Annotated in this window: 85 protein-coding genes and 2 pseudogenes; 51 read left to right on the plus strand and 36 right to left on the minus strand. The window is 64.5% G+C overall.

What is annotated here, in order from left to right; translation table 11 throughout:
- From F3087_RS40375 to F3087_RS40395, 5 genes are all read right to left on the minus strand, one after another.
- The coding region (locus tag F3087_RS40375; RefSeq protein ID WP_150407457.1) for an NAD-glutamate dehydrogenase domain-containing protein at positions 1–2,921 on the minus strand (2,921 nt) is incomplete at its 3' end.
- A 64-nt stretch (positions 2,922–2,985) separates the two neighbouring features.
- Positions 2,986–3,477 carry a hypothetical protein gene (locus F3087_RS40380; protein WP_150407458.1) on the minus strand — a complete coding sequence of 164 codons (492 nt, stop codon included), beginning with the start codon at positions 3,475–3,477 and terminating at the stop codon, positions 2,986–2,988.
- A gap of 223 nt (positions 3,478–3,700) precedes the next feature.
- Positions 3,701–4,723, minus strand: coding sequence for a hypothetical protein (locus tag F3087_RS40385; RefSeq protein WP_150407459.1), 1,023 nt, complete (start codon positions 4,721–4,723; stop codon positions 3,701–3,703).
- A gap of 85 nt (positions 4,724–4,808) precedes the next feature.
- Entirely contained in the window at positions 4,809–5,978 is a 1,170-nt protein-coding gene (locus F3087_RS40390; RefSeq protein WP_150407460.1) for an acyl-CoA dehydrogenase family protein, read from the minus strand.
- Positions 5,975–6,193, minus strand: coding sequence for a hypothetical protein (locus tag F3087_RS40395; protein WP_150407461.1), 219 nt, complete (start codon positions 6,191–6,193; stop codon positions 5,975–5,977). Before F3087_RS40395 ends, F3087_RS40390 begins: the two co-directional genes overlap by 4 nt.
- Before the next feature lie 309 nt (positions 6,194–6,502).
- Between F3087_RS40395 and F3087_RS40400 the strand changes: the two genes are divergently transcribed.
- The 5 genes from F3087_RS40400 to F3087_RS40420 all read left to right on the plus strand — a co-directional run bounded on the left by F3087_RS40400 (position 6,503) and on the right by F3087_RS40420 (position 11,147).
- A complete protein-coding gene (locus F3087_RS40400) occupies positions 6,503–7,048 on the plus strand; it encodes a hypothetical protein (RefSeq protein WP_150407462.1) in 546 nt (181 codons plus the stop codon).
- A gap of 25 nt (positions 7,049–7,073) precedes the next feature.
- On the plus strand, positions 7,074–8,069 hold the full coding sequence (locus tag F3087_RS40405) for an inositol monophosphatase family protein (RefSeq protein ID WP_150407463.1): 996 nt from the start codon (positions 7,074–7,076) through the stop codon (positions 8,067–8,069).
- Positions 8,070–8,072: 3 nt separating this feature from the next.
- Positions 8,073–9,167 (plus strand): histidinol-phosphate transaminase, encoded by a 1,095-nt coding sequence (gene hisC, locus F3087_RS40410; protein WP_150407464.1) that lies wholly within the window; start codon positions 8,073–8,075, stop codon positions 9,165–9,167.
- Positions 9,164–10,411: a M20 family metallo-hydrolase gene (locus F3087_RS40415; RefSeq protein ID WP_223885719.1), complete on the plus strand. Its 1,248-nt coding sequence runs from the start codon at positions 9,164–9,166 to the stop codon at positions 10,409–10,411. Before hisC ends, F3087_RS40415 begins: the two co-directional genes overlap by 4 nt.
- A 250-nt stretch (positions 10,412–10,661) precedes the next feature.
- Entirely contained in the window at positions 10,662–11,147 is a 486-nt protein-coding gene (locus tag F3087_RS40420) for a hypothetical protein (protein WP_150407466.1), read from the plus strand.
- Between the two features lie 12 nt (positions 11,148–11,159).
- Here the strand turns inward: F3087_RS40420 and F3087_RS40425 are convergent, their stop codons facing one another.
- Complete coding sequence (locus F3087_RS40425) at positions 11,160–11,528, minus strand: hypothetical protein (RefSeq protein ID WP_150407467.1); 369 nt, start codon at positions 11,526–11,528, stop codon at positions 11,160–11,162.
- 263 nt (positions 11,529–11,791) lie between these two features.
- On the opposite strand from F3087_RS40425, the gene F3087_RS40430 reads away from it, so the two are divergent.
- Positions 11,792–13,285, plus strand: a complete 1,494-nt coding sequence (locus F3087_RS40430) for a pentapeptide repeat-containing protein (protein WP_191094386.1) — start codon at positions 11,792–11,794, stop codon at positions 13,283–13,285.
- A gap of 41 nt (positions 13,286–13,326) precedes the next feature.
- Here the strand turns inward: F3087_RS40430 and F3087_RS40435 are convergent, their stop codons facing one another.
- Positions 13,327–14,166 (minus strand): hypothetical protein, encoded by an 840-nt coding sequence (locus tag F3087_RS40435; protein WP_150407469.1) that lies wholly within the window; start codon positions 14,164–14,166, stop codon positions 13,327–13,329.
- Between the two features lie 223 nt (positions 14,167–14,389).
- Between F3087_RS40435 and F3087_RS40440 the strand changes: the two genes are divergently transcribed.
- Together F3087_RS40440 and F3087_RS40445 are read left to right on the plus strand one after the other, a co-directional pair.
- Positions 14,390–15,142, plus strand: coding sequence for a class I SAM-dependent methyltransferase (locus tag F3087_RS40440; protein WP_150407531.1), 753 nt, complete (start codon positions 14,390–14,392; stop codon positions 15,140–15,142).
- Positions 15,132–15,938 carry an SAM-dependent methyltransferase gene (locus F3087_RS40445; RefSeq protein ID WP_223885720.1) on the plus strand — a complete coding sequence of 269 codons (807 nt, stop codon included), beginning with the start codon at positions 15,132–15,134 and terminating at the stop codon, positions 15,936–15,938. Before F3087_RS40440 ends, F3087_RS40445 begins: the two co-directional genes overlap by 11 nt.
- On the opposite strand, the gene F3087_RS40450 is transcribed toward F3087_RS40445, so the two are convergent.
- The 3 genes from F3087_RS40450 to F3087_RS40460 form a co-directional block, all read right to left on the minus strand.
- Positions 15,843–17,303, minus strand: a complete 1,461-nt coding sequence (locus tag F3087_RS40450) for an MFS transporter (protein ID WP_150407471.1) — start codon at positions 17,301–17,303, stop codon at positions 15,843–15,845. The genes F3087_RS40445 and F3087_RS40450 overlap by 96 nt on opposite strands.
- A gap of 179 nt (positions 17,304–17,482) precedes the next feature.
- Positions 17,483–18,217 (minus strand): alpha/beta hydrolase, encoded by a 735-nt coding sequence (locus tag F3087_RS40455; RefSeq protein ID WP_150407472.1) that lies wholly within the window; start codon positions 18,215–18,217, stop codon positions 17,483–17,485.
- 188 nt (positions 18,218–18,405) lie between these two features.
- Complete coding sequence (locus F3087_RS40460; protein ID WP_223885721.1) at positions 18,406–19,104, minus strand: MarR family winged helix-turn-helix transcriptional regulator; 699 nt, start codon at positions 19,102–19,104, stop codon at positions 18,406–18,408.
- 27 nt (positions 19,105–19,131) lie between these two features.
- On the opposite strand from F3087_RS40460, the gene F3087_RS40465 reads away from it, so the two are divergent.
- From F3087_RS40465 to F3087_RS40475, 3 genes are read left to right on the plus strand one after another with little or no spacing between them, the layout of a single operon-like run.
- On the plus strand, positions 19,132–20,352 hold the full coding sequence (locus F3087_RS40465) for an FAD-dependent oxidoreductase (RefSeq protein ID WP_150407473.1): 1,221 nt from the start codon (positions 19,132–19,134) through the stop codon (positions 20,350–20,352).
- Positions 20,353–20,372: 20 nt separating this feature from the next.
- Entirely contained in the window at positions 20,373–20,798 is a 426-nt protein-coding gene (locus F3087_RS40470) for an ester cyclase (protein ID WP_223885730.1), read from the plus strand.
- 34 nt (positions 20,799–20,832) lie between these two features.
- Positions 20,833–21,705, plus strand: a complete 873-nt coding sequence (locus F3087_RS40475; RefSeq protein ID WP_223885722.1) for a class I SAM-dependent methyltransferase — start codon at positions 20,833–20,835, stop codon at positions 21,703–21,705.
- 60 nt (positions 21,706–21,765) lie between these two features.
- Here F3087_RS40475 and F3087_RS40480 read toward each other — a convergent pair whose 3' ends face one another.
- Positions 21,766–22,467 (minus strand): hypothetical protein, encoded by a 702-nt coding sequence (locus F3087_RS40480; RefSeq protein WP_150407475.1) that lies wholly within the window; start codon positions 22,465–22,467, stop codon positions 21,766–21,768.
- Positions 22,468–22,775: 308 nt separating this feature from the next.
- Here F3087_RS40480 and F3087_RS40485 point away from each other — a divergent pair, with 308 nt between their 5' ends.
- The 8 genes from F3087_RS40485 to F3087_RS40520 all read left to right on the plus strand — a co-directional run bounded on the left by F3087_RS40485 (position 22,776) and on the right by F3087_RS40520 (position 31,288).
- On the plus strand, positions 22,776–23,384 hold the full coding sequence (locus F3087_RS40485; RefSeq protein ID WP_223885723.1) for a helix-turn-helix domain-containing protein: 609 nt from the start codon (positions 22,776–22,778) through the stop codon (positions 23,382–23,384).
- A gap of 121 nt (positions 23,385–23,505) precedes the next feature.
- Positions 23,506–24,798, plus strand: coding sequence for an MFS transporter (locus F3087_RS40490; RefSeq protein ID WP_150407476.1), 1,293 nt, complete (start codon positions 23,506–23,508; stop codon positions 24,796–24,798).
- A gap of 6 nt (positions 24,799–24,804) precedes the next feature.
- Positions 24,805–26,178, plus strand: a complete 1,374-nt coding sequence (locus F3087_RS40495; protein ID WP_150407477.1) for an FAD-dependent oxidoreductase — start codon at positions 24,805–24,807, stop codon at positions 26,176–26,178.
- Positions 26,175–27,374, plus strand: a complete 1,200-nt coding sequence (locus tag F3087_RS40500) for a CaiB/BaiF CoA transferase family protein (protein ID WP_150407478.1) — start codon at positions 26,175–26,177, stop codon at positions 27,372–27,374. The genes F3087_RS40495 and F3087_RS40500 overlap by 4 nt, the downstream gene beginning before the upstream one ends.
- Positions 27,371–28,168 (plus strand): enoyl-CoA hydratase-related protein, encoded by a 798-nt coding sequence (locus F3087_RS40505; RefSeq protein ID WP_150407479.1) that lies wholly within the window; start codon positions 27,371–27,373, stop codon positions 28,166–28,168. The genes F3087_RS40500 and F3087_RS40505 overlap by 4 nt, the downstream gene beginning before the upstream one ends.
- Positions 28,165–29,058 (plus strand): dihydrodipicolinate synthase family protein, encoded by an 894-nt coding sequence (locus F3087_RS40510; RefSeq protein WP_150407480.1) that lies wholly within the window; start codon positions 28,165–28,167, stop codon positions 29,056–29,058. The genes F3087_RS40505 and F3087_RS40510 overlap by 4 nt, the downstream gene beginning before the upstream one ends.
- Entirely contained in the window at positions 29,058–29,831 is a 774-nt protein-coding gene (locus tag F3087_RS40515; protein WP_150407481.1) for an SDR family oxidoreductase, read from the plus strand. Before F3087_RS40510 ends, F3087_RS40515 begins: the two co-directional genes overlap by 1 nt.
- A 32-nt stretch (positions 29,832–29,863) precedes the next feature.
- Complete coding sequence (locus F3087_RS40520) at positions 29,864–31,288, plus strand: aldehyde dehydrogenase family protein (protein ID WP_150407482.1); 1,425 nt, start codon at positions 29,864–29,866, stop codon at positions 31,286–31,288.
- A 224-nt stretch (positions 31,289–31,512) separates the two neighbouring features.
- Here F3087_RS40520 and F3087_RS40525 read toward each other — a convergent pair whose 3' ends face one another.
- Positions 31,513–32,037: an AAA family ATPase gene (locus F3087_RS40525; protein WP_150407483.1), complete on the minus strand. Its 525-nt coding sequence runs from the start codon at positions 32,035–32,037 to the stop codon at positions 31,513–31,515.
- Positions 32,038–32,105: 68 nt separating this feature from the next.
- Between F3087_RS40525 and F3087_RS40530 the strand changes: the two genes are divergently transcribed.
- From F3087_RS40530 to F3087_RS40565, 8 genes are all read left to right on the plus strand, one after another.
- Complete coding sequence (locus tag F3087_RS40530) at positions 32,106–33,539, plus strand: alpha-amylase (protein WP_150407484.1); 1,434 nt, start codon at positions 32,106–32,108, stop codon at positions 33,537–33,539.
- A gap of 144 nt (positions 33,540–33,683) precedes the next feature.
- Entirely contained in the window at positions 33,684–33,977 is a 294-nt protein-coding gene (locus F3087_RS40535) for an excalibur calcium-binding domain-containing protein (RefSeq protein ID WP_150407485.1), read from the plus strand.
- 141 nt (positions 33,978–34,118) lie between these two features.
- On the plus strand, positions 34,119–35,078 hold the full coding sequence (locus F3087_RS40540; RefSeq protein WP_150407486.1) for an SAM-dependent methyltransferase: 960 nt from the start codon (positions 34,119–34,121) through the stop codon (positions 35,076–35,078).
- A 209-nt stretch (positions 35,079–35,287) separates the two neighbouring features.
- Positions 35,288–36,097, plus strand: coding sequence for a terpene synthase family protein (locus F3087_RS40545; RefSeq protein WP_150407487.1), 810 nt, complete (start codon positions 35,288–35,290; stop codon positions 36,095–36,097).
- 6 nt (positions 36,098–36,103) lie between these two features.
- Positions 36,104–37,459: a cytochrome P450 gene (locus F3087_RS40550; protein ID WP_150407488.1), complete on the plus strand. Its 1,356-nt coding sequence runs from the start codon at positions 36,104–36,106 to the stop codon at positions 37,457–37,459.
- The gene (locus tag F3087_RS40555) at positions 37,456–38,826 is read left to right on the plus strand and encodes a flavin monoamine oxidase family protein (protein ID WP_150407489.1); all 1,371 of its coding nucleotides are present in this window, start codon (positions 37,456–37,458) and stop codon (positions 38,824–38,826) included. Before F3087_RS40550 ends, F3087_RS40555 begins: the two co-directional genes overlap by 4 nt.
- Entirely contained in the window at positions 38,819–40,435 is a 1,617-nt protein-coding gene (locus tag F3087_RS40560) for a class I adenylate-forming enzyme family protein (protein ID WP_150407490.1), read from the plus strand. Before F3087_RS40555 ends, F3087_RS40560 begins: the two co-directional genes overlap by 8 nt.
- Before the next feature lie 5 nt (positions 40,436–40,440).
- Positions 40,441–41,562, plus strand: a complete 1,122-nt coding sequence (locus tag F3087_RS40565; RefSeq protein ID WP_150407491.1) for an acyl-CoA dehydrogenase family protein — start codon at positions 40,441–40,443, stop codon at positions 41,560–41,562.
- A 41-nt stretch (positions 41,563–41,603) separates the two neighbouring features.
- Here the strand turns inward: F3087_RS40565 and F3087_RS40570 are convergent, their stop codons facing one another.
- Genes F3087_RS40570 through F3087_RS40590 form a run of 5 tightly spaced genes read right to left on the minus strand, consistent with a single transcriptional unit; the run spans position 41,604 to position 46,722 of the window.
- Positions 41,604–42,833, minus strand: a complete 1,230-nt coding sequence (locus F3087_RS40570) for a cytochrome P450 (RefSeq protein WP_150407492.1) — start codon at positions 42,831–42,833, stop codon at positions 41,604–41,606.
- Positions 42,830–43,921 (minus strand): fatty acid desaturase, encoded by a 1,092-nt coding sequence (locus tag F3087_RS40575; RefSeq protein WP_150407493.1) that lies wholly within the window; start codon positions 43,919–43,921, stop codon positions 42,830–42,832. The genes F3087_RS40570 and F3087_RS40575 overlap by 4 nt, the downstream gene beginning before the upstream one ends.
- Positions 43,908–44,162, minus strand: coding sequence for an acyl carrier protein (locus F3087_RS40580; protein ID WP_223885724.1), 255 nt, complete (start codon positions 44,160–44,162; stop codon positions 43,908–43,910). Before F3087_RS40580 ends, F3087_RS40575 begins: the two co-directional genes overlap by 14 nt.
- A gap of 38 nt (positions 44,163–44,200) precedes the next feature.
- Positions 44,201–45,151: an acyl-CoA desaturase gene (locus tag F3087_RS40585; protein WP_150407494.1), complete on the minus strand. Its 951-nt coding sequence runs from the start codon at positions 45,149–45,151 to the stop codon at positions 44,201–44,203.
- A 35-nt stretch (positions 45,152–45,186) separates the two neighbouring features.
- Entirely contained in the window at positions 45,187–46,722 is a 1,536-nt protein-coding gene (locus tag F3087_RS40590; protein ID WP_191094387.1) for a fatty acyl-AMP ligase, read from the minus strand.
- Between the two features lie 244 nt (positions 46,723–46,966).
- Here F3087_RS40590 and F3087_RS40595 point away from each other — a divergent pair, with 244 nt between their 5' ends.
- The gene (locus F3087_RS40595) at positions 46,967–47,380 is read left to right on the plus strand and encodes a sigma-70 family RNA polymerase sigma factor family protein (protein ID WP_150407496.1); all 414 of its coding nucleotides are present in this window, start codon (positions 46,967–46,969) and stop codon (positions 47,378–47,380) included.
- A gap of 15 nt (positions 47,381–47,395) precedes the next feature.
- On the opposite strand, the gene F3087_RS40600 is transcribed toward F3087_RS40595, so the two are convergent.
- The 5 genes and pseudogenes from F3087_RS40600 to F3087_RS47560 all read right to left on the minus strand — a co-directional run.
- The gene (locus F3087_RS40600; protein ID WP_150407497.1) at positions 47,396–49,633 is read right to left on the minus strand and encodes a prolyl oligopeptidase family serine peptidase; all 2,238 of its coding nucleotides are present in this window, start codon (positions 49,631–49,633) and stop codon (positions 47,396–47,398) included.
- Positions 49,634–50,496: 863 nt separating this feature from the next.
- Positions 50,497–51,300 carry an alpha/beta fold hydrolase gene (locus F3087_RS40605; RefSeq protein WP_150407498.1) on the minus strand — a complete coding sequence of 268 codons (804 nt, stop codon included), beginning with the start codon at positions 51,298–51,300 and terminating at the stop codon, positions 50,497–50,499.
- A 143-nt stretch (positions 51,301–51,443) separates the two neighbouring features.
- Complete coding sequence (locus tag F3087_RS40610; RefSeq protein WP_150407499.1) at positions 51,444–51,719, minus strand: hypothetical protein; 276 nt, start codon at positions 51,717–51,719, stop codon at positions 51,444–51,446.
- 262 nt (positions 51,720–51,981) lie between these two features.
- Complete coding sequence (locus tag F3087_RS40615) at positions 51,982–52,404, minus strand: ester cyclase (protein ID WP_191094388.1); 423 nt, start codon at positions 52,402–52,404, stop codon at positions 51,982–51,984.
- Positions 52,405–52,519: 115 nt separating this feature from the next.
- Positions 52,520–52,609 (minus strand): annotated as a pseudogene (locus F3087_RS47560) (DUF6881 domain-containing protein); the annotation flags it as partial.
- Between the two features lie 114 nt (positions 52,610–52,723).
- Between F3087_RS47560 and F3087_RS40620 the strand changes: the two are divergent.
- The 5 genes from F3087_RS40620 to F3087_RS40640 all read left to right on the plus strand — a co-directional run bounded on the left by F3087_RS40620 (position 52,724) and on the right by F3087_RS40640 (position 57,725).
- On the plus strand, positions 52,724–53,584 hold the full coding sequence (locus F3087_RS40620) for an alpha/beta fold hydrolase (protein ID WP_150407501.1): 861 nt from the start codon (positions 52,724–52,726) through the stop codon (positions 53,582–53,584).
- Positions 53,585–53,719: 135 nt separating this feature from the next.
- Positions 53,720–54,541 carry a MerR family transcriptional regulator gene (locus tag F3087_RS40625; RefSeq protein WP_150407502.1) on the plus strand — a complete coding sequence of 274 codons (822 nt, stop codon included), beginning with the start codon at positions 53,720–53,722 and terminating at the stop codon, positions 54,539–54,541.
- Positions 54,538–55,713, plus strand: a complete 1,176-nt coding sequence (locus F3087_RS47565; RefSeq protein WP_150407503.1) for a methylated-DNA--[protein]-cysteine S-methyltransferase — start codon at positions 54,538–54,540, stop codon at positions 55,711–55,713. Before F3087_RS40625 ends, F3087_RS47565 begins: the two co-directional genes overlap by 4 nt.
- A 166-nt stretch (positions 55,714–55,879) precedes the next feature.
- Positions 55,880–56,968, plus strand: coding sequence for an LLM class flavin-dependent oxidoreductase (locus tag F3087_RS40635; protein ID WP_150407504.1), 1,089 nt, complete (start codon positions 55,880–55,882; stop codon positions 56,966–56,968).
- 436 nt (positions 56,969–57,404) lie between these two features.
- Positions 57,405–57,725, plus strand: a complete 321-nt coding sequence (locus F3087_RS40640; RefSeq protein WP_150407505.1) for a tetratricopeptide repeat protein — start codon at positions 57,405–57,407, stop codon at positions 57,723–57,725.
- Between the two features lie 41 nt (positions 57,726–57,766).
- Here F3087_RS40640 and F3087_RS40645 read toward each other — a convergent pair whose 3' ends face one another.
- Positions 57,767–58,459: a TetR/AcrR family transcriptional regulator C-terminal domain-containing protein gene (locus tag F3087_RS40645; protein ID WP_150407506.1), complete on the minus strand. Its 693-nt coding sequence runs from the start codon at positions 58,457–58,459 to the stop codon at positions 57,767–57,769.
- 92 nt (positions 58,460–58,551) lie between these two features.
- Between F3087_RS40645 and F3087_RS40650 the strand changes: the two genes are divergently transcribed.
- From F3087_RS40650 to F3087_RS40670, 5 genes are read left to right on the plus strand one after another with little or no spacing between them, the layout of a single operon-like run.
- Positions 58,552–59,751: a CaiB/BaiF CoA transferase family protein gene (locus tag F3087_RS40650; RefSeq protein ID WP_150407507.1), complete on the plus strand. Its 1,200-nt coding sequence runs from the start codon at positions 58,552–58,554 to the stop codon at positions 59,749–59,751.
- Positions 59,751–60,590 carry an HpcH/HpaI aldolase/citrate lyase family protein gene (locus tag F3087_RS40655; RefSeq protein ID WP_150407508.1) on the plus strand — a complete coding sequence of 280 codons (840 nt, stop codon included), beginning with the start codon at positions 59,751–59,753 and terminating at the stop codon, positions 60,588–60,590. The genes F3087_RS40650 and F3087_RS40655 overlap by 1 nt, the downstream gene beginning before the upstream one ends.
- 16 nt (positions 60,591–60,606) lie before the next feature.
- Positions 60,607–61,407, plus strand: a complete 801-nt coding sequence (locus F3087_RS40660; RefSeq protein WP_150407509.1) for a cyclase family protein — start codon at positions 60,607–60,609, stop codon at positions 61,405–61,407.
- Between the two features lie 2 nt (positions 61,408–61,409).
- The gene (locus tag F3087_RS40665; protein WP_150407510.1) at positions 61,410–62,897 is read left to right on the plus strand and encodes an MmgE/PrpD family protein; all 1,488 of its coding nucleotides are present in this window, start codon (positions 61,410–61,412) and stop codon (positions 62,895–62,897) included.
- Positions 62,860–64,149: an MFS transporter gene (locus F3087_RS40670; protein WP_191094389.1), complete on the plus strand. Its 1,290-nt coding sequence runs from the start codon at positions 62,860–62,862 to the stop codon at positions 64,147–64,149. Before F3087_RS40665 ends, F3087_RS40670 begins: the two co-directional genes overlap by 38 nt.
- Positions 64,150–64,266: 117 nt before the next feature.
- Here the strand turns inward: F3087_RS40670 and F3087_RS40675 are convergent, their stop codons facing one another.
- Complete coding sequence (locus F3087_RS40675) at positions 64,267–65,529, minus strand: MFS transporter (RefSeq protein WP_150407512.1); 1,263 nt, start codon at positions 65,527–65,529, stop codon at positions 64,267–64,269.
- A gap of 141 nt (positions 65,530–65,670) precedes the next feature.
- Between F3087_RS40675 and F3087_RS40680 the strand changes: the two genes are divergently transcribed.
- A complete protein-coding gene (locus F3087_RS40680; protein ID WP_150407513.1) occupies positions 65,671–65,877 on the plus strand; it encodes a hypothetical protein in 207 nt (68 codons plus the stop codon).
- A 40-nt stretch (positions 65,878–65,917) separates the two neighbouring features.
- Here F3087_RS40680 and F3087_RS40685 read toward each other — a convergent pair whose 3' ends face one another.
- A complete protein-coding gene (locus tag F3087_RS40685; RefSeq protein ID WP_223885725.1) occupies positions 65,918–67,327 on the minus strand; it encodes a glycoside hydrolase family 47 protein in 1,410 nt (469 codons plus the stop codon).
- 686 nt (positions 67,328–68,013) lie between these two features.
- Between F3087_RS40685 and F3087_RS40690 the strand changes: the two genes are divergently transcribed.
- Positions 68,014–68,565, plus strand: a complete 552-nt coding sequence (locus F3087_RS40690) for an ATP-binding protein (RefSeq protein ID WP_191094390.1) — start codon at positions 68,014–68,016, stop codon at positions 68,563–68,565.
- Between the two features lie 22 nt (positions 68,566–68,587).
- Here the strand turns inward: F3087_RS40690 and F3087_RS40695 are convergent, their stop codons facing one another.
- The 4 genes from F3087_RS40695 to F3087_RS40710 form a co-directional block, all read right to left on the minus strand.
- Positions 68,588–69,409, minus strand: coding sequence for a YceI family protein (locus F3087_RS40695; RefSeq protein WP_150407514.1), 822 nt, complete (start codon positions 69,407–69,409; stop codon positions 68,588–68,590).
- A complete protein-coding gene (locus F3087_RS40700) occupies positions 69,406–71,982 on the minus strand; it encodes an MFS transporter (RefSeq protein WP_150407515.1) in 2,577 nt (858 codons plus the stop codon). The genes F3087_RS40695 and F3087_RS40700 overlap by 4 nt, the downstream gene beginning before the upstream one ends.
- A 10-nt stretch (positions 71,983–71,992) precedes the next feature.
- Positions 71,993–72,406, minus strand: coding sequence for a MarR family winged helix-turn-helix transcriptional regulator (locus F3087_RS40705; RefSeq protein ID WP_223885726.1), 414 nt, complete (start codon positions 72,404–72,406; stop codon positions 71,993–71,995).
- A 253-nt stretch (positions 72,407–72,659) separates the two neighbouring features.
- Complete coding sequence (locus F3087_RS40710; RefSeq protein ID WP_263407276.1) at positions 72,660–73,166, minus strand: peroxiredoxin-like family protein; 507 nt, start codon at positions 73,164–73,166, stop codon at positions 72,660–72,662.
- 233 nt (positions 73,167–73,399) lie between these two features.
- Between F3087_RS40710 and F3087_RS40715 the strand changes: the two genes are divergently transcribed.
- The gene (locus F3087_RS40715) at positions 73,400–74,035 is read left to right on the plus strand and encodes a TetR/AcrR family transcriptional regulator (RefSeq protein ID WP_223885727.1); all 636 of its coding nucleotides are present in this window, start codon (positions 73,400–73,402) and stop codon (positions 74,033–74,035) included.
- Between the two features lie 21 nt (positions 74,036–74,056).
- Here the strand turns inward: F3087_RS40715 and F3087_RS40720 are convergent, their stop codons facing one another.
- On the minus strand, positions 74,057–74,893 hold the full coding sequence (locus F3087_RS40720) for an enoyl-CoA hydratase/isomerase family protein (RefSeq protein ID WP_150407518.1): 837 nt from the start codon (positions 74,891–74,893) through the stop codon (positions 74,057–74,059).
- Positions 74,894–75,677: 784 nt separating this feature from the next.
- Here F3087_RS40720 and F3087_RS40725 point away from each other — a divergent pair.
- The 4 genes from F3087_RS40725 (at position 75,678) to F3087_RS40740 (ending at position 80,146) form a co-directional block, all read left to right on the plus strand.
- Positions 75,678–76,985: an ABC transporter substrate-binding protein gene (locus F3087_RS40725; protein WP_150407519.1), complete on the plus strand. Its 1,308-nt coding sequence runs from the start codon at positions 75,678–75,680 to the stop codon at positions 76,983–76,985.
- Complete coding sequence (locus F3087_RS40730; protein ID WP_150407520.1) at positions 76,982–77,926, plus strand: carbohydrate ABC transporter permease; 945 nt, start codon at positions 76,982–76,984, stop codon at positions 77,924–77,926. The genes F3087_RS40725 and F3087_RS40730 overlap by 4 nt, the downstream gene beginning before the upstream one ends.
- On the plus strand, positions 77,927–78,775 hold the full coding sequence (locus tag F3087_RS40735; RefSeq protein WP_150407521.1) for a carbohydrate ABC transporter permease: 849 nt from the start codon (positions 77,927–77,929) through the stop codon (positions 78,773–78,775).
- 102 nt (positions 78,776–78,877) lie between these two features.
- Complete coding sequence (locus tag F3087_RS40740) at positions 78,878–80,146, plus strand: MFS transporter (RefSeq protein WP_150407522.1); 1,269 nt, start codon at positions 78,878–78,880, stop codon at positions 80,144–80,146.
- A 34-nt stretch (positions 80,147–80,180) separates the two neighbouring features.
- On the opposite strand, the gene F3087_RS40745 is transcribed toward F3087_RS40740, so the two are convergent.
- The 5 genes and pseudogenes from F3087_RS40745 to F3087_RS40760 all read right to left on the minus strand — a co-directional run bounded on the left by F3087_RS40745 (position 80,181) and on the right by F3087_RS40760 (position 84,498).
- Positions 80,181–81,236, minus strand: coding sequence for a glycosyltransferase family 4 protein (locus F3087_RS40745; RefSeq protein ID WP_150407523.1), 1,056 nt, complete (start codon positions 81,234–81,236; stop codon positions 80,181–80,183).
- A 213-nt stretch (positions 81,237–81,449) separates the two neighbouring features.
- Positions 81,450–82,658 (minus strand): cytochrome P450, encoded by a 1,209-nt coding sequence (locus F3087_RS40750; RefSeq protein WP_150407524.1) that lies wholly within the window; start codon positions 82,656–82,658, stop codon positions 81,450–81,452.
- Between the two features lie 242 nt (positions 82,659–82,900).
- Positions 82,901–83,602: an FAD-dependent monooxygenase gene (locus F3087_RS46960; RefSeq protein ID WP_396897613.1), complete on the minus strand. Its 702-nt coding sequence runs from the start codon at positions 83,600–83,602 to the stop codon at positions 82,901–82,903.
- A gap of 49 nt (positions 83,603–83,651) precedes the next feature.
- A pseudogene (locus tag F3087_RS47570) lies at positions 83,652–84,086 on the minus strand (FAD-dependent oxidoreductase); the annotation flags it as partial.
- 79 nt (positions 84,087–84,165) lie between these two features.
- Positions 84,166–84,498, minus strand: a complete 333-nt coding sequence (locus F3087_RS40760) for a histone-like nucleoid-structuring protein Lsr2 (RefSeq protein WP_150407525.1) — start codon at positions 84,496–84,498, stop codon at positions 84,166–84,168.
- Positions 84,499–84,670: 172 nt separating this feature from the next.
- On the opposite strand from F3087_RS40760, the gene F3087_RS40765 reads away from it, so the two are divergent.
- From F3087_RS40765 to F3087_RS40785, 5 genes are all read left to right on the plus strand, one after another.
- Entirely contained in the window at positions 84,671–85,426 is a 756-nt protein-coding gene (locus F3087_RS40765; RefSeq protein ID WP_223885728.1) for a class I SAM-dependent methyltransferase, read from the plus strand.
- Positions 85,427–85,605: 179 nt separating this feature from the next.
- Positions 85,606–86,253 carry a TetR/AcrR family transcriptional regulator gene (locus F3087_RS40770; RefSeq protein ID WP_150407526.1) on the plus strand — a complete coding sequence of 216 codons (648 nt, stop codon included), beginning with the start codon at positions 85,606–85,608 and terminating at the stop codon, positions 86,251–86,253.
- A 211-nt stretch (positions 86,254–86,464) separates the two neighbouring features.
- Entirely contained in the window at positions 86,465–87,457 is a 993-nt protein-coding gene (locus tag F3087_RS40775) for a DUF1702 family protein (protein ID WP_396897614.1), read from the plus strand.
- Positions 87,454–89,370 (plus strand): CRTAC1 family protein, encoded by a 1,917-nt coding sequence (locus tag F3087_RS40780; protein WP_150407528.1) that lies wholly within the window; start codon positions 87,454–87,456, stop codon positions 89,368–89,370. The genes F3087_RS40775 and F3087_RS40780 overlap by 4 nt, the downstream gene beginning before the upstream one ends.
- Positions 89,367–90,371, plus strand: a complete 1,005-nt coding sequence (locus F3087_RS40785; RefSeq protein ID WP_150407529.1) for a hypothetical protein — start codon at positions 89,367–89,369, stop codon at positions 90,369–90,371. The genes F3087_RS40780 and F3087_RS40785 overlap by 4 nt, the downstream gene beginning before the upstream one ends.
- A 29-nt stretch (positions 90,372–90,400) precedes the next feature.
- Here F3087_RS40785 and F3087_RS40790 read toward each other — a convergent pair whose 3' ends face one another.
- Complete coding sequence (locus F3087_RS40790; RefSeq protein ID WP_191094392.1) at positions 90,401–91,933, minus strand: MFS transporter; 1,533 nt, start codon at positions 91,931–91,933, stop codon at positions 90,401–90,403.
- Between the two features lie 1,032 nt (positions 91,934–92,965).
- On the opposite strand from F3087_RS40790, the gene F3087_RS46970 reads away from it, so the two are divergent.
- Positions 92,966–93,184 (plus strand): class I SAM-dependent methyltransferase (locus F3087_RS46970; RefSeq protein ID WP_317983960.1); only part of this gene is annotated, 219 nt, incomplete at its 3' end.

Raw genomic sequence — 93,184 nt, forward strand, 5'->3', positions numbered from 1 at the left:
AGCGACCCGCCGGAGGCGAACGCGTCACCGAGCCAGAAGTGATATCCGCGCGCGACCTCGTTGGCGGTGTCGGAGAAGGTCGCCGTGCCCTTGTCCGCGGCGACGACCAGATAGGTGTCGTCGCCGTCGCGGCGCACTATCCGATCCGGCGGCAGCACCTCCCGGGTGATCGAATCGACGTTGTCGGTGAGATCGAGCAGGCCGGACACGAACGTGCGATAGCACGAAATGCCTTCGGCCAGTAGCGCTTGCCGATCCAGTCCGGCGTCTCCGGTCGACTCCGGCGGTCGCTTCACCACGAACCCACCCTTGGCTCCCGTCGGCACGATCACGGCGTTCTTCACGGTCTGCGCCTTGGCCAGGGCGAGGATCTCGGTGCGGAAGTCTTCGGTGCGGTCCGACCAGCGCAGACCGCCGCGAGCGATGGCGCCGAAGCGCAGATGGACGCCTTCTACCCGCGGCGAGTAGACGAAGATCTCGAATCGTGGCCTGGGCTCCGGCAATTCGGCGATGTTGCGGGCATCGAACTTGAGCGACAGGTAGTCCAAGAAGGTTCCACCGGCGGTACGGCGAAAATGGTTGGTGCGCAGCGTCGCGGTGATCAATCCGTGTATCGCACGCAGGATGCGGTCGGTGTCCATGCTGACCACGCGATCGATCAGTGTGTGCAGCCGTCCGGTGATCCGCGCGGCCCGCTGGGTCGCGGCGGGTCCGACACCGTCGACATCGAACTGGCTCTCGAACAGTCCGACGAAGGAGCGTGTGACCTCGAGGTTCGTGAGCAGTACCCGGGCCACACTGGCAAAGCTGTAGGCAAACCCTATCTGCTGCAAATACTTCGCGTACGCACGAAGCACGACGACCTGCCGCCAGTTGAGCTCGCCACGCAGGACGAGCTCGTTGAGCTGGTCGATTTCGCTTTGCCCGAACCACATGGCCTCGACGGCCTCGGCAACCCGCACCCGCACGTCGGGCAGGTGCGAGCCGGACGCCGGTGCGCCGCCGACGCTCACCTCGGCATCGAATGAGGCACTCGACCCGCTGGCCGGAATCCGCAGCCGAAAATCGTAGATCCACCGTTGCGCGTCGCCGGGCAGCGTGATCCGGTACGGCTGTTCGTCGACGACCTGCACGCCGAGACTGTGCAACAGTGGAAGCACCTCACTGAGCGAGACCCCGGCGCCCGCCACATACAGCGTGAATCGCCATTCGCCGCTCGGTGATTCGGCAACGCGGTACAGGTTGATGTCGATGGCGTCGCCGTCGAGGCGGAGCAGCCTGCGCAGGTCCGCCACCGCCCGCTCGGTTCCGAAGGCCTCCTGGTAATCGACCGGGAACGCGGCGGCCTGCGCCAGTGCCGCCGATTGCGCGAGCGCGGATGCCGCGACCAGCTTCGCCACCAGCCGATCGGTCCAGGTCCGGGTCGTCGCGAACAGCAGCTCCTGTATTCGGGCACAGTTGGATTCGGAAAGGTCGACCGGCGCCGCGTCCGCGCGTGGATACACGGTGAAGTAGACGACGGCGAGCTCCGACTCGGTGGCCCTGGCCGAATACGCGATGTGCTCGCCATCGAATTCGGCCCGCAGGATCTCGGTCATGCGCAGCCGCACCTCGGCGGAATAGCGATCGCGCGGCAGGTAGACCAGGCAGTACAGCGCGCCGCTGCGCGGATCCTGCCGGATGAACGATTGGACTTGCCGACGCAGGCTCAAAGTCATGACGGCCGAGATGGTTTCGAACAGCGTGTGCGCGTCGGTGGCGAACAACTCGACGCGTGGGAACGACTGCATCACCTCCAGCATGGCCTGGCCGGAAAAGGAGTTCAGGTCCAGACCTGCCCACGCGATGACCTGATGGATGCGCTGGGAGATGAGGGGAATGTCGAGGATGTTCTCGTGCAGACCGGTCACGCTGAACGTTCCGATGAACACGTGCTCGCCGCGGATCCGTCGAACGCGGCCGGCGGCCGGTTCGTCCTGCGCGGGTCCGGCGGTCTCGTATTCGGCGATGCTGATCAGGCAATGGTGCGGCGGCCCCGGCAGCGGCGCCTCGGACGCGCCGCTGAAAACGCACAGCAGCGGGCGGTCCACCGGCCAATCCGGCAGCAAGATACCCGGCGTCGCCTGCGGGGAGAAGACGCCTAGGCCCACTTCCGGGACCGGCGCCCGATACAGTCGGCCGTCGCCGTCCTCGGTGCTGTAGTAGCCGTACCCGAGCAGATTGAAATGGTCATTTGCCAACCAGCGCAACAGATCCGCGCATGGGGCCAGCTCGGGTTCGCCAATTCGTCCGGCGACATGCTCGAGCCGCGCGGCAAGCCCGGTCATCATCGCGATCATGTGCGCGGTGTCGTCCACGGCCCGCCGGAGATCGGCGAGCAACGAGGGGAGCAGGTGCTCGATCTGATCCACCACCCGGTCGTCGACGGCGGTGCCGAGCTGAATGTGCATCCACGATTCGGGACGACGCTGTTCGCGCCCGTTGCTCTCCGCGACGGCCGAACCGGAATCGGCGGTGATCGCCTGCAACCGGCCCCGCCGGTCCCGCGTGACGTTCAGCATCGGGTGGATCACCTCGGTGACGGTGATGCCGAGCCGGCGCAGCGCGGAGGTCACCGACTCGACCAGCAGTGGCATATCGTCGTTCACGAGCTGAATCGCTGTCCCGAGCCCGGTGCCGTCGCCGTCGCGGTATATCCGGAAGTTCGGCGTGTGCAGGTCCCGGACCATGGCCAATTCGAGATGGTGGCGCAGGATGCGCTCGGCCCGCTCGGTCGCCGTCCGCGGTGTCGCGTCCGGTGGAATCCAGCCGAAATAGAGCGCCGTCAGTTTGCTTGCATCGCCTGGGAGTTTGCCTGGCACGGAGCTGATTCCGGCGTCGGCGGGCGCCGAAGAATCGATGCTGCGCTCTGCTTCGGTCATCGATGACCACTTCCTAGTCTGTTGATCTACTGATATCCAATGGCCGGCAGCATTCGGGGTTTGGTCAGCAGACCAAGCCGGAACGCCAGACAAAGGCTTGTGCGCCGGAACGGCTCGCGAAGGGTTCGGTGCTCAGTTGCACTCGGGTATGGGGATTGGCGTAGCGCACCGAGTCCGACGCATCGATCCCCACGAACATTCGACCGTCGCAGAGAGCGATGTTCGCCGCGCGCCATCGCCGAATGGTGTCCGCGATCTGTCCGTCGGTCGTCACGCTCATCGTGAAGACCAGGCTCTTGTCCGCGGTGATCCCGCCCCACAGCAGGGGGTGATCGGCCGGGATGACACAGCGCTGGACGTCGCCGTCGGTGTCGACCCGCTCGCAGCTCGCGGCGGCGCCGAGCTGGCCGGGGGGCTGGACGTCACCGGACGCCGTGCTGCCGGGCGCGGCCGGCAGGTGCAGGGAGAGCGCGGGGAGCAACCGGCTGACCACGACACCGACCACGACCACAAGCACCGCAACCCCGACCAACACCACGACCGTCAGGAAAGACACGGTCCGTAGCACGGATCCCGGATTCCGGAATCCGCGGCTTAACTGGTTCGCGACCGCCTGCACCGTGCCTTTCCACTGCCACCCGGGACGGGGGAGGACCGCGGCCTCGGCACTCGCCGGACCGGCGGTCGCGGGCAGTGGTGACGCGCAGTACTCGCATTGATCAGCGGACGGATGATTCGCATGGGAACACTGCGGGCAGATGGCGTGGGCCGGATCCTGGTCAGTGGCCATTGATGACGATCGATGAGATCGCGACGGTGTTGACCCCTGGATCTCCCCGTGATTTGAGGACGGTCAGCACCACCTGACTCGCCCGTACCGGCGGCTTGAGCTCGGTGACGACCAGCGTGCGCTGATCCAGCGTGGCCTGACGGTAGAGAGATCCGTCGACGTCATCGAAGCGGTACGAAACCTCGCTTGCCGTACGGTATTTCGACCATTGATCGACGCCGTCCGAGCCGATCTTGTCCCAGCCGGGGACCAGGCCGATCGAGTCGATCTCGTAGGTCTTGCCGAGGTCGATGCGCAGCACCTGGCCGTCGACGCTGTATGCCCTGACGCAGGACCACGCCTTCCCCGGCTGGGCGTCGAACGCGTCCATCCCCGGCGTGCTGCCCGGCGGGCAATGCGACTGTGCCGAGGCGACCTTGATCCGACCGGCCGCCGGTACGGCAGCCGTCGTGGTCGCCGCCGGCGCCGCGGTCGGACCGGATCCGGCGATGGCGAGCTTGCTCGGCTGTTCGCCGCCGCCCGACGTGATCAGCAACAGCACTACCACGACCGCTAGCGCCGCGGCGATCGTCAGCGCCACCTTCGGCTTGCGAAACTGTGCGGCGAGGGCCCGGGCGAGGTCCTGCGCGGACGCCATCGAAGCCGGCATCGCTGACCCGAGGTGCCCGGCCGGGCGTCGCGTCTCGGTGTGCTCGGCCGGTTGATCAAGTGGCGCAGCGTAATTCGACGCGAGATCCGGCATCGGCGCCGGCCCGGCCGGACCGCCGTTCAGCAGAGCGTCGATACGCTCGCTGGCGCGCGGACCGTTCGTTCGCCGACGTGGCCGAACCGAATCGGTGTCGTCAGCCTCGGCCGAGACCGGCTCGGGCGGCGGAGCACTGGCCTGCTGGTCGTCGGTGCGGCCGCTATTCGAAATACTATCGGGCGCCGTGAAGAATGGATCCTGTAGGAGTGAATCCAGAACCGCCGCCCGATGGTGTAAAAAGACATCCTTCGGCTCATCCTCGGGCATATCGGGATCGTATCCATATAGCGGGTTATGCCGGATCGTGACTATTCCCGGTAGCGAGAACAATCCGGCACGACGGCACGGTCGGCTAATTGTCCGCACGCAGTCCGAAGGTTTGCGCGATGATGTTGCGCTGGATCTCGGAAGTGCCGCCGAAAAATGTCGATCCGAGCGCGGCCCGGAGATAACGTTCCATGCCGTATTCATTCGCATACCCGTTGGCGCCCATCGCCTGCATTCCTTCCAGCGCACAGCGTTTGGCGAGTTCGGTAGCCGACAACTTCGCCATCGATGCCTCGCGCGGGAGCGAGCGCGCGGGGTCGTCGTCCATCATCGCGGCCACGCCGTGGACGAGCAGGCGAGTCTTCGTGAGTTCGGTCGCGAGGCCGGCGAAGCGGTGTTGCTGGGCTTGGAAGCTGCCGACCGGCCTGCCGAACTGCCTGCGTTCCCGAACATAGGCCAAGGCGTCGTCGAACGCGCGCTGGGCCAATCCGAGTGAACTGGCCGCGACGATCATTCGCTCGAAGTTCAACCCGGCCACCGATTGCCGGAAGCCGGCGCCTTCCTGTCCGAGCAGTGCGTCACGGGGCACCCGGACCGCGTCGAAGGTCAGCGCACACGTGAGGTCCGGGATCGGAGTCCGGATCGGATCGATCGTCAGGCCGTCGGCGTCGCGCGGGACAAAGATCATCGACAAACCGTCCCGGTCGCTCTCGCCCGCCGTGCGGCAGAAGACCAAGATGTGGTCGGCGACGTTCGCGAGTGAGCACCAGCGCTTCCGGCCGCTGATGACCCAGTGCGTGCCCGTGTCGTCGAGCCGGGCGCGGGTGTCGACCGCGGCGATGTCGGAACCGGCTTGCGGTTCGGTCAGTGACACCGCGAGCACGCCGCCACGAACCACGCGGCTGAAGTGATCGGCTCGCTGGGCTGCGGTCCCGAACATATTCAACGCCGCGACGACGATAAAGGTCGGAATGTAGCCGGCGATCCGGAGTTGTGCCTTGAACGCCTCCTCGGCGAACAGCGCCGCGTCGAGGAAGCCGCCGCCGGCGTGGCGGGCACCGCCGTAGCGTGGATCGATCGTGAAGTTCCACCAGCCCCGTGCGCCGACCTCGGCGGCCAGCTCTGCCGAGTGTGGACCGCCGACGTCGGCGTCGACGTCATCGGCCGTCGCGGCGGTCGTGCAGTGGTCACGAATCTCGTGCACAAGTCTGCGCTGCCGGTGCGAAAGCAGGAGTTCGCCGAGTTCGCCGGTCATCCGGCCGCGAGCACCGAGACGATGAGGAAGGCGAATGCGATGACGGTGACGCCGAGACGAACGAGGCGGAACACCTTCCAGAAGGAGTGCGGACCGTCGGCGTTCGTTTCGGGAAGTCCGCGATCGGTGGAGATTGCCCAGGCGCCACCGGTAGCGAGTCCGCCGGAAAAGAGCATCAATGCGGTCGTGAATTGGCTGAAACCTGACACAGACATGCCTCCTGCATAGGCCCCGGCACTACACCGAGAGCCGAGGTCGATGTTCGCCGAAGTAAACAGTCTGGCAGTGCTGGAGGCGTCTTCTCATCGCTGGGAATCCGACCGATCACCGAAGCCTTCTGTATCCCCAACATTGGGAACGGGGCGCGGAACTTTTCACGTAGCATTTACCGCGCACTCCGGCAATTCGAGCTCCGTGTGCAAGGTCACACGCTAATCGCGGTACGCCGGATTTGCCGAACCCCTCAATGATGATCGCCGGTTTGCCTAAATGTGCGGAAATCGGCAGAACGACAGGAAATCTCCATGGAAATCAAAAAGCTGGTAGCCACTTCGGTGCTGGCGATCGCCGCCACCGGCATCGCCGCCGTCACCGCGCACGGTGAGGCCGGGATGGCAACGACCATCAGCGGGGTCGACGGTCCGATCAGCTACACGGCGGCGCTGGCCCAGGACTATTCGAAGGCCACCGTCGGGCTGGCGTCGGGGACATTCGCGCTGTCGCCGGACCGGTCGGCAGTCGATGTGCTGGCCGACAACGGCGAGGTCGTCGGCGCGATCCCGACAACGATGCGCACCGAGGCCGGACAGCAGGTCTCGGTCACACCGGAATTGAACAGCACCGCAACAACATTGACCCTCACGCCGGTGAACGGCCCGGTGCCCGGGGCGGCCGACTCGGCGCAGGCTGTTGCCTTGAAGTCCATCGGAGACGCGGGAACGACCGTGGCGGGCGTCCTCATCGGCTGCGCGATCGGCGCTTTGATCGGCATCCTGTTCGTCCTGGTCGGCCTTCCGATCGGCTGTGTCCTCGGCGGCATTCTCGGCGGCATCGTCGGCGCCAATCAGTGACGCGCGGTTCCGGGCGGCGTACAGCATGATCACATCGTTTGCGGCCTCGCTGATCTCGGTCGCCTATCCGGAGATCAAGCTCGGGTATGAGAACTTGCTGCGCACGTTCCGTGCCGATTCGTCGATGCGGGACAGCATCGGCCGCGTGGGGCCGGCGGCAATCCTGGTCAGCGATGAACCAGCCATAGTCGCGCTACAGAAAACGAACAGGGAGTTCGTCACCGATGCCGAAATACGTGCGGAAAGGTTGCTGCGGGACGCGATAGGGCAACGTTACCCAGGTCACACCCTGACCGGCGAGGAGCTGCCCGTCCAAGCCCGCGGGGATGAGTGGGTGTGGAGCATTGATCCGGTGGACGGCACCAGTGCGATGATCCGGTCGGCCATTATGCAGGCATATGGTCTGCCGATTCCGGAACCCGCACCGGCATTCGGAATCAGCATCGGTGTTCTCCATGGCAACGAAGCGGTGTGTGGCGTCATCGCTGAGCTGTTACCCCGCCACGACAGCCTCGAGCTCGGCCGCGTCTGGGTAGGCAGTGTCGATACCCCTGCGCTGTGCGACGGACGGGCAGTACAGGCCAGGGCGGCCACATCCTTGAACGAGGCGGTCCTGGCCTGCACGGTGCCGGAGATAATGTTCTCGACGCCTGAGCGGTGGAGTGGTTTTCAAGCTCTCGCCGATGCCACCCGCTCGGTGGTGACCGACCAGAATTGTATCGGTTTCATGGGACTGCTGGACGGGACGGTCGATATCGTCTGCGAGCGTGATCTGCTGTTGCCCGATGCCGCGGCAGTGGTGCCGATTCTGCGCAGTGCCGGAATAACGGTGACCGATCATGACGGATATCTGGTCGAGTTCGACGCGACGGCCCGGAAAGGCGAGTATTGCCTATTGGCCGCTCGGCCGGAACTGCATCGCGACGCGGTAGTCATGCATCGGCGGGGCGTTCCACGCTGGAACAACCGATTTCCCGGAGTGGATTCGACCGGCCTCGGATACGTAAGAAAGGTGGATTGAGGCATGGACGAGATCATGCACTTGGTGCGCCCTGCGATCGCCAAGATGACACCCTACAGCTCGGCGCGCACCGAGGGTAGCCAGATCGCGATGCGCATCCGGCTCGATGCGAACGAAAGTCCCTACCCGCCGTACCCCGCGGGCGCGGACCAGTACGAGCTGAATCGCTACCCGGAGGGGCAACCGGAACAGCTACTCGATACCTTCGCGGATTTCTACGGAGTTCCGCGCGACCGGCTGTTGTTCACCAGGGGTGCGGACGAAGCCATCGATCTGCTGGTCCGTGGGTTCTGCACGGAAGGAATCGATGCCATACTTCAGGCTTCGCCGACCTTCGCAATGTATGCCCATTCGGCGCAGGTTCAAGGTGTCGATATAGTCGACGTCCCGCTCGTGTCGCCCGATTTCCAGCTCGATGTCGCCGGCATACTCGCCGCCCGTGACGAGCATCCGAATATCAAGCTGCTGTTCTTCTGCTCACCGAACAATCCGACCGGAAACCTGCTCGAACGCAACGACATACTCAGCATCGCCACCGCATTGACCGGAAAGTCGATCATCGTGGTAGACGAGCTCTATCTCGATTACTCGGGCACCGACTCGCTCGCCGCGGTCCTGTCGGACTGCCCCAATATCGTTGTCCTGCGATCGATGTCCAAGGAATACAGCTTGGCGGGCGAGCGCTTCGGGATCACCATCGCGAATCCGGAGATCATCAGCGTTCTGGGTCGCATGCTGGCCCCGTACTCACTCACGCAAACCGCGATTCGGGCCGTCGCCCAGGCCATGACGCCGGACGGTCTGGCCTACGCCAGGGCCAATATCGCGAATATTCTGGACGAACGTTGGCGAGTATCGCAGGCGCTGGCCGCCTCTCCGGTGGTCGTCAAGGTCTTCCTGAGCGATGCCAACTTCCTGCTCGTGGAGGTGGACGATGCGCGGCGGCTCGTCCGGGTGATGCAGGAGAACGGCATAAAGATCCGCGATCGCAGCACCATGCACGGCACCGGCAACTGCGTACGCATCTCGATCGGTACGCCTGCGGAGAACGATGCGATGCTCTCGGTGCTCGAATGCTACTCCGAGGAGTGGGGTTGACCGCCGACACACTGTGCGTCTCGGCTGAGCGGTTCGCCGCCGACATCGCCGCACTCGCGACGGTTGTCGACGACTCGCTGCCCGGATTCACCCGGATCGCGTTGAGCGAACTCTATCTCGACGGACGTGCGTGGCTGGCGGTCCGAATGCGGCATGCCGGATTGATCACCACGGTCGATGCGGCCGGCAATCTCATCGGTACATTGCCAGGGCGGCACGAGGGTGCCGCGTTGGTGACGGGTTCGCACATCGACACCGTCAGCGAGGGCGGCAAATACGACGGCATCGTCGGTGTGCTCGGCGCGCTGGAGGCAGTACGGGCCCTGCGCGAGGCGGGTATTCGGCTCTCGCACCCGCTGAAGGTGATCGCGTTCTTCGGAGAGGAAGTCAACGAATTCGGCCTCGCGCATTTCGGCAGTCGCGCGATCGCGGGAACCTTGCGCTCCGAGCACCTGGCCCTGACCAATGGCAAGGGCGAAACCTTCGCCGACGCATTGCGCGAACGCTCCGGGATCGACCCGGAAACGTGCCTGCGCGCGCGATGGAGTCCCACCGAACTGGCTGCCTACCTCGAGTTGCACATCGAGCAGGGCCCGTTGCTCGAGCAGCATGACCGTTCGCTCGGTCTGGTCACCGGGATCGCCGGGGCGCAGCGATTTGTCGCCTCGTTCACCGGACAGCCCGACCACGCCGGTAACACCCCGATGGACCGGCGTCGCGACGCGCTCTGCGCCGCAGCGGAATTGGCGCTGTCGGTAGAGGAGTTCGCCTGCGAGCACCCTGGCGGGGTTGCGACGGTCGGTGGGATCACCGTCACGCCTGGGCAGAGCAATGTCGTTCCCGGCACTGCTGAACTCGTCGGCGACATGCGCAGCCTCGATACCAGCTGGCTGGCCGAGCGTCGGCGCGAAATCGAGTGTGCCGCAGGGGATGTGCGGCAACGCCGCGGCGTAGATGTCGCGATCGCCTGGCCTTCGGTCACGGATCCGACGTTGTTCACCGAACCCGTGCAACGTGTGATCGGTGCGGTGTTGCGTGCCGCTGGGCACGATCCGTTGCCGATCACCAGCGGTGCAGGCCATGACGCACAAGAGATGGCGATGCTCGGGCCGGCGGGGATGATCTTCGTCCCATCCCGCAAGGGCCGCAGCCATTGCCCCGAAGAACACACCGATCTCGCCGACCTGGTGATCGGCGTACACGCGCTCGCGGAAACCCTGGTCGCATTCGACCGCAGCAGCTAGTCGTCGAGAAGGCAGCGCACCGGACTGACCATGACCTCGGCAAGCGGGTTGCGGCAGAACATGTGGGTACCAACCATGGGTGGGAAGGTTTCCGATCTTGGTCGCCGTGTTCGGATAGAGTTTTCGGATTCAGGGGGCGTGTCGGATGGTCTGGTGGGTGGAGGCGCCATTATTGTCCCCAATGCTGGGAACAATAATGGTAAATCCTCGACCGATCCGCGAGAACGCGCATTGAGAATCGAGAACCACGATGAACACGCACAAAACACCGCTGAAGGTCACCGGTCGCAGCCTGACAGCGGCCTGCCTGATCGGTGCGGCGCTTACGGTTGCGCCTGCGGCGGCCGCCGCTCCCGACTATGTCGCGTGCAGTGTCAGGCGCTTGGCCGACAACAAAATCCCGAAGCCTTACTACCTCGCCGGTTCACCGCCTTCCGTATCCGCGGAAATTGTCGTCGAGTGCGGCCCCCGCAACCCGGATACCGCCGATTTTCGCCTCACCATCTGGAAGCGGGACAGTCAGGGCAACTTCTATCGGCAGGCCGAGAATTTCTATCATATGGTCGGAAACTTCGCGTCCACGATCCCGATGAATGTCAACGGGGCATGTCGGGAACCGGGGCCTGCGGACACGGTCAAGTGGTATCACCTCGAGGTTCACGGAGTGGTCTACGCCAACGGACTTCGCAACGAGAACACCGTGAACAGCGACGACCAAGTGCTGCCCGACTGCTGACCGATAGCTCGATTACCCGGCACTCGGGTAGGGTGTAAACGACACGGCATCGAACCCGATGTTGTAGGCAGCGGAATTCTTCATTACTGGAATGGTTTGACCACCGTATTGGCCGCATCCGAATTCACGCAGGCTTCCGTTGACGACGGTATCGAAACCGACGGCGAAAGAGCGAGTCGGCGGCACGGGTATGCAGCCGGTAACATCCTTGAGGTAGATATCTTGGGTATCGCCGGTGTAACCTGGCCCAGAATAGATGCACACATCATCGACGGCGCAGAGGGGCGCGCCCGGCGGTTGCGTCGAGGCCTCGTTCGCGGGAAGTAGTACTCCGAGCGCCACCAGTGCGGCTACTGTGCCCAGATTCATGCGGATGCTCATGGACGTCTCCGATCTTCGAGCCGGTAACGACACTCATCAGGGTCTGCCTGCCCTGAGATGAAAGACTTCGCGCCCATTCAACATCCATTCGGGCGGTTTCTCAGGAGTGAGAACCTTTTCTCCGGTACGTACCTTCCCGCGGTTGGGAAGGCGGTTCGCCGAACGGTACGATGCCATGAGGATTCCGGTCGCAAATACTGTTGCCGCATGCGTTACCGATGCCGCCACCTGATCGACATCATCGTCCGTGCTGGGGAGTGCAAATGGCGTGGATGGCCAGTGAACTATCTCCCGAGCTGGACAGCGACAGCACTGGCAGTGCACTGCTGTGCATGACCGTAGGCGGCGACCGGGCTGCCTGGTTGGCGTCGATGGCTTGCGCCGAGGACCGTAGGGCCGCAGCGAAATTCGTCAGCGACGCCACCAGTCAATGCCTGTCGACGACCGGGCGCGGGCTCGATTTGACCGCGGCCGACCTGAGCGGTCTCGACCTATCGGGCTTCGACTTGCGCCGGGCGACGCTCAACCGCACCGCGCTGTACGGGACCACGCTTTCGGCGGCGGACCTGACCGGCGCATCGCTGGTGTGTGCCGGGCTGGAACGAACCGATTTCACCGACGCCACGTTGCGCGGGGCCTACATTCACGCCCTGGCCGCTCAGGCGAGCGCGTTCGTTCGAGCCGATCTCACCGGGCTCATCGATGCGACGGGAGCATTGTTCCACGGCTGCAATATGACCGAAGCTCGGCTGGACCACGCGGAACTGGCGGGCGCAGCCTTCTATCAGTGCAGCCTGGCGGCTGCCGGCGCGCGGCGCGCGGATCTGCGTGGCGCCGTGTTCAACGAATGCCGAATGGACGGCGCGAATCTGACGGCGGCCCTGGTGGATGACTGCACGATCACCCGCAGCAGTCTGCGCGGCCTCATACTCGAACAGGCGCGCGGTCATGGATTGATAATCCAACGGCCAAGTGCCGCTGACGGATTGAATGTGTCAGCCGCACAGCTGCCGAGCCTTCGGCTCTCGGCGGTCCGGGGCCGGGATATCCTCGCCCGCGGGTTGTCGGCTATCGAGATCGACGTGCTCGACAGCCAACTGGCCGGCGCCGACTTCAGCGACGCGGATCTCGGGAAAGGGGGATGGTCGCGCACCGGCCTCGACGGTGCGAACCTGTCCGGTGCGGCGCTCACCGACTCCTGGTGGTATCAGGTCAGCGCTGCCGAGAGCACGCTCGCCGAGGCGGCCGGCGAAGGTCTCACCATGACGGAATCCTGTTTCGCCCGAGCCGATTTCACCGGATTCAAGGGACGCTACGCGACGTTCCGGAACTGTGATCTGCGGGCGGCCGACCTGGGGCGTGCCTACCTCTACCGGTCGTCGTTCCTCGGTGACCCGCCCACGTCGGCCTGCCTGACATCGGCCAACCTCGACGGCGCGAACCTCACGCAGGCGTATCTGGCCGCCGATTTCACGGACGCGAGCCTGCGTCACGCCATCGCGACCTACGCGCGCGTCAATCAATCGATCTTCCGCCGGGCGAATCTGCTGGGAATCAGCCTGTTTCGGGCCAGCGCCGTGAAGACCGACTTCACCGGCGCGCGCGTCTCCGGCACACTCGGGCTGATCTTCGCCGATCGATGTCTCGGCTTACCGGAAGCGCTGCGGGGCGTCGAGGATCCCGAGGCCGACCGGATTGTCGGGTTTGTCGGCGATTTGCAGCAGTTGATCGGCCGCGACACTCGCAAGTCGACCTGAACGGCGCAGAGCGGCACCGAGATACGGGTCGCCTGGCCGATCTATCCGGCATGTCGCGGATAACTCCTGACGGGATCGATGGGGTCGCCGGCGGAATCGAACGTTTCGTACACGCCGAACTGCGAGAAACTGACCGAGCCATCGTCACGCATTCCGTCCAGCGTCTTGCCGGTGAACCCGTGCACCGTCATGTCGATTCCGGTCTTATTGTGCAGATGATCGGCTATCGTCCGGGCCGCGGGTCCGGCCGCCGTAGCGCACGTCAGCAGGACAACGTCATCCGATCGCGCGGTCCGGGCAGCATCGCGGAACACCTGGTCGCCGCCGAGCAGCCGGGCGAAGTTGACGTGGTCCAAGCGCAGCATCCGCCACGCGAATTCCGCTGAATTGCCGGAGCCGGCGAGGACATTGAACAGAGTTCCGCTGCCATGCGCTTGGATGTACAGCGGATCGGTCCACGGAGCGGGTCGTGCGTCGTCGAATGTCACCTTCGGACCGTACGCGCCCTCGGCCAGTTGGGGTTTGAGGAGGTAGAACGTCCGGTCACTGGTCCGATCGTCCACCGCTGCCCACCTCGCCATCCGAACGATTTCCTTGGGCTCCCGCGGATACTGCACACCGACGACGTGCCCCTCGCCGTCCACCATCGGCATACTGAGCACGGCCTGTCGGCCTAGCTGCTGAGTCTCTCCGGTCGCGATGTCGACACCGGAGATGATGTGCCGCCCTTGCAGATCCGCGTGGCCGGTTTCGACGATCGACCTGTCCAGCCCGGTGCTGATCGCCCGGATGCGGGAACTGGCTATCTGTGCCAGCTCCGCGGAGAGGCGCTGTAAGTCCTGCACCACCATCTCGAATCCGATGGAGTAATCACGGCCCACTCTCGAATAGTCCCATGCTTCCAACGTTGGCAAGAGTCGGATCCACGCGGTGTCGGGCCGCTGGTCGGCGCGGTTCCCATCCGTGGGTGGGGCGCCGGCGACGTCGTAGTGTTACGCCCGTACGCGTCGGCGCCCTCGCGAGTCAATGTTGCAGCACCGCTGAGCATTTGACCGGTCGACGGCCCGCTCAGCAGGCTGAGGCAGGAGATGGACGGTGACGGACATGGAGCCGAACCAATGGGATACCGTGGCCGAGTCTTACGACGAGGTCAAACATGTTCCGGCCGGTTTGGCCGAAACGGCAACCCTCACCGCCGTCATGCCCGACCTCGCCGGAAAGTCGGTGCTCGATGTGGGGTCGGGGACCGGCTATTACGCCCGTCTGTTCCGTCACCTCGGTGCCGCGCGAGTAGTCGGCGTGGACGCGGCGGCGCAGATGATTCGGCGCGCTCGTTCGATCGACAAGTTCGAGGGCCTCAGCATCGACTATCAGCACTACGATGCCGCCGAAATGCCGGTGCTCGGCGCCTTCGATGTGATCTCCGCGGTCTGGCTGTTCGGGAATATCGCGGGTGCGGCCGAGTTGTCGGCGGTGGCCGGTCGGCTGCGCGCAAATCTCGCCGCCGACTGGATGCTGGTCGCATTGTTCCCGAATCCGGAGGTCGACTACGAATCGCCGCCGGAGTACGGCAAATACGGCCTGACCTATACACCCACGCGGCTCGTGGCGGACCGGCAGGCGGTCACGGTCCGCTTCCTGACCGTGCCACCGGTGGAGTTCGAAGGGTACTTCTGGCGCCCGGGGGTTGTGGAGGAGATCTTGCGGAAGGCGGGTTTCGCTGATATCGAACGGCATGCGACGAAGGTGCCGCCGTCCGCGGTCGCTGAATACGGCCCGCAATTCTGGGCGGAATTGCTCGCGAACCCGCACTTCGCGGTGATCACAGCGCATGCGGGCGGATCCGATGACCGCTGACGGACCCGGCACCGATCGAGAACCGACGGAAATAGACACCAGCACACCGCATTCGGCCCGAATCTGGAACTACTGGCTGGGCGGAACGGACAACTTTCCGGCGGATCGCGCGGCGGGCGACGAAGTGCTTGCCCGGATACCGGATATCGCCGAAGGCGCCCGTGCACAGCGGGCCTTCCTCGTCCGGGCCGTGCGCTTCCTGGTCGCTGAGGCCGGGATCAGGCAATTCCTGGATATCGGAGCGGGATTGCCCACGCTCGACAATACCCATGAGGTCGCACAGGCACTCGCGCCCGAATGCCGTGTGGTCTACGTCGACCACGACCCGCTCGTGTTGTTACACGCTCGTGCTTTGCTCACCAGCACACCGGAGGGTGCGACCGAGTATGTAGAGGCGGATCTGCAAGAGCCGCAACGGATTCTGGCCGAGGCGTCCCGGGTGCTCGACTTCGATCGGCCGGTCGGGTTGATGCTGCTGGGCGTGGTGAACCACATCATGGACTCCGACCGGGCGGGGTCTGCTGTCCGCTGTCTGCTGGACGCTGTGGTTCCTGGAAGCTATCTGGCGTTGACCCACTCCACGGCCGAGATCCACGGTGAACCCATGCTGGAGGTGATGCGCGAGTTGAACAAACGTGGTGGGACCCCGATCCGATCGCGCACCCGGCAAGAGATCGTGGATTTGTTCCGCGGTACCGAGTTACTCGATCCCGGGGTGGTTTCCTGCTCGCGCTGGCGACCCGTCTGGGCGAATGCTCCCGACGTGTATTTGTTCGGCGGAGTGGGGCGCCGTTGACAGATAGGCGAAAACGGCGGCCAGCAGGGCGACACCGGTGAACACCGCGTTGACCACAGCGAAAGCACGCGTGGGTGAGAATGCCGCGTCGCCGACCAGGCCGAGGTACAGGGTGCCGGAGGCGGCCACGCCGACCGCGGCACCGATCTGTTGCAATGTGGTGCTCACTCCGCTGATGTCTGCGGCGTGCCCGGTATGGACGGCGTTGGTGACATGGGTGAGCATCGCACTGAATTGGACACCGAGCCCGAATCCGCCGACTCCGAGCAGGATCACCAATACTGTCTCGGCATGGTTTCCGGCGAACGACACACCGCTCAGCGCGGCGAATGCGCCGGCCAGCAGTACGGTCCCGCCCACCGGCGCCCACGCGATGAGCGCGGCGGGGGCCCGGCGAACCAGTTGGCCGGCGAGGCCGAATGCACCCACCCACGGAACCAGGGTCATCCCCGAAACCAAGGCGCTGTGTCCGAGACCGAACTGAAAATACTGAGCCACGATGAACAACAAGGCGAAGTACGTGGCAGACGTCGCGGTCAGGTTCACCAGTCCGGCCCACACCGCGCGCGGCGCGAGGAATTGCCCGCTGATCAACGCAGCGCCGCCGCCGCGCGCGGCACGCCGCTCGACCGCGACGAAAACCAGGATGGCGGCCACACAAGCGGCGAGACTGATCCACGTCCACGCCGGCCAGCCTTGTTCCGCACCGAGAGTCAGCGGCAGTAGCATGAACCCGACGCCGGCCGACAGCGCCAGCACACCGGGCACATCGATACGCTGTGCCGAAGTTCGAGCGTCGGCGGGCAGTAGTCGCGCCCCGGCCACGACGGCGATGACGGTGATGGGGACATTCACCAGAAAGATCAGCCGCCATCCGCCCGCGGCGATGAGTACCCCGCCGAACACCTGGCCGAGCACGGCGCCCGCGGACAGGGCGACCGCGAACGCTCCGACGGCGCGAATTCGCTTGTCTCCGAGGAAGTTCTGCTGGATGCCGGTCAACGTCTGCGGAAACATCAACGCCGCCCCGACGCCTTGCACCGCGCGGGCGAGCACCAGTACCGCCGGGTTGGGCGCAAGCCCGCAGGCCAAGGACGCAACCCCGAACACGGCCAAGCCGGTGAGGAATACGCGCCGGAAGCCGTAGATCTCGCCCAACCGCGCGCCGGTGATCAACAGCGCGGCGAACGTCACGAGATAACCGCCGATCACCAATTCGAGAGCGGCCCCGGAAGCCCCCAGTTCGCGACCGATTTCCGGCGTCGCGACGTTTGCGATCGTCGCATCCGCCTGCGATAAGAACGGGGCCACCAATAAAACCGCCAACACCGCGCCCGGCCGCTCCTGCGCACCGTGTGAATTCATCCCGGCTCCTTCCGTATCGAAATACGTCGGGTTTCCGCGCCGAGGCACAAATCCCGGTACGCCGACCCTTCGGGTGCTTCTACCCCATGGTTACGAAACTCCACCTGGGAAGCTGGCGAATTTCGGACACGGCGTTGACCGAGGAGTGGCCGATGCGCACGCGTGCCACGAGCCTCTGCTCACCGCGTCTCGGCGGCCTCGGTATAGGGCTTACCGGGCCACAGGTGCCGGATGCCGCTCGCCGCGAGGCAGGCGATCATCGAGCCGTGACCTTGCCGGTCGAACACCTGGCGGGTGAAGGTGTATCCGGGGTCCGCCTCGGCGAGCCGATCGAGGAGGGCGAAGCTATCCCGCAACAACGCGTTGATGGAGTGGTCCGCCAGTTCTGCACCGCCGAAGGCGCTATAGACCTGGACTTCCCGGCCAGCGGGGCAACCGGCGAAGGTGCGCTCGAGTCGGGCGAGTGTTTCAGGGGTGTACCAGTTCACGCCGAAACTGCCGATGATGAGCTTGGTGAACGGCGGCGCCTTGCGTAAGAGCACGTAGCTCAGGAATGCGCCGCCGGCCGAATGCCCACACGCCCCGATGTCCGCACTGTCGACGGGATAGTCGGTCATCAGCCGGGGCAGCGGTTCGTCCTGGAGGAACCGGAGGAACTCCGGCGCGTGTCCCATCCACTCGTGCGGGTCGTGCCCGACAGCGCTCAGCTTGCGTTGGATCATGGCCGCCGTCGGGGAGGCGGAATCCAACCGCGGGGCGCCCGGAGTGTAGTCGCGCAGGCGCCGGAGCCAGTGCGTGGCCGGATCGGCGGCTGTGCCGACTCCCACGATGATCACCGGCTGCGCTTCACCCATGAGCGCCTGTACCGCCGCCGTTTCCGCCATGGTGCCGAAGCTGAAGTTGGCGTCCAACATGATGAGCAGTGGATAGGTTCGGTTACCGCCGGTCACTGCATCGGGTAAGGACACCAGGATGTCATAGGTCTCTCCGGTGATTGCCGACGTGAGCTGAAATCGAATGACTCGACCGAGAAACGTATACGAACCAGCGAACGGTAGGCCCACGGCTTCCTCCTCTTTTCTTCGACCGTGGTCAATTCATGTCACGTCGATGTCGAGCGTAGCCTGCGGAGTCTCTGCATATGATTGCGCTGCAATTCGGTGGCACGGGTCAGGAAATCCGCGACGAGATCGAGCTGCTCGGCGCTATAGCGACTGAGCAGTTCGTGCTCGGCTTCCACGACCAACGGGATAATGAATTCGAAGACGCTCGTTACCGTGGTGTCCGTCGCCCGGATGATCACTTTGCGGCGATCGGTCGGGTGCGGCGATCGGGTAACGTACCCAATCCTTTCCAGCCGGTCGAGCATCGCGGTGACACTGCCCGTGGTCAAACCCAGCCGATCGGCCAGCAACCCCGGAGTGGCGGTTTCCGGTTCGTCCTGCACGAGTATCTCCAGGCATCGCAGGTCGGTCTCGTTCACCCGGAGCAGCCGGGCCATTTCTCGGTCGAAATCGTCGACCGCCGCCTGGTACCGCTCGACGACGGCGCCGAACTTCCCGCCCATGGGAAGCATTTCTTTTGACATTTCGGCGACCCTTCTTCCACACTCGGTATTCGCAGTCGCTTGATCACCAAGATACATGATCGGCAAGTGAACTGGCTCGGCCAATTCGATGCTCCATTCTGAACCAAAGGCAGGCTGAATGTCCGCGAACTCGATCCCATTGACGACCGATTCCAGGCCGCTCGCCGGCACCAAGGCCAACATGGCCGGTGCGATGGCGTTGTCCAGCGCCACGGGCGCCACCGGGGAAAGTGCCGTCGCATGACACACGCGCTGATCATCGGGGCCGGCGTTGCAGGACCGGTCATGTCCATGGCGTTGCGCCGCGCCGGTTTCTCGTCGAGCATTTATGAGCGAGATGAAGCCCGCGCCGAGCAGCGCGGCGCCTGGCTCAACTTCCAGGCCAACGGCATGGATGCCTTACGTGCGATCGACGCGGCAGGCCCGGTGGAGAAGCTTGGTTTCGAGGTCGACACCATCAGCTTCATCAACGGTAAGGGCAAGTTCTTGGGCCAAGTCCCCATGGCCGCGCGGCGTCCCGACGGCCAGGAATCTCTGATGATGCCGCGCGCTGCCCTGTACACAGCCCTCGGTGAGCTCGCTCGCGAACGCGGTGCCGGGGTCCATTACGGCAAGCGACTCATCGGGGCACGCACTACTGCCGACGGCCGCGTTCAAGCGAGCTTCGCCGATGGCACGACCGCCGTCGGTGACTTGCTCATCGGCGCCGACGGCATCCACTCCCGCGTTCGCGCCGTCATTGATCCTCGTGCACGTGCGCCTCGGTATGTCCCGGTACTCAACGTCGGTGGCTACATCCCTGACTTCTCCGTCGAGGTACCGCCGAAAGAGTTTCGGATGCAGTTCGGTACCAGATGCTTCTTCGCGTGGGTCAACACTCCCGACGGCGGCATCGTCTGGTTCGCCAATCCACCTATGGCCCGCGAGCCCGAACGTGGCGTGCTCTCGGGTAAGACGGACGCGGAATGGCGATACTGGCTGCACGAACTCATGGTCGGCGACGTCGGTCTCGCCCACGAGATCATCGACGCGGCGCCCGGACCGATGATCGGGTGGGCCACCTACGACATGCCGGTCGTTCGGCATTGGCACAACAACACAAACATGATCATCATCGGTGATGCCGCACATGCCACCGCTCCGTCTGCTGGGCAAGGCGCTTCCATGGCGCTCGAGGACGCGGTCATCCTCGCCAAATGCCTACGCGACTGCCCCGACGTGGCCGGCGCTTTCACCACGTTCGATGCTATCCGCCGCGATCGGGTCGAGAAGATCGTCGAATTCGGACACCGCTCGGCCAATGTCAAGGCCGCCGGCCCGGTCGCGCGGGTGATCCGCGACCTCGTACTGCCCATCGGCTTCCGCAAGGCCGCCAAGGACGACGGTGAATCGCTGATGTGGCTGCAAGGGCACCACATCGATTTCGACGAGCCTGTCGCACCGGTCAAGCGACCGCGATAGAAACGGAGAATGTGAAGATCATGAGTTCAGCCCACGGAGATGCCGAATCCGCTTCCCGCGAAGAGCGGAACAAGCAGATTGTAGTAGACGCTTACGAACGCATGAACAATAGAGACCTGACCGTCTTCGACGAACACCCCGGCCTGCTAGCCCTGGCCGAATACATGCCTATCGCATGGGAAGCAATACCCGACTTCTCCTCGACCATCGAGCAAATTATCGCAGAAAATGATCTCGTGGCAATTCAATGCATAGTGCACGGCACCCACTCCGGCAGCGGCTTCCTGGGGCAACCCACCGGCGAGAGCCTCCGATTCCCGGGTGCCTGGATCGACCGAGTTGAAGACGGGAAGATCGTCCAGCACAGCGGCGCAACCCACTGGATCACCGTCCTGTATCAGATCGGCGTGCTTCCGATTTCGGAAGAGCACAATCCCGCGCTGTGAACACAACACGCGATCGTCAAGAGGCGGTGCACCGATGCGTAGCCGCCGAGTACTTCCCGGGCATGCTGGAGCCATGCCATATGATCCGACGATCTACCAAGGCGCCGCGGCTCACTACCGACATGGTCGTCCCCTGTACTCGGCCCGGCTCGAACAGACACTCGCCGATGAGCTGGGTCTTGACAGCACAGGCAGAATGCTGGATTGCGGTTGTGGCCCGGGGATCCTTACGGTTCGTCTCGCCCACCTCTTCGAGGAGGCCGTCGGCCTCGATCCCGACGCTGAGATGCTTACGGAGGGACGCCGGGCCGCGGAGCAACAGGGCATCGAGAACATTCGGTGGGTCCGCGCGCTTGCGGAGGATCTTCCCGCAGCGGCGCCCGGACCGTATCGTCTGGTCACCTTCGGGCAGTCGTTCCATTGGACCGACGAACGACGGGTCGCCGAGGTCGTCTATGACATGGTGGAGCCCGGCGGCGCCATGGCATTGATCGTCCACGCGGTGAGCGGCCGTCCTCGACCACCGAATCCCGGAATGCCGCCGATTCCGCACGACGAGATCAAGGCTCTGGTGGAAAAGTATCTCGGATCCACCCGGCGTGCGGGCCAGGGCAAATCCCCAATTCGGACCCACCGCTTCGAAGACGTGCTGGCAAAGACCCGCTTCGGGACACCCCGGGTGCTGTTCGTCCCCGGGATCCCCGACCTCGTGCGGGATAGCGAGAGCGTACTGTCCGGGTACTTCTCGCTTTCCTCATCGGCGCCGCACCTGTTCGGTGACCGTCTCGATGACTTCGCCCGCGAGGTGCGCGACCTGCTTGCCGTCCGGGCTCCGGACGGTCTGTTCTGGGACTGGCCGGGCGATACCGAGATCGTCCTGGCCGGACGGGCCAAGTCGACGGAATAGGGTTGACGCCGCTCGTCACCGACGGCAGGCGACCCCTTCAGCGGAAGTCCCGGTGCCGGATCATCGCGGTGTGAATGGGGCATTGATCGTGGTGAAGTATTGGATGACGGCCCCGATCGCGATCGGGGCGGTGATGAAGATCTGGCCGGCGAGGGTGCCGAGGGCGCCCACGGCGAGGATGCCGCCGAGGCAGCCGATCGCCGCGGCCGGGATGAACGGTCCGAAGAGTCCGACGATAGTGGCGGCGGCCACGGTCGCGCCGGCGATACCGCCGAGGATGCAGCCGACAGCGGCGCCGCCGATGCCTCCGATCAGAGTGCCGAGCGTCGCGCCCATGCTGATCGTGGCCGTCATGCGGTCCCAAGCGGCGCGCTCGCGTTCGTACTCGGTCCGCCATGGCGCCTGGTCCTCGAAGGGGAGAGCGGCCGGTTGGTATACGGCGTGGGCGATGTCGTACACCGGGGTCAGCGTGGCGGTGTTGCGGGATACCGTTGCCTCGATGGGAAATTCGAAGTCGTCGACCCGGAAGCGCAGTGGTGTGCCGGCGAGGACGGTACCGTCCGCGGCTTCGATTTCGAGCACGCCGTCCTCGATGACGAGCGCCCCCGAGCCCGTGCTGATCGTGGCGGAGACGCCGGTCGAGCGGGCGCTGAATTCGATGGCGCCGCCATCGGCCGGTGCGGCGGAACTGACGGCCGCGGTGACGCCGAGTGCTGTTGCCAGCACGGCGGTAAGCAAGGTGGTTGTTGTCGTCTTGTTCATGGTGGTTCGGATCCTCGAGTCGTTCGTGACAGTGGAAAAGTGTTGGGCCCCTTCCTGATCTGCGCCGCGCCAGTGGCATGCAGTTTTTGCTGAAGGCGTCGGCTATCGCATCGGATAGCCGCGGCGGTGCCAGCTGCAGCAGAGCTGGTGAGCATTGCATGCGCAGCTGGGACCGGTCCCAGCTGTTTTCCTCTAGCGTTCGATGGCTCGCCCTCAGCTCACAGTCTTCATCTTAATGAAGATTCATTGACATAGTGACGAAAACCGCGGTACCTTCGGCGGCACAGAAGCGATGCGGAGGAGGATCCTTGGACGAAAGAAAACCGGACGGACGGTTCGATGCGACCTCGGCCGCGGCGATGCTTACCGACATGGGCAGCCGGGTCCGGGTACTCCGCAAAGAGCGCGGCCTCACCACCGAACGGCTCGCCGAATTGGCCGGAGTCAGCGCGGGATTGATCAGCCAGCTCGAACGCGGAATCGGAAACCCCGCCTTCACCACATTGGTCCAGTTGGCCCATGCGTTGCAGCTTCCGGTCGGACTGCTGATCAGCCCGTTCGAGTCCAAGGATGTGGTTGTTCGAAAAGCCGAACGGCGACGCATCGACGGGCACGGGGTGCGCGGCGACGGTGGGCGATACGAGCTGTTGACGCCCGACCTCAGCGGGGCGCTCGAGGCGAGCTGGGTGGTGACACCGCCCGGCGACGACTCCAGCGCGAACCCCTATCAACATGCCGGCGAGGAGTTCGGCATCGTGTTGTCCGGGGTCAAGGACGTCTACCTCGACGGCGTGCGCCACCGGCTCGAGGCGGGTGACTCCATCCGTTACGCCTCGACCGTGCCGCACTGGTACGTGAACCCCTCCGAAGACGAGGAATGCGTGGCGATCTGGGTGAGCACGCCACCTACCTGGTAATTGTTTCCGGCCCGTGCAGGCGCGTCGGATGAATTACTTGATTCAGTACACATGACTCGAACTCCGAGCGGGCCGGTCGAGTCGATCGTCGGTCGGGCCCGAATGTTCGAAGAGATCTGCGATGAACCAAGCACGAGCACCGATCCCGCTGACGGCGGATGACAATTTATCCAAGCCGACCCGGAGGGCTATGTTCGGGCTGGGTCTCGGTAATACGCTCGAATGGTATGACTGGCAGATATTCGGACTGTTGGCGGCATTCATCGGCCCATCATTCTTCGCCGATCGGGATCCGGTCTCGTCGACCTTGGATGCGCTCGCGGTATTCGCCGTCGGATTTGTCGCACGGCCGCTCGGCGGCATCGTACTCGGCACTATTGCCGACCGGGTGGGACGAAGGCGGGTGATGTTGGTGAGCATCGGCGCGATGGCGGGTACAACCGCGGTTGTCGGACTGTTGCCCACCTATTCCCAGCTGGGGGTGTGGGCCGGGGTGGGGTTGGTGGCCTGCCGCATCGTACAGGGCTTGTCGACCGGGGTCGAAGCGCCGCTGTCGACCGTGTACGCCGTGGAGTTGATGCCGCAGGGACAGGAGGGCCGGGCAGCCGGATTCATCGGTTTCTTCGTCAACTTCGGAATCTTTTCGGCATCGCTGGTCAGTTTCTGCACGAGCCTCTTGATCGGCGGCGACGCCATGTCGACCTGGGGCTGGCGGGCGCCGGTATTGGTCGGTGCATTGATGGGTTTTGTTGTCCTGTATTTGCGGCGATCGCTGCCGGAATCATTGAAAGAACACGAGGTGATCACGAATACCCGTGCGGTGTGGGGCGAGGTTCGCAGTCACTGGCTGGGCGTGGTCGCGATCGTCTTCGTGGTCGGGACCGCGCAAGCTTTCAATTACGCGTGGATCGTCGGGTTACCCAGTCTTGCGCGGAGTCGCGGCGCGGATCCGACTGCGGTCTTCGCCATTACCAGCACGCTCGGCGTGATGATGCTGGTCGGTTCCTTGCTGACCGGCCGCTGGGCCGACCGGGTCAGGCTGTCGCGGGCATTTGTGATCGCCAGAACCCTCGCGATTCCAACCGCCTTCATCGCTCTCGTGTACGACAGTCCAGACCTCGGCATGTTCGCAGTGGTACTGCTGGGCGGCGGTGTGATCCTGATCCTCAATATGACGCTCTACAACGTCGTTTCGACCTCCCTCATGCCGAAGTCTTGCCGGGCCGCCGGGACCGGCCTCGGCTATGGCATCGGTGTGGCGTGCTTCGGCGGCACCGCGTCATACCTGGTCGTGTGGCTCGACAAACACGAGGTCTCGTGGCTGTTCGCGGCATATATCGCCGTGCTTTCGATACTCAGCATCGTGACGTACCTGTTGGCACGCACTTACAGCGGAACATTCGCTGGGAAATGAGAAGACATGACACAGTTGAGTTTATCGGTCACGACAGCGGATTTGGTTGCGCCGATTGTCCGGCGATCCGACGTCGTCGTGGTCGGTGGTGGTCCGGCCGGCGTCAGCGCGGCGGTCGCGGCGGCGCGTAGCGGAGCCGATGTCACCCTCGTCGAGCGGTATTCCGCGCTCGGCGGACTGGCCTCCGGCGGCATGGTTCTGGTGCTCGACGACATGACCAATGGTGACGAGATATCGGTTCAAGGGATCGTGCACGAGTATGTCGAGCGGATGGCGCGGAAGGGACTGGCCGTCTACCCGCCTGCCGCGGAACGAATCACCTCGCAAGCAATGTGGAACAAATGGAGTCGATGGGGCGCCTATGACTTTCACAGCCACACCAACCCGAAACCGATCTGCTACGCGGTCGCTTTCGATCCGGATGGATGGAAGGCCACGTCCAACGAGCTCGTCCGCGAGTCGGGCGCGCATCTACGGCTGCACAGCTGGTTCGCCCGGCCGATCGTGGACGACGGCGTCATGAAAGGCGTTGTGGTCGAGACGAAGCAGGGGCCGCAGGCAATTCTGGGCGAGGTCGTCATCGACACCTCTGGCGACATCGACGTAGCGTCTCGCGCCGGTGCGCCTTTCGTTGCCGACAAGTATCTGGTCACGCTGGTCTTCCGCCTCGGCGGCGTCGACACCGACGCCGCCGAACGGTTCGAACAGGAGAATCCCCGCGAGGCTCGCGCGGTCAACCGCAAGATCAAACGTCTGCTCGGCGGCGCGTGGGAGCTGTGGTGGCTCAAAACACCGCTGCCCGGGGTGGTCTGGTGCAACACGCCGCATATGGCCGGCTTCGACGGCGCCGACCCGGAGTCGCTGACCGGCGCCGAGTTCGAGGCGCGGGACCGTATCGAGAACGCGCTCACCGAGATTCGTTCGAACTTGGCCGGATTCGAGAATGCCTATCTCGTCGACGTGGCGCAGCAGATCGGCGTCCGTCAGACCCGGCTGTTGTCCGGTGAGTACGTCGTCACGAAGGAGGACGTACTCAACCGCAGGCATTTCGCGGACAGCGTGTGCCGCGGCCGCGATTACTACACGCCCTATCGTGCGTTGCTGCCCCGATCGGTAGATCAGTTACTGGTGGCCGGGCGGCATTACTCGGCGACACCGGAGGCGCAGCGTATATCCCGAGAAATACCGCCGTGCATGGCACAGGGCCAGGCCGCGGGTATCGCCGCGGCGGTAGCGGTCGAGCGGTCGGTGACTGTTCGCGAAGTCCCGGCCGTCGAGATCCAACGCCGGATGCGGGCACAAGGCGCGGACCCCGGCGATCGGCCGGCCCCGAACGCGACCCTGGACGACACCGATTCGACCGAGGTCAGGACAGCATGAGCAACGATGAATTCTCGACCACCGCACTGGGTGGTGTCGTCGTCATCGACTTCACCCAGGTATATCTGGGACCCAGCGCGACCCAGATGCTCGCCGACTACGGCGCGGACGTGATCAAGATCGAGCGACCGGTGCAGGGCGACCTGAGCCGCAATGCGTTTCCCGATCAGGACGGTCAGGACAACCCCGTCTTCTACTCGATCAACCGCAACAAACGTAGCGTGGCCATCGATACGCGAACCGCGAACGGCAAACAGATCATCCACGACCTGGTACGCCATGCCGACGTCGTGGTCAGCAACTTCCGGGCCGGCGTGATGGAACGCATGGGCCTGGGCTACGACGATCTCATTCTGATCAAACCCGACCTGATCTGGGCCTCGGGCACCGGATTCGGCGAGACGGGGCCGTACGCGCACAAAGGGGGACAAGACGTCATCGCCCAGGCGTACACCGGCGTCATGTGGCGACGGGGCGACGAGTCAGCTCCGTTGTCCATATACCCCACCACGTTGTGCGACTACACGACCGGGATGCATCTGTGCCAGGCGATATTGCTCGCGTTGCTGGCCCGGGAACGCACGGGCCGGGGACAGAAGGTTCAGGTCAACATGTACGACTCGATGCTGCACATGCAGATGCAGGAGGCGGCGACCCAGCTGAACCGGGACGCCGAGATCAACTGGGCCGCCATGCCGCTGACGGGTGTCTTCCCGACCGAGGACGGCGCGGTATGCATGGTCGGCGCATTCAAAGAGAATCCGCTGGCGGATATCTGTGTCGCCTTGGAATTGGGTGAAGACCTGTCCCAGCGATCAGGTTTCGACACTCCGGCGGGCCAGGTCACGAATCGTGCTGCGCTGCAAGCGATTTTCCGCGAGCGGTTCGCGACCGGAACGACCGACTATTGGTTGCGCCGGCTGGAGAAACAAGACATTCTCTGCGCCCCGGTCCTGTCGTTGAAGGAAGCGTTGGACGATCCACAGACCAAGGCGAATCGGATGCTCGTGAATATGCCGGGTCCGCGCGGCGGCGTGGTCCGCGTGCTGGACAGTCCGATTCGTATGTCGGCGACACCGAATCATGTGCGGCGCACCGCGCCTCGGCTCGGTGAGCACAATGCCGAGGTCCTGCGCGAGCTCGGCTACTCAGCCGACCAGGTCGCCGCTCTGCTCGCCGACGGGGTGATCCGGTGAGCGAACCTGTCCTCGACGAAATCAGGTATGAGCTGATCGATCAGGTCGCCTGGGTCACCATCGACCGGCAGCACGTGCTCAATGCGATCGACGGCAAGTCCCTCGAACGGTGCAACGAGATATGGACCGCGGTGGAAAACGATCCGAGCGTGCGCGCGGTGGTGATCACCGGAGCGGGGACGCGGGCGTTCTGTACCGGTGCGGATATGTCCGCATCCGGTACCGGCAAGGAAGGGTTGGCCTACTGGGCCGACCTCGACCCGAACGGCTTCGGCGGCCTCAGTTTGCGCAGGTCCCTGGATGTTCCGGTGATCGCGCGGGTGAACGGATTCGCCCTCGGTGGCGGGATGGAGCTGGTCCTCGGCGCCGACATCGTTGTCGCCGCCGAAACCGCGCAGCTCGGTTTGACCGAACCGAGAGTCGGCCGGCTGGCATTGGACGGCGGCATCGTCGAACTCGTACGCCGCATCCCGCACACCCGAGCGATGGCGATTCTGTTGACCGGGCGGCGGATGACCGCGCAATCGATGTGCGATGCCGGGTTGGTCAACGAGGTCGTACCGCCCGCCGATCTCGATGCGGCAGTGGGACGCTGGCTCGACGACATCCTGGCCTGTGCGCCGACGTCGTTGCGGGCGATCAAGCAGATCGTGAACCGTACCGGCCAGATGAGCGCCGTCGATGCCCGCGCGACTCGACTTCCGGCCTTGGTGGCGGCGTTGGAAAGCCCGGACGCCGCCGAAGGAGTCGCGGCGTTCCGGCAGAAGCGCAAACCGGTGTGGAGTGAGCGATGATCACAACGGTAGAACCGGGTGTCTGGGGTGTGCTCGCGACACCGTTTTCCGGAGCGGCTCTCGAGGTCGACACCATCGGAATAGCCCGGCTGGTCGAGCACGCGGAGCAGGCCGGCGTCACGGGGCTGACCGTGCTCGGCGTCTTCGGTGAGGCCGCGCGGCTGTCGTGGCAGGAACGGCGAACCGTGCTGGAGACCGTGCTCGCGACTACCCACCTACCCCTGGTTGTCGGCTGTACGTCCCAGGCGACGGCGCCGGTCATCGATGAGGCCGAGATGGCTGCCGACCTGGTTGGCGAGCGGTTGGCCGCAGTCATGGTGCAGGTGAACAGCGTGGATCCCCAGGCATTGCAGAACCATTTGACCGCGATCCACCGGGACTCGGGTGCGCGCATCGTCATTCAGGACTATCCGGCGACCACCGGGGTGAATGTCTCCTCCGCGGTGCTGGGCGACGTGACGGTCCGGTGCGATTTCGTGGCGGCGGTGAAGGCAGAGGCCCCGCCCACACCGGTAGCTATCGCTGAACTGACCGCACGGTGCTCGGTACCGGTATTCGGCGGCCTCGGTGGCATAAATCTGCTCGACGAGTTGGCGGTCGGTGCGGCCGGGGCGATGACCGGGTTTTCTTACCCCGAGGCGCTGGTCAGCTGCGTGCGTGAATGGTTCTCCGGAAACGCTGCCGCAAGCCGCGCCGCGTTGATCGGTTATCTGCCCCTGATCGCGTTCGAACAACAGCCAGGCATCGCGATGGCGATTCGAAAGGAATGCTTGCGCAGGCGGGGTTTGATTTCGGAGGCAGCCGTGCGGCCGCCGGCGCGAGCCCTCCCCGAGTCGTTGATCGATGTTCTCGCTGATCATCTGTCGCTTGCCGGGGTGGTGACCGCGTAATGGATCTCGGTATCGCGGGCCGGACCGCTGTTGTCCTTGCTTCGACTGATGGACTCGGCGCGGCCGTTGCCCGAGCTCTCGCTGCCGAGGGCGTGAAAGTCGTTGTGACCGGGCGGGATCCGGAGAAGGTCCGGCGGGTCGCGGACTCCTTGCCGGGCGGGGCCGGTGTGGTGTGTGACCTGAGCCGGCCAGGTGCCGCCGACGAGATTTTCGATACCGCCGACATCCTGTCCGACGGTCCCGACATCGTCGTGCTGAACGGACCGGGTCCGGTGCCGGGCAGGGCGACGGATCTCGACGAGACCGCTCTGCACAGCGCGGTCGACATATTGCTGGCGGCCAATATCGGCGTGGTCAACCGTGCGCTGCCCGGTATGCGCCGACGTCGGTGGGGGCGCGTTGTCGCGATCGGTTCCAGCGGGGTCGAGGCGCCGCTGCCGGGGTTGGCGACGTCGAATCTCGGTCGGGCCGCGCTCGCCGCGTACCTCAAGACGCTCGCCGCGGAGGTGGCAGTCGACGGTGTGACCGTGAATATGGTTCTGCCGGGTCGAATCGCTACCGGCCGGGTCGAATCGCTGGACCAACTCGCCGCGGCGAACAGCGGACGAACGGTCGAGCAAGTTCGCGCGGCCTCCCGGTCCCGGATTCCGGTCGGACGCTACGGCCGCCCGGATGAACTGGGCGCCGTTGCCGCGTTCCTCTGCGGCGAACCGGCGTCGTATGTGACCGGCGGATTGATCCGTTGCGACGGGGGACTGCTCGGCAACCTCTGAACCAAGCTCGCCCAATTGTAAGGAACAACTGTATGACTACGATCAACAATCTCATCGGCGGTGAGCGGACCGGAACGCCGGAGATCGAACGGCGAAATCCCGCGGACGACACCGACGTCGTCGCCGTCAGTCCCGGGTCGACCGCCGTCGATATCCGGACCGCGGTCGAAGCCGCGGTCGCCGCGCAGAGTGGTTGGGCCGCGCTGTCTCCGATCGCCCGCGGCGCGGTACTCCTCGATGCCGCGGAACTGCTCCGGCTACGACGCGACGCGATCGCGACCGACCTCACCAGGGAAGAGGGCAAAACCCTCACCGAGGCGCACGGGGAAGTCCGCCGCGCGATCGATGTCCTGCGTTTCTTCGGTGCCGGTGGCTGGCGCAGCACCGGCGATATCCTCCCGAGCAGCTTCGCCCGCACGACCGTGTACACCCAGCCCAAGCCCCTCGGGGTGGTCGGTTTGATCACCCCGTGGAATTTCCCGATCGCCATTCCCGCCTGGAAAATGGCGCCGGCGTTGATATCCGGCAACGCCGTCGTGCTCAAACCGGCCGAACTGACTCCGCTGTCGGTGTTTCACTTGACGGAAGCTCTGGTGGATGCGGGGCTACCGGCCGGCGTGCTGAATGTGGTGCACGGCCGCGGTGCCGTCGTAGGGGAAGCCCTGGTGGGGCACCCGGAGATCGCGGCCATATCGTTCACCGGCTCTACCGAGGTAGGCAATCGTATTCGGGATGTCGCGAATTCGCGTCACGCGCGGGTTCAGCTGGAGATGGGCGGCAAGAACGCATTTCTGGTGCTCGACGACGCTGATCCGGATCAGGCCGCGGCCGTCGTCGCGGCAGGCGGCTTCGGCCTGACCGGCCAAGCCTGCACGGCGACATCGAGGGTTTACGTCACTCCGGGTGTGCGCGAAGCGTTTGTTCGGGCACTCCGCGATCGTGCCGCGGCCCACCGTGTGGGCAATGGACTCGACGCGGACACCACCATGGGGCCGGTGATCTCCGCGGCGCAACTTGTCCGGGATCGAGACGCGGTGGCATACGCCGAGGCGGCCGGATTCGACGTCGGCACTCCCGAAGATCTTCCCGGACAATACTTCGCGCCGGTAGTGATCACCGACGCCGTCCACGACAGTCAGATTGTGCGGGACGAGATCTTCGGCCCGATCATCGCGGTCGTAGAAGTCGCGGATTACGAGGAGGGCCTGGCCAAGGTCAACGACTCCCGCTATGGACTCAGTGCGGGCGTGTGCACGAAAAACCTTGGCCTCGCCTATGATTTCGCGTCCCGCGCCCGAGTCGGCGTGGTGAAGGTCAATCGGCCGACGACGGGATTGGACCTGAATGTGCCGTTCGGCGGGGTAGGTGAGTCGTCGACGAATACATTCCGCGAACAGGGTGCCCGAGCCGTCGATTTCTACACCTGGTCCAAGAGTGTGTATATGGGATATCAGTGATGGCACGGGTTTCGGCCTACCGGTGCCATATTCGGCCGGGACCGGTCCCACATCGCCGATACGAGACTCGAAAATGTCTCGGGACCCGTCCCCTCCCGGGAAAGGGGTGTACCCATCGGGAGTACGACCCCGGTCGGCGGCGGCGCCCTATGTGCGTAGGGCGCCGCCGCTGTACTCCGGCTTCCGATCGACAGATGCCGGCCTCGGCGGCCGTTCGTGCGGATTCAGTTCGTCGGCAGCTCGGCGCGGATCGCGGCGACCTTCGCCGCGACGGTGCCGGTCTCGTCGATGTTGTCGATGAGTATTCGAGGTTCGGTGAACGGTTCCCACTGCCGGGCCTGCACTTGCGCCCAGGTCGGGTTGCCCTGCCCCGGCCAATCCGGAACGCGCGTCTCCACCCGGCGGCGATGCTCGGCCACATCCGAGCAGATCACCTCCACCCAGCTGAGCGCTACGTTCAGCCGGCCGGCGAGGTCGGTCCACATCTTCCTGGCCGCCTCCACGTTGTTGCAGGCATCGACGACCACGGAGCGGCCGCCCCGGAGCTGGTCTTCGGCGACCCACGCGGCGGCGACGTAACCGACCGGGTTTTCTTCGAACGGCATCAACGTCGCCACGATCGCCGCCTCGATGGTGTCGATCCGTAGAAACGTCGTCCCCATCTCGTCGGCAAGCGCACGGGCCACAGTGGTCTTCCCGCATCCCGGTCGACCGGCGAATACCACCAAACAAGTTGTCTGAACCGCCATACCGTCGATCCTAGGTGGCCCGCCCGAGCAGGCATTGTTCGATGCGCACGCTCGGTTACAGTCTCCCTATGTTCCGCGTATGGGTGTTTGCGCTGGTTACCGCGGTGACGACGACTTGGGTTGCGGTGCCTGCCGAGGTATCGGCGCAGGAGCCGGCGGGGCGGGATGTGATCGTGCAGATGTTCGGGTGGAACTGGCGGTCCATCGGTCACGAATGTCAGGCGACGCTCGGCAAATTCGGATACGGCGCTGTGCAGACAGCGCCACCGGAGGAGCATTCCCAGTTGCCGGACAAGGGATTTCCGTGGTGGCAGGGGTACTCCGCGGTGTCCTACAAGCTGGACAGTCGCTTCGGTACGCGCGACGAGCTGGCGTCGATGGTCCGCAGCTGCCACGACTCCGGTGTCCGGGTGTACATCGACGCGGTGATCAACAACATGTCCGCGACGACCGAGTGCGCTATCGGCAGCGCCGGCACTCCGTACTGCCATTATTCGTATCCGACAGTGCCCTACGGTGATCGCGACTTCCATCATTGCGGAACGCCGAATGACGCGGTCCAGGACTATTACGACCGCTTCCAGGTGTTCAACTGCCAGTCGTTCAACGGCGCAGACCTGGCGACCGAGAACGACACTGTCCGGGACCGGATCGCCGGCTACCTCAACGATCTGCTCGCACTCGGCGTCGACGGTTTCCGCATCGATTCGGCCAAACACATACCACCCGAGGATATTTCGGCCATCGAGCAGCGCCTGACCCGACCGGCCTACGTCTACCAGGAGGCCATCTACGGCGCGGGCGAACCCGTGCAACCCGAGGAATACCTCGCCACCGGCGCGGTGATGGACCTTCGCTACGCCGGCGCCCTGAGCCAGACTTTCCGCCAGGGCCGACTGGCCGGTCTGCGCACCTTCGGCTCGGCGTTGCCCTCCGGCAAATCCGTGGTCTTCGTCGCCGACCACGACACCGAGCACCAAGGCACCACCCTCACCTACGCCGACGGCGACCGCTACACCCTCGCCAACGCGTTCATGCTCGCCTGGCCCTATGGCCGCCCAAAAGTGTTGAGCGGCTACGCATTCAACTCCTACGACGAAGCACCCCCGTCTGACCCGCTCGGCCGCGCCACCGACGCCCACTGCGGCGACGGCCACTGGCAGTGCGAACACGCCTGGCCCGGCATCGGCCCCATGGTCGCCTTCCACCAACAGGTCCAAGGCCAACCGGTAGTCAACTGGTCCGACAACGGCGCCAACCGCATCGCCTTCGGCCGCGGCACCGAGGGCTACCTCATCCTCAACGGCGAAGACGTCCCAGCCACCGGCACCTACCAAACCTCCCTCCCCGCAGGCCGCTACTGCGACGTCATGCACGGCACCCGCCAAGCCGGAACCTGCACCGGCCCGACCTACCAAATCGACAACACCGGCCTACTCCACGCCGAAGTAGCGCCCCAGTCCGGGCTCGCACTCCACACCGGTGCCACCGTCGCCCGGTAACCCTGAGGCGGACCTGGGATAACAACCGCCCCCTCGTATTCCCACGCTCGGTAATAGCTGATTGACAGGCTATCGGCCAGTAACGACAGTGATGGCGGTGTCGCTCGTCCGAAAGCTGTTCTACCGCAATAGATCGAGGATCCGATGAAGGTTCGCAAGCTTATTGTTCTCGCTGGCATCGGCCTCACATTTCTCGCGGCGCCGGCCGCGCTCGCCGAGCCGATCACCGGCTCCTCGGGAACCGGTTCGTCGGTGGTCGACGCGGGCTCTGCGGCGATCGGGTCAGCGGGCTTGAACCAAACCGGTTCTGCGGGTGGCGCATTCGACAATTGCGATCAAGCCCGGGCAGCCCACCGGGCGCCGTTGTTCCGCGGTGAACCCGGGTACAGCCCGCTGCTCGATCCCGGTGACTCCGGCATGGCCTGCCCGACGGTCTGAGTGAGGCATAGCCCCCGTCTTCGTGCCGCGCCAGGCGAGACCGATCAATTCCTCCCGCGGTTGGGAAGGGTTCGGCAGACACTCGGCTATCGCGCGGTAATTTCATCTTTTACCGCTGTTCGAACGAGCGAGGCGTGGCCGATGAATCGAATATCCGAAACCGGGCGAACCGAGCGCGCGGATATTCTTTCCGGCGTCGCTGCCAATGCCCTGCTCGTCGCCGCGGCGCGCGGGCTCGCCGCACGCCGATCGAATTCGCTGGTGAGCGATCGGTTTGCCGAGGTCTTCTGCCGGGCCGCCGGGCCGCACTGGGCGGCGCTGTTCGACGACCACGCGCCACCAACCGTGGAACATCCCTTGCGCTCCCCGGGTTTCGGGACCTTCTTTCAGGAATTCCTGGCCGCCCGGACCAGATATTTCGACGACTATCTGCGCGTGGCTGCCGAGGGCGGTGTGCGGCAGATCGTCGTGCTCGGCGCAGGTCTCGACGCACGTGCCTATCGATCGGCATGGCCCGACGGCACGATCTGCTACGAGGTGGATCGCCCGCAGGTGCTCGAGTTCAAGCGCTGCGCCCTGGCCGATGACGGCGCCGAACCGGTGGCCGAGCGGCGCGAGGTGGCCGCCGATCTGACTTCGCACTGGTCGGCGGTGTTGCGAGACAGCGGCTTCGACCCCTCGGCCGCCACCGCGTGGCTGGCCGAAGGCCTGCTGCTCTACCTGTCCGCGACGGAGCAGGACGCTCTGTTCGAGGCCATCGACGCGCTCTCCGCGCCGGGCAGCCAGATCGGCGTCGAGCATGTGACCTCGATGCCCGACGAGCTGTATTCGGCGCTGGCCGCCGAGCGGGCGGGATCGCTGGGCGTCGCCCGGTGGGGGCGCTTCATCCGCAACGAGCGCCGGGCCGAACCGGCACGGTGGTTCGGCGAGCACGGCTGGGTCGGCGGCCGGACCACCCTGGACCGGTATCTGATCGCGGCCGGGCGGGAACTCCCGGCGCCCGCCGTCCCGGTCCGCAACGCACTGGCCCCGCTGATCACCCTGATCACCGCACACAAGGTGGCTGGACGCGTGAACCTGCCGCTGCTCCGGCAACCATGAGCCGGGCCTCACGATCACCCTGGGACGGCGTTCGGCGGCTGGCCGTCGCTTCGCCGAGTCCTTGGGCAGACGTAGCCGAAGCGCACGCCCGGAGCTGGGTCCGGTCGCGCGGACTGGTCCGATCCACTCCGGCGCAGCACCGTTTCGACTGGACCGGGGCGGGAGCGCTTGCGGCACAGGTCTATTCGTCCGCGTCCGGTGTCACGGAGTTGTCCGTCGCCGCGGACTGGCTCGGGTGGCTGTTCCTGCTCGATGATCAGCTCGACGAGGGGGCCGTCGGGCGAGATCCGGTGGCCACGCGGGCTTTTCTGCGCCCCCTGACCACGGTGTGCGGCGAGCAGCCGCAGCGGCGGGCGCACGACGGCGGACCGCTGTCCGACGCTCTGCGCGACATCTGGCGGCGCATGGCGGCCGCGATGCCGCTGTTCTGGCGCCGGCGATTCGCGCGGCATCTGCTCGAATATCTGGAGGGCTGCACCTGGGAGGCGGCCAATCGTGCGCTGCACCGGATCCCGGATCTCGCCGTGTACCCGTCCCGCCGCCGGACCGCGGGGGCGATCTGGCCGGCCCTGGACGTGCTGGAATTCGTCGCGCATGCGCCGCTGCCGGATCGGTTGCTCGCCGATCCGTCGTTCGCCGAAATGTGCCGGGCCGCTGCGGATGTCATCTGCTGGACCGACGACGTGCTGACCGTCGGCAAGGAGCGGGCGCGCGGCGACGTGCACAACTTCGTCATCGTGCTCGAACACGCCACCGGCTGCACAGCCGAGGACGCGGCAGCCGAGGTCACCCGCCGTATCGACCGCAGGCTGGGTGATTTCCTGGCGGGTGAACGCCGTCTGGCCGGCGTTCTCGACGCGCTGCCCGCGGACCCGGAGGTCCGCCGTCACGCCGCCGAATATGTTGCGGGCCTGCGTAATTGGATGCGCGGCCATCTCGAGTGGGGGTTGCGGACGGATCGGTATCAAGTGACCGGCACTGCCGGAACAGATCCCGGTTATCTCGAGAATCTGAGTTGAGGAACGATGTCCGACTATGCAATGAATCCGGCAACCGCTGCGCTGCCGCTCCTCGGTCATGCACACGAGTTATGGTTCCGGCCGCTGCCTTTCGTACAGTCCCTGCGTAGTTGTGGCGATATCGCCACCATCCGGATCGGCACGCTGGACGCATTTGTGGTCAACCATCCCGCCCTTATCCGGCGAATGCTGGTCCAGGATGTCGAAATGTTCGACAAGGGTGCGCATTTCGACAAGATGGTGCCCTTCACGGGCAACGGCCTGTTCAATTCGCACGGCGAATTCCATGCGCGGCAGCGCCGATTGCTGCGTCCGGCGTTCCGGCGCGGCCGGATAGCGCGGTATGTACCGATGATGCGGGATCTGGCGGAGGCGCGTATCCGATCGTGGACCCCGGACGGCGAAGTAGACCTCACCGAGGAATGGCGATCGCTGGCCTTGGCCATCGTGAGCAAGGCGCTCTGCTCGACGGACCTGGGTGACGCGGCGGTCCGGGAGTTCGATCGGTCGCTGCCGATCGTGCTCGACGGCATCGGCAAGCGAGTGCTGGACCCGACCGGGCTGCTGGAGAAACTGCCGCTGCCGGCAAACCGCCGGTTCGACCGAGCCGTCGCCGCGCTGCACCGGATGATCGACGACATCATCGACGCCTACCGGCGCGGTGGTGTCGACCACGGCGACCTGCTCTCGCTGATGCTGCACGCCCAGGACGGCGCCACCCACGAGTCGATGACCGACGCGCAGGTGCACGACGAAGTGATGTCGATACTCGCCGCCGGCGCCGAGACCACGGCCGACACCCTCACGTGGGCGTGCTGGTCGATCGCCGGGCGACCGCGGGTGCAGAACCGGATTCGCGCCGAGGTCGAGGCGGTCGCGGGCGATCGGGCGCTCGAGGCCGAGGACCTGGCGCAGCTCGACTACACCCGGCGGGTGCTGACCGAAACGTTGCGCCTGTACCCGACGACCTGGATCCTCACCCGGCGTCCGCGCACCGGCATCGTGCTCGGCGGGCACCCGATCCCGGCCGGCGCTATGGTTCTGTTCTCGATCTACGCCCTGCATCGTGATCCGGCGCTCTACCCCGAACCAGAGGTGTTCGATCCGGACCGCTGGACTCCCGAGCGCGCGAAAGATATTGCGCCGGGGGCATACTTGCCGTTCGGCGCCGGGACCCGGGGATGCGCCGGTGAGCCGTTCGCGTGGGCGGAGATGCTGGTCGTCCTGGCGACGCTCGTGCGGCGCCGGCGAATTCGATCCGCCCACGACGCGCCGCTGTGGCCGCGGGCGAAGGCGTTGCTGATGCCGCCGCGGTACTCGATCATCGCGCGGCCGCATCCTGCCGGGCAGGTGATTCGATGACCGAACGTAGCTCGCCGTTGGGCGGGCAGCGAATGGCCGTTGTCGGCGCCGGAATAGCAGGCCTGACAGCGGCTTTCCGCCTCTACCGCGCCGGGGCCGAGGTGGTGGTGTTCGAGCGCGCACAGCGGGTCGGCGGCCGGATGTCGACGATCGAGCTCGACGGATTCGTCATCGACCTCGGTGCGGGCATTCTGTCCTATGCCTACACCGAGATGTTGCGGCTGATCGCGGACGCCGGCCTCACCCATCGAATCGAACCCCAAGCGGGATCGTTCGGCATCATCCGCGACGGGCGCATGCACCGCTTCGGCCACCACCGGGAACTGTGGGCGCGGAACCCGCGCGCGCGAAAGGCGTTCGGCGAGTTGCTGGGCGAGGCGCGCCGGTATCGCGAACGCATCGCCGAGGATGGACTCGAAGCGGTGGTGGGCGCCGATACCGAGGACATTCTCGGCTACCTGCGCCGCTGTGGGGCGACGGAATTGCTGGAAAGCTTCATCGAACCGCTGTGCGGCGACATCTGGCTCAGTTCGCCGGCAGATCTGTCGGCGGCGAATCTGCTCTACTACTTGGCGCATACGGCTGGAGCCGAGTTCTTCGGCTCGGCCGCCGGCGTGGGCTTCCTGCCCACGGGTCTGGCGGCGTACGTGCCGGTGCGCACCGGGTGCACCGTCACCGGTATCGAACCGCGCGGCGATGGCGTGGCGATCAGCTGGGACTGCGCCGGACAGCCGGGCCGGACAACAGACTTCGACGCCGTCGTCGTCGCGGTCCCAGCACCGCAGGCGGCCGCGCTGTGCCCGACGTTGCCACCGCCTGTACGTGCGCTGCTGTTCTCGATCACCTATGTGCGCAACATCGAAGTCTTCCTCGCGCTGGCCCGGCCACCCGACGAACCGGCGACCTGGATTCATCCTGGACGAGCGACACCGGAGCTGGCCAGTGTGGTGATGGATCATCGCAAGGCGCCCGCCCACGTGCCGCCGGGCCGCGGCCTGGTCTCCTCGTATTGGCGGCCGTGCTGGTCGGAAAAACGCTGGGACGCTGACGATCCCGCGATCGTCGAGGGCGCCCTGCGCACGCTCGAGCGGCTTTATCCGGGCCTCGGCGACGATGTGCTGGCCGCGCACGTCCAGCGCTGGGATCCCTGCGTCGTGGCCCAGCCGCCCGGCGGAATTCGTGAGCTTGCCCGGCTGACGAGGGAGCTCGACGGCCGTGCACCGCTGTATTTCGCCGGCGACTACTTCGGCATCTCCACGACCGAGAACGCGGTGCGCTCGGGGACGCGAGCGGTGCGGCGGATCATCGCGCGCCGGACTTCCCTTGGCCCGCACGCGGCTCCGGGAGGACGGACCGGCCATGGTTGACGATCTGGTACCGCGCGCACTCCGGCAGGAGTGGACATCGATGGGCTGGTGCCCCGGCCGGGATGTCTTCGGCCTGTTCACCGAAACGACCGAGCGGGATCCGGACAAGATCGCGGTCATCGACGATGCCGGATCGATTACCTACCGGCGACTGCACCACCAGGCCAGGCAGGTGGCGCAGGCACTGCGTGCCGAGGGCGTAGGGGCCGGCGATGTCGTCGGCATCTGCCTGCCCAATCGACGCGAGGTCTGCGTGGTGGAGCTCGCCGTCGCGGCGCTCGGAGCCGTATCGGTCGCATTTCCGGTCGGGTACCGGGAGCGGGAGATCCGCGGTGTGCTGACTCGCTCGCGGGCGGTGGCCTGGGTGACCGTGGCCGCCCATCACGACTTCTCGCCCGCGGCGGTGGTCCGCGCCGCGATGGGCGAACTTCCCGATCTCCGAATGTGTTTCGTCCTCGGCGCGGAGGTACCGGGCTGCTCGTCGCTGGACGCCGTGCTGGCCGACCCCGGCGAACCCGCCGCGATCACGACGCCAGGCCCCGATTCGAGCGGACCCGCGCGGATCATGGTGACCTCGGGCACCGAGCGTGAACCCAAACTGGTCGTGTACCACCACGACGCGCTCGTCGGCGGAATCGCCAATCAGCTCACCGTGATCGGTGTGGATTCGAGCACCCGGCTGATGTTGCTGCCGCCGATCTGTTCCGGATTCGGCGCGCTGGCGACATTCGGGGTGCTCGCCCGCCACGGCGCGACCCTGGTCCTTACCTCGACCTTCGATCCCGCCGCGGTACTGCGGCTGCTGAACCGGCACCGGGTCGCGGTGTTGTGCGCCGTGCCGACCATGACGCACGATCTGCTGGATCACGCGACCGCGGTCACCGCCGCGGTGCGGCTGGTGTACCTGGCCGGCGCGCCGATCGCACCGGCGTTGATCGACCGCACGAGCGCGGCCTTCGGCTGCACGGTGGTCAGCGCCTACGGCAGCAGTGACGGCGCGTTCTGCTGCACCCATCCCGACGATCCGCCGGACAAGGTCGCCACCACGGTGGGCAGGCCGAGCGACGCGGTGTGCTCGTTCAAGATCATGGACCCGGGCCGTGACGAGGAACGGCCGGTCGGCGAGATCGGCGAGATCTGGGCCCGCGGCCCGGTGTCACCGCTGTGCTACGCGGATTCCCCCGAACTCGATCGGCGGTATCGAGATCCGTTGGGCTGGACCAAGACCGGAGATCTCGGAGCCGTGGATGCCGAAGGCTACCTGCACGTGACGGATAGGCTGAAGGACATCATCGTTCGCGGCGGCGTCAATATCAGCCCGGCCGAGATCGAGAGCGAGCTGCTCACCCACCCTGCCGTGGCCCGCGCCGCCTGCGCCGGAATACCCGACGAACGTCTCGGGGAACGCCTGTGCGCCTGGATCACGATGCATCCCGCCGCGACCGCGCCGACGCTCGCGGATCTGCGAGCCCACCTCACCCGGCGTGGACTGGCGAAATTCCAACTGCCCGAAGACCTTCGCATCGTCGACCGCCTCCCGACCGGGCCGTCCGGCAAGGTCCTGCGGCGCGTGCTGCGGGCATCGGCCGATGCCTGGGCACAGGAGTGAACCCGATGCTGTCCGACGTCGAACAGATCTGCGCGCAGCGCATCGCGCCGCTGGCCGAGCGGATGGAACGCACCGGGCTGCCCGCGCCGGAATTGTGCGAGCTGTATCGAGAGCTCGGCTGGTTCTCCTGCTTCGCGCCCACGGCCCACGGCGGTGCAGGTCTCGACGCGACCGAGTGGTGCCTGCTCAACGAACAGATGGCGCGGGTCTCGATCGCGGCGGCATTGACGTTGGAATTCGGTCCGGTCGCCGCCGTCCGGCTCGCACCCGCCGATCAGCACGCGACGCTGTTCCCGATGGTCGTCGGCAGGCCGGGCGCGTTCGCGTGTACCGAGCCGGAGGCGGGTTCGGATGCGCTCGCGATCCGGACCCGGGTCGTGGACCAGGGCGACCACTATCTGCTCAACGGGCACAAGACGCTCATCAACAACGGGGGCATCGCGGAGGTCGTGGTCGTGGTCGCGACCACCCGACCGGGATCGGGCTACACCGGCCTGCGCCTGCTCGTGGTCGACGCCACGGCGCGCGGTGTGCTACGCGGTCCGGAGAAACAGAAAATGGGTCTGCGTGGGGCATCCCTGGTCGACCTCACCTTCCATGACGTCGAAGTGCCCGCGACCCAACTGCTCGGCGGGCACGACGGATTCGCGCTGGCCCAGCGGATCATCGACTACGGTCGCCTCACCGTCGCCGCGCTGGCGCTCGGCAACGCCACCGCTGCGATGGAGCACGCCCTCCGGCACACGCTGCGGCGCCGGCAATTCGGCCGAACCCTCTACGACAATCAGGCAGTCGCGTTCAAGATCGCCGACATGGCCATCGCACTCGAGGCCGCCCGCGAACTCACCCACCGGGCCGCCGCGGCACTCGACCGCGGCGATCCTCGCGCATCGGTACTCACCTCCATGGCGAAGGTCCTGGCCACCGACACCGGCATGACCGTCACCACCGATGCCGTCCAATGCCTCGGCGGCGCAGGCTATCTCGCCGAGAACGCCGTCGAACGAATGATGCGGGACGCGAAGGCCTTACAGATCATCGTCGGCGCCAACGAACTCCAGCGCGCCCTGATCGGCCGCCACCTGGCGCGTGGCGCCGGCGGCAACGTGCGGGGCGACCAGCCCTGATCGCGGCGGCGCCGAGGACGGCCCGGTCGCCGATAATATGCTCAGCCGCAATCCGATTCACGAACCTCGTAGCGCCCTGGCCGCACGAGCAGCCGTTCCGGTCCGCGCTGCACCAGTTGCTCGCGATACGGCGGGTCGCCGGCCAGCGTCATGTCCGGGAACCGCTGAAGCAGGATGGGCAACGCGACCTCCGTCTGCATACGGGCGAGCCCGGCCCCGAGGCAATGGTGAACGCCGAGTCCGAAGGCGATCGGGCGGTTCGCCGTCCGCTGGGGCTCAAAGCGATCCGGATCGGTATATCGGGCTGGATCGCGGTTGGCCGCCGCGAGCACCAGCAGCACCTGCGCACCGGCCCGCACGGTCGTTCCGGACACCGTCAGGTCGTGGGCGGCAACTCTGGTCAGGGCGTGGATCGGGGGTTCGAAGCGCAGCACCTCGGTGACGAAGTCCGCGATGCCGGCTGCCGCGAACGCCGCCGGGTCGGCCAGGGCCAGCCGAATCCCGTTGCCCAGCAGATCACTCGGCGACTGAGTACCTGCTATCAGGAACATCACCAGGCCTGCCACCAGTTCGTCCTCGGTGATCGTGCCGGTGGCGTCACAGTCGTGCAGCATTGCTGTCGTGAGATCATCGCCGGGTTCGGCCCGGCGGCGATGGACGAGATCGGTCAGGTAGGCGACCAGGACGTCCATTCCGGCGTCGCCCGGCGCGAGGTCCCCGAGGTCCGAGATGGGCTCGAAGGCCGTGGTCGCCGCGGTAACCGCACCGTGCAACGGCATTCGGTCGGGTTCGGGGATGCCGTAGATCTCGGAGGTGACCGAAACAGCCAGGCGGAACGTGAATTCCTCCACCAGGTCGACTGTGTCCGTCGGCCGGTCGGCCAGCCGTTCGGCGAGTTCCCCGGCCCAGCGCTCGACGACCGGGCGGAGCGCGCTGACCCGCTGCGGCGAATAAGCCCAGCGGGAGAATCCCCGGAGCCGCTCGTGGTCCGGTTCGTTGCTGAACATCATGATCTTCGTGAAGCACTGCCACGAGGAGTGCTCGATCATCCCGGACTTGCGGTGCCTGGCGGCATCGGTGACGAGCAGGCCCGGTTCGCGCAGCGCGGCAGCGCATTCGGCATAGCCGAGCACGAAGACCAGCTTCGGTCCGAGTGAGATGACAGGGCCGAGTTCCCGCAGGGCCGTGTAGAGCGGGTAGGGGTTGGATTTGCCCGAGGCGGTGAAGAGCGCACCCAGGGCTTCGCTCGGACCGATGGTCACGTTTGTCACGGTTGCGGGTCCTTCCGGGGTGGCACAGGGCGACGATCGAATCCCTGGTAGAAGCCGCCGTTTTCGGCATCGTGCAGGTGCAGGTCGTGCAGGATCCGCCACAGTGCGCCGGGGGTCAGGCGCTCCTCGCGGACCATGCCGGGGTAGGTCCGCTTGAGCACCTCCTGTGCCTTGGGCAGGTTGTAGAACGGAATCGCCGGTGCGACGTGGTGTGGGGTGTGCACCGAGATGTTGTGCGTGAGTAATCGCAGCGGTGCGGGGTAGACGAAGTCGGTTGTCATCAGCAGCTTGCCGGCGTTGCGGGTCCAGTGTCGTGCGTCGAGGAACGGCAGATCGCTGGCGCTGTGGTGCATGAGGGTGGTGGTGCTGAACCACAGATGCGTCGTCAGCAACGGGACGAGGAATCCGGCGACTAGACTCCACGGCCCGGCGATCAGCACGAGGGTGCTCAGATACAGCGCGCCGAGGATGAGTGTCACGGCGATCGAGTGCCGGACGTCTCGGCGCATGCTTGCTTTCGGGAAGAATCCTGGCCGGAAGCCGGACACATACCAGTACCGGATCGTGCCGCCCCAGAACGCCCACGTCCGGGTCCCCGCGTAGGTCAGTTTCCCGATCAGTGACAGCCGGTCGTACATCGCTGGTGGCAGCGGTCGCCAGTCCGTGTCGAGTTCAAGACTGTTGGTGTGCGCGTGATGCATGTTGTGCACATGACGCCACGCGTGGAAGGGATAGAGCAGTGGTAGCAAGGCGAGGCTGCCCACGATTACGTTCAGGCGGCGGGACCGGGAGAACGAGCCGTGACCGCAGTCGTGTGCGATGCAGTGCAGCCCCCAACCACCCAGCCCAGCCAGCAACCAGAGCGGAACATCGATGAGCCAGTACTGCGATAGCAATATTCCGGCGACCGAGCCGCCGTAGACGCCTGCACTGAGCAGGAATCCGAGAATCCCGCGTTCGACCCGTGGGGTGAAGTACTCCTTCGGAATCGAATCTGTCAGTCGCTCGCCTTCGATGCGGCGGGACTTCTCCAGGAATTCGGTCAGCGAGGCGTTGCGTTCGGGTGCGCTGGCCTCACTGCGATTCACTGCGTTCTCCCGTACTGATGAGATGGTCGACGAGCGCGTCGATCGAGTCGTGCTCGTACAGGATTGCGGGGGAGAGCCGGAGCTCGAGTAGCTTCTCCAGTCGGCCCGAGAGCTGGATTCCAGCGCGCGAATCCAGTCCGTAGGACTCGAAATCCTGGCTCGGATCTATCTGCGCGGGTGGGACCTCGAGCCGTTCGGCCAGCTGGTTCACCAGCCACTCGCGCAAGCGATCCACGGTCACGGGTCCATCCAGAGCACGGGTTCGGCGGCGGAACATGGTCATGCACTCCTTGTCTCGGGCAGATTGTTCCCGCTCCGTCGTTTCGAGATCATCTCGGCGCTGGGTTCCCGCAACCCCCACACGAGATGTGCCTTCCCGAGCGCGGCGATCAACCAGCCGTTCAAATCGGGCTCCCACCAGCGAACGGCGTGTCGGAAGGAACGAGGAAACGCGTGATGGTTGTTCTGCAACCCTTCGCCGAAAGTCAGCACGGCAACCCACCAGAGATTCGTGCTGTGGTCGTCGTTGGCGAAGGGGCGGCGCCCGTACGCGTGGCAGATCGACGCGACACACCAGGACGCCTGGTTGGCGGCGAAAATCCGGGCGAATCCGCCGAACACCAACCCGGTGAACGCAGACCAGGCAGTCTGACCGATCGCGAACCCGATGAGCGCCGGCAGCGCGAGTCCGGCCAGAACCCAATACGGGTAGAGGCGGTGATGGGCGACCAGCCGCCGGTCACGCAGGATGTCCGGGGCGAAAACCGACCATTTGGTCGATTCTTCGCTGAGCATCCATGGCATATGGGCGTACCAAAGTCCATGCAATCGCCGCTTCCATCCAGCGCCGTGCAGGTTCGGTGAGTGCGGGTCGCCCTCGTGGTCGGCGAACCGGTGATGGCGGCGGTGGGTGGCTACCCAGAACAGCAACGGACCCTGCGCGGCCATCCCACCGGCCACCATCAGCACGTCCTCCAGCCATCGTGAGGTCTTGAACGACCGATGGGCCGCATACCGGTGCAGTCCGACCGTCGACCCGAACATGTGCACGCAGTACATCCCGGCGAACAGCGCGAGGTCGAGAATGGAGAACTGGCGAGTCACCAACAGGTAGACCGCAAGGACTGTGCCGAGCGTCGGCAAGACCATCGTGGTCAGCGTCGAAAACCGCTTCACCTTCAGGCTGTGTGGGTCGAGTCGAATGACGGCGCGGTCGAGAGTTGTAGTCATCGCTGGTTCTCCTGAGGTTCGTAGGTACAGCTGGTTCACGGCGTGACCTCCAGATAGCGGCGTCTGGCCTCGCCGCGGCGGAGCTTCCCGCTCGTCGTGGTCGGGATCCGTCCGAGCCCGGTGAAGCCGACCTCCCGCGGACGCACCCCGTGGCGCGCGGCGACGGCTGCCACTACCGCCCCGCGCAACCCGGGCACCCGGGCGGCCTCGGCGTCACCACCGAGGAATTCCGCCATGACGACGAGGTCCTCGCCGGCCGCGCCGGGCACCCCGAACGCGACCGATCGATAGATGAGGTCGTGACACCCGTTGACCGTGGCTTCGACGTCCTGCGGGTGCAGGTTCCGGCCGGCCACCACGATCACGCCGCTGATCCGGCCGGTCACGAACAACTCGCCGTCATGCAGGTACCCGAGATCGCCTGTGCGCAGGGCATCGCCGTGCGGACCGGCGCGAAACACCGACGCGGTCCGTCGCCGGTCGCCGAAGTATCCCGCCGCGACGTTGGGCCCGCGCACGCCGATCTCGCCGACCTCGCCCTCCGGACACGACTGACCCGTGGCCGGGTCGGTGATGAGGACCTCGTGACCCGCGGCGGGCACGCCACAGCTCAGAACCCCGTCTTCCACTCGCAGCCGGTCTCCCGGTCGCCTGCCGGTGACGAACAGAGTGGCCTCGGCCAACCCGTAACACGGAATCAGGGCGTCCCGGGACAGCCCCCGACCAGCGAACCGTCTGCTGAAGTTGTCCAACAACCCCGGCAGGATCGGCTCGGATCCGCAGAACAGTTGTCGCAGGCTGGTCAGATCGAGACCTGCTCGCTCGTCGTCGGTGACCATCCGGCAGCACAGGTCGAGCGCGAACGCGGGCGCGACCGTTATGGTCGCGTGAAATGCGCCTATGGCCTCGAGCCAGCGTGCCGGACGTTGCACGAAGTGCTCCGGGCTCATCATCACCAGCGGCCAGCCGCCGTACAGTGCGAACACGATCGTTCCGATCAGCCCCATATCGTGGTACGGCGGCAACCAAGTCAGGCCCGTCCGGCCGGCCTCCACGCCGACGTGACAAGTCAGCGCCTCGCAGTTGCTCATCAGGTTTTCCTGCGTGAGCACAACACCTTTCGGGTCGCCGGTTGAACCCGACGTGTACTGCAACAGGACCGGGTCGGCCGCGTGAAACGGCGGCTCCTCGACGGTGCAATGGGTGGTTACGGGCAGCACCGGCACACTGTCCGGAATCAGCCCGGACAAGGCTTTTCCGTCCGCCGCAACAATTACCGCTGCCGGGGAGCTGTCGCTCAGGACAGTGCTCAGGCGTTCGACGGCACGCCGACCGGCAAGCGGGAAAGTGGGCACGACCGTGACTCCGGCATGGATGAGCCCGAACAACCCGGCCACGTAGTCGAGACCAGGTGGCACGGCCAGTATCACCCGCGTCCCGGTCAAGCCGGCGGCCCGTGCCTGGCCGGAAACACCGAGCGCGCGATACCAGAGCTCACGGTAAGTGAAGGAGTTCTGCTGCTCGGCGGTGCCGTCGACCAAGAAACGGTAGGCGACATTATCCGGTGTCACCGTGGCGCGATATCGGAGTATGTCTATCAAGGTCGGGGTGTCGGAATACACGGCACTGTCATTCCTCTAACCAAGCATCAAGTTGCGCATGACTATCGACCTAATCTAGGCCGGTTTCCGCAGGTTCTCATGGTTGGGAATGCCTGAATCGGCGCTCGGTCGGACGCAGTGCCCATGATGCCGCGGTGAGGATTGTCATGATCGCCGGAATGATCACCTCGCCCCGGCCCTAGCCGGTGGTCAGGTGCGCCCGGCCGAGGCAGTGGACAACATCGACGGATGGCTGACGACTGTGGTTGCCCAGACCTGCCTGGACCTGTTGCGGTCGCGCCGATCACGTCAGGAGGACGCGGTCGGCGTCCGCCTGCTGGATCCGATTGTCTCCGGCGGACATCCGCCGGTTCCCGAGGATGAGATCGGGCTGGCGGATTCGGTGGGCTCGGCGTTGCGGGTGGTCCTCGACCAGCTGGATCGGGACATTCCGCGGTGCCGCCGACACCGCCGCACAGGCACAACTATTCTGGTCAACGGCGCGGCCGGAGCGATCGTATCGGTTCACGGACGAACAACGGCCGTCATGGGATTTGTTGTGATGCACGGAAGAATCGTAGAAATCGACATTCTCGCCGACCCATCGCGCATCCTCGTGGTCCCATGAGTGTGCCCTGTTCCCTCACTCACGCGGAATCCCACTACCGCTGCCGATGGAGGGCGGTTGAAGGCCGGTGTGTGCCGAAAGAAACGCGAGGGCATCGGAGTGCAGTTGGATCCACTGTGTCTTAGTTCGCAAGGCGTGACCTACTCCGTGTTCCACGCGCAGGAGGACGGGCGACTGCGAGGATGTTGCATGCTGGAGTGCTGCGGTGAATTTGCGGGCGTGCATGGAATCGGTGCGTGGATCCTGTGCTGGTGTGCTGACGAGCAGAGCCGGGTAAGGAATGCCTTTTCGGACCTGATGGTAGGGCGAGTAGGAGTAGAGGCACGCGAAATCTTCGGCATCGGCCGCAGTGCCGAACTCCCCGCAAAATTGGGACCCGAGGCCGAAATGTTCGTAACGAATCATATCTGCCAGGGGGCTCTCACAGCTCACTGCCGCATACAGTTCCGGATGTTGGACCGCGGCGACCGCGACCAACAGGCCACCGTTGGACATTCCGCGGATAGCGAGTTGCTGCGGGGTGGTCAGATTCCGATCGATCAACCAACGAGCGGCATCGCGGAAATCGGCGAAGACGCGAGGTTTACTGCGTCCGCGTCCGGCGATATGCCATGCACTGCCCGATTCGCCGCCGCCGCGGATACAAGCGACCGCATATATCCCCCCGGCACGAACCCACGCAAGAGCGATCGGCGAATACGCGGATGACATGGATGCGCCGAATCCGCCGTAGGCGGTCAGCAACGTCGGACGGGGACACCGCTGCTCGATATTGTGGCCGGAGATGAACATATTGATGGTGACACCGTCATCGGCCTGAAAGCTTACGCGTTGCGTGAGTGGAGGCCGCCCAGCGTCGCCTATATCGGCTTGCTGGTCGGCGCGGATCCGTCGAGTCGGAAATTTTTGCGGGTGCGGCGCTCGTGTGGGAGACGAGAATGGCCATGGTGACACGTGTCCGGTGCGGTAGTCGTAGCAATAGACTGACGGCGGCGTCGTGAAGTCGGTGTAGGTGAACCACACCCGACTTCCGTCGCCGGGGTGCGTTGTGAGGCGAGAGATTGTTCCGGTTCCGGGTAGCGGGATCGCTTGCAGCTGGTGGCCATCGTGGCGGTCGTGCACGGTAAGGGTATCTACACCCTGGCGGCATCGCTGTACCAAGAGTGCGGCATCCTCGTGCGGGGAACGACGTATCGCAACACATGCCCGCAGGGTCGAATCGTCGAGCGCGGCATGTACTTCGAGCCACCGCATCGGCTGCGGCTGATCCGGATCGATCCGGCAGACACGACCTTGCGGCGCGTCCCGATTGGTGACCACGAACAGGTCATCACACAATCCGAAGACTACAGACGATTGCCCGTCTTGGTCGGCACCGTCATGGATCAACCGTAGCGTCGGCTCACCTGGTTTGACGGCGCTGGACAGATCGCCAATATAAAGGGCGTTACGCGTAGAATCCGCTCCGGGCATTGCCGACAGCACCAGCCATCGACCACAGGGGCTGACGCGCACTGTAAGGGCGCACCCGGGCCATTCTTTGCCGAATATCTCGCGATCGCTATCCGTCGGCTCACCGACTCGATGGAGTCGTACTCGCTGGCTTCGTCTTCCAGCCGACGCTTCCTGCGGATCGACACCGTCGGCAACATAGTAGAACGCCGTACTGTCAGACGTCCAGGCCAGCGGTGAGAACCGGGTGCGTGCCATCGTCTCATCGATGAGGAGGCATGTGTCGGTCGCCACGACTGACAGTTGCGCCTGCTCGGTCGTCCCCATAGACACCTGGTATGCGACCATAGAGCCGTCCGGTGACGGACGCCAGACGTCCAGCAACGTCTGACCCGTGGGATCCAGGGCAATCGGGTCGACCAAGATCCGTTGCTCGCCATCGGGTTCTATCACTGCTAGTACCGGCAACTGCTGACTCGGAGACCGCATCGTGACGAATTGTCGATCGCCACGCCAAACCGGCGGCGATATCGCCGGTGCTACCTGAGTGCCTGCCGCAGCCAAATCCTCCAACTGGCGGTGAAACCAGTCACGTGAATACCAAGTGTCACGGTTGGCGGTCAGCAGCTCGTCCTGCTTCTGCATCCATTCGATACTGTCTTGGCTTTCCGCGTCTTCGAGCCAGCGATAGGGATCTGAAATCGGAATCCTGTTCAGCATTTCCACCGTATTGCTTCGGCGCGCCCAAGGATAGTTTCTGTCGGACATCAAGACCGTGGTTCTTTCGGGAAAGCGGGTCATACCGCAAGAATGGCCATGGATAAGCTCCAGATTCCCGCTGTGGGCGAGATGCTCCGGCGGGAAGGGTGCCCGCCGGAGCGTTTACTCAGTTAAAATCACCCGCGATCAGTTCCTCGCGCCAAGCATCGAGCCGGATCGCCTCATCGGTGATTGTGCAACATATTCCAGGCAGTGCATTCATGTCATTCTCTCCTTCGATCAGGTCGAACAAACTACGCTATTCGTCGCCATTGATGGCGCCGACTAGAGTTTGCCGAGCATACGCTTAAAGATTGAGACTTCGCCGATCTCGGATTCCCAATATTGGGAACTGTGTGGCGCGCACAGAAGAGTCGACAGGGGTGAGATTCGACCGCGGATGCGTATGCCTGCGAACAGCTTGCGGTACTGAGATGGGCCATCTCGGCGCGACTACCTATGGGGCAGAGGACATGGATCGACGACGCTCGAGAACCAGTCGACGACGAACAACAGCCGTCATGGGATTTGTTGTGATACACGGAAGAATCGCCGAAGTGGACGGCCTTGCCGATCGTCTATCACCGGTGGAATCGGCGTCAGGTGCTCTCACGTGCTCTGACATCTTTACGTCGACTGAGCGCACCGCCACTCCGGCATCGGGGACGTGCCCTGGTCGAGGGTATTACGGGCCTTGCCAGGAACAACGGTGCTAGGCACCTCTGGCTGGAACGCAGAACACCGATATCAGAGCCGTGCGGACATACGAGGCGATGGGCTTCGAACTGTCGGGCCAGACCGAACATTGTACGACGGCGACGTTCACACGAGATCGCGTTGTATATGGCCAAATCGCTGTTGACATCCACTTGTCCGACGTCGGCGTGACTTGTGGTGGCCACAGGTTATGGTCGCTGCCGGCGCGGAAGGCGCTCACGGGTGGCGGCGACGACCACGTCGGGCCGATCCTCGTGCGGGTAGTGCGCTGCGTCGTCGACCTTGACCAATGTGCTGTTCGGTAGTCCGGACAGCCAGCGCCGGCATTCCTTCTGCCTGAATATCGGGTCCTTGGCACCCCACACGATGGTCGCCGGGATTTCGGCAAGTGTGCCGATGCGTGCCCAATACTCGTTTTGCCATGGCCCGGATCGGACGATTTCCGTCGGGAACACCCGTTGCCCCTTGCGTTGCCACCCGGGCGGGGTGATCCCGGCGACGTGCCGGCGAACGGACCATCGGCGGCTGTCCCGTTGGGCGAGCATCATCGGATGCAGGAGTCCGGCGAACAGGTTGGCGCGTCGGATCAACAGGCGGCCGATCGGTCCGCCCATTGCCGCGCTGAACGCTTCGAACAGCAGGTCGCCACGGGCAGACCACAGGTAGGTGTTGCACAGCACCAGCCCGGCGACCCGCTCGGGGTGATCCAACGCCCAGGGCAAGGCGATCGGCCCACCCCAGTCGTTGACGACGAGCAGCACGTCGCGCAGATCGAGATGGGTGGCGAAGTCCGCGAAATTTGCGGCGTGTGACTTGACCGAATAGTCGAACTCGGCGGGTTTGTCCGACAAGCCGAATCCGAGGTGATCGCAGGCGATGACGCGGCACTGTTCGCGCAATCCGGCGATTACGTGTCGATAGGAAAAGCTCCAATCCGGGTTGCCGTGGACACACATCACCGGTTGTCCGGCGCCTTCGTCCACATAGTGCATATCTCCCGCCGACGTGCGGAAAATATGCGAATCGAACGGCTAAGCGTGCGATCGAACCAGGCCGGAATCGTCTGCACAGCCGTTCTCCTGTTCCGCATGAAAGGCAGCGAGACCGCTTTGCGACGATCAAGGCCGCGAGCTGTTCATCGACCGCCCTTGGCCTGGTAGTCGGCGGCGTCGTAGAGCAGCCTCAATGACCGAATCGTGCCGCCGTCGATCTGGAAGAATTCGGCGAACCGGACGGCCCGCTCGGGCATCTCGGCGTCATAGAGTGTCGCCACCCCGTTCTCTGTGCGCAGCTGGTGCAGCAGGTCGAAGCTGCGTGCCGTTTCGATGAACCCGAAGACTCCTTTGATGAACGGCTCGGCACCCACTATGCGACCGGCGATCGGTCCCTCGAAATCGAGATCGGGCGCCATGATGATACGTAGCTGGTTCTCATCGAACGCTGCCGGGCCTGCGGACAGGATTTCCTAGTACGTCTGCACGGGATGACCGATGGCTGCATCGATGTCGATCACAGGCTCTCCTTTGCCGGACTGGCACACAATTGACCGAGGCGGCGGGATGGTCGGCGTCGCGGGCATGCGTACCGTCATTGTGCGGAACCGGCGCGATCGGTGCAGCCACTCGAATCGCCACAGGTGGGAACGGCGCCCGGCTCGGGAACTATGCGGTCCGTCAAACGGAGTCTGGCAGCAGACCCAGCTGAGTCAGGAAGGTCGCGTTGTCCCAATAGCCCCGATGTTCGACGACTTTGCCCGAGCGGGCAGTGAAGATGTCGACGGCGTCGAAGGTGACCCGACGACCGGATGCGGGGACCTCGCCTGTGGCCGTAGCCAGCGGGCCGGTTTGAGTGCCGGAGAACGAGACCTCGGCAATAGCCGTGTCGCCGTCTTGCCAGACGGTGCGCCGGTCGATCGTCAGGTCGGGGAAGGCGGTGATGAAGCTGTCGATGAGGTTGCGGAGGGCATCGATGCCGTCGAGCGGACCAGTAGGGAACACGGCCGCGACATCGTCGGCGAACGGGCTGGCGGCCAAGTCGAGGTCACCCGACTCCAAGCCGTTGTAGTGGGTGTGGACGAGATCGAGTAACTCGTTCAAGTTAGTGGCCTTTCGACGGGTTGCATTCCTGGCTTCGACATGGAAGCCACCTCGGCTGTGTACCGAAGCCATACCGCCCGTGGAATCTATGGCCCGGCGCGTGGGACCGGTCCCGTCACGTCGGATAGACCTCGACCTTCCGAAGCTCATAGCCGTTTTCGCCGACCTCGTTGAAAATCTCGATGGGCTCGTCGTCGAACTCGTGATGCCACCGGGCATGGGGTTGACACTCCTGTGGGGGGAGGGTTGAGCGTGGTCACGATGAGAACCGGGTTCTTGTTGATCGCCGAATTCCTTGGAGTGAGAAGAGAGATCACGGATGAATCTGCATGAGTTCAATGCCCATCGTCACACTGTCGCGACAGCGAGCGGATCAGCCAGCTACGTGGATATAGGACCCCGCGACGGGCGGACGATCCTGTTCGTACACGGCCTGGGTACCAACGCATACCTGTGGCGGAATGTCATAGCCGGTTTGGCAGCCGAATATCGTTGCGTTGCACTGGACTTGCCGCTACACGGCGACACTCCGGCCGGCGCCGATCGAGATTTCTCGTTGGTCGGACTGACCCAGTTCGTCGAAGACTTCCGCACCGCACTCGACCTGACGAACATCGATCTGGTCGGCAATGACACCGGCGGAGCGATCTGCCAGGTATTCGCCGCCACCCACCCGGAACGAGTGATGACACTGACCCTGACCGACTGCGATACTCATGAAAATCTGCCGCCCGAGGGGTTCAAACCGGTCGTCGAGGCAGCCGGGAAAGGAGACCTTGCGCCAACCGCTCCTGACTTGGTGGCGGTGCCGGAACAAGCGCGCAAGCAACTGTTCGCCGGTACCTATCAGAGCGATGACCTGCCGGATGATGAGACTGTTCAGATCTACCTCCGGCCGGTCATGGGGACGGTCGAGCTCGCCCGTGAGTTCGAGCGGTTGCTGGTCGCGCTCGACGCCGAGGATCTGATGGCGATCGAGCCGCAACTGCGAACATTGACCGCACCCACGTTGATCGTCTGGGGCACGGATGACCCTCTGTTCGACCTGAAGTGGGCCTACTGGCTGCGAGGCACCATCCCTGGTGCGACGAAGGTGGTAGAGGTATCCGGCGGTCGGCTGTTCTTCCCGGAAGAGCGGCCCGAAGAACTGATCGAACCGCTTCGGGACTTCCTCGGCTGACCTCGGATTCGCGGCGACGGCTATTCCGGTGAGAGCAGACGTGCCGCTCTCACCGGGTTCGCGCACTGTCTTCCGACACGCTGAATCGACGCAAGACTTGACCCTCCCCCCGCAGGAGAGTTCAGAGTGATCTTCATGTCAGCATTGGTGACCATCGGGGACTTCTCCCGGATGACCTACCTGAGTGTGAAAGCGCTGCGCCATTACCACGAAGTCGGACTATTGGTCCCGGCCGATGTAGACGCGGCGACCGGATACCGGCTCTATCGGTCCGAACAGGTACCGGTCGCGCAGGTCATTCGCCGGCTGCGCGATCTGGGCATGCCGCTACAGGACGTGCGTGCGGTGCTGGGCGCCGAGGACGTCACCGCGCGCAACGCGGTGATCCTGCGGCATCTGCGTCGGATGGAACGGCAGTTGGAGCAAACCCAATCCGCGGTCGCTTCCTTGCGCGCGTTATTGGAGCCGGACCAGATTCCGATCGAGGTGGAGTACCGGCTGTCCCCACCGATTCGGGTTCTTGCGGTTCGGGACCGGATCGGGATGAACGAGTTCGACGATTGGTCGGCCGCCGCATTCAACGAGCTGCACGCGGTGTTGGACAACGTCGGCATCGAGCGTGCCGGCCCCGACGGGGCGCTGTACTTCGCGGAGTTCTTTGCCGAGGATGCCGGTGATGTGGTCGTCTTCGCCCCGGTTCGGGATACGCCACGGGTGACCGGGCGCGTCGTCGTACTCGAGCTGCCCGCCACCGAGCTGGCCGTCACTGTGCACCGGGGTCCATTCGGTGATCTGGACCGCACCTACGGCGCGCTGGGCACCTTCGTGTCCGAGCGAGCAATCGGGGTCGACGGGCCGATCCGGGAAAACTACCTGGTCACCGCGGACGACATCGCCGATGAAAGTCGGCATCGAACCGAGGTGTGCTGGCCGGTCTTCCACACGGTATCGACATGACCACTCCGATCCGCGGCACCGCAGGCTTCGCCTTGTTCGATACCGCGGTCGGTCGATGTGGCATCGGCTGGACCACGCACGGCATCGCGTCGGTCCAGCTGCCGGAGGCCACCGAGATCCGGACGCGTGCCCGTCTGCGTCGACGACTGCCCGATGCGGCCGAGGTGACTCCGCCTCCGGTCGCGCAGCACGCGATCGATCGGATCATCGCGTTGCTCGCCGGTGTCGAAGACGATCTCGGCGACCTGCCGCTGGACATGTCCGGGGTACCTGAGTTCCATCGCCGGGTCTACGCGGCGGCACGGAAGGTGCGGCCTGGCACCACCGTCACCTACGGCACCCTGGCCCAGCAACTCGGCGCTCCGGACGCGGCGCGGGCGGTAGGACAAGCTATGGGCCGCAATCCGTTCGCGATCGTCGTACCGTGTCATCGGGTGGTGGCCGCCGGCGGCGGGCTCGGCGGGTTTTCCGCGACCGGTGGAGTGACGACGAAACTGAAGATGCTCGCCGCGGAAGGCACGGCGCCGCCGCAGAAGCCAGTCCGTTCCCGGCTGCCGTTCGACCCGGCCGACGCCGTGGCCAGATTACGCAGGGCTGACCGAAAGCTGGCCGCGTGCATCGACACAATCGGCTCGTGCCTGCTGGCGACCGAGCCGACCAGCACGCTGTTCGGCGGACTTGCTCGAGCGATCGTGTACCAGCAGCTCAGCACCGCCGCGGCAGCCACCATTCATCGCCGTGCGCTGGCGTTGCCGGGCGGTAGCGGACCGGATCTGGTACCCGCTCAGATCCTCGGTGCCACCGATAACGAATTGCGTGACGCCGGGTTGTCTCGCCCCAAACAGCTGGCGCTGCGCGATCTCGCCGATCGGGTCGACCGCGGCGCGCTGCCTACCTTGGCAGCAACCCGCCGAATGAACGACGCGGCGATCATCGAGCAGCTCACCCAGGTCCGTGGCATCGGCGTCTGGTCTGCGCAGATGTTCCTCATCTTCCGGTTGGGCCGCCCCGACGTGTTGCCTGGCGATGACCTCGGCGTGCGGAAGGGGTTCGCCGTGGTGTACGGCTGCGATCTGCCGACGGCTGAGCAGGTTCTCAGCCATGGGGAGCGATGGCGGCCCTACCGGACAGTCGCGAGCTGGTATCTATGGCAGTCGGCGGGCGGCCGGTGAGCGGCTCCTGCCTCGAGATCGAACGGAGACGCTACATCACGCCGCTTGCCGGCGCTGCTCTCGGTGCGGTCGCGCTCGAGTTGCGCCGAAGATGAATCGAACCATCGAACTCGGCACATGAACAACCAACTCCCGACCCCGCATCACATCCGGAAAGGAATTGGACATGAAGTTCGGATTGATGATGCCGTCGTTCCATCCCGCCAAAGCGTCGAAGTCGATGCTTGCCGCGGCCGAATCCATCGGCGTCGACTCGGTGTGGGCAGCGGACCATATGCTGGGCCCGTTTCCCCCGGCGGTCTGGGATCGGATACCACTGTCGGAATTCGTCGCCGACCCGGATGCGCTCTTCGATCCGTTCGCTTTGTGCGCGTGGGCCGCCGCGACGACCGATCTGCCCTTGGGAACGTGCGTGACCGACAGCATCCGCAGGGCAGCGCCGGATGTCGCCCGCACCGCTCTGACCCTTCAGCACCTGTGCAGGGGCGGTTTCAATCTCGGGATCGGTAGCGGGGAGCGCGAGAATCTCACCCCGTTCGGATACTCGTTCGACAAGCCGGTGACCACTACGGAGCATTTCCTGCGAACACTTCGCCACATCATCGACAGCGGCACGATGCCAGAGGGGCCGGGGCGGTTCGGATATCCGACAGCGATCGCGAACGGAAGACCGAAGATCTGGCTGGCCGGCCATCGTCGCCGAATGCTGCGTCTCACCGGCGAGTACGCCGACGGCTGGCTGCCTTTCGAAGTCGCCGATCCGGCCGAATATCACACGATGGGAACGAAGGTCGTCGAACACGCCGAGCGGGCCGGCCGCCCGGCACCGGAACGAGGGCTGCTCGTGTTCGCGGTCCTAGGCCGTAGCCGGGAACGGCTACGAGAGCTGTTCGACGCGCACCCCATGGCGAAACTGCTCGCCCTGTGGGCGGTTCCGCCAGCCGTCTGGCGCAAGCACGGACTGGAATACCCGGGTGGTTCCGACATCCGCACCTACATCGACGTGATCCCGCACGAGATAGCTCTCGATGACCTGGAAAGTCTCCTCGCCCGTACACCTTTCGAATTGCTCGAAGAAGGCCTCTACCTCGGCAACGCCGAGGAAGTCGCCCCGCGGCTCGCTCAGTTCGCCGCCGCCGGATGTGAACATCTGATCGTGATGAATTTCGCCGGCATCGTCGGCGGTCTCCAGGAAGCCATCGGGAGTACTCCCGAACTCGCGGCCCTCCGTAGAGCTGCCCTCGACTGGAAGTAGCATCGGCATTCACGTCGGCTTCGGCATCGAGGTGATGCCGTCTGACTCAACGAACGTTTCGTGAAACTACTAAGCGAATCTTTCGCGATGTGGTGCGCGCCAGGTGTGCCCACGATTGGGAAGTTGCCCACATCCGAGTGGATAAAATAGCCGATAGCCTCGGTTCATTTCGCCTGATGTCTCGACTCGGTCGGAAACGGAGAACACCAGTGAAGTATGCACGCAGATCGGTCGATCTGCATTCGCTGCGCATTCGGCGCCTCGAAGGAAAATAGTGCGTCGGTATCCGCTGTCCGGACTTCGAGGAACCCGGATGGCTATATATTGCGTGCTGATATTACTTGTAGTCCTTTGCTTTGCGGGCCCGGTCGATTGGCGGGGGTACGCCCTGGCCGGATCGATCGGAATCCTCGCTTGGTGGTCCGCGGATCGTGTCGTGCGCGCGGCCGCCGACTATCGCGGGAGGCGGCGGAGGAATACCGATGTCGCAGAACACCGATGGGAGGTCGGCCGAAGCCTCGACACCTTCGGTGCCGACGACCCTCGCACGCTCGATGCCCAGCTACGACTGGCCGACGCGTGCATGGCGACGGGCCGGTCGGCGGAGGCGCTCTATTGGTACGCCGCGACCCACGCCAGTTGTCTGCGCGCCTTCGATCCCGATCATCCGACGTCGATCGAAGCGGAGAAACGGCTAGGCGACGCTCGGCGCCGCGTGACTTCGGGCGGCCCTTCGACCTCACTGAATGGGGCGTAACCAGCCGGGTTTTCGGCGGTCAGCGGTGACGCTGCTGTCGCTCATGCCGGGACCCCCTCGTGCCCTGCTCGCAATCCGTCGATAAGTGTGGCCAATCCCCAGTGGAATTGCCCTTCGGTGGGGCCCTCGGGAAGGAATTGCGCCGCGGCGTGTATGACGGGGTAGTCGTTTGTCGGCAGGTCGACCAGCGTGTGCTGCCACCACGATTCGTGGTCGACGGCGGTTGGTGTTCTGGTGCGGGGTATTTCGTACAGCACGAAACCGAGGGTGTAGGTCTGGACGGCGCGGAATGCCTGGACGGCATTGTGCAGTGACCAGCCCGCGGTGGTCAATTCGGTCAGGATCCATTCCATGAGGTCGGCCACCTGCGGCCCCCACATCTTCCGCTCCACGAGCATCTGGGCCAGAGATGGATACTCGAGCATTCGTTCGCGCAGCGCGTTCGAGTATCGGCGCAACACCTCCTCCCAAGTCAGTCCCGGGGTCCGTTGCAACGGGAATTCCGCCAGGATCCGGGCACATAACAGGCCGAGTAGCTGATCCTTGTCATCGATCCGGCCGTAGATCGTCATGACACCACAGCCGAGCCTGCCGGCGAGCTTGGGCATGCTGACCGCATCGAGGCCCTCCTCCTGAGCGAGTTCCAGAGCGGCATCGACGATCCGCTCCGTGGTGAGAGTGCCCCGCGGAAGGCGTCGGCGTGGATTTTCGGCGGCCGTGTCCCTGACGGTCATATGCGCAACCCCTTGCGATAGTCGACGGAATCAGTCTACGGTGAGATTTACCGTAAGGCTTACGGTAAAGCGTACTAGCAAGAGGTGCCGACATGACCACAGCAGCTGACCGACTTCCGTTGTCCGACCTTCGGGTCCTCGACGCGGCCACCTTGTTCGCAGGTCCGACGGCCGCGGCACTACTTGCCGATTTCGGTGCCGACGTCATCAAGATCGAGCATCCGGGCGGCGAGCCCGGGCGATTGAACGGGCGACTCGTCGATGGAATTTCCTTGTGGTCCAAGACCGTCGGCCGCAACAAGCGGGCCATGACGCTGGATCTCGGGCGGCCAGAGGGGCGAGAGATCTTCTTGAAGCTGGCTCGAAGCGCCGACGTCGTGGTGGAGAACTTCCGTCCGGGGACCTTCGAGCGGTGGGGGCTGGATTACGACACTCTCGCGGAAGTCAACCCGGGCGTCATCCTCCTCCGGGTGACCGGGTTCGGGCAGGTCGGTCCTATGCGGTCCCGGGCGGGCTTCGGCACGCTCGCCGAGGCGATGAGCGGATTCGCTTACAGTACGGGCGAGCCGGATGGTCCACCCACGCTCCCGCCGTTCGGCCTGGCCGATGGCATTGCCGGCATCACCGGTGCGTATGCGGTCATGGTTGCGCTGCATACTCGGCGGAACACCGGCCGAGGCCAGGTGATCGACCTCTCGTTGCTGGAACCGATCATGTCGGTGCTCGGTCCGCAGATCACGACGTACCAGCAGCTGGGGATCGTGCAGGAGCGGGTCGGCAACCGCTCGGTGAACAACGCCCCCCGCAACACTTATCGATGCCGGGACGGACGCTGGGTGGCAGTGTCCACCAGCGCACAGAGCATCGCCGAACGCGTGCTGCGTCTGGTAGGCAGACCAGAGGTCATCGACGAGCCTTGGTTCGCCAACGGGTACGGCCGGGTCCAGCACGTCGAGGAGCTCGACAACGCGGTCGGCAGCTGGATCGCCGAGCGCGACTCCGCCGAAGTGATAGCAGCGTTCGACAAAGCCGACGCCGCCGTCGCTCTGATTTACAACGCCGCGGACATCGCCACCGACCCACAGTTCGCCGCACTGGGCACCATCGTGCACGTCGATGACCCGGAACTCGGCGATCTCGCCATCCAGGCCCCGCCGGTGCGATTGACCGGCACACCGGGCCGTATTCGCTGGGCCGGACGAGCCAAGGGCGCCGACAACGCGGAGATCTACCGAGCCCTCGGCATCGGCGACGATGAGCTCGTGCGCCTGCATGCGGCCGGGATCGTGTGATGCCTCCCGTACGCAGCTGGCTGTACGTTCCCGGCGATCGCCCGGACCGATTCGACACGGCCGTCCACAGCGGCGCCGATGCGGTCGTCATCGACCTCGAGGACGCCGTCACAGCCGACCGCAAGCCGTTCGCCCGGGAGGCCACCGCAGCCTTCCTGATGCGGCACAACCCATCGAACGTCCTGGTCCGGATCAACGCGCTGGACATGGGCGGACGGGACGATCTCGCAGCGCTCGCTCGATCGAGGCCGGCGGGGATCCGCGTGGCAAAGGCCGAACAACCCGGGCAGATCGAGGAAGTCGCGGCCGCCGCACCGGAGGTGCCGGTATGGCCGGTCATAGAGTCCGCGCTCGGTGTCGAACACGCGTTGACCTTGGCGACGTGTCATCGTCAAGTCGCCGGCCTGCTGATCGGCAATGTCGATCTCGCCACCGATCTGCGAATCACCGATCCCGAGGTCATCCGTGCGGTCGGGTTACGGGTGCTCGTCGCCGCGGCGGCCGCGGGCCTGCCGCGGCCGCCCATGAGTGTTTACCCTGACCTCCGTGACCTGACCGGTTTGGCTCAGGACTGTATTCGAGGACTAGCCCAGGGGTATTGGGGGCGCTCGGTTATCCATCCCAGTCAGATACCGGTCGTCAATGGCATCTTCATTCCGGACCAGACCGCATTACGACACGCCCAGGCGATAGTCGCCCAGGCAAACGCGCACGGCACCGGAGCACAGGTAGACAGCACGGGTGTGTTCGTGGACGGCGCCGTTGTCCGACATGCCCGCTCCGTTGTCGACGCCGCGGCCACGGAACTCGATGCCGGACGCCGAGATCAACCACAGTAGGAGGGCCGAGAAAGAAATGACGATTCTGGATTATCTGCGGAACGGGGTGCGTATCTTCGACCTCGCCCAGCCCTTGGAGAACGGGATGCCCTGTTCCCCTAGTCATCCCGGATTCCACATGGGTTTGATCAGACGCCACGGCGATCGCGTCAACCCAGACGGCGGATCGGGTTCGAACGAGCTGATCACGATCGGCGGCCACGTCGGTACCCACATCGATGCACTCGCGCACTACTCGATGGGCGGCCGTCTGCACGGCGGTCTCGATGCCGCCGCGACGAGCACCGGCGGACGATTCCAGCAACTCGGAGTCGAGACGATCGAACCGATCGTCTGCCGGGGCGTCCTGCTCGATGTCGCAGACGCCCTCGGTGTGCAACGACTGGAGCCGGGTTACGGGATTTCGCCCGAGGATCTGTCGAAGGCGCTCGGTGAACTCACCCTCGATCCGGGCGATGTCGCACTGATCCGCACCGGATGGCCACAGCTCTACACCGACACCGAGTCCTACCTCGGTCAGCAGATCGGCGCACCCGGCATCACCGAATCCGCCGCGATCTGGCTCGCCCGGCACGGTGTTCGCGCCGCCGGCATCGACACCATCGCCTTCGATCAGATTCGGCCCGGCTTCGGGCATACCGTGATGCCCGCGCACCGTGTGCTCCTTTTCGATGCCGGGATCAACATCATCGAGGTGCTCGATCTCGAAGAGATTGCCGCCCAGAAGGTTACCGAATTCATGTTCGTGCTGGCACCACTGAAATTGGTCGGCGCCACCGGCTCGCCGGTGCGACCGCTGGCCGTGGTGGAGGCCTGAGAATGGACATTCGATCGATCGCTGCCAGGCTCGCTGCCTGGGCATACGACACCTACCGCGTCGATCTGCCTGGTCCGGTCACCGCCCGCGTCGCCGCGGCGATGCTCGACACCACCGGGTGTCTGCTCGCCGGCCTGGACAGCGCCCCGGCCGCCGCGGTCGCGGCATACGTGACCGAAACACATCCCGGCGGTTTGTTCGCAACGCTGCCCACGGACCGTGTCGCACTTGTTCTCGGAACAGCCGCGCACGCACACGATTTCGACGACGCGCATCTTCCCACACTGGTACATCCCAGCACCGTGGCTGTTCCCACCGCCCTCGCCCATGCCAGGATCGACGGTCTCTCCGGTGCGCAGCTCGTCCGGGCAGTAGCCATCGGCTCCGAGATCAGCATCCGCATCGGTTTGGCCGCCGTGCAAGACGGCTCCGGAGACTCCATTCTGTTCGATCGCGGCCTGCACATGACCTCGGTCTGTGGCACCGTCGGTGCCGCGGTTACTGCCGGTCTACTGCGTGGATTGAGCTCCGGCCAACTGGCACACGCGATTACCTCAGCCATGAGCTTTTCCTCGGGTCTGCTGGAAAGCAATCGCGTCGGCGGCACCGTCAAACCGGTCCACGCGGGGTGGGCTGCCGCAGCCGGTACCACCGCCGCAGGGCTGGCCGGCCACGGACTCAGCGGTGCACCGACCGCGTTCGAGGGACGGTTCGGATTCGCGCGCGCGTTCATCGGTGCCGCCGCGAACCTCGATGCGGTCACCCAGCAGCTCGGTGACCACTGGCATTACTTGTCCACCGGCGTCAAACCATTTCCGACCAACGGATTCACCCATCCCGGCATCGACACCGCCTTGCAGCTACGAGCCGCGGGTGTCGCCGCCGGACAGATCGTCGAGGTCGAACTGGCACTCGCGGCACCCACTTTACGTGCTGTCGCAGATCCACCCGCGGACAAAGCCGAGCCTGCCAGCGGATACTCAGCGCGCTTCTCCGCGCCGTTCACGTTCGCCGTCGCATTGCACGGTGGGGGAGGTCTAGGGGTGGCGCTCAACGACTTCACCGACGACATCATCGACAATCCCGAAATACTTGCCCTCGCACATCGCATAACGTGCACGGCCGGCGATCGCGAGACCAAACGGTTCCCTGACCACCTGGGCTGTACCGCTCGAGCACTGCTCACCGACGGAACGACCCGGACGATATCCGTCGAGGATTCTCTCGGCTCGCCCGCGCGGCCATTGCGTCCCGATCAGATCCGCGAGAAATTCGACTCCAATGCCGCACACCTCGCTGATCCTCGCCACCTACGCGAGCAGCTGGTAACAGTGCCCGCACTCCCGAATGCGCTCGACCTGTTCACCGCCCTCAGCACGGTCATCGCGACAGCGTCGGAACAAAACACCCCTGCACCAGTCGCCGATGGCGATCTCGCGACGAGGACTCCCCGTGCACAACATCGAAACACCCAGCGACCCACACCCTGAACCTCGCACGCCCGGCTTGCCTGCGGGCCCCTGGTATCGCCAGGTCAGCCGGACCGGCTGGCAGGCTCTTACCGTCGCCGGTTTCGCGTGGACCTTCGAAGTCTTCGACGTCGTCACGCTCGCGCTGACCATTCCCGCGCTCATCCATGACTTCGGCTCCAGCAAAGCACAACTGGGTTCGGTCGCCACCGTCCAAGCCGTCGGCCTGATCATCGGGGGCATCGCCGGGGGATGGATCGCGGAGCGGATCGGCCGGACCAAGGCCCTGAGCTACGCTGTCGCCCTGTACGCGGTGCTCACCGGGCTGACCGCGCTCGCGCCCTCGCTCGAATGGGTTGCCGCGCTCCGCTTTTCGGCGGGACTCGGCATGGGCGCCACCTGGTCGGCAGGTGCACCCCTGGTGGCCGAAACTTGGCCTGCCGCTCACCGCGGTAAGGGGGGCGCGCTCATGCAGGGCGGCATCCCGATAGGAAATCTGCTGGCACTGGCCGCCGTCGCCGTTGTCGACCACCTCGCCGGCGGACTCGATGACGGCGGCTGGCGATGGATGTTCGCCCTCGGTGCCCTGCCCTTGATCCTCGCGGTCTACGTCCGGATCACTACCGCAGAATCCCCCCTCTGGGTGAGCCGGAAGCCGGCGGATCGGCAACACATGGTCCGCACCCTGCTTCGTCGAGACCGAGGTCCACTTCTGCTGACCCTTGCCTTCACCTTCTGCCTGCAGTACTTGTTCTGGGCCGTGGCGACATTCCTGCCGACCTACCTGCAAGAGATCGATCACCTGACACTCGGGAAGTCGCTGGTTTTCCTGATAGTTCAGCAGCTGGGCGCAATCCTCGGGTTCATCGGCTTCGGCGCCGTCGCCGACCGCTGGGGGCGCAAACCCACCTTTCTCACTTATCTCGCGGTTTCCGTGTTCGCCATCGGACTCCTGATCACCGTAGCCGCACACCCGCTGGTGCTGGGCGCCGCCTTCTTGGCCGGCATCGGGGTCAGTGGTGTATCCGCCGGCATCATCCCGTGGACCGCCGAAATGATGTATCGCTCACCCGTCCGAGCACTGGCCATGGGGTTCACCTATAACGGCGGCCGAGTCGGCGGTGCCATCGCGCCATTCATCGTCGGCGCGCTAGCGGTCAGCACCACCGGTTTCCGGCTCGGACTCGGCACCGCAATCGTCGCCGCAATCGGAGCCATGGTGTTGATGGGCGTTTCCCGCGAAACGAAGGGCAAGGATCTCGTCCATCAATAGACGCCGCTGTCACCGGCACCGAACAAGTCACTGAGGTTACCGCGGTGGAGCTGCAGGGCCGCTCGAGCTTGCGCGGCGGTGATCTCGGCCAGACCTGGAGTAGATACTGCTGCGGGGTCAGGCCGTATCGAGGGCGCGGCGTCCCGTAACCGGTCCCCAGATACCGATCAGGGTGACCATCGCAAGGAGCGCGACGGCGATCACCGAGAAGACGAGTGCGGGACCGTTCGGACGGTCGAGCAGCGGTAATAGGAAGAAGGGTAGTAGTGCGGTGCTGACTTTGGACAGCGAGTACGTCGCGCCGGAGGCGGTACCGCGGACCGCGGTGGGGAAGGATTCCGGGAGGTAGGTATGAATCGCATCCGAGAAGACATTGCTGGTGAGGGTGAACAACCCGCCGGAGAGCAGGATCAGCGGAACGCCGGTGGCGAAGCCGAATATCAATCCGAGCAAGGCCATCAGCGAGGCGGTCCCCATCACCAGATGTTTTCGTTCGAACCGCTCCATGAGCGGAATGGCCAGTAGCGAACCGAGCGGATAGCCGAGATAGGCAATGGTCAAGTACCGCAGCGCGGTAACCACCTCGAAGCCCTTGCGGTCCAGCACGAGCACGACCAGCGCGCCGAAACCGTAGTAGCCGAACACCTCGAGAATCATCACCGCGGAGAACAGGCTGGTGCGTGCGCGATAGGGAGGCCGCATGATCGCACGGAACGGAAGGACGTCGGCCTTTTTCCCCTGTCGCGCCAGCCAGTGCGGCGACTCCGGCATGCTCCGACGCGCCACGACCACGACCGCGGCGCCGAGGCCGCCGATCACGAACAACCAGCGCCAGCCGTCGATCCCGAAGGGCCGCAACGGAACCAGCCATCTCGCCAGGAAACCGACGGTGGGCACGGCGCAGAAGCCGATCGTATACGCCATGGCGATCATGCGGCCACGCACCTGCGGCGGAACGACTTCGGACAGATAGGTGTCGGAAACGGTCATCTCCGCACCGATCCCGAGTCCGGCGAGAACCCGCGTCGCCATCAGAAAGGCGATGTTCGGGCTGAACGCGCCGAGCAGGGTGAACCCGGAGTACAACGCGATATTCACCATGAACATGCGCCGCCGCCCGAACACGTCCGACAACCGGCCGATCACCAGCGCACCGAGGAACTGTCCCGCGAAGGCCGATCCCACGATGCCGCTGAGCTGGAATACGGACAGCCGCATTTCCTGCTTCAGCACTCCGGTGACGGTCCCGGCGAGGAAGAGCTCGTAGAGGTCGAAAAATAGCCCCGCACCGACCAGAACGACCAGTTTACGATGAATAGGGCGAACCGGTAATTCGTCGAGCCGCGGCTGTTCGCGCCCGACATCGGAAGCGGTTGTCATCCTGGCAGATTGAGGGTGCCCTGCCGCACGTCGCAACGTGGCCCTTGCCAATCATGGGAAGGGGCAAGGGTACGCCTGGGTTTCAGCCGTTTGTACGAAGATGGCGCAGGAGGCTGGCGTCCGCATCCGTGCACGACATCCGTGCACGACGCCCAGTTCGGCGCCCGGCGCGTCGTCGAGGATCTCGCGACCGCATTCAGCGCGAGCCTGCTGGTCCGCTACTCGATCCCGGCCGTCGCCGACGCCTACTGTGCGGCCCGCCTGGGCGAGGACCGCGGCCTGTGCTACGGCACACTGCCCGCTGGGATCGACGCCAAAGCCATCATCGACCGGTCGCTGCCGGCGTGAGTGTCGTCGTATGGGTGCGCGGTTTAACCGGCCGTAAGCGTCACTGTTGCTTCCGTAGTCCGCGCAGAATCTTTCCCTCGGTGCTGAGATATCCGGTGTCGTAGTCGAATCGAGGAGTCCCGGAGAAGGTCAAGTACAGCCATTTGAAGTTCTCGGCGAAGAGATAGGCCGGGCATCGGTCTCCGCGAACCATCGGCTGCTGGGTCATGTCGGTGACGATGGTGTATCCGTTCGGCACTCGATGGTAGGTATTCAAGTTCTGGAAATACCTCCAGGCCGCATCGCGATAGTACGGATCACCCGTGTGCCGATAAAGGTCGTATGCGCAGTTAGCGTATTCGGGAAAGAGGTGGTTAGCCGGGTCGAGGACCGTAAGATCGAGATAATCAATTGTGTTCGGGATGATCGCGTAGGCGTCGAGGACAGCCGTCCACGATCGGAAGTAGTCTGCCGCAAGGAGCGTATCGTCGCTCGGGCAGAAGACGCTGACAGCGAGTTCGGACTGTCGGCGATTCCGAAGCTCGCCGGTATGCATGTCGACATTTCTGAACCACAGCGACCCATTGATGCGTTCGACCTGAGACCGTCTGATCGCCGCGTCGAAGATCCAGAACCACGCCAGGCAATCCGGATCGCCGAACATGGCCCAAGCGCCCCACAGGTATTCGTAGAACGAGTCGACCGGCGGTTCGGGCGCTGTACTGGTCGTGTCAGTCCATTCTCCGGTTTCGATATTTATGGACGTGCCGAGCAGATCAAGCCCGGAACGCCGATCGATGACCGCCTGATAGGAGCGCTTGGCCGCACGGTAATACTTCGGATCGCCGGTCAACTCCGACAACACGCCGAATTCGAGGATGTTGGTACCGATCCCCGCCAGCGACCCGGTATCGCCGGAAACCTTTCCCGTGCGCAGATTGACGAATGAATAGGGTATACCCGTCGGCGACAGGGTAAAGGCAGGCAACAGGCGGTCGGCCAGGTCCCGGACTGCATCGAGCATGCGCTGACTTCCGGTCGCGAAATAGCCGGCGAGTAGGCCACCGACCAGCCGGATGATCGATTCGAAGACAAAAAAGTCTGCATCGATGTCGAAATCGAGATTCTGCTCGAGCCAAGCTGTCGACAGCGCGACCTCGTCGTCGAGCCCCATGACATAGAGCGTGTCGAGCGCTTCGATGATCGATAGACCGACCGGATGCTCGTCGGCGAAGAACTCCGCATAGCCGCCGGACACCGGCAGCACTTCGTCGTGTCCCCATGCCAGCCGCTTGTAGCCGTTCCATGCGTGCAGGAATTCAGCACGAATCGCTTCGGCCTTTTCCGGCTCGGGTGGACCGACGCGAGCCGTGGCAGCAACGTGCGGTGCGCCGAGGCCCGATACCGGCACGGCATGGACCGGCGGCGCTAGTACAGCGGCAATCGGCACTCCAGCAGCGAGCCACGCCATCGCTCTACGGCGAGACAGCTGTGTCGGAGAAGCCGCTGTCCTGATCCTGCTCGTCATCCGTCGCGCTCCATATCGTGTGGTCGAAGAGGTGCTGCCAGTTGCTGACACGATCTTGTACAGCTGGCTAGGCGCTACGCGGACAACGAAATTCGTGCGCAGTCGACTCGGTGCCGTCGATCTGCCGCACCATGCGTGGCCGAAGGGCAGCCTGTCAGGTGTGGATGGGACCGGTCCCACGCGGCTCGCGAGTTCCGCCAGGCCACTCCACACCCCGAGTTCATCCGGCGGAGGCAAGTTTTGCGCCGGCCCGATTCACGATGCTGATTCTCGAGGCAACCTGCTCGCAAGACCCAGACGCGGCTCGGCGGAGTAGCGCTTTGCTCGAATCGGCTGGATTATCGGCTGGATCACCTTTCGGTGCAATTCGGTTATCGCCCGAATTCAGCGTTTACTGCCCTTAGCGTGTTCCTCCGCATGGGAACATCCGACAGTACCCCGACTCGGCGCGACGCTTGTCGGCGAATGTGATAGGCAACACCGGCGAGTCGTGGGATACTTCTGTCGTGAATGGGCCGAGGTCTACGTGGCGGAATACGACGCATGACTGGACCACGGAGGTGGACGTCGATCACTTGCAGTGCATCCGGCGGAATCCAGAAACAATGGCGCCCAGCGGTACTCGGCACATGATTCTGGAAGTCGTTGCCTATGCGGCGGAGGAAGCCGAGTGCAACGGCGGAGGACGGTGTCTCCTCGTCTCGCACCCTGATGGTTCGGTATCGGTGTCGGACAACGGCAGGGGCACCGACACTCGGATCGACGACCAGGGCCGATATGTGCGCAAGCCGATCATGGCGTCGAAGGACCTGCGCTTTTTCGACTTTCCTGATGCCCAATCGCTGCCTGATGGACACCCACGTCGCGGGATATCCGTCGTGGCGGCCCTGAGCAGATGGCTGATTCACACCAATCGCCGCGGTGACATGGCCTGGAGCCAGCGCTACGAGCACGGCATACCGGTGACCGATCTGGTCCGCGTTGCCTCGGACGGTTCGACTGGGACCACGGTCCACTTCCTCCCGGACACCGAGTTGGTCCCGGTAGCTGCACTCCACGCGGGCGAGCTGTTGCGGCTCGCCTCCTTCTGGCCGCACTTGTCCGTTGAGGTCGACGTCGGATCCGGGGTGGACGGGTCCGTGGACCTGGGCCTCGACGCGGCCGTCGAGCCCCTGGACTGAGGCTGACCCCGGCGGCGGACGACTATGCCGACGGAAGCTGCTCGCCCTGGACCACTTCGATGTCGAGGTCGATCTTGACCGTGGTGCCGACGGCGGCGACACCGGCCCGTACCATCGCGTTGTAGTCGATAGCGAAATCGTTGCGGTGCAACAGGGTTTCGGCATGGAAGGCCGCCCTGACCCCGCCCCACAGGTCGGGACCGTAACCACCGTAGGTGACGTCCATCTCGATCGGGCGGACTTGCCCGTGCAGAGTGAGTTCGCCGGCCATCACCCAGGTATCGCCACCCGTGCGGCGAAACCCCTTGGCGGCGAAGCCGATCACCGGATAACGCTCGGCATCGAGGAATTCCGCCGAACGCAGGTGATCATCGCGCATACCGATCCCGGTATCGATGCTGCCGGTCTTGATCTCGGCGAATCCTGTCGATCTGTCGAAATTCGCGGCGATGGTCAGTGACCCGCCGACTTCGGCGAAGCGAGCCTTGATGCTGGCGATACCCAGGTGTCGCGCCGTAACCATCACTGTCGAATGCACCGGATCGATCGTCCACGGCCCGGCCGGCGGAGTGGCGATCGCGCCCGCTTCCAGGGCCAGAACGATGTCGACCAGCCCGCCGGAGCCGTCTGCGGCAGCCCGAGTCACCTGAGCCACCGGCCGGAATCCGGGCGCGGTGACCACCGCGGTGTGCGTGCCCGGGGGGAGCGGTTGGGTGGCCGCGGTCCCGGTCGCGTCGGCGACCGCACGGGCGAGCTGACGTCCGCCCAGGTCGGTCACCGTCAGTACTGCCTCGGCTACTGGCCAGCCCTCGGTGGTGAGGATGCGGGCCGTCAAACCGTTCATGACCGCTCTGCCGTCTTCTCGTATCCGAGCCGTACGTCGTGGCTGATCTCACCCCCGGAGACGGTGATCCGGCTGGTCACCGGCGGGTAACCGCGGGCGACCACGGTGTACTCGCCCTCGGGTAGATCGGGCACCACGTAGTGCCCGATCTCGTCGGTGCGGGCGGAGGCTACGGTCCTGTCGGCCTCGTCCAGAACCAGGACTTGTGCGTCCGGCACCGCACGTCCATCGGCCCAGACCGACCCGGCCAGCATCGCCATCGGGGACAGTTCGACGTCGTAACGCAGCAAGCCGCTGTCGGGCACGGTGAGCGTGGTGGCAAAGGGCCGCATATGATCGGCCACGGCGACCAGGGTATAGACCCCCGGCACCACGCTGTGGCAGACGTAGACGCCGTCGTCACCGGTGACCGCGGCGCCTACGACCTCACCGCGCATATCGGTCAGCGTGACAGTCGCCGCGGCCAGCGGTGCGCGGCGGTCGGCCGAGCGCACCGTGCCCGACAGCTCGCCCGAGCCGAGCATGGTGATGTCCTTCGATTGCGGCCGGTCGCCGACAGTGACGTTCACCGCCGTGGGCTGATGTCCGCTTGCCGACACGATCAGCACAAAACTGCCAGGGTGCGGGGCATCGATCCGGTAGCCACCCTCGGCTCCGCCGATGGAACGCGAAACCTGGTGTCCGCGTTGGTCGATCAGCGTCAGCGCGACACCGGGCACGGGACGGCCGTCCTTGCGGTGGATACGACCCCCGAACGAATGGGCATCACCGTCGGAGGCCGGGAGGCCGGCTGCCGACGCGGCGAACGCCAACTGCGACACCGCGGTTGGGCTCGGGAAGTCGGCTGTGCCGCGCCGCTCCGGAATGGCACGGATGCCTACACTCGCAGGCATCGGCTCGGGCGAAAACAGTTTCTCGTCATCTTCCCAGGCCCTTGTCTGCCCCCATGACGCCACACTGCGGATTGTCGCCTGCCCGTCGGGTACCGGGGCTGGCGCCGAGTCGTCCTGCAACGGAATCTCTTTCATGAACAACAGCACGATGCACGCCAGCAGCGCGGTACCCGCCGCGGTGTAGAAAACCCCGTGCAGAGAATTGGTGAAGCCGATCAGGGTCGGGTCGCGCAGCTGTGCCGGCAAGGCCGCGATACCGCTGGTGTTGCTTTGTATCCGGTGCAGCTCGGACATCGCGAACTCGGGCGGAAGATGCCCGCCGAAGGCATCGACGATCTTGTGTGGCAACTGGTTGAACAGGATCGTCAGGAATACCGCGACGCCCACGGTGCCGCCCATCTGGCGGAAGAAGGTCGCCGCCGCGGTGGATACGCCCATGTCCGAGCGTGGTCCCGCGTTCTGTGCCGCGATGATCAGCGTCTGCATACAGCCGCCGAGACCGAATCCGATCACGGCGCTGTAGAGCAACGGCTGCCACAGCGGACTGTCGAAACGCACCTGCGCGTAGAAAACGCCGCCGCACGCGATGACGAAGGTGCCGATCACCGGCAGGATCTTGTATCGGCCGGTGAGCTTGGTGACCTGCCCCGCGATCTGCGCACCGATCGTGATGCCCAGCACCAGCGGCATCATCATCAGGCCTGCCTCGGTGGGCGAATATCCGCGTACTACCTGCAAATACAGCGGGATCATCGAGATGATGCCGAACATGGCGATGCCGACGATAAAACCACCCGCGGCGGTAACCGAGAACGTCGAGTTCTTGAACAGCCGCAACGGAAGCAGCGCGGCGTCCTTCATCAGATACTCGATGAACAAGAACAAGATCAGGCCGATCGCGCCGATCGCGTAGCAGATGGTCGACTTATTGGTATTCCAGCCCCAGCTGCGGCCCTGCTCGGCCACTATCAGCAGCGGCACGACACAGATAGCCAGCGCAACCGCGCCGAACCAGTCGATTCTGTGGTTCTGCCGCAGATGCGGAACGTCGAGTACCCGGAAGACCACGACCAGTGCGATCACGCCGATCGGCACGTTCACCAGGAACACCCAGCGCCAGCCCTCGATGCCCCACAGCCGGTCGAAGCCGGAGAACCAGCCGCCCAGCACCGGACCGAGCACGGTCGCGATACCGAACACCATCGTGAAATAGCCTTGGTAACGGACCCGCTCGCGCGTCGGCACGATGTCGCCGATGATGGTGAACGCGAGCGACATCAAGCCACCCGCACCCAGGCCCTGGAACGCGCGGAAGCCGGCCAGCTCGTACATCGACGTGGCGGTGGTGCATGCCGCTGAACCGATGACGAACAAGGTGATCGCGGTGAGGAAGAAGGGTTTTCGCCCGTAGATATCGGCCAGCTTGCCGTACAGGGGAGTGCTTATGGTGGCCGTGATCAGGTACGCCGTGGTAGCCCATGCCTGCTGATCGAAACCGTGCAGGCTGTTGGCGATGCGCACGATCGCCACGCTCACGATGTTCTGGTCGAGTGCGGCCAGGAACATGCCGAGCAGCAAGCCGGAGAGAATGGTGAGAATCTGCGAGTGTGATAGCGACGCGCTTGCATCTGCCTCCGGATTCGGCTGGACAGCCGGTCTCCGCGTGGCCGAATTCGTCATATTTCGAAACCTATTTCGGTTCGGATAGCTGTGGGGAAGCGGCCTCGATGCCGCGATTGAGCCGATCGAGGAGAACGATCAAGATGGATCGTTCCTCGGGTGTCCAGTCGGCGAGAATGTCGGCCCACCAGAGATTGTGCAGTCGGCGGTTCGCCTCGAAGACTCGCACGCCTTCCGCGGTGGCCGTGAGCACGCAGGCGCGACCGTCGATCGGATCGGCCCCGCGCTCGATCAGTCCGTGGGACACCAGGGATCTGGTTTGCCTGCTGATGGTCGAGATCTCGGCATGCAGTTCTTCGGCGAGTTTGCCGGTGCGCTGGGCCCCGTCGCGAACGAGGCAGAACAGCACGGCGTAGGCGAGCCTCTCCAGCCCGTCGGGCCCGTGCTTGGTCAGCCGCGTCTTCGCCCTGCCGACTGCCCGCATGAAACGGAGTAACTGCGCACCCAGGCGGTCAGCGTCATCGAGCGCGGTGGTCGCGGCTGTAGAGCCGGCGGCAATCAATTCAGATGCCCCCTCACGCATATCGGCGGAATTGACTAGCAGACACAATTAGTTGGTGGAGACAACTATGTATCGACCCTAGCGAGCAGATCCGGACTGCTGGCGGATCGGCTTCCCAGGGCTGGGAGTGTCACCGATCCTTGCCCTGTCACCAGCTTGCGACGGAACGGCCGAGTCAGCCGAGCAGGTCGAGGGCGTCGATGATGTCGGCGATTTCGGTGCGGGTGGTGTAATCGGGATGCACATCGATCCAGCGAATTACCCCTTCGCTGTCGACGAGCACGACCGTGGGCATGGGCAGACCGTCGGTCCCGTCGGCGTTGATCCGGGTCAAGTCGATTCCCAAGCTGTTCTGGATACGGCGCTCAGCCGGACCGGGTGCGGTGAGTACGCCGAGGCGCTCGGCGATTCGATTGCCGGGATCCGACAAGACGGTGAAGCTCAGCTCGTTCTTCTGGGTCATGCTCAACGAGCCGTCCGGCTTCTGCGGGCTGATGGCGACGAGCTCGATCCCCCGCTCGGCGAGGACGGGTACAAGTTGTTCCTGATAGGCGTGCAGCGTGACGTTGCAGTAGGGACACCAGGCGCCACGGTAGGTCACCACCACCGCGGGGTTTCCGCGGCGGGCAGCGGTGAGAGTGGTGGGGGCGCCGTGGACGTCGAGCAGTTCGCCGTCAGGCATGGTGGCCCCTGCGGGAAGAACGCTTGCGTCACCGATCTCCGCCTGAACCGCGACGGGGGCGCGGCCACCGAATGCCTTGTGCAAAGCATGGATTCGCTCAGCGACCGTTTTGTTCGTGTCTGTCATCGAAGTATCTCCAGTGAGAGCGGCGCTGGATCAAGCCGCATATCGCAACTTAAAGTTGCGATACTAAGATAATGCAGCACCTGTCTCCAAAGCAACTAGGAGTTGCGATGACATTCGATGCTCCGCCGGCGATGCGGGCCGGCGTTGTCGGCCGCGGACGCAAGGTCCGGGTGGCAGTGCTTGCGGCGACCCTGGCGGAGCTCGGTGAGAAAGGTTTTGCCGCGCTGACGATCGAGAACGTCGCGCGCCGGGCCGGGGTGCACAAGACGACCGTCTATCGGCGGTGGAAAGACCCGCAAAACCTGATCATCGATGCACTCACCGACCACGTCGCATCGAACATTGCCATCCCGGACACCGGGGATGTGGCGTCCGATCTGCGGCAACTCGCCCGGCACGTGGTGCGGCTACAGAACAGTCCTGTCGATCGGGCGGTCACCGCCGCACTGCATTCCGATGCCGCACGATTGCCCGAGATCGCTGCGATCAGATCCCATTTCTTCGGCGATCGTTTTCGTCGCGCCGAACCGATCGTCAGTCGGGCGGTCGAGCGCGGAGAGTTGCCCGTGGGTACCGACCCGACTTCGACGATCAAGGCGCTCATCGCTCCGATCTATCTGCGGATCCTGGTCACAGCCGAACCTATCGACGATGCCGCTGCCGACCAGGCCGCGCGAATCGCCTTGGCCGCTGCCCGCGCGGGCGTGTTCGCGCCGGATGGTCCACAGTCGTTCACGAGGTGATCGACCGCTGTGGCGTAATTGTCACCAGGGCGTCGGCTCGGCGAAATTCGGTGGGCGGTGTTCGGTTTGGGCGGTGAGCGCCTCGACGAGGTCGGGCCCGAAGAAGCTCATCGCTTCGAAGGCGATCGAGGCCTCGAAGGCCGGCGTAGCGGTCCGCAGCCAATGATTGAGCGTGCGTTTGGTCCAGCGCAAAGCGTGCTGTGGGCCGGTCGCCAGGCGATGGGCGATGTCGAGCGCGGTGTCGAGCACGTCACTGGCTGGGACTGCGAGGCTTACCAGGCCGAGGCGCTCGGCGACTTCGCCGGTGAGGTCTTCGGAGGTGAGCAAATAGAACTTCGCCTTGGCCAAGCCGCACAGCAGGGGCCAGATCATGACCGAATGGTCTCCTGCGGCAATGCCCTCGCGCAGATGCCCGTCGATCAGGCGCGCGTTTGTCGCCGCGACGCTGATGTCCGCGAGCAGGGCGGTCGCGAGCCCTGAGCCCATGGCTTCGCCATTGATGGCGGAGATGATCGGCTTGTCGCAGTTGACCATGCCATGGGCGTTGACCAGTCCCGCTCGAATGACATGGACGATGTTGCCGTAATTGCCGGGGTATTCGAGCATCTCGTCGACGTAGCCTTCGAGCGTCCAGAACTTGTCTCCCCGGCCGGTGACGACCGCGACCCGTAGCTCCGCGTCATCAGCGAAATCGCGCCAGAGGTAACCGATTTCGGTGTGGCGACGGGTGAGGGTGGCGGTTGGGGATCCAGCGGGCTCGGCGATCGTGACTAGCAGGACCCCGTTGTCGCGCCGCTCGAGTGTGAGCGTCCGATACTTGCCCCAGTCGATGGTGGGACGTGAGTCGTCGATGGGCATGGCTGATCTTCCTTCGGGTTCGGCGTCTTGGGATGTGTGTCGCCATGAGCTGCAACGCCGCGAGCTTCGGTGTATCGCAACATGGAGTTGCAATATCAGGCTAGAACAGGCCCGGTTTCAACGCAACTGAAAGTTGCGATGATGCACACGTCTGTTCATGCGGAGCATGTATGTCCACTGTTCGAGCGGTAGCTGAATATATGCTGATAGCGGTTTGGATCAGGTACCCGATGGATGCCGGTGTTCTCGAGGATTAGCCGAATTGGAGGTGGTGCGGTGCCCGGTGATCGAATTCTCCATTGGTGCGCCACGGTGGTGGTCGGCGTTGCGGCGATATCTTGTCCAGGCGTAGTTGGCGCGTTGCCGGCGCAGGCGGCCCCGCCGTCGGGTGAGTACGTGACCTACTGCTACGCCGTCACCGACCCTGCTGGTAGCCCCATACGTCAGGATCCGAATTTCCGTAGTCCCATCTCGGGTTGGTGCCGTTCGGGTCATCGGCTCGTCGTGCACCACTTCGCCGTCACCGAAGACCCCCGAGCCTGGTATTACCTGACCGATGACGCCAACGGGGTAACGGGATGGATGTACGGCGCGGACATCGATACGTCGTATAACGGCCGCAGTTGACTTCCTGAGGCCGAATGTTTCTCGGCAGGCCGCAAGCTCGAGGGTGGTCGGCACGACAACATAGTGCGACGGACCATGTCCGGCATTCCCAGTCATGACGAGTGGATAGTGTGTCCTGGATCCCGTCGGGCTTCTTGAATCAAAGGATTCGGCACCTATGCAAATCGGAAGACGAGCGTTTTTGCGCGGCGCCGGTGCTGCTGCCGGCGCGTCTGTGTTGGTCTCTTCGGCCGGGTGCGGCCACGATGAGGACGCGCTGACCTTCTTTTTTCAAGCGAATCCGGAAGAAGCGCGGGGGCGGATGCGGGTCATCGACGAGTTCGCCCGGTTGCATCCCGACATCAAGGTTCGCACGGTGCTGTCCGGACCGGATCCCATGCAGCAGATGCTCATCTTCTGTGCCGGCGGTAAGTGCCCCGACGTGCTGATGGCATGGGAGCAGACCTACGCGTGTCTGGCTGATCGGGGAGTGCTGCTGGATCTGAACACAATGCTTGCCGACGACCCGGCTTTTGCCGCCGAGCTGAAAAAGGATAGTATCCCGGCGCTGTACGACACGTTCGCCTTCAAGGGCGGACAGTACGCGTTTCCGGAGCAATGGTCGGGAAACTTCCTGTTCTATAATCGGCAGCTCCTCGCCGAAGCGGGGCTCATGCCACCCGGAAATTGGTCAGGCGCATGGAGTTTCGCCGAGTTCCTCGACGCGGCCAGAACCCTTACGATGCATGATCGGTCGGGGAAGACGACGCAGTGGGGCTTCGTGGAGACCTGGGTTCCGCATTACTCGGCAGGCCTGTTCGGCATGAACAACGGTGTCTCGTGGACCAGTCCGCGTACCGATCCCGCGCGAAGCAATTTCGGGGAGGACGCCTTCATCGAAGGTGTGCAGTTCTACAGTGACCTGGCAAACAAATACCGGGTGGCGCCGACGGCGGCGGACACGCAATCCATGGCCAGCATGGATCTATTCGGCCAGGGCAGGGCTGCCTTCGCGCTGGGCGGGCACTGGCGGTATAACACATTCACCGGTGCGGACAACCTCGAGCTCGATGTCACGGCACTGCCGGTCGGACCGAAAGGTCTTCGGGCACAATCGAACATCGGCACGACGGGGCTGGCGATCGCGGCCGCCAGTCCGCGTAAGCAACAGGCGTGGGAATTCCTGAAATTCATGACCGGCCCGGTCGGGCAGGCGATTATCGCCGAGACTGGATTGTTCGTCCCGGTCCGGACGTCGGCGGTGCGATCTCCGGGGTTCGCGACAGCGCACACGCGGGTGCGCAATCTGCAGATCTTGACGGACGGGCCGGCCAACTCGGCTCCACTGCCGGTGACACCGGCCTGGGAGCGTGTCGACGCCCTGATGCGCCGCTACTTCGGACCCGTTCTTCGAGGGTCGAAGCCGGCAACCTCGCTGCGGAACGAACTCGCCCGAGACACCGCCGAGGTGCTGACCAACCGATGATCACCGCTGACGAGCCCACCTCCGCCGATCCTGGTACGGCCGTTCGGCCCGGTCGTACCGCCCTGGCGCGGCGACAGGCCCGTGCTGCCCGGATATTTGTCGCACCGAATCTGCTCGCGGTGGTGGTGTTCCTGCTGTTTCCGCTTGGAATGTCGCTATATCTGAGCGTTCAGCGCTGGGATCTGTTCGGCCCGATGCGATTCATCGGCATGGCGAACTTCGCCCGCATGCTGACCGGCGATCCGCTCTTTCCGATCGCGCTGCGCAATACGATCGTCTTCACGCTGGGAACGGTGATACCGACGGTGACGATCAGCCTGGTCGTCGCACAGACATTGAACCGGCAACTTCGATTCATCGGGATATTCCGGACGATTCTCTTTCTGCCGCTCGCAGTTTCGAGCGTGGTGATGGCGGTGGTGTGGCGATTCGTCTTCGACACCAACAACGGGCTACTCAACATTATGCTCGGCTGGATCGGCGTCGACCCGATCCCATGGCTGGTCGACCCGCACTGGGCGATGGCCGCGCTGTGCCTGGTCGGTGTGTGGAAGAGTATTCCGTTCGCGACCGTGGTTCTGCTGGCGGCGATGCAAGGGGTGCCCTCGAATCTGTACGAGGCGGCACAGCTCGACGGCGCCGGAGAATTGCGGCAGTTCTTCTCCATCACCCTGCCGATGATCCGCGGAGCACTGTCGTTCGTGCTGGTGGTCTCCGTCATCACCACGGTGCAGGCGTTTGACCAGGTGTTCGTCCTCACCGGCGGTCATGGCGGCCCCGAGACGAGCACATACGTCTTCGGCATCATGATCTTCCAGAACGCCTTCGCCTTCGGTGACGTCGGCTACGCCTCCGCTATCGCTTGGCTGATCTTCCTGATCCTTTTGGCACTTACCGTCGTCCAACTGTGGTTCGCCCGCAAAAACGCAATGGAGGAATAAATGCCCGCTGCTGCTACGCGTCTGAGCAGGCGCAGTATCGCCCGTGCCGCCGCACTCTATCTTGCGCTTATCGCCATGGCGTGGTGTGCGTTGTCTCCGATTCTGTGGGCGCTGTCGGGGTCGCTGAAACAGGAGTCCGAGATCACTACTACCACTCTCATTCCGTCGCATCCACAATGGTCCAATTACAGCAGCGTTTTTCAGCTCATGCCGTTCGGGCGGATGTTCCTGAACACCGTCGTATACGCCGGATGCATCACCGTGGGACAGGTGTTCTTCTGCTCGCTGGCCGGGTACGCTTTCGCTCGTTTACGATTCACCGGCCGCGACACGATATTCGTCATCTATCTGGCCACGCTGATGATACCGTCGGCGGTCATTGTCGTCCCGCAATTCATCGTGATGCGGATCCTCGGCTGGACCGACACGCCGTGGGCCATGATCGTTCCTGTACTGTTCGGCAGCGCGTTCGGCACATATATGATGCGCCAATTCTTCCGCACCTTGCCCGACGAACTCGAGGAAGCGGCCCTGCTGGACGGCTGCACGCCCTGGCAGATCTATTGGCGCGTCCTGCTCCCGCATGCCAAGCCGGCAGTCGTGGTGCTGGCTGTGCTCACCTGGGTCAATGTGTGGAACGACTTCATGTGGCCGCTCGTCATGATCCAACGCAAAGACATCTCTACCGTCACTTTGGGCCTGGTCTGGATGCAAGGTCAATACATCTCTAAATGGCCTGTTCTGATGGCTGCCGCCATGTTGATCCTGCTCCCGCTCGCCATCACCTACGCCATCGCACAGCGCGCATTCATTCGAGGTGTGACCATGGCGGGATTCGGCGGGCAATGACGGCACTGTCGGTCGCACCACGGGCGATCTGATGGGCGGCCGGTCCACGGGAGCTTGCGGTCCGACGCCGCGTAATGTCACTTGGTCGACGGGAGGAGCCGCATGGCTGCAGGAGACGGCGATCCGGCGGGTGCGGCACCGCACCGAACTGATATCGCCCGGTTGGTTGCGCTGATCGCTGTCGTTGCGGCGGTCGCGGTCAATCTGCGCCCTGGGATCACCACCGTCGGACCCGAACTGGAGGTCCTCACAGCACATTTCGGTGCCGGCACCCGCGCGGCCGGGGTCATTACCGCAGCGCCTCTCTTCGCCTTCGCTCTGGTGAGCCTGTCGACACCGATTGTGCTGGCCCGGATTTCGCTTCGCGCGGGTCTCTACTGGGCCTTGGCCCTGATCGGCATGAGCCTTGCGGTCCGCCCGTGGAGCGGGCTATGGATCTTCGTCCTCGCGACCTGCGCCGCGGCGGCCGGGGTTGGGGCCGTCGGGGTCTTGCTACCCGCCGTGATCAGGGCCATCGGCAACACCGGTCCCCTGATCGCCGCGTTCACCACTGCGCTGCAAGCGGGTTCCGCGATCGGTTTCGCTGCCATCGTGCCACTCGCGCATGCGTTCGGCAGCTGGCAATGGGCGCTCGCGGTGTGGGCCGTGCTCGCGCCGATCGGTGCGGTCGCGCTGTGGCGATCCCCCGCAGCATCGGTGACCTCGATCGGTACCGGTCTGCCGCGGGGGCCGGCGAATCCGATCGCGCTGCTGCGACACACCGAAACAATAGGCCTGGCAGTCTTTTTCGGGTTGCAGGCGCTGGTGGCCTTCGTCGTCATCGGCTGGCTGCCGTCGGTGCTGCACGATGCCGGTATCGGCGCGGAGCTCGCCGGCGCCTACCTCGGCCTCCTGACTTGTGTCGCGGTGCCGATCAGTTTCATAGTGCCGCCGATCGTGGCCAGGTCGGCGCACCGCGCGCGGTGGCTGGCTGGGTTCAGCATGTTCAGCGCGACCGGGATTCTCGGGTTCATCGTCGCACCTGACGTCGCACCGTTGGCGTGGTCGATTGTGCTCGGCGCCGGGCTTTCGGTGTTCTCCCTGGCACTGACGGTCATCACACTGCGCGCCGAGTCTCAGGAGGAGGTTCTCCTGCTTTCGAGCGCGGTCCAGGGCGTCGGTTACCTCATCGCCGCCATTGGGCCCTACGCGTTCGGCGTGGTGAAGCAATTCGGTGACGGCTGGGGCCTCCCGCTCACCGTGCTCTTCGCGACAACGCTGGTACAGGTGGCCGTCGGATTCGCCGTCGGCGATCCGAACCGGCGTTCGTCAGGTCGCAACAGCGCACGTCGGCGTGGTGCGCGTTCGACGGTCGAAGTGGAGACCCCCTAGCCGCGGCACCGAAACGTTCGCTGATACAGCGCGATCAGCTGTTCGCCAAGCGAGTGGCCTCGTCGACAAAGCCGGTGAGGATGGTCGATAAGTCGTCCAGATTGAAATGCCGTTCCACGACGGTTGCGTTGTTGTCGAGAATCGAATCCAGGCGCTCGGGGCTTCGCAGCACCTCGATGATCGTCGGAATATCGATAGGGTCCAGCACGATCAGGCCGGTCGCACGAATCTCCGTGAGTACTGGGTAGGGTCCGGCAATGATCAATTTTCGTGCCGCCGCCGCCTCTATCACGGGCAGCCCCCAGCCCTCCCAGGTCGAGGGAAGAACGACGACATCGGCGGCCGCGTACATGTCCGCTCGATCGTCTACGTAGCCTCGAATCGCGCCCGGCGCGTCTCGAAGAGCGGCCTCGGAAAGGCTCCCCGGCGGTGCGTCCGACGGGTCGGTGAGCCAGTAATGTACCGGCCGCCCAAACACGGTCAGACTTCGGGCGATCCGCACGGCGGCGGGAATATTCTTTCGCTCGATCATGCGTGCGGGATGCAGGACGAGTAGCGCGTCGCCGTCAACTCCCAGTCGCTTTCGGGTATACGCCCGGTCGCCTTTTATCAACCCGACGGTATCGACGCGATTGGCCGATACCTGAAGTGCGCGCGACCGCACTAGTCGTGGCCAGCGCTCGGCGTATTGAACGTAGCTGAGCTGGTTGAGAACAACATGCAAGAACCGAGGATTCACCACCGGCACCACCCCCGGCGGAATCGGACGCAGGGGCAAGCACTGCCACGGTGGATCGTGATGACGCACGATGGTCGGCATCGATGATTCGACAGCCGCCCGCTCCCATACCATCGCTGCCTCCGGAGCGCTCCACAGCGTGACGGCATTGTCGAGAACGAGGACATCGTTGGTTTCGCACAAGTGCGCGACGATCGCCGCGTCGACCTTTGGCGGAAACCCGCCCGCCGTATTCGCCCACATCCCGGCAACAACCACATCGTCGGACTCGTGATCGTTGAAATGCCCGGCCGCGCGGATTACGGTCGCACCGAGGGATCGGAAGCCGGCAATCCATTTCGCCGCTTCCACGCTCACTCCGTCGACCCCGCCCAGCCGGTGAGAGACCACGCAGACCCGCACGTCACTCTCCGATTATGCGACGAAACCGACTGATGCGTCACCATAGTGTCGGAGTATCGGTGGGACCGGTCCCACCGATACTCGGTAATCAACTGGATCTCGAGCTCGATCCGCACGCCGTTGAAATCAGGTCGATGCCGTGGACGCGGTGAATGGCGGCATTCAGTGCGTGGAATCCCACGTGACGGGCAGTGCGGTGACCCCGCGGAGGAATCGGTTGGTTCGCCAGGAAACTTGGTCCGCCGGGACCGCGAGACGCAGACCGGGCAGGCGGTGGATCACGGTCGCGATAGCGGTCTGCATTTCGATCCGGGCTAGTTGGGCGCCGAGGCAATAGTGGATGCCGTGACCGAACGCCACATGGGGATTGGTGGTGCGATGGAAGTCGATCTCGTCAGGGTTTTCGAACACCTCCGCGTCGCGATTGGCCGACGCGAGCACGGTGACTACAGCATCACCGGCTTTGATGCAGCGGCCGTTCACTTCAAGGTTCTCGACAGCGATATTTGGTGAGTCAGCAGATGCGGCGAATGGCGTGATCCGGAGTAGCTCTTCGATCGCGGCGGGCACCAGATCCGGATCAGCGACGAGTTCATTCCAGTAGTGGCGATCGGCCAGCAGGGTGTAGAAGAAATTGCCCGTCTGGTTGGCAGTGGTTTCATGGCCCGCGAACAATAGGTCGGCTCCGAAGCCGATCATTTCCTGCTCGGTGAGCCGGTCTCCGTCGTCCTTCGCGTGGACCAGCATGCCGAGCAAGTCGTCGCTGGGCTCGGTGCGGCGTCGGGCGATCAGCCCGACCATATAATTGTTGTAGTCGCGGACGTGTTGCTCGATATTCCCGGCGGCGGAGGGGGCCATGATGCCGTCGGTGGTGGCGAGGAACTGGTCACGGTCACCCGGGGGCACACCGAGTAGGTCGCAGATGATCGTGATGGGTAGCGGCCAGGTCAGGGATGCGGCCAGGTCGGCGGGCGGCCCGGCCACGAGCATGGCATCCAGCAGGTCGTCGACGATCTGCTGGACGCGCGGGCGCAGCATCTCGACGCGACGCGGGGAGAACGCTTGGGCAACCAGGCGACGCAGGCGTCTGTGTTCCGACGAATCCATACGCACGATGGACGAGGGCGGAGCCTGGAACGCGGTTGGCCGGGGCGTGTCCCGGCCGGCCGGGACGGCGCGGCTGAATCGAGGATCGGCCAGCACCGTCTTGACGTCGGCATAGCGGGTGACCAGCCAGGCATCGCCGCCGTAGGGCATGTGGACCCGCAGTACCGGGTGCTCGGCACGTAATCCTGCCAGCCTGGGTTCGATGCTCAGCCGATCCGGTGGACCGAACGGATACTCGCACGCTTCTTCATCGATCTTCGTCATCCTCTACACACCTTTGTCAGCGATCACACAGTCGCAGCCACAGTAAGAAGGAATGTGCAGCGGCCGGAGTTGCATGACTTCCCGTGGGTGGAAAGGCCTGCCCACGAGCCCCGGCTCGCGACCCCGAACATGTTGTTCCGGCGCCGATGAAACCGGCCGGATATCGAATCCCGTTGCACGATCGAACTATCGACCACGACAATGTGCCGAGCTTTGATCAGCTTCGAGCAACGGCGGTACTTTCAGTAATACAAACTTGACCTGTGTAATCGCAGTCGCGGTAGCGCGAGTTGGGTGGGGGCATTGGCGAGCCAGAAACCCGCGGGCCAGATCGCTGGTGCGAGGTGCGCGGCGATCACCCGCTGTGCGTGGGTGATTCGATCTTCGCCGCGCATCACGCGCAGACCTTTCGAGGACGCGGCGCGGTTGCGCAGTCCCCAGGCGCGGCGGTCGGTAGCGCAGCGTTCGATGGCTGTGCGTGCACGATCACGACTGGCTGCGGTCAGCGCGTTCGCGATGGCAGTGGCGGCGTCGGTGGCGTCGAACACTCCGGAGTTCAGGCCGCGCCCACCCCATGGGGCGAACAAGTGCGCCGCCTCGCCCGCGAGGATGACACGGCGGTGCTGGTCGGTGTAGGTATCGGCAACAACCTGGTGGAAGCGGTACATCGAGACCCACTGGATGTGCTCGGCGAACCAGGGGTCGACCACCCGGGGAAGCCATTCCCGCACTCCTGCGGGGCTGGACAAGTACTCGGCGTCGTCGCCCGGCTTGCATTGCAGGTCGATACGCATCCCACCGGTGAATGGCATGCACATGACATTGCGTCCGTCGAGTTCGGGCCGGTTGTATTGGAAGAACATCGGTCTGGTCGGCGTAGATCCATCGGGGTGCTCGTCGACGTCGACAATGATGAACGGGGTGGGATCGGTCGGACCGTCCATCTTGATGCCGAGCGCCTTGCGTACGGGCTGACTTTGCTCCGTCTGCGGCGATGACGTACGCAGTACTGATCTGCTCTCCGGATTCCAGCTCGATCATCGCCCCGTCGCTGTGGGTCTTGACGTCCGTGACCGGAACGGTCCAACGAAACTCGACACCGAGATCGATCGCCTCGGCGTAGAGGATCTGCTCGACCTTTTTCTGCGACAGAGTCCGAACCAACCGACTGGACCACGCAGGCGTGAGCCGGAGTTCGAAGATGCGCTTGTCGCCATAAAAGGTGTCCATGCCTACCAGCAGGGTGCCCGCGTCGGCGATTGCTTTGCCCATTCCTGGGCGGATCTTTTCCCAGCGTCGGAGCGTGGGGCCGAAGAACGCGATTGCCCGGCTGCCTGCGCGGACCCGGTCTTGTGCCTCGGCTTCCAATACCAGTACGCGCAGGCCTTTGCCCGCCAAAGCTACTGCGGCGGTCAGTCCGACCGGCCCGGCGCCGACGACAACGCACGGATACTGCTCACGCGTTGGCTGTGCCGACGAAACGTTTCATGCCTCCGACTGCGGTTGATCAGTTCTTCTTGTTGTATGCCGCAACTACGTCGGCCGCGATTCGGCCACGCGTGGAGACGTTGTGCCCGTGCTTCCTGGCCCATTCCCGGATCGCGACGGTTTGTTCACGGTCGATCGCCGACGCGGTCCGGCCGTTGCTGCTTCGCTTGGCCCGACCGGTCTTGCGCGCCTTTTCGATCCAGGGATCGAGCGCTCCACGAAGCTTCCCCGCGTTTGCTACGGAGAGGTCGATCTCGTAGGCCTTGCCATCGATCGCGAATTGAACTGTTTCGCTTGCCTTCGATTTGCCGTCGAAGTCGTCGACCAGAGTGACGGTAACATGCTTGGCCATGAATGCATCCTTCGGGTAGTCGCGAATATTCGAGAAAAATGCTAACCTCGTACTCGGAGGAATGTCAAACCGCTCGCTGATGGCTTCGGATTGTACGACGTGTGTTTGAAAGAGCATCGGATGCGGGGGTTGGCCGCAGATATATGTGGATTATCGATACACGCTCGAGCGTATGACCACGGGACGGAACGGCCGGGAGGCGATCGAGCGGTGGAGCCTGATTCCTCATGACGTGCTCGATGCAATGGAGCCCGAGGGAGGCTTCAGCAAGCGGCACCTGCTCAACCCGGTAATACTCGGAATGCTGGGCGATGTCGGCGGCCTGCGGATACTCGACGCCGCTTGTGGGCACGGTTATTTCAGCCGGATGCTCGCGGCGCTGGGCGCCGATGTCACCGGCGTCGAACCTGCCGCTGGGTTACTCGCCTATGCAATGGCAAAAGAACGAGCACTCGGGCAAGGCATGAACTACTTGAAAGCCGACCTCACCGAGCCTATTGATTTCTGCGAGCCGTTCGACGCGGTGGTGTGCAGCATGGTGCTCCCGGCGATCCCGGACTGGCGAACCGCGATGCGAACCTGCGTCAGCTCCGCCAAACCTGGCGGGACGATCATCATCTCGCTCAATCATCCTGCGTTCGAGGATCTTTGGCGAACATGGCGTGCGCACGGTGAGTACCGGGTGCGTCGGTACCTAGAGGAGTACGAGATCGCCGGCGACTACGCCCCGGATTTCCATCGGCCGCTGTCGTCCTATATCAACGAACTCGCGGCACTGGGTTGCCGGGTGCGCGAAATTGCCGAGCCGGGTCTCGATCCTGCTATCGCGGCGGCCGCAGCGATCACCGCGCCGGGCATCGAAAGTTATGTCTACATGCCCAACTTCCTGGTCATCGCCGCTGAAGGCCCCTCGGTCATCCGCGAATAGCGCCGGCACCGAAGCTGACAGTTCCCATTTGTTCAAGACCCAAGGGTGTCGGCTCGCGACAATCCCAGCATGAGCGCCTCTGACGATGACGACAGCGGCGCGTTCATGCTCAGAAAGCGTTGTGCGGAGCGATACGCAGGCGAGTCCGAACTTTCCGCGCCGGCTGTCGGACCGCGGAGATGAACGATTCGGTGCGCCGCCGCGGGCGTCCCGCCAGGCTCTCGCAGGACGCGATCCTGCTGGCCGCGCAGGAAATAGTCGAGTCCGCCGGGATCGACGCCCTGACTATGCGGGCAGTCGCGGACCAGCTGTCCAGCTCGCCGATGGCGATCTACCGGCATGTGCGGGACAAGCAGGAGCTGTTGCTGTTGCTGCTGGACCGGGTCATCGCCACTCTCGAACGTCCCGAGTTGCCCGCTGATCCGCGGCAGCGGCTGGTGGTGTTGTGGCGATTCCTGCACGACGAACTGGTGGCGCACCCCTGGGTGGTCGGGGTGCTGGCCTGCGACTTTGGCGGTCGATCGATTCTGTGGTTGATCGAGGAGATATTGCAGGCCTTCCTGGCCTGCGGCCGCACGGTCGAACAGGCCGGAGCTGCCTATCGGGCGGTGTGGCAGTACACCGTCGGCGTGCTGACCATCCGAATAGCCGCCGAGCGCACCACTTCTGCCCTGGATCGCCCGAGCTGTCGCACCGCGACGATCGCCTCCGCAGACCCTGAGCAGACCCCCACGATCGCCGCTTTAGCCGGCGAGTGGCCGCACGCCTTCGATAATTACGACTTCGGGCTGCACGCACTACTCGATGGGCTGCTTCTACGTCCTTGACTCCGCTTCTCAGGATTGGGAACTTTGCGTTGGGTCCGGCGGCGGAGTTATATACAGCGGTAACGATCAGATGAGGTGATAGACAACTAGTCGAAGGCACATTCGGACGATATCGGCGCATTGTTATCGACAGGCGACCGGTCGCGATAGCTCATGCGTGCTTCCGGTGACGGCAAGTATGTGCCTTTGCATTCTAGGGAAAGGGACCGTGATGGGGTCGGGAGTTAAGCGTGGCGCACGCATTCCAGCTGTCATCCGCCGCAGAATGATGATTCCGGTACGTGCGATGGATTTCGAGGTCCGCGGTTTCAGATCCACCGATCCCGATCTGAGAGCCCGGCTGGAAGGCGTTTGCTCGAGCCTATTGGCGGGCTATAACCCGGTGATGCGGTACGGCGTTCCCGAGCCGCTCGAGGAGATCGAAAAACTCGACCCGGATATGCGGGGCTTCGCCTACGAAGGCGCGGCCATCGCCTGCGCCATGCTGGACGTGCTGACCCTTTCGCGCGGGCGCAACGTCCCCACCTTGCTGTCGAGTCCAACCGCACAGCATTACCCACAGCTCACCGCCATCGGTATCGGCCTCGGATTGGCCCAGCTGCGGAAATCCGGGTGGGGTGGTCTGGGCGAAGTCGACGGGTTGGATCCACTGGTGCGTTGGATGGCCGTCGACGGTCGCGGTTTCTGGGGCAGCTTCTTCCACACCACCAAATATCTGGCGACCAAGCGGACCGCACATCCGGTGCAGAGTCTCGCCGAGCAAGTGATGGACCAGGGTGTCGGGCGAAGCCTGTGGTTTGTCGAATGCGCGGATGTGCCGGCGCTCGGTAGGCGAGTCTCGACCTTCCATCCCTCGCGGCACGCGGACCTGTGGGCGGGAATCGGGCTTGCCGCCTGTTATGCCGGCGGCGCGGATGACGCCGGACTGGCCCAGATCATCGAGCTCAGCGGCGAGCACCGGGCCCAACTCGCGATCGGTGCCGCCACGCCGTCACGGGCCAGGGTCCTCAGCGGCAGCATTCCCGTCTTCGCGGAGCAGGCAACCAAGGCGTTCACCGGCGTGGACGTGAAAACCGCCGCGGGCTGGGAGACCGATGCGATTCGTGAGGTCGGACCGCACGCCGACACTGTCGCCGACTACCTGCGGATGCGCGAGCTGGTGCGCCGGAGCTGGTTGATCTCGACGGGCGGTGCCGTCTCGTGAAGCGTCGTCTGCGCCGCTGTCTGCCGGGCGCGCTCGGGCTGGTCATCGTGCTGATCCTCGGCGTGCTCATGCTGCCGGCGGGCCCCAGCCAGGCCGAGATCGACCGGCTTGCCGCGCGATTCCACTTCGACAGTTCGCCGCTGTCGACCGAACAATGGTCCGGCACCCCGCTCCGAAAGGTCATGCCCCACCTGGAACGGGTGAGCGCATGGATATCGGCGATCGGCTCGGGCGTTTCGCTCTACGACATCGACGGCGACGGACTGCCCAACGACATCTGCTTGGTCGATTCCCGATTCAACAGCGCGACAGTCGAACCCGCACCGGGGACTGGCGATCGCTACCCGAAAATGACCCTCGCCCCGGCCGGGCTCCCATACTCCGCAGACACGACGGCCCCGATCAGCTGTGCGGCAGGCGACGTGAACGAGGACGGGCTCACCGACCTCATCGTGTCCTACTACGGCCGGTCGCCGGTACTGTTCCTGCGCCAGCCGGGTGTCGCGCTCGGTTCGCCCGATGCCTTCGTCGCTCGTGACCTGGTCTCGCCGCCACAGATTTGGAACACCGATGCGGTCAACATCGCCGACCTGGACGGTGACGGACACGCCGACATCTTGGTCGGCAACTTCTTTCCCGACGGCGCACCACTGTTGGACACGACACGTAAGGACGATCCCGGCATCTACATGAACGACGGGTTCTCCCACGCCACCAACGGCGGCCACAAACACGTCTTCCTCTGGCAGGGCGCGACCGGCGGAAACGATCCGACCGTCACTTTCCACGAGATCGAGAATGTGTTCTCCGACGAGGTCTCGGGTGGCTGGACGTTCGCCGCCGGCACCCAGGATCTGAACGGGGACGGCTTGCCAGAAGTGTATTTCGCCAACGATTTCGGCAAAGACAATCTCCTGGTCAACCACTCCACGCCGGGACATCTGCGGTTCGACCTGGTCCGAGGTCGACGGACGTTCACCACGCCGAAATCCAAGGTCCTCGGCATGGATTCGTTCAAGGGAATGGGCGTCGACTTCGCCGATCTGAACGGCGATGGCTGGCCCGACATCATCGTCAGCAACATCACCTCGAATTACGCGTTCCACGAGAGCAACGAGGCCTACCTGAGCACCGGCGACATCGATGAACTGAGCCGCGGCGTCGCGCCGTATACCGATGGCAGCGAACAACTCGGCCTGTCCCAGTCCGGTTGGGGCTGGGACATCAAAGCCGGCGACTTCGACAACAGCGGCCAACCGGAGATCGTGCAGGCCGTCGGGTTCGTCCGCGGCGAGACAAACCGTTGGCCGCAGCTACAGGAATTCACCCTCGCGACCGATCCGCTGCTGCGAAACCCGGCATTCTGGCCGGAATTCGGGCCGGGTGCGGACTTGTCCGGCCACGAACAGAACGCGTTCTTCGTGCGCGCCGGAGACGGACGATTCGTCAACATCAACTCCGAACTGAATCTGCCCCAGCCCGGAATCAGCCATGGCTTGGCCCTCGGCGACGTAGACCACGATGGCAGGCTGGATTTCGCCGTGGCCAACCAGTGGGCCCCGTCCTATCTCATGCACAACACCGCACCGCATGTCGGGCAATACCTCGGCTTGCAGCTGCGGATGCCCGCGACCAACGGCCCGGGCACGGTACCCGCTATCGGCGCGTCCATCCGGGTGACCAGGCCCGACGGGAAGTCGCTGGTGAGCCAGGTGTATCCGGCCGGCGGCCATCACAGCGTGTCGGCGCCGGAGTCGATGTTCGGCCTCGGCGACAGCGCCGCGCCGGTCGTCGCGGAGATCCGCTGGCGCGACACCACGGGCACCCGGCACACCAGCGCCACAACCCTTGCTCCCGGCTGGCACACCTTGCTGCTGACCCCCGACGGACAGGCCACGGAGGCCGAAAAATGAGTCAGAAAGAAGCCGATCTGGTCGCCGCACAGCCGACCGAGCCGACCACGCGTCCGTCGACACGGCACAAGTTCCGAACTCGGGACAAGCGGATCCTCGCGCTACGTCAGTTCGCGATTTCGATCACGATCCTGACCGTGGTCGGCCAATGGTTCCTCGGCTTCGAGCAGGCGTGGGCCGCCCCGGTCGCTGGCGTGCTCACCGGATATGTCGTCGAACTGCTGATGGAATCTGTCGAAGCCTGGTCGCGCGGCCGGCGCCCGTATTACGCCGGGGGCGCGCTCGCGATGGTGGACTTCCTGCTCCCCGCCCATATCAGCGGATTGGCCTGTGCACTACTGATCTACGGCAACTCTCGGGTGTTGCCCACCGTTTTCACCGTGGCGGTGGCCATTGTCTCCAAATATGTCATCAGGGTGCGCATCGACGGGCGGCCGCGCCATATTCTCAACCCGTCCAACTTCGGTATCGGATTGACTCTGCTTGCTTTCCCCTCGGTCGGGATGCTGCAGCCCTACATGTTCGTCGAAACCCTGAGCGCCTCGGTGAGCTGGATCGTGCCGGTCGTCCTTCTCACTCTCGGCACCATGCTCAACGCGAGACTCACTGGTCGAATACCGATGATCCTGGCGTGGCTGGCGGGCTTCGTCCTGCAAGCCCTGGTCCGCGCCGTTCTGCAATCCCACACGGCTTTCCTCGGCGAGATCGTCACGATGGCCGGGGCGACCTTCATCCTCTACACGAACTACATGATCACTGATCCCGGCACCACGCCGCACAGTCGCCGTGGGCAGATCTATTTCGGATTGTCCCTCGCGGCAACGTATGGCGTATTCATGGCGTTGCACATCGTGTTCGCGTTCTTCTGGGCGCTGACCGTGGTCGGCCTGGTCCGCCTGGTCTGGTACTCGGGGCGCAATCATCTACCCACTGTGGCGGCGCTGTTCAGGACCCGACGGATGACTGCCGGAGCGGATTCGGCAGTCGCGGCTGCCAGTTGAAGGCCGGCGCCGACTATACGGTTCAGCGGCTAACGCGATGTGCCGCGCTCGAACTGGGCGGCGGTGATCTGTTCCAAAGATCGGTGACGCGTCTCCGGCCCGAATATGGTCAGCGCGAGAAAAGCCAGCGCCATCGGGACAACGCCGATGGCCGCACTCAATCGGATCGACGGCGCCGCTATCGCGGTGACCGCGGCCGCGAGGATGAGCACTCCGCCCGCCTTCGTCGCTCCGGCGGACAGGCCGCTGCTACGGGCTCGGATCACTGTCGGATAGAGTTCGGCCGTGTATGCGGCAAGTAGTGCGTTCAGCAGGCTGATACCCCAGATCGGAATCACCAGCAGCGTATACATCAACGCGTGATTATCGGCGACCCGGTCGCCCAGAGCTACGAATACCGATAACGAGATGGCCATCATCGCGGTAACGGCCAAGATGGTCTTCTTACTGCTCCAGAACCCGTACAGGAGCGCGAGCGGTATGCTCAACGGAAACCCGAGGGTGGCGGAGTTCCGGAGAATTGTGCTCGCATCGACCGCGGAGAATCCGATCCGCTGGAGATTCGATGGCATCCATTGCTGGAATCCGTATTGCGTGGTACCGATGCTGAGCGCAAGTAGTATCACGGCAGTCGAAAGTCCGATGAGTGGTCTGCTGAAAAACAATCGGAACCCGCTGTCCGGATCATGAGCGTCCCGGTATCCGGGATGAGATTCCACGATGGCGGCACCGTATCGGCGCATCACTGCGGTCGCCTCGTCGATGCGTCCGCGCATCAACAGGAATCGCGGCGATTCCGGTATCCACCGGTTGAGTACAAGGAGCAACAGGCCGGTGGGGAAGCCGATCAGCCACAGCATCCGCCACCCGAATCGATCCGGCGCCGCCCACGTCGCGGCCAGCCAGCTGACCAGGATGTAGGCACCCGCGATATCACTGCCGATGAGAACCATCATCCAGCCTCGATGCCTGCGCGGAACGGTTTCCGACAGCAGCGCGAAGGTAATCGGCAGCATGCCGCCGACGCCGAGTCCCATGGTGAAACACATGACCAGGTTCAGCCAATACGCCGGCATGGCACCGCACGTCGAGGTGGCGACGAAGACGACGGCGGCGAGCAGGATCGATGCCCGCCGGCCGACACGATCGCCCAACCAGCCCCAGATCAGCGAGCCGATCATGGTGCCGACGATCCCGGACAGTGGATACAACGCGATAGGCAGGGCCTGGGCATGTGGATGCAATGCGCTCTCGAGTCCGTATTCGGCAGCTGCGCCCGGAGCGGTGAACGCCAGTGCGACCGGCTTCATCACATCGATCGTCACCGCCGCCGCGAGAACGAATAAAAGCGCGATATGCGCCGGCCGGATAGGGGCGTCGTCGAGTGGCGTCACATCGACAGGCTCGGCCTGGCCGTTCGCGTAACGCTCTGCCGGAAACAGTCCATAGGCCGTGATTCCGACACCGACATAGGTCAATGCCATGCTGAGGATCATTCCTGTTGTTATCGGCATACCGGCGAGGTGGTAATGCATCGACCGGGCCTCGAAGAACATCGGCATCTGAAGCAGTGTGCCGATCGTCGTAGCCAGGAGGCCGAATCCGAAGGCGATCGGATGCCCGTACGAAACTCCCGTGCGGTGATGGCGGGCTGTGCTCGATTGCGACGACGGTGCAGGAGTGTGCGGAAAGCTCATTTTTGTGCTGCGTTCAGGTCGAATGGTGTGACTTGAAGCCGTGCATTCGCCGGCGCGATGGGCCACGTTGGCCGAATTCTACGTCTTCGTTTGGCCGCGGCTCAGAATGGGATTCCCACCGATGGATACGGCGTGTGCCTTGTCCCCAAGGGCGCATGAGTGCTGCCCTGGTAGTCGGCGTCGAGGCTCAATGCGGTGACCCGGCAGTATGTCAAGAAGGGTTTCTTTTGCTGGAAGGCAGTCTTTTACGTCGATACCATTGAGGTCGTTCCGTTTAGCTGCGCGGAACATGCTGAGACCACGGAAGGATCGGCATTGTCGCATTCCCCCTAGCGCGCCGATTTGGTCGTCAGCAGCCGAGACTCGGATCTGCGTTCACCCCGTCCGGGTCTCGTGCTGATGGCCTGTGAATTAACCTCAAAGGTATACGAATCGTACGCTGGGTTGCGTTTACTGGAGCATTATGGGCATGTCGGGAGTCTGGTAAGCCTTGGTCTTAGGCGGTTCCTCGAACGGAATCCCTATTCCCATCACTGGCAATAGGTTTGTGCTGTAGGACGCTTCGAGCGTGGATACTTATCGACGGGCGACACCGTTTGTCCTTCTTCGGTGTCGCCCTGTGCGGGCCGCGCAGATCTTCGCCCCCGATTCCACGGTGAAGGTCTGCGCTGGTCCCGTCGTTGGCATAACCCGCAGGGCTGCTGGCAGCCCACGACGACTTCGTATGCTTTGTCGCACTGGCCCTTTGCGACCGCGACGGCGCGAAATCGCCGGGACGCGACCCTGCCGGACGTGTCGCCCAGCGATGGCGCCGCTAGCTCGTTGGATGCGCCGGTCGCCTTGGCAGGCGTACCGGTCGGCGGCCGCGCAGAGATTCCGGATATCGCGGTGGAACATCTGCGTCGGCTCGACTCGAAGGGAGCGACGATGCGGACCGAAGACGACAGCTGGGACATCGTGAGCAGCGTGGGCGCGACCGCCCTCGGCGTCGCGGCGCTGCGCGCGGGCGAAAGCCGGCGGGCCGACGCGTTGTTCCACGATCCGTACGCCGAGTTGATGGTGAGCGCGGTCGGTTCGGCCGCGTGGACGCGGCTGAGTCAGAGCGATATCGGCGAG

The organism is Nocardia colli (genome assembly GCF_008704205.1).
In the GTDB taxonomy this organism is placed as follows: Bacteria; Actinomycetota; Actinomycetes; order Mycobacteriales; family Mycobacteriaceae; genus Nocardia; species Nocardia colli.

What these genes read in the sequence shown, in the direction of transcription:
- F3087_RS40610 (WP_150407499.1), bottom strand. Translation starts at nt 51,719, where the DNA reads ATGGCGCCCGATCTCGATTTCGAGGGACCGATCGCCGGTCGCATAGTG.
- F3087_RS40540 (WP_150407486.1), top strand. Translation starts at nt 34,119, where the DNA reads ATGAATCGAATATCCGAAACCGGGCGAACCGAGCGCGCGGATATTCTT.
- F3087_RS40645 (WP_150407506.1), bottom strand. Translation starts at nt 58,459, where the DNA reads ATGACCGTCAGGGACACGGCCGCCGAAAATCCACGCCGACGCCTTCCG.
- F3087_RS40675 (WP_150407512.1), bottom strand. Translation starts at nt 65,529, where the DNA reads ATGACAACCGCTTCCGATGTCGGGCGCGAACAGCCGCGGCTCGACGAA.
- F3087_RS40455 (WP_150407472.1), bottom strand. Translation starts at nt 18,217, where the DNA reads ATGTTGGACGCCAACTTCAGCTTCGGCACCATGGCGGAAACGGCGGCG.
- F3087_RS40735 (WP_150407521.1), top strand. Translation starts at nt 77,927, where the DNA reads ATGCCCGCTGCTGCTACGCGTCTGAGCAGGCGCAGTATCGCCCGTGCC.
- F3087_RS40450 (WP_150407471.1), bottom strand. Translation starts at nt 17,303, where the DNA reads ATGAATTCACACGGTGCGCAGGAGCGGCCGGGCGCGGTGTTGGCGGTT.
- F3087_RS40655 (WP_150407508.1), top strand. Translation starts at nt 59,751, where the DNA reads ATGCCTCCCGTACGCAGCTGGCTGTACGTTCCCGGCGATCGCCCGGAC.
- F3087_RS40665 (WP_150407510.1), top strand. Translation starts at nt 61,410, where the DNA reads ATGGACATTCGATCGATCGCTGCCAGGCTCGCTGCCTGGGCATACGAC.
- F3087_RS40560 (WP_150407490.1), top strand. Translation starts at nt 38,819, where the DNA reads ATGGTTGACGATCTGGTACCGCGCGCACTCCGGCAGGAGTGGACATCG.
- F3087_RS40510 (WP_150407480.1), top strand. Translation starts at nt 28,165, where the DNA reads ATGATCACAACGGTAGAACCGGGTGTCTGGGGTGTGCTCGCGACACCG.
- F3087_RS40725 (WP_150407519.1), top strand. Translation starts at nt 75,678, where the DNA reads ATGCAAATCGGAAGACGAGCGTTTTTGCGCGGCGCCGGTGCTGCTGCC.
- hisC (WP_150407464.1), top strand. Translation starts at nt 8,073, where the DNA reads ATGGACGAGATCATGCACTTGGTGCGCCCTGCGATCGCCAAGATGACA.
- F3087_RS40470 (WP_223885730.1), top strand. Translation starts at nt 20,373, where the DNA reads ATGAGTTCAGCCCACGGAGATGCCGAATCCGCTTCCCGCGAAGAGCGG.
- F3087_RS40790 (WP_191094392.1), bottom strand. Translation starts at nt 91,933, where the DNA reads ATGCCGATGTTCTTCGAGGCCCGGTCGATGCATTACCACCTCGCCGGT.
- F3087_RS40405 (WP_150407463.1), top strand. Translation starts at nt 7,074, where the DNA reads ATGATCACATCGTTTGCGGCCTCGCTGATCTCGGTCGCCTATCCGGAG.
- F3087_RS40765 (WP_223885728.1), top strand. Translation starts at nt 84,671, where the DNA reads ATGACCACGGGACGGAACGGCCGGGAGGCGATCGAGCGGTGGAGCCTG.
- F3087_RS47565 (WP_150407503.1), top strand. Translation starts at nt 54,538, where the DNA reads ATGACCACTCCGATCCGCGGCACCGCAGGCTTCGCCTTGTTCGATACC.
- F3087_RS40555 (WP_150407489.1), top strand. Translation starts at nt 37,456, where the DNA reads ATGACCGAACGTAGCTCGCCGTTGGGCGGGCAGCGAATGGCCGTTGTC.
- F3087_RS40420 (WP_150407466.1), top strand. Translation starts at nt 10,662, where the DNA reads ATGAACACGCACAAAACACCGCTGAAGGTCACCGGTCGCAGCCTGACA.
- F3087_RS40440 (WP_150407531.1), top strand. Translation starts at nt 14,390, where the DNA reads ATGGAGCCGAACCAATGGGATACCGTGGCCGAGTCTTACGACGAGGTC.
- F3087_RS40710 (WP_263407276.1), bottom strand. Translation starts at nt 73,166, where the DNA reads ATGCCTGACGGCGAACTGCTCGACGTCCACGGCGCCCCCACCACTCTC.
- F3087_RS40400 (WP_150407462.1), top strand. Translation starts at nt 6,503, where the DNA reads ATGGAAATCAAAAAGCTGGTAGCCACTTCGGTGCTGGCGATCGCCGCC.
- F3087_RS40385 (WP_150407459.1), bottom strand. Translation starts at nt 4,723, where the DNA reads ATGCCCGAGGATGAGCCGAAGGATGTCTTTTTACACCATCGGGCGGCG.
- F3087_RS40585 (WP_150407494.1), bottom strand. Translation starts at nt 45,151, where the DNA reads ATGACTACAACTCTCGACCGCGCCGTCATTCGACTCGACCCACACAGC.
- F3087_RS40660 (WP_150407509.1), top strand. Translation starts at nt 60,607, where the DNA reads ATGACGATTCTGGATTATCTGCGGAACGGGGTGCGTATCTTCGACCTC.
- F3087_RS40715 (WP_223885727.1), top strand. Translation starts at nt 73,400, where the DNA reads ATGACATTCGATGCTCCGCCGGCGATGCGGGCCGGCGTTGTCGGCCGC.
- F3087_RS40550 (WP_150407488.1), top strand. Translation starts at nt 36,104, where the DNA reads ATGTCCGACTATGCAATGAATCCGGCAACCGCTGCGCTGCCGCTCCTC.
- F3087_RS40600 (WP_150407497.1), bottom strand. Translation starts at nt 49,633, where the DNA reads ATGACCCGCTTTCCCGAAAGAACCACGGTCTTGATGTCCGACAGAAAC.
- F3087_RS40535 (WP_150407485.1), top strand. Translation starts at nt 33,684, where the DNA reads ATGAAGGTTCGCAAGCTTATTGTTCTCGCTGGCATCGGCCTCACATTT.
- F3087_RS40565 (WP_150407491.1), top strand. Translation starts at nt 40,441, where the DNA reads ATGCTGTCCGACGTCGAACAGATCTGCGCGCAGCGCATCGCGCCGCTG.
- F3087_RS40525 (WP_150407483.1), bottom strand. Translation starts at nt 32,037, where the DNA reads ATGGCGGTTCAGACAACTTGTTTGGTGGTATTCGCCGGTCGACCGGGA.
- F3087_RS40605 (WP_150407498.1), bottom strand. Translation starts at nt 51,300, where the DNA reads ATGCACTATGTGGACGAAGGCGCCGGACAACCGGTGATGTGTGTCCAC.
- F3087_RS40465 (WP_150407473.1), top strand. Translation starts at nt 19,132, where the DNA reads ATGACACACGCGCTGATCATCGGGGCCGGCGTTGCAGGACCGGTCATG.
- F3087_RS40720 (WP_150407518.1), bottom strand. Translation starts at nt 74,893, where the DNA reads ATGCCCATCGACGACTCACGTCCCACCATCGACTGGGGCAAGTATCGG.
- F3087_RS40705 (WP_223885726.1), bottom strand. Translation starts at nt 72,406, where the DNA reads ATGCGGGCAGTCGGCAGGGCGAAGACGCGGCTGACCAAGCACGGGCCC.
- F3087_RS40515 (WP_150407481.1), top strand. Translation starts at nt 29,058, where the DNA reads ATGGATCTCGGTATCGCGGGCCGGACCGCTGTTGTCCTTGCTTCGACT.
- F3087_RS40700 (WP_150407515.1), bottom strand. Translation starts at nt 71,982, where the DNA reads ATGACGAATTCGGCCACGCGGAGACCGGCTGTCCAGCCGAATCCGGAG.
- F3087_RS40785 (WP_150407529.1), top strand. Translation starts at nt 89,367, where the DNA reads ATGAGTCAGAAAGAAGCCGATCTGGTCGCCGCACAGCCGACCGAGCCG.
- F3087_RS40425 (WP_150407467.1), bottom strand. Translation starts at nt 11,528, where the DNA reads ATGAGCATCCGCATGAATCTGGGCACAGTAGCCGCACTGGTGGCGCTC.
- F3087_RS40740 (WP_150407522.1), top strand. Translation starts at nt 78,878, where the DNA reads ATGGCTGCAGGAGACGGCGATCCGGCGGGTGCGGCACCGCACCGAACT.
- F3087_RS40430 (WP_191094386.1), top strand. Translation starts at nt 11,792, where the DNA reads ATGGCGTGGATGGCCAGTGAACTATCTCCCGAGCTGGACAGCGACAGC.
- F3087_RS40495 (WP_150407477.1), top strand. Translation starts at nt 24,805, where the DNA reads ATGACACAGTTGAGTTTATCGGTCACGACAGCGGATTTGGTTGCGCCG.
- F3087_RS40635 (WP_150407504.1), top strand. Translation starts at nt 55,880, where the DNA reads ATGAAGTTCGGATTGATGATGCCGTCGTTCCATCCCGCCAAAGCGTCG.
- F3087_RS40625 (WP_150407502.1), top strand. Translation starts at nt 53,720, where the DNA reads ATGTCAGCATTGGTGACCATCGGGGACTTCTCCCGGATGACCTACCTG.
- F3087_RS40520 (WP_150407482.1), top strand. Translation starts at nt 29,864, where the DNA reads ATGACTACGATCAACAATCTCATCGGCGGTGAGCGGACCGGAACGCCG.
- F3087_RS40395 (WP_150407461.1), bottom strand. Translation starts at nt 6,193, where the DNA reads ATGTCTGTGTCAGGTTTCAGCCAATTCACGACCGCATTGATGCTCTTT.
- F3087_RS40475 (WP_223885722.1), top strand. Translation starts at nt 20,833, where the DNA reads ATGCGTAGCCGCCGAGTACTTCCCGGGCATGCTGGAGCCATGCCATAT.
- F3087_RS40620 (WP_150407501.1), top strand. Translation starts at nt 52,724, where the DNA reads ATGAATCTGCATGAGTTCAATGCCCATCGTCACACTGTCGCGACAGCG.
- F3087_RS40770 (WP_150407526.1), top strand. Translation starts at nt 85,606, where the DNA reads ATGAACGATTCGGTGCGCCGCCGCGGGCGTCCCGCCAGGCTCTCGCAG.
- F3087_RS40760 (WP_150407525.1), bottom strand. Translation starts at nt 84,498, where the DNA reads ATGGCCAAGCATGTTACCGTCACTCTGGTCGACGACTTCGACGGCAAA.
- F3087_RS40390 (WP_150407460.1), bottom strand. Translation starts at nt 5,978, where the DNA reads ATGACCGGCGAACTCGGCGAACTCCTGCTTTCGCACCGGCAGCGCAGA.
- F3087_RS40750 (WP_150407524.1), bottom strand. Translation starts at nt 82,658, where the DNA reads ATGACGAAGATCGATGAAGAAGCGTGCGAGTATCCGTTCGGTCCACCG.
- F3087_RS40685 (WP_223885725.1), bottom strand. Translation starts at nt 67,327, where the DNA reads ATGGCGTGGCTCGCTGCTGGAGTGCCGATTGCCGCTGTACTAGCGCCG.
- F3087_RS40500 (WP_150407478.1), top strand. Translation starts at nt 26,175, where the DNA reads ATGAGCAACGATGAATTCTCGACCACCGCACTGGGTGGTGTCGTCGTC.
- F3087_RS40530 (WP_150407484.1), top strand. Translation starts at nt 32,106, where the DNA reads ATGTTCCGCGTATGGGTGTTTGCGCTGGTTACCGCGGTGACGACGACT.
- F3087_RS40695 (WP_150407514.1), bottom strand. Translation starts at nt 69,409, where the DNA reads ATGAACGGTTTGACGGCCCGCATCCTCACCACCGAGGGCTGGCCAGTA.
- F3087_RS40650 (WP_150407507.1), top strand. Translation starts at nt 58,552, where the DNA reads ATGACCACAGCAGCTGACCGACTTCCGTTGTCCGACCTTCGGGTCCTC.
- F3087_RS40775 (WP_396897614.1), top strand. Translation starts at nt 86,465, where the DNA reads ATGGGGTCGGGAGTTAAGCGTGGCGCACGCATTCCAGCTGTCATCCGC.
- F3087_RS40490 (WP_150407476.1), top strand. Translation starts at nt 23,506, where the DNA reads ATGAACCAAGCACGAGCACCGATCCCGCTGACGGCGGATGACAATTTA.
- F3087_RS40730 (WP_150407520.1), top strand. Translation starts at nt 76,982, where the DNA reads ATGATCACCGCTGACGAGCCCACCTCCGCCGATCCTGGTACGGCCGTT.
- F3087_RS40480 (WP_150407475.1), bottom strand. Translation starts at nt 22,467, where the DNA reads ATGAACAAGACGACAACAACCACCTTGCTTACCGCCGTGCTGGCAACA.
- F3087_RS40445 (WP_223885720.1), top strand. Translation starts at nt 15,132, where the DNA reads ATGACCGCTGACGGACCCGGCACCGATCGAGAACCGACGGAAATAGAC.
- F3087_RS40690 (WP_191094390.1), top strand. Translation starts at nt 68,014, where the DNA reads ATGATTCTGGAAGTCGTTGCCTATGCGGCGGAGGAAGCCGAGTGCAAC.
- F3087_RS46960 (WP_396897613.1), bottom strand. Translation starts at nt 83,602, where the DNA reads ATGGACGGTCCGACCGATCCCACCCCGTTCATCATTGTCGACGTCGAC.